At 69.0% G+C, this 97,740-nt stretch carries 99 protein-coding genes, 1 tRNA gene and 1 pseudogene; 47 read left to right on the top strand and 54 right to left on the bottom strand.

Annotated features, from left to right (window positions below):
• A partial coding sequence (locus EPN98_RS11430; protein ID WP_293362828.1) for an amino acid--tRNA ligase-related protein occupies positions 1–783 on the bottom strand: 783 nt, incomplete at its 3' end.
• A gap of 131 nt (positions 784–914) precedes the next feature.
• On the opposite strand from EPN98_RS11430, the gene EPN98_RS11425 reads away from it, so the two are divergent.
• Together EPN98_RS11425 and EPN98_RS11420 are read left to right on the top strand one after the other, a co-directional pair.
• Positions 915–2,354 carry an amidohydrolase gene (locus EPN98_RS11425; RefSeq protein ID WP_293362824.1) on the top strand — a complete coding sequence of 480 codons (1,440 nt, stop codon included), beginning with the start codon at positions 915–917 and terminating at the stop codon, positions 2,352–2,354.
• Between the two features lie 2 nt (positions 2,355–2,356).
• Positions 2,357–3,703 carry an amidohydrolase family protein gene (locus EPN98_RS11420; protein WP_293362823.1) on the top strand — a complete coding sequence of 449 codons (1,347 nt, stop codon included), beginning with the start codon at positions 2,357–2,359 and terminating at the stop codon, positions 3,701–3,703.
• Here EPN98_RS11420 and EPN98_RS11415 read toward each other — a convergent pair.
• Complete coding sequence (locus EPN98_RS11415) at positions 3,669–4,466, bottom strand: hypothetical protein (protein WP_293362822.1); 798 nt, start codon at positions 4,464–4,466, stop codon at positions 3,669–3,671. The two genes, EPN98_RS11420 and EPN98_RS11415, sit on opposite strands and share 35 nt — an antisense overlap.
• A gap of 46 nt (positions 4,467–4,512) precedes the next feature.
• Complete coding sequence (locus EPN98_RS11410; RefSeq protein ID WP_293362821.1) at positions 4,513–5,877, bottom strand: serine hydrolase domain-containing protein; 1,365 nt, start codon at positions 5,875–5,877, stop codon at positions 4,513–4,515.
• 114 nt (positions 5,878–5,991) lie between these two features.
• On the opposite strand from EPN98_RS11410, the gene EPN98_RS11405 reads away from it, so the two are divergent.
• Both EPN98_RS11405 and EPN98_RS11400 read left to right on the top strand, forming a co-directional pair.
• Positions 5,992–6,483 (top strand): NAD(P)H-dependent oxidoreductase, encoded by a 492-nt coding sequence (locus EPN98_RS11405; protein WP_293362820.1) that lies wholly within the window; start codon positions 5,992–5,994, stop codon positions 6,481–6,483.
• Between the two features lie 197 nt (positions 6,484–6,680).
• On the top strand, positions 6,681–7,424 hold the full coding sequence (locus EPN98_RS11400; RefSeq protein WP_293362819.1) for a hypothetical protein: 744 nt from the start codon (positions 6,681–6,683) through the stop codon (positions 7,422–7,424).
• 1 nt (position 7,425) lies between these two features.
• Here EPN98_RS11400 and EPN98_RS11395 read toward each other — a convergent pair whose 3' ends face one another.
• Positions 7,426–8,493, bottom strand: coding sequence for an alkaline phosphatase family protein (locus tag EPN98_RS11395; protein ID WP_293362818.1), 1,068 nt, complete (start codon positions 8,491–8,493; stop codon positions 7,426–7,428).
• 170 nt (positions 8,494–8,663) lie between these two features.
• On the opposite strand from EPN98_RS11395, the gene EPN98_RS11390 reads away from it, so the two are divergent.
• Both EPN98_RS11390 and EPN98_RS11385 read left to right on the top strand, forming a co-directional pair.
• Positions 8,664–9,695: an NAD-dependent epimerase/dehydratase family protein gene (locus EPN98_RS11390; protein WP_293362817.1), complete on the top strand. Its 1,032-nt coding sequence runs from the start codon at positions 8,664–8,666 to the stop codon at positions 9,693–9,695.
• Positions 9,692–10,528 carry an alpha/beta fold hydrolase gene (locus EPN98_RS11385; protein ID WP_293362816.1) on the top strand — a complete coding sequence of 279 codons (837 nt, stop codon included), beginning with the start codon at positions 9,692–9,694 and terminating at the stop codon, positions 10,526–10,528. The genes EPN98_RS11390 and EPN98_RS11385 overlap by 4 nt, the downstream gene beginning before the upstream one ends.
• Here EPN98_RS11385 and EPN98_RS11380 read toward each other — a convergent pair.
• Positions 10,525–12,177, bottom strand: a complete 1,653-nt coding sequence (locus EPN98_RS11380) for a M10 family metallopeptidase (protein WP_293362815.1) — start codon at positions 12,175–12,177, stop codon at positions 10,525–10,527. The genes EPN98_RS11385 and EPN98_RS11380 overlap by 4 nt on opposite strands.
• Before the next feature lie 161 nt (positions 12,178–12,338).
• On the opposite strand from EPN98_RS11380, the gene EPN98_RS11375 reads away from it, so the two are divergent.
• From EPN98_RS11375 to EPN98_RS11365, 3 genes are all read left to right on the top strand, one after another.
• Entirely contained in the window at positions 12,339–13,301 is a 963-nt protein-coding gene (locus tag EPN98_RS11375) for a sensor histidine kinase (RefSeq protein ID WP_293362814.1), read from the top strand.
• A 69-nt stretch (positions 13,302–13,370) separates the two neighbouring features.
• A complete protein-coding gene (locus EPN98_RS11370; RefSeq protein WP_293362813.1) occupies positions 13,371–13,805 on the top strand; it encodes an HtaA domain-containing protein in 435 nt (144 codons plus the stop codon).
• Positions 13,802–14,536 carry an SDR family oxidoreductase gene (locus EPN98_RS11365; RefSeq protein WP_293362812.1) on the top strand — a complete coding sequence of 245 codons (735 nt, stop codon included), beginning with the start codon at positions 13,802–13,804 and terminating at the stop codon, positions 14,534–14,536. The genes EPN98_RS11370 and EPN98_RS11365 overlap by 4 nt, the downstream gene beginning before the upstream one ends.
• A 171-nt stretch (positions 14,537–14,707) precedes the next feature.
• Here the strand turns inward: EPN98_RS11365 and EPN98_RS11360 are convergent, their stop codons facing one another.
• The 3 genes from EPN98_RS11360 to EPN98_RS11350 form a co-directional block, all read right to left on the bottom strand.
• Positions 14,708–15,388 carry a hypothetical protein gene (locus EPN98_RS11360; protein WP_293362811.1) on the bottom strand — a complete coding sequence of 227 codons (681 nt, stop codon included), beginning with the start codon at positions 15,386–15,388 and terminating at the stop codon, positions 14,708–14,710.
• Positions 15,389–15,792: 404 nt separating this feature from the next.
• On the bottom strand, positions 15,793–16,143 hold the full coding sequence (locus EPN98_RS11355; RefSeq protein WP_293362810.1) for a hypothetical protein: 351 nt from the start codon (positions 16,141–16,143) through the stop codon (positions 15,793–15,795).
• Positions 16,144–16,401: 258 nt separating this feature from the next.
• Positions 16,402–17,592, bottom strand: coding sequence for a DUF262 domain-containing protein (locus EPN98_RS11350; protein ID WP_293362809.1), 1,191 nt, complete (start codon positions 17,590–17,592; stop codon positions 16,402–16,404).
• Between the two features lie 229 nt (positions 17,593–17,821).
• Here EPN98_RS11350 and EPN98_RS11345 point away from each other — a divergent pair, with 229 nt between their 5' ends.
• Positions 17,822–18,514: a PEPxxWA-CTERM sorting domain-containing protein gene (locus EPN98_RS11345; protein ID WP_293362808.1), complete on the top strand. Its 693-nt coding sequence runs from the start codon at positions 17,822–17,824 to the stop codon at positions 18,512–18,514.
• A 243-nt stretch (positions 18,515–18,757) separates the two neighbouring features.
• Complete coding sequence (locus EPN98_RS11340; protein ID WP_293362807.1) at positions 18,758–19,354, top strand: PEPxxWA-CTERM sorting domain-containing protein; 597 nt, start codon at positions 18,758–18,760, stop codon at positions 19,352–19,354.
• Positions 19,355–19,439: 85 nt separating this feature from the next.
• Here the strand turns inward: EPN98_RS11340 and EPN98_RS11335 are convergent, their stop codons facing one another.
• Positions 19,440–19,988 (bottom strand): RcnB family protein, encoded by a 549-nt coding sequence (locus tag EPN98_RS11335; protein ID WP_293362806.1) that lies wholly within the window; start codon positions 19,986–19,988, stop codon positions 19,440–19,442.
• 378 nt (positions 19,989–20,366) lie between these two features.
• Here EPN98_RS11335 and EPN98_RS11330 point away from each other — a divergent pair, with 378 nt between their 5' ends.
• Positions 20,367–21,194 (top strand): hypothetical protein, encoded by an 828-nt coding sequence (locus EPN98_RS11330; protein ID WP_293362805.1) that lies wholly within the window; start codon positions 20,367–20,369, stop codon positions 21,192–21,194.
• Between the two features lie 3 nt (positions 21,195–21,197).
• Here the strand turns inward: EPN98_RS11330 and EPN98_RS11325 are convergent, their stop codons facing one another.
• Positions 21,198–21,617: a hypothetical protein gene (locus EPN98_RS11325; protein ID WP_293362804.1), complete on the bottom strand. Its 420-nt coding sequence runs from the start codon at positions 21,615–21,617 to the stop codon at positions 21,198–21,200.
• 181 nt (positions 21,618–21,798) lie between these two features.
• Between EPN98_RS11325 and EPN98_RS11320 the strand changes: the two genes are divergently transcribed.
• Positions 21,799–22,251, top strand: a complete 453-nt coding sequence (locus EPN98_RS11320) for a hypothetical protein (RefSeq protein WP_293362803.1) — start codon at positions 21,799–21,801, stop codon at positions 22,249–22,251.
• 112 nt (positions 22,252–22,363) lie between these two features.
• Positions 22,364–23,299 (top strand): hypothetical protein, encoded by a 936-nt coding sequence (locus EPN98_RS11315; protein ID WP_293362802.1) that lies wholly within the window; start codon positions 22,364–22,366, stop codon positions 23,297–23,299.
• A 12-nt stretch (positions 23,300–23,311) separates the two neighbouring features.
• On the opposite strand, the gene parC is transcribed toward EPN98_RS11315, so the two are convergent.
• Complete coding sequence (gene parC, locus EPN98_RS11310; RefSeq protein WP_293362801.1) at positions 23,312–25,549, bottom strand: DNA topoisomerase IV subunit A; 2,238 nt, start codon at positions 25,547–25,549, stop codon at positions 23,312–23,314.
• Between the two features lie 229 nt (positions 25,550–25,778).
• On the opposite strand from parC, the gene EPN98_RS11305 reads away from it, so the two are divergent.
• Positions 25,779–26,537, top strand: a complete 759-nt coding sequence (locus tag EPN98_RS11305; RefSeq protein ID WP_293362800.1) for a hypothetical protein — start codon at positions 25,779–25,781, stop codon at positions 26,535–26,537.
• Here the strand turns inward: EPN98_RS11305 and EPN98_RS11300 are convergent.
• On the bottom strand, positions 26,456–26,899 hold the full coding sequence (locus EPN98_RS11300; RefSeq protein WP_293362799.1) for a hypothetical protein: 444 nt from the start codon (positions 26,897–26,899) through the stop codon (positions 26,456–26,458). The genes EPN98_RS11305 and EPN98_RS11300 overlap by 82 nt on opposite strands.
• 272 nt (positions 26,900–27,171) lie before the next feature.
• Here EPN98_RS11300 and EPN98_RS11295 point away from each other — a divergent pair, with 272 nt between their 5' ends.
• A complete protein-coding gene (locus EPN98_RS11295) occupies positions 27,172–28,371 on the top strand; it encodes a TonB family protein (protein ID WP_293362798.1) in 1,200 nt (399 codons plus the stop codon).
• The gene (locus EPN98_RS11290) at positions 28,368–28,865 is read left to right on the top strand and encodes a hypothetical protein (protein WP_293362797.1); all 498 of its coding nucleotides are present in this window, start codon (positions 28,368–28,370) and stop codon (positions 28,863–28,865) included. Before EPN98_RS11295 ends, EPN98_RS11290 begins: the two co-directional genes overlap by 4 nt.
• A 510-nt stretch (positions 28,866–29,375) precedes the next feature.
• Here EPN98_RS11290 and recO read toward each other — a convergent pair.
• Entirely contained in the window at positions 29,376–30,107 is a 732-nt protein-coding gene (gene recO / locus EPN98_RS11285) for a DNA repair protein RecO (RefSeq protein ID WP_293362796.1), read from the bottom strand.
• A 384-nt stretch (positions 30,108–30,491) separates the two neighbouring features.
• Between recO and EPN98_RS11280 the strand changes: the two genes are divergently transcribed.
• The gene (locus EPN98_RS11280) at positions 30,492–30,848 is read left to right on the top strand and encodes a DUF1428 domain-containing protein (protein WP_293362795.1); all 357 of its coding nucleotides are present in this window, start codon (positions 30,492–30,494) and stop codon (positions 30,846–30,848) included.
• 4 nt (positions 30,849–30,852) lie between these two features.
• On the opposite strand, the gene EPN98_RS11275 is transcribed toward EPN98_RS11280, so the two are convergent.
• Together EPN98_RS11275 and EPN98_RS11270 are read right to left on the bottom strand one after the other, a co-directional pair.
• Positions 30,853–31,683, bottom strand: coding sequence for a thioesterase family protein (locus EPN98_RS11275; protein ID WP_293362794.1), 831 nt, complete (start codon positions 31,681–31,683; stop codon positions 30,853–30,855).
• A gap of 48 nt (positions 31,684–31,731) precedes the next feature.
• Complete coding sequence (locus tag EPN98_RS11270) at positions 31,732–32,475, bottom strand: arylamine N-acetyltransferase (RefSeq protein WP_366558475.1); 744 nt, start codon at positions 32,473–32,475, stop codon at positions 31,732–31,734.
• Positions 32,476–32,721: 246 nt separating this feature from the next.
• Here EPN98_RS11270 and EPN98_RS11265 point away from each other — a divergent pair, with 246 nt between their 5' ends.
• Positions 32,722–33,366: a PEPxxWA-CTERM sorting domain-containing protein gene (locus EPN98_RS11265; RefSeq protein WP_293362793.1), complete on the top strand. Its 645-nt coding sequence runs from the start codon at positions 32,722–32,724 to the stop codon at positions 33,364–33,366.
• A 68-nt stretch (positions 33,367–33,434) separates the two neighbouring features.
• Here the strand turns inward: EPN98_RS11265 and EPN98_RS11260 are convergent, their stop codons facing one another.
• The 5 genes from EPN98_RS11260 to lepB all read right to left on the bottom strand — a co-directional run bounded on the left by EPN98_RS11260 (position 33,435) and on the right by lepB (position 38,794).
• Complete coding sequence (locus EPN98_RS11260; protein WP_293362792.1) at positions 33,435–35,768, bottom strand: serine/threonine-protein kinase; 2,334 nt, start codon at positions 35,766–35,768, stop codon at positions 33,435–33,437.
• Positions 35,749–36,300: an ECF-type sigma factor gene (locus EPN98_RS11255; RefSeq protein WP_293362791.1), complete on the bottom strand. Its 552-nt coding sequence runs from the start codon at positions 36,298–36,300 to the stop codon at positions 35,749–35,751. Before EPN98_RS11255 ends, EPN98_RS11260 begins: the two co-directional genes overlap by 20 nt.
• A gap of 81 nt (positions 36,301–36,381) precedes the next feature.
• Positions 36,382–37,305: a GTPase Era gene (gene era, locus EPN98_RS11250; protein ID WP_293362790.1), complete on the bottom strand. Its 924-nt coding sequence runs from the start codon at positions 37,303–37,305 to the stop codon at positions 36,382–36,384.
• Positions 37,302–38,021 (bottom strand): ribonuclease III, encoded by a 720-nt coding sequence (rnc, locus tag EPN98_RS11245; RefSeq protein ID WP_293362789.1) that lies wholly within the window; start codon positions 38,019–38,021, stop codon positions 37,302–37,304. The genes era and rnc overlap by 4 nt, the downstream gene beginning before the upstream one ends.
• A complete protein-coding gene (gene lepB / locus EPN98_RS11240; RefSeq protein WP_293362788.1) occupies positions 38,018–38,794 on the bottom strand; it encodes a signal peptidase I in 777 nt (258 codons plus the stop codon). Before lepB ends, rnc begins: the two co-directional genes overlap by 4 nt.
• A gap of 326 nt (positions 38,795–39,120) precedes the next feature.
• On the opposite strand from lepB, the gene EPN98_RS11235 reads away from it, so the two are divergent.
• Both EPN98_RS11235 and EPN98_RS11230 read left to right on the top strand, forming a co-directional pair.
• On the top strand, positions 39,121–40,017 hold the full coding sequence (locus tag EPN98_RS11235) for an EamA family transporter (RefSeq protein WP_293362787.1): 897 nt from the start codon (positions 39,121–39,123) through the stop codon (positions 40,015–40,017).
• 96 nt (positions 40,018–40,113) lie between these two features.
• A complete protein-coding gene (locus EPN98_RS11230) occupies positions 40,114–40,494 on the top strand; it encodes a nuclear transport factor 2 family protein (protein WP_293362786.1) in 381 nt (126 codons plus the stop codon).
• Between the two features lie 123 nt (positions 40,495–40,617).
• On the opposite strand, the gene EPN98_RS11225 is transcribed toward EPN98_RS11230, so the two are convergent.
• The 6 genes from EPN98_RS11225 to pyrE form a co-directional block, all read right to left on the bottom strand.
• Positions 40,618–41,208 carry a hypothetical protein gene (locus EPN98_RS11225; protein ID WP_293362785.1) on the bottom strand — a complete coding sequence of 197 codons (591 nt, stop codon included), beginning with the start codon at positions 41,206–41,208 and terminating at the stop codon, positions 40,618–40,620.
• 27 nt (positions 41,209–41,235) lie between these two features.
• Positions 41,236–41,556, bottom strand: a complete 321-nt coding sequence (locus EPN98_RS11220) for a hypothetical protein (RefSeq protein WP_293362784.1) — start codon at positions 41,554–41,556, stop codon at positions 41,236–41,238.
• A gap of 114 nt (positions 41,557–41,670) precedes the next feature.
• Positions 41,671–42,282 carry a PEPxxWA-CTERM sorting domain-containing protein gene (locus tag EPN98_RS11215; RefSeq protein ID WP_293362783.1) on the bottom strand — a complete coding sequence of 204 codons (612 nt, stop codon included), beginning with the start codon at positions 42,280–42,282 and terminating at the stop codon, positions 41,671–41,673.
• A gap of 284 nt (positions 42,283–42,566) precedes the next feature.
• On the bottom strand, positions 42,567–42,968 hold the full coding sequence (gene acpS, locus EPN98_RS11210; RefSeq protein WP_293362782.1) for a holo-ACP synthase: 402 nt from the start codon (positions 42,966–42,968) through the stop codon (positions 42,567–42,569).
• Positions 42,965–43,723, bottom strand: coding sequence for a pyridoxine 5'-phosphate synthase (locus tag EPN98_RS11205; protein ID WP_293362781.1), 759 nt, complete (start codon positions 43,721–43,723; stop codon positions 42,965–42,967). The genes acpS and EPN98_RS11205 overlap by 4 nt, the downstream gene beginning before the upstream one ends.
• A 90-nt stretch (positions 43,724–43,813) precedes the next feature.
• Positions 43,814–44,398, bottom strand: a complete 585-nt coding sequence (gene pyrE, locus EPN98_RS11200; protein WP_293362780.1) for an orotate phosphoribosyltransferase — start codon at positions 44,396–44,398, stop codon at positions 43,814–43,816.
• A gap of 111 nt (positions 44,399–44,509) precedes the next feature.
• Between pyrE and EPN98_RS11195 the strand changes: the two genes are divergently transcribed.
• On the top strand, positions 44,510–45,526 hold the full coding sequence (locus EPN98_RS11195; protein ID WP_293362779.1) for a hypothetical protein: 1,017 nt from the start codon (positions 44,510–44,512) through the stop codon (positions 45,524–45,526).
• Here the strand turns inward: EPN98_RS11195 and EPN98_RS11190 are convergent.
• The 3 genes from EPN98_RS11190 to folK all read right to left on the bottom strand — a co-directional run bounded on the left by EPN98_RS11190 (position 45,523) and on the right by folK (position 48,835).
• Positions 45,523–47,691 carry a bifunctional (p)ppGpp synthetase/guanosine-3',5'-bis(diphosphate) 3'-pyrophosphohydrolase gene (locus tag EPN98_RS11190; RefSeq protein ID WP_293362778.1) on the bottom strand — a complete coding sequence of 723 codons (2,169 nt, stop codon included), beginning with the start codon at positions 47,689–47,691 and terminating at the stop codon, positions 45,523–45,525. The genes EPN98_RS11195 and EPN98_RS11190 overlap by 4 nt on opposite strands.
• A 158-nt stretch (positions 47,692–47,849) precedes the next feature.
• A complete protein-coding gene (gene rpoZ, locus EPN98_RS11185) occupies positions 47,850–48,209 on the bottom strand; it encodes a DNA-directed RNA polymerase subunit omega (RefSeq protein WP_293362777.1) in 360 nt (119 codons plus the stop codon).
• A 143-nt stretch (positions 48,210–48,352) separates the two neighbouring features.
• Positions 48,353–48,835, bottom strand: a complete 483-nt coding sequence (gene folK, locus EPN98_RS11180) for a 2-amino-4-hydroxy-6-hydroxymethyldihydropteridine diphosphokinase (protein WP_293362826.1) — start codon at positions 48,833–48,835, stop codon at positions 48,353–48,355.
• A 37-nt stretch (positions 48,836–48,872) separates the two neighbouring features.
• On the opposite strand from folK, the gene EPN98_RS11175 reads away from it, so the two are divergent.
• The 4 genes from EPN98_RS11175 to EPN98_RS11160 all read left to right on the top strand — a co-directional run bounded on the left by EPN98_RS11175 (position 48,873) and on the right by EPN98_RS11160 (position 52,729).
• Complete coding sequence (locus tag EPN98_RS11175; protein ID WP_293362776.1) at positions 48,873–49,469, top strand: NYN domain-containing protein; 597 nt, start codon at positions 48,873–48,875, stop codon at positions 49,467–49,469.
• A complete protein-coding gene (locus tag EPN98_RS11170; RefSeq protein ID WP_293362775.1) occupies positions 49,456–50,109 on the top strand; it encodes a uracil-DNA glycosylase in 654 nt (217 codons plus the stop codon). The genes EPN98_RS11175 and EPN98_RS11170 overlap by 14 nt, the downstream gene beginning before the upstream one ends.
• Positions 50,110–50,253: 144 nt before the next feature.
• Positions 50,254–51,282: an MBL fold metallo-hydrolase gene (locus tag EPN98_RS11165; RefSeq protein WP_293362774.1), complete on the top strand. Its 1,029-nt coding sequence runs from the start codon at positions 50,254–50,256 to the stop codon at positions 51,280–51,282.
• Between the two features lie 55 nt (positions 51,283–51,337).
• The gene (locus tag EPN98_RS11160) at positions 51,338–52,729 is read left to right on the top strand and encodes a M20/M25/M40 family metallo-hydrolase (RefSeq protein ID WP_293362773.1); all 1,392 of its coding nucleotides are present in this window, start codon (positions 51,338–51,340) and stop codon (positions 52,727–52,729) included.
• A 3-nt stretch (positions 52,730–52,732) separates the two neighbouring features.
• Here EPN98_RS11160 and EPN98_RS11155 read toward each other — a convergent pair whose 3' ends face one another.
• Positions 52,733–53,119, bottom strand: coding sequence for a rhodanese-like domain-containing protein (locus EPN98_RS11155; RefSeq protein ID WP_293362772.1), 387 nt, complete (start codon positions 53,117–53,119; stop codon positions 52,733–52,735).
• 168 nt (positions 53,120–53,287) lie between these two features.
• On the opposite strand from EPN98_RS11155, the gene EPN98_RS11150 reads away from it, so the two are divergent.
• Entirely contained in the window at positions 53,288–55,048 is a 1,761-nt protein-coding gene (locus EPN98_RS11150; protein WP_293362771.1) for an amidohydrolase family protein, read from the top strand.
• A 159-nt stretch (positions 55,049–55,207) separates the two neighbouring features.
• On the opposite strand, the gene EPN98_RS11145 is transcribed toward EPN98_RS11150, so the two are convergent.
• The 3 genes from EPN98_RS11145 to dapA are packed head-to-tail and all read right to left on the bottom strand — an operon-like array spanning position 55,208 to position 57,281.
• On the bottom strand, positions 55,208–55,933 hold the full coding sequence (locus EPN98_RS11145; protein ID WP_293362770.1) for a GNAT family N-acetyltransferase: 726 nt from the start codon (positions 55,931–55,933) through the stop codon (positions 55,208–55,210).
• A gap of 2 nt (positions 55,934–55,935) precedes the next feature.
• Positions 55,936–56,397, bottom strand: coding sequence for an SsrA-binding protein SmpB (gene smpB / locus EPN98_RS11140; RefSeq protein WP_293362769.1), 462 nt, complete (start codon positions 56,395–56,397; stop codon positions 55,936–55,938).
• Positions 56,397–57,281, bottom strand: coding sequence for a 4-hydroxy-tetrahydrodipicolinate synthase (gene dapA / locus EPN98_RS11135; protein WP_293362768.1), 885 nt, complete (start codon positions 57,279–57,281; stop codon positions 56,397–56,399). Before dapA ends, smpB begins: the two co-directional genes overlap by 1 nt.
• A 147-nt stretch (positions 57,282–57,428) precedes the next feature.
• Here dapA and EPN98_RS11130 point away from each other — a divergent pair, with 147 nt between their 5' ends.
• Positions 57,429–59,525, top strand: a complete 2,097-nt coding sequence (locus EPN98_RS11130) for a lytic transglycosylase domain-containing protein (protein ID WP_293362767.1) — start codon at positions 57,429–57,431, stop codon at positions 59,523–59,525.
• On the opposite strand, the gene EPN98_RS11125 is transcribed toward EPN98_RS11130, so the two are convergent.
• Both EPN98_RS11125 and EPN98_RS11120 read right to left on the bottom strand, forming a co-directional pair.
• On the bottom strand, positions 59,522–59,890 hold the full coding sequence (locus EPN98_RS11125) for a hypothetical protein (protein WP_293362766.1): 369 nt from the start codon (positions 59,888–59,890) through the stop codon (positions 59,522–59,524). The genes EPN98_RS11130 and EPN98_RS11125 overlap by 4 nt on opposite strands.
• A gap of 117 nt (positions 59,891–60,007) precedes the next feature.
• Positions 60,008–60,643, bottom strand: coding sequence for a TetR/AcrR family transcriptional regulator (locus EPN98_RS11120; protein WP_293362765.1), 636 nt, complete (start codon positions 60,641–60,643; stop codon positions 60,008–60,010).
• Positions 60,644–60,754: 111 nt separating this feature from the next.
• Between EPN98_RS11120 and EPN98_RS11115 the strand changes: the two genes are divergently transcribed.
• The 3 genes from EPN98_RS11115 to EPN98_RS11105 are packed head-to-tail and all read left to right on the top strand — an operon-like array spanning position 60,755 to position 63,012.
• The gene (locus tag EPN98_RS11115; protein WP_293362764.1) at positions 60,755–61,666 is read left to right on the top strand and encodes a class I SAM-dependent methyltransferase; all 912 of its coding nucleotides are present in this window, start codon (positions 60,755–60,757) and stop codon (positions 61,664–61,666) included.
• Positions 61,663–62,454: an RNA methyltransferase gene (locus tag EPN98_RS11110; RefSeq protein WP_293362825.1), complete on the top strand. Its 792-nt coding sequence runs from the start codon at positions 61,663–61,665 to the stop codon at positions 62,452–62,454. The genes EPN98_RS11115 and EPN98_RS11110 overlap by 4 nt, the downstream gene beginning before the upstream one ends.
• A 3-nt stretch (positions 62,455–62,457) precedes the next feature.
• Positions 62,458–63,012: an AAA family ATPase gene (locus EPN98_RS11105; protein ID WP_293362763.1), complete on the top strand. Its 555-nt coding sequence runs from the start codon at positions 62,458–62,460 to the stop codon at positions 63,010–63,012.
• A gap of 31 nt (positions 63,013–63,043) precedes the next feature.
• On the opposite strand, the gene hrpB is transcribed toward EPN98_RS11105, so the two are convergent.
• Positions 63,044–65,476 (bottom strand): ATP-dependent helicase HrpB, encoded by a 2,433-nt coding sequence (hrpB, locus tag EPN98_RS11100; RefSeq protein WP_293362762.1) that lies wholly within the window; start codon positions 65,474–65,476, stop codon positions 63,044–63,046.
• 240 nt (positions 65,477–65,716) lie between these two features.
• On the opposite strand from hrpB, the gene EPN98_RS11095 reads away from it, so the two are divergent.
• From EPN98_RS11095 to EPN98_RS11060, 8 genes are all read left to right on the top strand, one after another.
• Positions 65,717–67,234, top strand: a complete 1,518-nt coding sequence (locus EPN98_RS11095) for an amino acid permease (protein ID WP_293362761.1) — start codon at positions 65,717–65,719, stop codon at positions 67,232–67,234.
• An 81-nt stretch (positions 67,235–67,315) separates the two neighbouring features.
• Positions 67,316–67,999: an MBL fold metallo-hydrolase gene (locus EPN98_RS11090; protein WP_293362760.1), complete on the top strand. Its 684-nt coding sequence runs from the start codon at positions 67,316–67,318 to the stop codon at positions 67,997–67,999.
• Between the two features lie 66 nt (positions 68,000–68,065).
• Positions 68,066–68,803: a response regulator gene (locus EPN98_RS11085; protein ID WP_293362759.1), complete on the top strand. Its 738-nt coding sequence runs from the start codon at positions 68,066–68,068 to the stop codon at positions 68,801–68,803.
• On the top strand, positions 68,800–70,140 hold the full coding sequence (locus EPN98_RS11080) for an ATP-binding protein (protein WP_293362758.1): 1,341 nt from the start codon (positions 68,800–68,802) through the stop codon (positions 70,138–70,140). Before EPN98_RS11085 ends, EPN98_RS11080 begins: the two co-directional genes overlap by 4 nt.
• Before the next feature lie 123 nt (positions 70,141–70,263).
• A complete protein-coding gene (locus EPN98_RS11075; protein WP_293362757.1) occupies positions 70,264–71,847 on the top strand; it encodes an efflux RND transporter periplasmic adaptor subunit in 1,584 nt (527 codons plus the stop codon).
• Positions 71,844–72,530 carry an ABC transporter ATP-binding protein gene (locus EPN98_RS11070; protein WP_293362756.1) on the top strand — a complete coding sequence of 229 codons (687 nt, stop codon included), beginning with the start codon at positions 71,844–71,846 and terminating at the stop codon, positions 72,528–72,530. Before EPN98_RS11075 ends, EPN98_RS11070 begins: the two co-directional genes overlap by 4 nt.
• A complete protein-coding gene (locus EPN98_RS11065; protein WP_293362755.1) occupies positions 72,527–73,753 on the top strand; it encodes an ABC transporter permease in 1,227 nt (408 codons plus the stop codon). The genes EPN98_RS11070 and EPN98_RS11065 overlap by 4 nt, the downstream gene beginning before the upstream one ends.
• Positions 73,754–73,827: 74 nt before the next feature.
• The gene (locus EPN98_RS11060; protein WP_293362754.1) at positions 73,828–74,040 is read left to right on the top strand and encodes a general stress protein; all 213 of its coding nucleotides are present in this window, start codon (positions 73,828–73,830) and stop codon (positions 74,038–74,040) included.
• Positions 74,041–74,144: 104 nt separating this feature from the next.
• Here EPN98_RS11060 and egtB read toward each other — a convergent pair whose 3' ends face one another.
• Complete coding sequence (egtB, locus tag EPN98_RS11055; RefSeq protein ID WP_293362753.1) at positions 74,145–76,361, bottom strand: ergothioneine biosynthesis protein EgtB; 2,217 nt, start codon at positions 76,359–76,361, stop codon at positions 74,145–74,147.
• A gap of 253 nt (positions 76,362–76,614) precedes the next feature.
• Between egtB and EPN98_RS11050 the strand changes: the two genes are divergently transcribed.
• Entirely contained in the window at positions 76,615–77,154 is a 540-nt protein-coding gene (locus EPN98_RS11050; RefSeq protein ID WP_293362752.1) for a sigma-70 family RNA polymerase sigma factor, read from the top strand.
• Here EPN98_RS11050 and EPN98_RS11045 read toward each other — a convergent pair.
• Entirely contained in the window at positions 77,114–77,317 is a 204-nt protein-coding gene (locus EPN98_RS11045; RefSeq protein ID WP_293362751.1) for a hypothetical protein, read from the bottom strand. The two genes, EPN98_RS11050 and EPN98_RS11045, sit on opposite strands and share 41 nt — an antisense overlap.
• 304 nt (positions 77,318–77,621) lie before the next feature.
• Here EPN98_RS11045 and EPN98_RS11040 point away from each other — a divergent pair, with 304 nt between their 5' ends.
• Positions 77,622–79,181, top strand: coding sequence for a long-chain-fatty-acid--CoA ligase (locus EPN98_RS11040; RefSeq protein ID WP_293362750.1), 1,560 nt, complete (start codon positions 77,622–77,624; stop codon positions 79,179–79,181).
• A gap of 163 nt (positions 79,182–79,344) precedes the next feature.
• Here the strand turns inward: EPN98_RS11040 and EPN98_RS11035 are convergent, their stop codons facing one another.
• On the bottom strand, positions 79,345–79,959 hold the full coding sequence (locus EPN98_RS11035; protein WP_293362749.1) for a glutathione S-transferase family protein: 615 nt from the start codon (positions 79,957–79,959) through the stop codon (positions 79,345–79,347).
• Between the two features lie 111 nt (positions 79,960–80,070).
• Here EPN98_RS11035 and EPN98_RS11030 point away from each other — a divergent pair, with 111 nt between their 5' ends.
• Positions 80,071–80,301: a hypothetical protein gene (locus EPN98_RS11030; protein WP_293362748.1), complete on the top strand. Its 231-nt coding sequence runs from the start codon at positions 80,071–80,073 to the stop codon at positions 80,299–80,301.
• A 4-nt stretch (positions 80,302–80,305) separates the two neighbouring features.
• Here EPN98_RS11030 and EPN98_RS11025 read toward each other — a convergent pair whose 3' ends face one another.
• The 10 genes from EPN98_RS11025 to EPN98_RS10980 form a co-directional block, all read right to left on the bottom strand.
• Positions 80,306–80,776 carry a hypothetical protein gene (locus EPN98_RS11025; RefSeq protein ID WP_293362747.1) on the bottom strand — a complete coding sequence of 157 codons (471 nt, stop codon included), beginning with the start codon at positions 80,774–80,776 and terminating at the stop codon, positions 80,306–80,308.
• The gene (locus EPN98_RS11020) at positions 80,773–81,186 is read right to left on the bottom strand and encodes a hypothetical protein (protein WP_293362746.1); all 414 of its coding nucleotides are present in this window, start codon (positions 81,184–81,186) and stop codon (positions 80,773–80,775) included. The genes EPN98_RS11025 and EPN98_RS11020 overlap by 4 nt, the downstream gene beginning before the upstream one ends.
• Positions 81,187–81,305: 119 nt before the next feature.
• Positions 81,306–82,799, bottom strand: a complete 1,494-nt coding sequence (locus EPN98_RS11015; protein ID WP_293362745.1) for an NAD(P)/FAD-dependent oxidoreductase — start codon at positions 82,797–82,799, stop codon at positions 81,306–81,308.
• A gap of 82 nt (positions 82,800–82,881) precedes the next feature.
• Positions 82,882–83,466: a histidine phosphatase family protein gene (locus tag EPN98_RS11010; protein WP_293362744.1), complete on the bottom strand. Its 585-nt coding sequence runs from the start codon at positions 83,464–83,466 to the stop codon at positions 82,882–82,884.
• Between the two features lie 11 nt (positions 83,467–83,477).
• Positions 83,478–84,557 carry a phosphotransferase gene (locus EPN98_RS11005; RefSeq protein WP_293362743.1) on the bottom strand — a complete coding sequence of 360 codons (1,080 nt, stop codon included), beginning with the start codon at positions 84,555–84,557 and terminating at the stop codon, positions 83,478–83,480.
• A complete protein-coding gene (locus EPN98_RS11000) occupies positions 84,554–84,907 on the bottom strand; it encodes a nuclear transport factor 2 family protein (protein ID WP_293362742.1) in 354 nt (117 codons plus the stop codon). Before EPN98_RS11000 ends, EPN98_RS11005 begins: the two co-directional genes overlap by 4 nt.
• Positions 84,907–86,142 carry an FAD-dependent monooxygenase gene (locus EPN98_RS10995; RefSeq protein WP_293362741.1) on the bottom strand — a complete coding sequence of 412 codons (1,236 nt, stop codon included), beginning with the start codon at positions 86,140–86,142 and terminating at the stop codon, positions 84,907–84,909. Before EPN98_RS10995 ends, EPN98_RS11000 begins: the two co-directional genes overlap by 1 nt.
• Positions 86,143–87,058: 916 nt before the next feature.
• Positions 87,059–87,148: transfer RNA gene (locus tag EPN98_RS10990), tRNA-Ser, on the bottom strand.
• 149 nt (positions 87,149–87,297) lie between these two features.
• A complete protein-coding gene (locus tag EPN98_RS10985) occupies positions 87,298–87,897 on the bottom strand; it encodes an FxDxF family PEP-CTERM protein (RefSeq protein ID WP_293362740.1) in 600 nt (199 codons plus the stop codon).
• A 300-nt stretch (positions 87,898–88,197) separates the two neighbouring features.
• Positions 88,198–88,470, bottom strand: a complete 273-nt coding sequence (locus EPN98_RS10980) for a sel1 repeat family protein (RefSeq protein WP_293362739.1) — start codon at positions 88,468–88,470, stop codon at positions 88,198–88,200.
• Between the two features lie 285 nt (positions 88,471–88,755).
• Between EPN98_RS10980 and EPN98_RS10975 the strand changes: the two genes are divergently transcribed.
• Positions 88,756–89,271 carry an RcnB family protein gene (locus EPN98_RS10975; RefSeq protein WP_293362738.1) on the top strand — a complete coding sequence of 172 codons (516 nt, stop codon included), beginning with the start codon at positions 88,756–88,758 and terminating at the stop codon, positions 89,269–89,271.
• 2 nt (positions 89,272–89,273) lie between these two features.
• Here EPN98_RS10975 and gatB read toward each other — a convergent pair whose 3' ends face one another.
• A complete protein-coding gene (gene gatB, locus EPN98_RS10970) occupies positions 89,274–90,770 on the bottom strand; it encodes an Asp-tRNA(Asn)/Glu-tRNA(Gln) amidotransferase subunit GatB (RefSeq protein WP_293362737.1) in 1,497 nt (498 codons plus the stop codon).
• 129 nt (positions 90,771–90,899) lie between these two features.
• Between gatB and EPN98_RS10965 the strand changes: the two genes are divergently transcribed.
• Positions 90,900–91,211 (top strand): hypothetical protein, encoded by a 312-nt coding sequence (locus EPN98_RS10965; protein WP_293362736.1) that lies wholly within the window; start codon positions 90,900–90,902, stop codon positions 91,209–91,211.
• 66 nt (positions 91,212–91,277) lie between these two features.
• On the opposite strand, the gene gatA is transcribed toward EPN98_RS10965, so the two are convergent.
• From gatA to EPN98_RS10950, 3 genes are all read right to left on the bottom strand, one after another.
• Entirely contained in the window at positions 91,278–92,750 is a 1,473-nt protein-coding gene (gene gatA / locus EPN98_RS10960; RefSeq protein WP_293362735.1) for an Asp-tRNA(Asn)/Glu-tRNA(Gln) amidotransferase subunit GatA, read from the bottom strand.
• A gap of 2 nt (positions 92,751–92,752) precedes the next feature.
• Complete coding sequence (gene gatC / locus EPN98_RS10955) at positions 92,753–93,040, bottom strand: Asp-tRNA(Asn)/Glu-tRNA(Gln) amidotransferase subunit GatC (RefSeq protein ID WP_293362734.1); 288 nt, start codon at positions 93,038–93,040, stop codon at positions 92,753–92,755.
• Between the two features lie 141 nt (positions 93,041–93,181).
• A complete protein-coding gene (locus EPN98_RS10950; protein WP_293362733.1) occupies positions 93,182–94,084 on the bottom strand; it encodes a sulfotransferase domain-containing protein in 903 nt (300 codons plus the stop codon).
• 109 nt (positions 94,085–94,193) lie between these two features.
• Here EPN98_RS10950 and ruvX point away from each other — a divergent pair, with 109 nt between their 5' ends.
• Positions 94,194–94,661 carry a Holliday junction resolvase RuvX gene (gene ruvX, locus EPN98_RS10945; RefSeq protein WP_293362732.1) on the top strand — a complete coding sequence of 156 codons (468 nt, stop codon included), beginning with the start codon at positions 94,194–94,196 and terminating at the stop codon, positions 94,659–94,661.
• Positions 94,662–94,685: 24 nt separating this feature from the next.
• On the opposite strand, the pseudogene EPN98_RS10940 reads toward ruvX, so the two are convergent.
• Positions 94,686–95,278, bottom strand: a pseudogene (locus EPN98_RS10940) (DUF1993 domain-containing protein).
• Between the two features lie 51 nt (positions 95,279–95,329).
• On the opposite strand from EPN98_RS10940, the gene EPN98_RS10935 reads away from it, so the two are divergent.
• Together EPN98_RS10935 and pyrC are read left to right on the top strand one after the other, a co-directional pair.
• Positions 95,330–96,310 (top strand): aspartate carbamoyltransferase catalytic subunit, encoded by a 981-nt coding sequence (locus EPN98_RS10935; protein WP_293362731.1) that lies wholly within the window; start codon positions 95,330–95,332, stop codon positions 96,308–96,310.
• Positions 96,307–97,596: a dihydroorotase gene (gene pyrC, locus EPN98_RS10930; RefSeq protein WP_293362730.1), complete on the top strand. Its 1,290-nt coding sequence runs from the start codon at positions 96,307–96,309 to the stop codon at positions 97,594–97,596. The genes EPN98_RS10935 and pyrC overlap by 4 nt, the downstream gene beginning before the upstream one ends.
• Positions 97,597–97,740 lie beyond the last annotated feature (144 nt).

Raw genomic sequence — 97,740 nt, 5'->3', positions numbered from 1 at the left:
CCCGTGCATCACGGGCTCGATGGCCGCGAAGACGTCCTCCTGGGTCACGAAGCTCATCTCGACGTCGAGCTGGTAGAACTCCAGGCTGCGGTCGGCGCGCAGGTCCTCGTCGCGGAAGCAGGGCGCGATCTGGAAATAGCGATCGAAACCCGAAACCATCAGCAGCTGCTTGAACTGCTGCGGGGCCTGCGGCAGCGCGTAGAACTTCGTCGGGTGCAGCCGCGACGGCACCAGGAAGTCGCGCGCGCCTTCCGGCGAGCTGGCCGTCAGGATGGGCGTCTGAAACTCTAGGAAGCCCTGGTCCATCATCCGGTTGCGGATCGAATGGATCACCTTCGAACGCAGCACGATGTTCTTGTGCAGGGTCTCGCGGCGCAGATCGAGGTGGCGGTTCTTGAGACGGATTTCCTCGGGGTAGTCGGGCTCACCGAACACCGGCAGCGGCAGCTCCGAGGCTTCCGACAGCACGGTCACCGCCACGACCTTCACTTCGACCTCGCCCGTGGGCAGGTTCGGATTGATGGTCTCGGCCGTCCGCGCAACGACTTCGCCGTCGACGCGGATCACGCTCTCGGCGCGCAGGCGATCCACGGCGTCGAAGCCCGGCGTGCCGGGGCTCAGCACGAGCTGCGTCAGGCCATAGTGGTCGCGCAGGTCGATAAAGATCAGGCCGCCGTGATCGCGCTTGCGGTGAATCCAGCCCGAGACGCGAACGGTCTTGCCGGTATCGGCGGCGCGAAGCGCGCCGCAGGTGTGGGTGCGGTAGGCGTGCATTTTCTTCAGAAATCAGGGTGATTTACGAGGCGCGGAAGGGCGCATGGGGGATCGCGAAAGTCAAGGCGCGTGGCCGTCTGCGATGCCTTGACAGTCGACCCTTGCAGGTCTCGGATCGCAGCTTCCGATCGAGGGATCCAGTGAAGCACGTCCTCAAGGCGGCCCTCGTGGCCGCCGCCGCCGCGAGCCTTGCCGCTTGCGCCACGACCGCGCCCAAGCCTGCCGACAAGCCGAAGGGTGAGTCCCAGCCTGCCGCACCCCTGGCCAAGGGGCTGGATCCGGCGGCGAACAAGGACCCTTTCCCCTCCACATATCACGCCCTGCCCGGCCGCAACGTGGCGATCATCGGCGCGACGGTGCTGACCGGCACGGGCGCCCGGATCGAGAACGGCACGGTGCTGATCAAGGCTGGCCGCCTCGAGGCGGTGGGCGCCGGCGTCGCGGTTCCCGCGGGGTACGAGACGGTGGACGCCCGCGGCAAATGGGTGACGCCCGGCCTGATCGACACTCACAGCCACCTCGGCGTCTACCCCGCGCCTCAGGTTCAGGCGCACTCTGATGGCAACGAGGCCACCGATCCCAACACCGCCCAGGTGTGGGCCGAGCATTCGGTGTGGCCGCAGGACCCGACATTCAACCTGGCCCGCGCCGGCGGCGTGACGACGCTGCTGGTGCTGCCGGGCTCGGCCAACCTCTTCGGCGGTCGCGGCGTCACGCTGCGCAACATCCCCGCTCGCACCGTCCAGGACATGAAGTTCCCCGGCGCGCCCTACACGCTCAAGATGGCCTGCGGCGAGAATCCCAAGCGCGTCTACGGCGGCCGCAGCCGCAGCCCGTCGACCCGCATGGGCAACGTGGCGGGCTACCGCGCCGCCTGGATCAACGCCGCCGAGTACGCCCGCAAGTGGGACGACTACCGCGCCAAGGCCGCCCGGGGCGACAAGGCCGAGCCGCCCAAGCGCGACCTGCAGCTCGACACCCTGGCCGGCGTCCTGAAGGGCGAGATTCTGGTTCAGAACCACTGCTACCGGGCCGACGAGATGGTCCAGATGATCGATATCGCCAAGGAGTTCGGCTACCGCATCACAGCCTTCCACCACACGGTCGAAGCCTACAAGATCGGCGAAATCCTGGCCGCCAACGACATCTGCGCGGCCACCTGGACCAACTGGTGGGGCGGCAAGCTCGAGTTCTATGACGCGATCGAGGCCAATGTGCCGCTGGTCGAGGCCGCCGGGGCCTGCGCGATCATCAAATCGGACGATCCCGACCTGATCCAGCGCCTGAACCAGGAAGCCGCCGAGGCCATGGCCGCCGGGCGCGCCGCCGGGATCAACATCACCGAAGCCCAGGCGATCCGCTGGATCACCGCCAACCCGGCAAAGGCGCTGGGCATCCTCAAGGAGACGGGCACGCTGGAGGTTGGCAAGCGCGCCGACGTGACCCTCTGGGACGCGAACCCCTTCTCGATCTACGCCCGCGCCCAGCGGGTCTGGGTGGATGGCGGCCTCGCCTACGACCGCAATGATCCGCGCTTCCAGCCCAAGTCAGACTTCGAACTCGGCCTGGAGGGCCGCTGACCATGAAACGGCTCGCCCTCCTCCTCGCGACCACCGTGCTGGCGACGGCCTCGGCCGCCCAGGCCGCCACGGTGGCCATCATCAACGCCCGCATCCTCAGCCCGAACGCCGCCGAGATCGCCAACGGCACGGTCGTCGTGCGCGACGGAAAGATCGTCTCGGTCGGCGCGGGCGGGGCGACACCGGCGGGGGCCCAGGTGATCGACGCCAAGGGCGGCGTCGTCACTCCCGGCTTCGTGGCGGTGAACAGCAGCCTGGGCGCGGTCGAGATCTCGGCCGTGGGCGACGACGCGTCGGTCAACTCCAACGACCTCGGCGCGGCGTTCGACATCCAGTACGCGCTGAATCCGGACTCGGTTGTGATCCCCGTCGCCCGCCTAGGCGGCATCACCAGCGCCATCGTCACGCCCCGCGCAGAGGGCGGCCAGGGCGGCGCGGGCGAGCATGACGACAGCGGGGCCGAGGGGACCTCGGGCGCGGCCACGTCGGACCACGCCCACAGCCTGTTCGCCGGCCAGGCCGCCGTCATCCAGCTGGCCAAGGGCCAGGAGATGCTTGTGAAGCCCAGAGTGGCCATGGTCAGCCCCTTCGGCGAGGCCGGCGCCAAGGTGGCCGGCGGCGCACGCGGGGCCAACTTCGTGCTGCTGAAGGAAGCGCTGGGCGACGTGCGCGCCTACATGCGCAACCGCGCCGCCTTCGAGCGCGCCGGCTACCGCGACCTGTCGCTGTCCCGCGCTGACCTCGAAGCGCTGATCCCCGTCGTTGAGGGCCGCATGCCGCTGGTGGCGGTGGCCAATCGCGCGTCCGACATCCGCGCTGTCCTGAAGCTGGCCCGCGAAGAGAAGCTGAAGCTGATCCTGACGGGCGCCGCCGAGGCCTGGCGCGTCGCGCCCGAGATCGCCGCCGCCGGCGTGCCGGTGATCCTGAACCCCGTGCTCGACCGGCCGACCAGCCTGGAGACCCTGGGCTCGACACTGGAGAACGCCGCGCGCCTGGAGAAAGCCGGGGTGGTCGTCGCCATCGAGGGCAACTCGGGCGCTCATCGCGCCCACGAGATGCGCTACAATGCCGGCATCGCCTCGGCCAACGGCATGACCCGCCAGGGCGCGCTCGCCGCCATCACCCTCAACCCGGCCCGCATCTTCGGCGTCGCCGACCGCGTGGGCTCACTGGAGCCGGGCAAGGACGCCGACCTGGTCATCTGGTCGGGCGACCCCTTCGAGCCGCTCTCGCGGCCGCAGCTGATCCTGGTCCGCGGCGAGGCCCAGCCCCTGCGCTCCCGCCAGCTCGAGCTGCGCGACCGCTACCTCGACCTCAAGCGCCCGATGCCGCCGGGATATACGTACTAGGGTCGTTCCGGCGGGCCTGAGCGGCGAGCAGCCCGGCGCCCAGCCACAGGCCGATGATCGGGCTCATGCTCATGCCGACCAGCGGGACCGGGAACCAGCCGACGAGCGGCATGAGCGCGGCCAGCATGGCGTAGGCGGCCAACGCCAATGCGGCGGGCGTTCGCGACATGCCCAACGACAGGCAGGCGCCGATGAGCGCCGTCCACGCAGCGACCGCCGCAAGCGGCGAGACCGCCCACGCAAGGCGCATGATCTCTTCGACCTCGGCGACCGGCGCCAGCGGGTCGGGGCGTCGCCAGGCGAGAATGACAGCGAGCCCAATCGACCCGAAGCCCCCGGCCTTCGCCCAAGTCCGTCCTCGGCTCATTGCGATCAACACCGCCAGCCCGCCGCCCCAAGCCATTGCTTGCGAAGCGTCGGGCTGCACCGCGAGCAACGCGATCGTCGCAACTGCGACCGCCCATCTCCACGCCTCGGCCCGGGCCGCGATCGCAGCGACCGCCGGGGGCAGCAGCACCTGGGCCACATTCAGGTGCAGCGGACCCAGGTCCACCCACCGGTGCACGCCCTGGAGATCGGCGCTCAGGAAACTCGCTGCGAGGCCGATCGGCGCGAGCCCCAAGAAGACAAGCTCGGTCCGTTCCCCCGCCCGAAGGGCAAGACCGACGGCGAACGCTGCGCCCACGATCCAGGCGACCGGGTTGCGTAGCCAGACGCCGACCGCAACGCCGCTGATCGCCGCGACAGTGCAGCCAACACCCACCGCCGCCAGCGACAGCCCGGCGAAAAGGAGGAGCGGTCCGTACCGCCTATTTCTCAGGATGCACCAGCGCCTGGTAGGTCAGCGTCCGGGACATCTGGCCGAGATCGTCGCCGCCCGTGCCGCCCAGGCGCTGGATCATGCCCACGAAGACCACGTCGTTTGTCGGATCCACCCAGAACCAGGTGCCCGCCGCGCCGCCCCAGCTCATGGAGCCCTTGCCTTCCAGCGTGCCCGCGACCCGCGGTTCGTTGACCACCATGAAGTCGAGGCCGAAGCCGACCGCTTCGTTGAAGCGCAGACCGCTGGTGCCGTTCGAGTTCACCAGCACGTTCCGGGGGATCATGTTGGTGCCCATCAGCTCCACCGAGGCCGGCGACAGGATCCGCACGCCGTCCAGTTCGCCCTTGTTCGCGATCATCTGGGCGAAGCGGGCGTAGTCCATGGTGGTGCCGACCAAGCCGCCGCCGCCCGACGGCGCGGTGGGCGGGATCAGATAGGTCGGCAGCGGGTTGCCGAAGATGACGTCGGCTTCCTCGATCTTTCGCGTCTCGCGGTTGAGCGCATAGACGGCCGAGAAGCGGTCCTTCTTCGCGGCCGGCACATAGAAGGCCGTGTCCGTCATCTTCAGCGGCTTGAAGATGCGCTCGTCCATGAACTGCGCCAGCGGCTTGCCTGAGAGCTTCTCGACCAGGTAGCCCTGGATGTCGACGCTGATGGAATAGCGCCAGGACTCGCCCGGCTGATAGACCAGCGGGATCTTCGCCGTGGCGTTGATCATGTCCTGCAGAGTTCCCGCGCCCAGCGCGCGGTTCTCGCGGAACAGCTTGTCGACCGGATGCTTGTCCTGCAGGCCATATCCGAAGCCGGCCGTGTGGCTCATGATCTCGCGCATGGTGGGCGGGCGCTTCATGGGCACGAGCACCGGGGTCCCGTTGCCCTCCTCGTCCACGCCGGTCATCACCTGCAGGTTCTTGAACTCGGGGATATAGCGGGTGACCGGATCGTCCAGCCGCCACTTGCCCTCTTCGAACAGGATCATCATCGCCACGCCGGTGATCGGCTTGGTCATGGAATAGACGCGGAAGATCGTGTCCTCGGTCATCGGCGTGCCGGCGGCGAGGCTCTTCTTCCCATAGGTCTTGAAGCTGACGACCTTGCCGTGGCGGGCCAACAGAGTCGTCATGCCGGCGACCCGGCCCTCGGCCACGACGCCCTGCATGTAAGTGTCGAGCTTGGCCAGGCGCGCGCTGTCGAAGCCTACGGCCTCGGGACTCGCGGCCCGTGAAAGCGCCGGCGTCGAGGCGTGGGCCGCAGGCTTCCGAGCCGTCTGAGCCGAGACCTGGACCGGCGCGAGCGCCAACGAAATGGCGGTCAGCGCAGCCGTAAGCCGCGCCCCTTGACGAAGCAGCATCCCAGTCCCCTCCCAACACCTGTTGGGTTCGAGATTAGGGTACGTTCGACGCCACGCAAGCACAGGTGAGTTTCATCTCGGCAATCCACCGCGAAAGTCGCTAGCCTCGGCGGCATGAAGCGGCTCCTGATCGTCTGGCATTCGCGCACGGGCGCGGCTCGCGCCATGGCCGACGCCTCCGCCCGCGGCGCGTCCGCGGAAACTGGGGTCGAGACGGTGATGCTGTCAGCCGACGCAGCTGGGGCGGCCGACCTGCTCGCCGCAGACGGCTACCTCTTCGCATGCCCCGAGAATCTCGCGGCGATGTCTGGCGCCATGAAGGAGTTCTTCGACCGGAACTACTATCCCGTCCTGGAGCGCCTGAGCGGCCGCCCCTACGCCATGCTGATCGCCGCCGGCAGTGACGGAACCGGCGCCGTGCGTCAGATGGCGCGTATCACCCTGGGCTGGCGGCTGAAGCCGATCGCCGAACCCATCATTGTCTGCACCCACGCCCAGGCGCCCGAGGCGATCGAGGCGCCGAAAGCCGTGGCCGAGGCCGATCTCACCCGCTGCCAGGAGCTGGGCTCCGCCCTGGCCGCTGGGCTTTCGATGGGTGTCTTCTGAGGGGGAGTCGCCCTCGTGGATGTCGCCGCCCTTCCCTTTGAAGTCGAACCCCGGCCAGCGGTCGGCGCGCGGGTCGCCGGCGTGTGGCTGGCCACCATCGACGAGCTCCAATCGGTGAAGTCGGGACCCAGCCGTGCTACAGGCGCAGGCGTAATGGCGAAGCGCCGCCCCTGCGGCGCCTGGGGCAGGTTGCGGATATGCTGCGCATCGAACTCTCGGCGCTGAGCGCCCAGGAGCTGAAGCGGCTCCTCGACATGGCGCGCGCCCGAAATCAGACCGCCCTCATCCACCAACTGAACGCCGAGCTGGAAAGCCGCCCGACCCGAGTCGAGGACTGGTCACCCCTGCCGATGAATTACGCCAGGCCGGACCACGCCGCGCCCGAAGTCGCGCTGGCGCCGCCGCGCCGCAACGGGATGATGGCGGCCACGGCGGCGCTGGCCGCCTTCGTGTCCGCCGCCGTGACGTGGGGCCTCAGCGTGCCGCCGCCTCAGCCCGAGGCCGTCGAGACGCCCCGCGCCGCCGTCGTCCTGGCGTCATTGGCGCCGGTCGGCCCACCTGCCGGTTTCAGCCAGACGCCGCGGGAAGCGTCATCGGCCGGATCTGAGTCGGCGCCCGGACAGCTCGTGCGCGCCGAACCGATCGCACGCAGTCGCAACAGCAATCGCTGCTACGACCTCCCGACAGCCGCTGATCGCCTGGTCTGTGGCTATCCCAGCCTGGCCAATCAGGACCGCCAGTTGCGCAGCGCCTACGACCGCGCCCTGGCCGCCGGGGCTGATCGCCGCGACCTCGACCGCGCGCAGGCGCTCTGGCGCGCGGCCAGCGAAAACGTGTCGGATCGTGCGGCGCTTTCCGAACGCTATGCCCGCCGAATCCGCGAGTTGGAGGCCGCAGCGTCGCCGCCACCGCCACCGCCTGCCGACGAGCCGCCGTTCTAGTCTAGCGACCGCGCAGGATCGGAAGCGGCGCGCCCGCTGCGGGATCGAACGCTTTCCAGTCTAGTCCCAGCGCCGACAGCGCCGTCGCCGCCACCTGGCCCAGCTTTCCGCACTCTGCCGGCTTGGCCGCGGGAAGCACATCCGGCCCCATCGCCGCCAGCCAGGTTTCATCCGACCGCGCGAAGGCGCCCTTGCCGTGATGGCGCCAGGACTCCCGGTTCCCCATTCCTCGGCCATGGTCGGTGGTCACGATCAGCGTCGTCCTTCCGGCATAGGCCGGGTCCGCCTGCAGGGTCTTCCACAGCTCGGCCACGAAGGCGTCGGTGCGGCGGATGGCCCACAGCATCTGATCGTAGCGGCCCTCATGCGCGAACTCGTCGGTGTCGCCGTATGCGATGTAGAGGACCCTCGGCTTTGCCCGGCTCCTCAGCGCGTCGAGCGCCAGGAGGTGCGTGAAGGCGTCGAAGCGCTCCACCGGCCATAGCCGCGGCGTCTCGGCCTGCAGCCGCGCCAGCCGAGCGTCGCCCCCGTTGTCCCAGCCGGCGTTGACGGGAAGCCCACTGCGGGCGGGGTTCAGGATGTCGCGGAAGGCCTCCCAAGAGCCATAGGCCTGTACCCGGCCCTTGAAACCCGGCTGGCGGTTCAGCCATTCCAGCACCGTCACGTTTGCGTTCGGGCCGTGGGCGTTCGAGCGGATCGCGGGATCCGGTTTGCCGGTCAGCAGTTCGTTGTAGCCGGGGTACGAGAACCACTGGTCATTGCCGACGGCCATGCAGCTGCCGTTTTCGCGATCGCCCAGCAGGACGCCTTGTTTCGCCATCACGCCATTGAGGAACGGAGCCAGCGCCATGGCGCGGTCCGGCGAGTCGAGGAAATCCTTCTTGACCAGCCCGATCTCGGTCACGAACGCCCGGTCGCCGGCGCGGCCTGGATCGGCGCCCTTGAACACTTCGGTCCATGGCACGCCGTCCAGCGTCACCAGCACCAGCCGGGCGTCGCGGGGGGCGGCCTGCGCCGAGGCCTGCGAGAGCATGATGGCGAGCGCCGCCGCGAGGATCATTCTGAACATCGGCAGACCGTAGGTCGCACCGCCCGCGCCAGCCAAGGTTTTCGTGTTGGCGGATGATCCCCGGGCCGTAGTGTGGCGCCATGCAGACGACGCGACGAGCCCTGGGGCTCTCTTCCCTCGCCCTGGCGGCCTTGGGCGCCAACGCCGCGGCGCAGTCCAAGGTCGAATCCATGCGACTCCTGATTCTCGGCGGCACCGGGTTCATCGGCCCGCATCAGGTGCGATACGCGCTGGGCCGCGGTCACAAGGTGACCGTCTTCAATCGCGGCCGCCGACCCGATGACTTTCCGCCCGAGGTGGAACAGCTGGTCGGCGACCGCAACACCGGCGATCTGAAGTCGCTGGAGGGCAGGATCTGGGACGCCTGCATCGACAATCCCACGACCCTGCCTTTCTGGGTTCGCGACGCCGCCAAGGTGCTGAAGGGCAACGTAGGGCACTACCTCTTCGTCTCCACGCTATCGGCCTATGCCCGCAACGACACCCCCGGTGAGGACGAGGCAGCCCCCACGGCGCCGTACGCCGGAACCGATGTCATGGCCGAGCGCCAGCCGGTGAAGCCCGAGCTCTACGGGCCACTGAAGGCCGCCAGCGAGGTCGAGGCGCGGAGGCAGTTCGGGGCCGGCAAAGTCGCCGTCGTACGGCCGGGCCTGATCGTGGGCCCCGGCGACGAGACCGACCGCTTCACCTACTGGCCGGTGCGCATGGCGCGCGGCGGGGAGGTGCTGGCGCCCGGGGATGGGACCGACCCGCTGCAGTACATCGACGCCCGCGACCTGGCCGAGTGGACTGTGCGCCTCGCCGAACAGAAGGCGGCGGGAACATTCAACGCTATCGGACCGGCCGGCGTGCTCGAGACCCGGGCCATGATCAACGCCGTCGGAAAGGGCGTGGGAGCCCGACAGGCGCGCGTCTACTGGGTTCCGGCGACATGGCTGGCGCAAAAGCAGGTCAGCGGCTGGAGCGACCTGCCGCTATGGCTCCCGGGTCAGGGACCCACGGCGGGCTTCCATCGGCGCAGTCACGCAGCCGCCATCAGGGCGGGGCTCACGTTCCGGCCGCTGGAGGAGACGGCGCGCGACACCCTGGCCTGGTGGAACACTTTGCCGCCGGAGCGTCGAGCCAGACCGAAGACAGGCCTGACGCCCGAGCGCGAGGCGGCCCTGCTGGCCGAATGGAAAGCCGAAAAGGCGAAGGCATGACGATCCGCGAGACACGGTTCCGGTACGAGGGCGAGGATGGCGTGGGCCTCGCTGGCTTCAGGTGGACGGCGGGACAGCCCAGGGCGGTCCTGCAGCTGGCGCACGGCGCCGGCGAGCATGCCGGGCGCTACCTCGGGCCCATGGCGCCCATTGTCGAGGCCGGCTTTGCGATCTACGCGGCCGATCATCGGGGTCATGGCATGACCTCGGGCATGAGCCACCTTGGCGACTTCGGGCCCGGCGGCGCGCCGGCGGTAGTGTCCGACATGGCGGTCCTGACGCGATTGGCCCGCGCCGAGAACCCCGGCCTGCCGCTGGTGCTCATGGGCCATTCGATGGGCGCCATGCTCTCGCAGGCGTACATCCTCGAGCATGCGCACCTGATCGACGCCTTGGTCCTGTCGGGCACCACGGGACCGGGCGCCCGGATCGCCGCGGGCAAGCTGAACGAGGGCTTCGAGGGCCGGACGGCCTACGACTGGCTGTCGCGCGACCCGGCTGAGGTCGACGCCTACATGGCCGACCCGTTCTGCGGCATCCAGTTCAACGAGGCGTCGAGGGACTCGTTCACGGCGCTGCGGGAAGCCCGGCCGACGGCCGAGGCGCTGGCCCGGATCCGGCCGGGCCTGCCGGTGTACGTCTTCGTCGGCGACCAGGACCCGATCAACCGCAAGCTCGAGGGCCTCACGCCGCTGATCGAGGCGTACCGGGCCGCCGGGCTGGCCGTCACGCTCAAGGTCTACCCGGGCGGGCGGCACGAGATGCTAAATGAAATCAACCGACAAGAGGTGGTTTCTGATCTCCTGACGTGGCTGCAGCAGGCGGTCGCCTAGAAGCCGAAGATGCTGTTGGGCAGCAGGCTCGACATCGAGACGCCGACCAGGATCACCTGCCCGCCCGTGAGCGAGATGACGGTGTCGGCGCCGACCTGGCTGACCGAGAACGTCGTGCCCGGGTCGAGCTGGACCCGGTCGCCCTGGGCGACGCTGAAGTCCAGCACCCGGTCGATCCCGGCCTCGTTGGACGAGTGGAAATTGTCCGCCCCGGCCCCGCCGATCATGGTGTCGTCGCCGCGATCGCCCGAGACGAAGTCGGCGCCATCGCCGCCACTCAGCGTGTCGTTGCCCTGCCCGCCGCGGATGATGTCGTCGCCGGCGCCGCCGTTGCAGGTGTCGTTCCCGAGGTTGCCGTAGACGAAGTCCGCCCCGTCCTCGCCGAACAGCAGGTCGTTGTCGCGGCCGCCGACGCAGAAGTCGTTCCCGGCGCCGGTCGAGACGGTGTCGTTCCCCATGTTGCCGTTGATGTCGTCGAAGTCGCCGCCGCCGATCAGCACGTCGTCGCCGTCGTCGCCGCGCAGGTAGTTGCCGGCCGCACCACCGGCCCCGCCCACGACGGTGTCGGCCCCTGCCCCGGCCGAGATCGAGTCGGCGCCCGCGCCGCCCGAGAGGCTGTTGGACGCGGCGTTGCCGATGATCGTGTCCGCGCCTGCGCCGCCGACCACGTTCTCGATGGTCGTCTCCTGCGAGATCGCGACGTTGTTGCGCCAGGTGTAGGTGTCGGGCTTGTCCAGGAAGCTCGCGATGAAGCTGCTGAATCCCGGAAAGCGCGCCGTCCAGAAGGCGATCTGGTCCTGGACGGAGAAGATGGCGATCGACGAGAAGGCGCCCGGCGTCAGGTCCACGCTGGAGGCCCGCGCGTGGGTCGACAGGTCCAGCGTGTCGACGCCGCCGGTGTCGAACAGCGTCATCAGGATCGGGCGGGCTTCGTCGAAGGTGTAAGTGTCCGCCCCGGTCGCCGCGCCCCGCGAGGCGCCATAGATGCCCTGGATGGCGATGATGTCGAGCAGCATCGGCGTGGACGGGTTCACCGTCACGCCGTTGGCGAACAGCGTCGAGCCCTGCTGGTTGAAGGTCCGCAGCGTGCCGTCCGGCGCGTCGGTGTAGGACATCACCGTGTAGCGCAGGTTGTCGAACTCGGTGGGCAGCGTCGTGCCCTCGAACGAGTGCTTCAGGCCCAGCGCGTGGCCGATCTCGTGCAGGAAGGTCGCGTAGAGGAAGCTGCCCAGGCTGGCGTCGGCGGTCTTGTGCGAGTCGTCGACCCAGATGTCGCCGTTCTTCGCCCCGACGCCGAAGCCGGGCGCCGGCGGGGTGTAGGCATAGGCGGCGGCGTCGGCCGAGCCCTGGGTCGCCAGGTCGGTGAAGGCCACGCGGATCTGGCCCGACATGCCGGCGTTGTCCGGCGTCTCCATGAACATGATGCCGGTCACCCGCGACCAGGCCGTGAGCGCAGCGGTGAACTGGCTGCGCTGGGCGGCGTCCAGGACCCCGTAGGCCGGATCGAGGGGCTCGGAGCCCTGGCCATAGGCCGAGGGCGACCAGACCGAGCCCGCCGTCGGCAGGCTGTAGGTGATGACCGGGTCGGCCCAGCGCGCGCCGTCGGCGTAGCGCAAGCCGGCATAGATCTGTGCGAGCGTTATCGACACGACAGCTCTCCTGCGAACGGGGTGGAGACGGCGTAGCTTCTCCGATCATTACGTACCCAATGGGCCGATGTCTTCGCCGCAGGTGCGTGCGTATTTCCGCCAAACAACTAGAGTGCGATGCGGAAGACGGCGCGCAGCGCCAGTAGGAGGCGCTTGAGGCCGTGACGGACTTCCTGGTGCGGCGGATCGCGCGGCAGCCGCGCGGGGCGATGGCGCGGATCGCGTTGGGCCTGGCGCTGGCCGTCCTGGCGCTGGGGATCCGGCTGTCGCTGGCGCCGCTGATCGGCATGGGCGCGCCCTTCACGGCCTTCCTCCTGGCGGTGCTGGTGGCGGCGGTGTTCGGCGGGGTGATGTCGGCCATCACCTGCACCGCGGTCCTGGCCGCCGGCGGGGTCGCCATGCTGGCGCCCTTCGAGCAGCCGGTGATGCTGCGTCGCGGGTTGCTGAGCGTGACGTTCTTCGTGGCCTCCTGCGGCTTCGTCACCTGGATGGTGGCGCTGCTGCGCGCGGCGCTGGCGCGCGAGGTGGCGGCGCGCGAGGCCGAGCGACTGCTGAAGCTGGAGCTGCACCACCGGGTGAAGAACACCCTGGCCGTCGTCCAGTCGCTGGCCCACCAGACGTTCCGCGACACCGGCGACGTCACCACGGCCCGCGACCACTTCGACGCGCGGCTGTCGGCGCTGGCGGGCGCGCACGACCTGCTGGTCGACAGCGCCTGGCGGCCGGTGACGCTGGACGACCTGGCGACCCAGGTGCTGGCGCCGTTCCGCCCGGCCGACCCGGCGCGCCTGGTCCTCGACGGGCCGCCCACGAACATCCCGTCCGAGGTGGCCGTGGCGCTGGTGCTGTGCCTGCACGAGCTGGCCACCAACGCCACCAAGTACGGGGCGCTCTGCGGCGAGCAGGGCCGCGTGCGGCTGGCGTGGGCGCTGGACGACAGCGGGCCGCGGTCGCGGCTGGAGCTGGAGTGGCGCGAGACGGGCGGCCCGCCGCCGAAGCCAAGCCTGCGCGAGGGATTCGGGACGCGCCTGCTGAGCCGGGCGCTGTCTTCGCAGGCCGGCGCCGTCTCGGTGCTGGAGATGACCGCCGACGGCGCGCGCTGGCGGGCGGGCTTCGAGGTCTGATATCCGCGCGATCCGTGGTTTGATGATCGGCGTCTCCGTCGCCGCGGAGACCGGACAAGAGGACACGGGATGCGGGTGACACGGTTGGGTTGGGGCGTGAAGCAGAGCTTCCGGGCCTATGTGGAGGGCTCGGGCGGGTCGGTGGCCACCGACGGCGGGGCGGCGCGGGCCGACGACGGGACGTTCGTGTTCCAGGCCACGCCCGACAGCGACCTGACGCTGGACGGCGGCGCCCTGTCGGGGACCGGGCGGTTCGCGGGCAAGATCGCGTTCCAGGCGCACGGCGGCCTCCTGTCGGTGACGCTGACCGATCCGTGGGTGGAGCCGGCCGGCGACGGCTGGGTGCTCTCCATCGCCGAGACGGCCACGCGGCGCACGGCCATCGCCAAGCTGGGCGCGCTCGAAGGCGGCGCGCTGCCCGCGGTGACCACCCTCGACGGCATGATGATCCTGGGCGACCACTATCCGCCCGGCACGCAACTGGATCCGGTGTCCCTGTCATGACCATCCTCATCACGGGCGGGACCAAGGGGATCGGGCTGGCCATCGCCCGGCATCTGGCGCCGCGGGGCGAGCCGCTGGTGTTGGGCTGGCAGGGCGACGAGGCCGCGGCCCAGGCCGCCGTGGCCGAGCTGGCCCCCCTCGCCCGCGCCGTCCGCGCCGACGTGGGCGACGCCGCCGCCTGCGCGCGGCTGGTCCGCGAGGCCGGCGAGCTGGATGGGGGCCCGCTGCACATCGTTCACAGCGCCGCCTCGATCTATCCGACCCCGCTGCTCGAGGCCGACCTGACCGCCTTCGAGGGCGCCATCCGCACCAACGGGCTGTCGCTGCTCTACCTGGTCCAGGCCGCCCTGCCCTGGCTGGCCCCGGGCTCCAGCATCGTCTTCATCTCCAGCGCCGGCGCCCGGCAGGTCCTGGCCAACTACGCCGCCCTGGGCTGCGCCAAGGCGCTGGCCGAGAGCCTGATCCGCTACCTGGTGCCCGAGCTGGCGCCGCGCGGCGTGCGGATCAACGCCGTGGCGCCGGGCCTGGTGGCCACCACGTCGGTGGCGAAGATGGCGGGCGGCGAACAGGCCGCCGAACGCGTGCTGGACCGCGGCGCGCGGGCCAATCCCTCGGGGCGGCTGGCCGAGGGCGCCGACTATGCCGCAGTGGTCGACTTCCTGCTGGGCGACGGCGCCCGGTTCGTCCAGGGCCAGGTGATCCACGCCAACGGCGGGGCGTACGTGCCGTGAGATGACGCTCGTCCGGCCTGCAGGCCGTGCGCGCCGCAGGCGATGGATGACTTGACCACGAACCACACGAACCCCACGAACACGCGGCGGCGCGCGCGGAGGTAGGCCCCCCGGCGTTCGTGTGGTTCGTGTGGTTCGTGGTTGAGAAAAGCGACGCTTCGCGGTCGCCCGTCAGGACGTGTCGGCGTCGGGCGGAAAACGGCGCGCGGCCGCGACGTCCGCGCCGGAGGCGCCGCGGTAGCGGGCCATCAGGTCGCGGGCCACAGCGTTGGCGGCGGCGACCTCCTCGGGCGTCGCGGGCGCCGGCTCGGGCGTGAAGTCGGGTTCGGGCAGCTCGCGCCAGCGGGCGGCCAGCGCGCCGGGCAGCTCCAGCGCCGCGCAGGCGCGCGACACCACCACGTCGAGGTCGTCCTCCAGCCAGTCGGGCCTCTCCGACCAGTCGTCGGCCTCGCGGTCGAAGCGGTGCGCCCATTCGGTGTGGCGCTGGCGGTCGCCCTGGGCGGCCGCCGAGATCACCCGGTCGACCGCGTCCTGCACCTCGCGGGTGCGCGCCTCGACGGCGAGGCCGTGCAGGTCGTCCTCCGAGGGCCGGCGCCGCGCCATCCAGACCTCGTGCTGGTCGGCCGCGCGCTGCGCCCGGGCCCGCTCGGCCTTCTGGCGCTGCAGGCAGGCCAGGTTCTGGCGCATGCAGCGCGAGTGCCGCGCATAGGCGTGCGACAGCGTCGAGATGACGGCGGGATCGGTGCTCTCGATCAGCTGGCCATGGATGTGCCGCATCGCCGCGAACTCCATCTTGGCCGCAGCGGCCAGGAGCTGGTCTTCCTCAACGATGTCGGGCGTGGGGTCGGACATGGGCGGGAGGGAAACACGCGCCTACGTCAGATTCGGTCATAGGTGGGGGTGTGGGGGGTGGATTTCTTCGCGGGGCCGTGGGCCGGAACTCGCGCACCGCGCGGCACGCGGCCCCAACCTCCCCGCCAAAGGCGTTCGCGCCTTGCACCTTGAGCCGCAGGGCCGGTCGGTACGACCGCGCCATGCGCTGGCAGCCGCGCGCAAGGGCGACCTCAGGATCCTCCGCCGCCTGCGCCCGCGCCGCAAAGTCGCGCGTCATGGCCACGTCGTGCATCGCCAGCGCACCGATCCCGGCGATCTCGGCTTCGGTGATGTCGAGGGCGTCCAACATGTCCCGGCAGCGGAACAAGGGGTACGTCAGATTCGGTCGTGGGGCGGAGTGCCGATTCTGAAAGGAGTAAACATTACCTCATAGCCCGCTTAAGTTTTGAAAACGTCGCATCAATATCCGCAAGCCCAGCAACAATAGTCTTCACTATATTGAAATCATCCTGCGGATTAATTGTGTAGGTAACCGAAGCGCCGTGAGCAGCAGCTCCTCGCGCCGCGCCGAAGCCATCAACTGTCGCAAGCCACGCACCATCAATATCAGACTCTAGAAATCCCACAGGAAACAACAGATTGCATATGTTTGCGGTCTTGATCCCATGGTTATCTCTAACCGCGTGCTCGTACTGACCACGGCATTTTTGAACTACTGTGTTCACATCTGCCCCTGTAGCCATCTTATTCGGCAGTCCCTTGGCCTCGCCCACCTGATTCGCGAGGAGATGAATGAGGACTCGTGACTGTTTTCTGCTCTTCGACCATCTATTGAAGGCACTTCTAGCTAGGTCTAGCGCCCTCGATTCAAGATAAGATTCGATCTCCGCGTGTACCAGCAGGCGGTAAGCACGCGCATTATCCAACTGAGCCGAAGAATAGGTGCCCGTTCCCGAAAACGACGCGGGTAGGAACTGTGCTCTCAGGGCTGCCAGCCGCAGTTCGAGCGCCTTCAATTGCGCCGAAGGCAACTACGCCACCAGAGCGATTCTGTTGTTCTGGAGGGTAGGCTTTGGCACGGGCCGTTCGATAGCAACCTCCAGCGCATTCGACCACAGCAACAGGCGTCCGTAGATCGACTGCAATGATTTCGTAGTACCCTCAACCGACGCTCGAAATTCGTCACTGTTGGCACAAAGATCACGAAACGCAGCTTCGACAGCCTGCTTCCTCTGCCTGGCCGCGGCCGCGATGTTTGCATCGACAAAAAATAGTATCATAACGTCGAAGACCGCACGGTTCAGAGCCGCTTCATATCTTTCACCATTCCACTTCCTAAATGCGCACCTCATACCGAATATATCCACGACGGTGTCGATGGCCGACTCGAATTCGCGAACCTGTATATCTACATTAGCCTTCTCTGCATTCCACTCATCGTTATACTTCTTGCTCGCTAGATCAAGTATATCTTTCATACTCCCAGCGTATTCCCGCAGAAGATTGCGGAATGCAATATATCTTATAACCAGCTCCGCATCTCTCATGCGCCCATCCGCGCCAGATATTCCCATCACATCATGTAGCTTCTTGCAGTCTCCAGAGTATTTATCGACAAACTCAACAAATGGACCCGGATGAAGAGCTTGCCTAAGCTCTTGAGGTGAAAGAGGAACGCTACCGGTATTCAATCTAAGAAATACCGTGTATAAGAAGTTTTCGTCCTTCCAATTTCGAATTACTGCCGTTCTAATCGTCGCATTGTCTAGCGCGTCACGATCATCTGCAAGAATCAGATCTTGCTCAAAATCATTGTACCCGCGACCATTCAAATCCCCCCTTTCAGTCAAGCCTTCCAACTTGAATGAATCGTATAGTTTGTCATCTTCCCGCGCCGCAAACTGGCGAAGAGACAATAATCTCTGCTTTCCATCAATAACTACAAAAGCGCCCTTCTTGTCGCGCCTCTCCGCGAGTACGATCTGGGGCACGGGAATACCCATAACAAGTGACTCTATATACTTACTCTTTCGGGGAAGCCTCCACGCCTCGCGTCTCTGAAACCCGGGATTGAGCTCGATATTCCCCTTCGTAATCTGCTGGAGTATCGTCTCGACTGTCCAATCGGCCGTATTGACGACGGCTTGATAGTTCCTTGGGGCACCCACGACATCGTCGAGGTCTTCTTGCTGGTCGTCCGGAGGCGTGATGATGTCGGCCATAGCCTTCTGCGTCGCTGGTTAGGAGTCGTGCGGAAGTTGCGCCCACTTCGCGCCTTCGCGCAATCGCTCCGCGCGTCCCCTCCCCTGCAGAGAATCTCCTGCGGTGCGCCCCAGTGCATCCCCGTGCGGCGACATGCATCGCGCGGCGTTGGGCAAAACCCATCGGAACACCTGAACCCCTCTAGGGGTTGCCCGTTCGGACCCGGGCTGGCCGGGGATGGAGGGTGCTGTGAGCTGGAAGACGTTCGGGTGTGCGCTGCTGGGCGGCGCAGCGGTGGTGCTGGGGGCCGGCGAGGCGCGGGCCGAGGTGTTCGGCGGGGTGGAGTTTCCGCAGGGGGCGATCTCGTTCGCCGATGTGGTGGTAAGCTATCTGCCCGGGCTGGAGGGGGCCGATCCGACGGCGCCGCACCAGGGGGCCGGAAATGCGCTGGGGGCCCCGAACTATAACGGCGTCAACAGCTGCGCCAGCCAGGCGGCCTGCAGCTTCGTCTCGCTGGGCGTGGGCGGGGCGCTGGTGCTGCGGTTCACCGATAACCTCCTGACCGGCTCGGACAGCGACGCCGACGACCTGTGGATCTTCGAGGTGGGCCCCGACGTGGAGGACACAACGGTGGACGTGAGCGTCGACGGGATCACCTGGCTGTCGGTGGGGCTGGTGACCGGAAACACCCGCGGCATCGACATCGACGCGTTCGGGTTCGGCTCGAGCTCGGCGTTCTCGTTCGTGCGGCTGATCGACGTGGCGAACGAGGGCGGCCAGAGCGGCGGCACCGTGGGCGCCGACATCGACGCGGTGGGGGCCATCTCGACCCGGCCGCAGACGGCGGTGCCCGAGCCGGCGACCTGGGCGATGATGATCGCGGGCTTCGGCCTGGCGGGCGGGGCGTTGCGGCGGCGGCGGGTGGCTCTGCGGGCGGCGTAGGGGCGGCCCGGCCGTCGTCGGATTGAACCGCGGAGTTCGCGGAGATGCGCGGAGAGGTCGGCGACTGCGCCGGCGCTCTGCGTCTCTCTGCGGGCTCTGCGGTTTGATTTGGAGCCTGCGGCGGCCTGGCGGGCGCGCTGGGGTTTCGGATCGGCGCCGGGCGCGCTCGCGCAGGGCGCGAAGTCGGTTGCTGGATCGGCCGGAGTCACATCAACTCTCGCGATAGTTCGTGCGGGGGATGCGATGAAGGTTGTGTTGGCGTTGGCGACGGGTCTGCTGGCCCTCGCGGGGGGATCGGCCGCCCTGGCGGCGGACGGGGTGTTGGACCAGGCGAACCTGGGCATGGACGTCGGGCTGAACGGCGTCGGCTATCAGTGGCAGCAGCAGATCACCGCGGGGCTGGGCGGGCGGCTGACCGGCATCAGCCTGTGGGGCGGCTACGCCGCGCGGGTGCGGATCGCCAAGGGCGACGCCTTCAGCACCGGCCCCTTCGTGTTCTCGCAGATGGTGGATTTCGGCCCACCGGGCACAGAAAAGCTGTTCATCGACACTCGGGCGGCCAACATCGTCCTGTCGGCAGGCGACACGTTCGTCATCGACCTGTCGGACGCGGTCGGCGGCTATGGGGCGTCGAGCGTCCCCTATGCCGGCGGCGACCTTTGGATCACGGATCCGGTCTTCTATACGACGCCGTTCAACTACACCGCCGCGCACGGCACATCACTGCGGTTCGAGACCTACATGGACGCCGTGCCCGAGCCGGCGACCTGGGCGATGATGATCGCGGGCTTCGGTCTGGCGGGCGGAGCGTTGCGGCGGCGACGGGCGGCTGTGGCCTAGGCTGAAGGGCGGCGACGCCGCTGAAATCGGCGCGGCGCGCCCGTAGGCCCCCGCCCGGTGAGGGACGGGGGCCGCCGTTCGGCCGTCAGCGGCGGTAGTCGTAGTAGCTGCCGGGACGGTCGTAGCGGTCGTGGCGGTTGTTGTCGTTGAGGGCGCCGCCGATCACCAGGCCGATGAGGCCCGAGGCGATGGCCGCCATCACCACGTCGCCGTTGTCCGAGCGGTAGTAGCGGTAGCCCGGACGGGGCGGCGCCAGATCGTAGCGGCGGTAGTCGTCGATCACGTAGCCGCGCTGGCGGTAGTAGGGATAGACCTGCCCCTGGCGCCAGCGGCCGTCCCCACGATAGCGGTCGCGGCCATAGGCGTGACCGTGGCCGCGGCGGTTGTCGTAGCGGTCGTACTGGTCGGGGCGGCCGTCGCGGTCACGGTCACGGCCCCACTCCTGGTAGTCGGGCCGGCCGTCGCGGTCGGAGTCGCGATAGCGCTGGTCGTAGACGCCGCGGTCGTAGCCGCGGTCCCCGTAGTAGGGTTGTTCGCGATAGTAGGATTGGGCGCCGTAGTAGGGCTGGGCCATGGCGGCGCTGCTGGCCAGGGTCATGGCGGCGGCGGCGGCGCCCAGGATAATCTTCTTCATGTCAGGCCCTCCTTGGCCAATGACCCGCAATCTACGGGAGGCCGTCTGAACGGCCCGGGGCGGCGGCGTTCAGCGGGGGTTCACCGGCTGAGGCCCCGGGCAGCGCCCCCGGCGGCGGGACAGCCAAACGGCGCGCCACCCGGTGGGATGACGCGCCGCCTTGGGTGCGTGTCGTGCTAGTCCTTTGGCCGCCGCATCCGAGGGACGGGAGAGTTACGACGGCCGCCGGTGTTCGCAGGTTGGCGGCCCGCGGCTGAACCCACGATGAACTGTGGCAGAGCCTGGCGTAGCGGCATCTGGTCGGCGCGCCCGGGGCGGTGCACACAGGTTTCAGTGTCGCGAGTCGGGGCGTTTCGCGTGTTGAGGGGATCGGGAGACGTGGAGGCGTTCTCAGACCAGGCGTTCGCCGCGATCCGCGCGCATCCCGATTTCCGAGCCGCCATCGAGGCGCTGGCGCGCGAGAACCTGGCCAACTACGCCGGCTGGGACGTCGCGCAGCGCTGGCTGCTCAGCGACCTGGGGCGCGCCTCGCTGAGCGGCGCGGCGATGATGCTGGACGCCCTGTTCGACGGGTTCGCCGCGGCGCACCTGATCCAGTCGGCGATCGCCAACCGCACCTGCAGCGAGGGCCGCGCGCGGCACTATCTGCGCCGCGCCCTGGCCAACGGCTTCCTGACCCGCGACGAGACGGGGACGCTGCGGCTGTCACCGCGGATGCACGAGGTGATGGGGGCCGGCGTCGCGGCCATGATGCACGCCGTCGCCCGGCTGGACCCGGGGCTGGCGCACCTGCGCGACATGACGCGCGACGCCCAGTTCACGCGTCGGCTGGCGATGCAGATGGGCCTGAACACGGTCGCGCGGCGCGACCTGTTCGTGGGGCCGGACAGGCCGGTGCTGCTGTTCCTGGCCCGCGACGGCGGCTCGCGGATGATGGAGCAGCTGATCGCGGCGCAGCCCGCCGGACGGTCACGGCTGCTGGAACGGGCGCCGGTCTCCCAGCGGGCCCTGGCGCAGGGGGCGTTCGTCTCGCGCACGCACGTCTCGCGCCTGCTGGCCGACGGCGAGGCGCGCGGGCTGTTCCAGTCCCAGGCGTGCGGGATGGTCGTGGCGCCCGACCTCAGCGAGGACGTCGAGCGCCACTATGCCCTGGTGCTGGAGATGGGCCGCGTGTCGGCGCACGCGGCGCTGGCTCAAGCGTCCTAGCTCCTACTTGGGCTCGCGCACGCAGGCGAACTTGTCGACCGCCAGGTCGGACGAGTCGCGATAGGCCTTCACATAGGCGTCCCAGGCCGCGTCGCGCTTGTCGCGCGGCACGCCGGGCGAATCCATGTGGATCGAGACGTACTCGGTCTCAGACGCCGTGAAGCCCTTGGACATGTCGCCGCTGATGACGGGCCCCACGACCAGGCGGTTCGAGGAGATGCCGTGGCCGCGATACCAGGCCAGGTGATCGCGGGCGGCGGCCTCGAAGGCGGCCTTGGCGCCCGGCTTGACCGTGCTGACCCGCACCACGACCAGCTGGCCGCCCTTGCACAGGTCGGCCGGAGAGGCGGCGGGCGCGGCCTGGGCGCCGGCGGCGGCGAGCAGCAGGCCGCAGGCCAGCGCGGCGGTGAGACGAATGGACATGATGGACCCCCGAATTGATCAACGCCTCAGGCTTCGACCATCCGGCCCGACGCGGAAGTGCACAAATTTGCAGGTGAGCCGGGCCCGCTCTCCGACCGCAAATATGTGCAGTTCTCTCGCGACGGGCGGCGGCGAACAGTCGGGCCGGCCGCCGGGGAGCGGCGACAGGGAGAGAACGATCATGCTCAAGACGATCACGCGCACGATGGCGGCGACGGTGGCGGCCGGGCTGCTGGCGGGGGCGGCGCACGCGCAGACCGCGCCCAGGGTCTATGAGAACGGCACGGTCTGGCAGATCAGCCACATCGAAACCAAGCCGGGGATGTTCGACGAGTACATGGCCTATCTCAACGGCCAGTGGCGGGCGTCCAACGAGGCAGGCATCAAGGCCGGCGACATCATCAGCTACAAGATCCTGCAGGTGAACGCCGCGCGCGACAAAGAGCCCGACCTGATCCTGATGATCGAGTTCAAGAACATGGCGGTGTTCGACGCCAGCCAGGCCGATCAGGACAAGCGCACGGCGGCGCTGTGGGGCAGCAACCAGAAGGCCGCCCAGGCCCAGATCAGCCGCGAGGCCATGCGCGTGCAGCGTGGCGGCGTCCTGGTGCGCGAGCTGAAGTTCCAGAAGTAAGGGGCGACCGCACGCCGTCGGTCCGCGCATCGCCGCGGGCCGGCGGCTTGGCCCCGGCGCCGCGGGGGATTAGCGTCCAATCAACGCGACGGGGGCAGGTATGTGGCGGGCGATGATCTTGGGCGCGGCGCTGGGGCTGACGGCGACCGGCGCCGTGGCCGCGGGACCGCCGCCGCAAGCCGACCTCACCGGGACCTGGAGCAACGCCTGGTACACCCAGCTGCAGCGGCCGAAGGAGTTCAAGGCGCTGATCGCCACGCCCGAGGAGGCCGAGGCCTATGAGGCGCCGCGGCGGGCGCTGAACGGCATGATCGTGGCCAAGGACGACGTGCTGGGCCAGGAGGAGGCCGAGTTCAACGACATGGGTCCCGGGCTGGCCCGCATCCGCGGCGAGATCCGCTCGTCCTGGATCACCGAGCCGGCGGACGGCCGCATCCCCTGGCGCGAGGACGTGAAGACGGCGCTGAGGATCGGCCAGCCGCGGGTGGAGGCGTACGACCACGTCGAACAGCGGCCGAGCGATGAGCGCTGCCTGACCGCGCGCGGGGCCGGCGCGCCGATCCTCAACTCGCCCGACACCAACTTCATCCAGGTGGTGCAGACCGCCGACCACGTGGTCATCGTATCGGAAAAGAACCACGACGCGCGGATCGTGCGGCTGGGCGCGGCGATCGGGCCGGTGGCCCCGGGCGGCTGGATGGGCGCCTCGGTCGGGCGCTGGGAAGGCGCGACGCTGGTGGTGACCACCCAGGGCTTCCGGCCCGGGCTGACGCGGACCAACGGCTACACCGTCTCGGACAAGACCCGGGTGACCGAGCGGTTCACCCGCACCGGGCCACGCGAGATCACCTACCTGTTCGAGGTGGAGGACCCCACGCTCTACACGCAGGTCTGGCGGGGCGAGATGGTGTTCCGCAAGGAAGAGGCGGCGATGTACGAGTACGCCTGCCACGAGGGGAACTACGCCCTGCCCTCGATCCTGGCGGGCGCGCGGCAGGCCGAACAGGCCGCGGCGACCGCGGCGGCGGGGACAGCCACGGCGAAGTGACGGCGCGCGCGCCTACGCCTTCGGCCGGAACCGCTTCGTCGCGGGAAACCCTTTCGGCGCCAGCTTCCCCGCCCCCGCCCGGCGGCCCAGCCACTCGCGCCATTCGGGCCAGGCCCGGGTGCGGCCGCTGGCGTCGACGGTGGTCATGCCGTCCTCGGTCTTGAAGGCCGCGACGTCGCGCAGGCCGCCCTCGCGATAGGTCTGGAGCTTCACGCCCTTGCCGCGCGGCATCTCGGGCAGTTCGGCGGCGGGGAAGATCAGGAGCTTGCCGTTGTCGCCGATGACGGCGAGCTGGTCGGATTCCCCCAGCGCGACGCACGACAGCGCCGTGCCGTTCAGGACCTGCTTGCCCGCGCGCCGGAAGGCGATGGCCTCCTCCTCCGGCAGGATGAAGCCGTAGCCCTCCTTGGAGGCCAGCACCCGCTTCGTGCCCGGCTTGTGCGGGAAGACGTCGATCAGGCCCACCTTGTCGTCGAGGTCGATCATCAGGCGCAGCGGCTCGCCGTGGCCGCGGGCGCCCGGGAGCTTGTCGCAGCCGAGGGTGAAGAAGCGGCCGTCGCTGGCGAAGATCAGCAGCTTGTCGGTGGTCTCGGCGGGGACCAGGAACTGGAGCTTGTCGCCCTCCTTGAACTTGAGTTCCGAGGGGTCTTCTACCCGGCCCTTAGCGGCGCGGATCCAGCCGCGTTCGCTGAGGATGATGGTGATCGGCTCGCGCACGATCATGGCTTCCAGGGCGGCCTCGGTGTCGATCTGCGGCGCGTCGGCGAAGGTGGAGCGGCGGACGTTGAGGTCGGCCAGCTGGGCCTTGGTGTCTTTCAGCCCCTGCCCCACCAGCTTCCACTGGGCCTTGTCGGAGGCCAGCATGCCGACGATGCCGTCGCGCTCTTCGCTGAGTTCGGCGTGCTCGCGGCGGATCTCCATCTCCTCCAGCCGGGCCAGCTGGCGCAGGCGGGTGTTGAGGATGGCGTCGGCCTGCAACTCGCTGAGCGCGAAGGTCTCGATCAGCTTTTCCTTGGGCTTGTCCTCGTAGCGGACGATCCGGATCACCTCGTCCAGATTGAGGTAGGCGATCATCAGGCCGTCGAGGATGTGCAGCCGGGCCTCGATCTTGGCCAGGCGATGGCGGGCGCGTCGGACCAGGACCTCGCGCCGGTGGTCGAGGAAGGCGACCAGGGCCTGCTTGAGGTTCATGACGCCGGGCGTGCCGCGGGCGTCCAGGACGTTGAGGTTGACGCTGAAGCGGGTCTCGAGGTCGGAGAGCTTGAACAGGCTCTCCATCAGGACCTCGGGCTCGACGTTGCGGCTCTTGGGCTCGAGCACCAGGCGGACGTCCTCGGCGGATTCATCGCGGACGTCGCCCAGCAGCGGGGCCTTCTTGCCCTCGATCAGCTCGGCCAGCTGTTCGACCAGATCGGCCTTCTTCACCTGATACGGAATCTCGGTGATGACGATCTGGTACATCCCCTTGCCCAGGTCCTCCTTGGTCCAGGTGGCGCGGACGCGCACGCCGCCGCGGCCGGTCTCGTAGACGCTGAGCAGGCTGGACCGCGGCTCGACGATGACGCCGCCGGTGGGGAAGTCGGGGCCCTGGACGTGGGTCATCAGGGCTTCGACGCTGCTGTCGGGATCGTCCAGCAGCATCAGGCAGGCGTCGATCAGCTCTCCGGCGTTGTGCGGCGGGATCGAGGTGGCCATGCCGACCGCGATGCCGGTCGAGCCGTTGGCGAGCAGGTTGGGGAAGCCGGCCGGCAGAACCACGGGCTCGTCGTCCGAGCCGTCGTAGGTGGGCTTGAAGTCGACCGCGTCCTCTTCGATGCCGTCGAGCAGCAGCGTGGCGGCCACCGTCAGCTTGGCCTCGGTGTAGCGCATGGCCGCGGCGTTATCGCCGTCGATGTTGCCGAAGTTGCCCTGGCCGTCGACCTGCGGATAGCGCTGGGCGAAGTGCTGGGCCATGCGGACCAGGGTGTCGTAGATCGACTGGTCGCCGTGCGGGTGGTAGCCGCCCATCACCTCGCCGACCACCTTGGCGCACTTGCGGGCGGCCGCGTCGGGGTTCAGCCGCATCTCGCGCATGGCGTAGAGCACACGCCGCTGCACCGGCTTCAGGCCGTCGCGGACGTCGGGCAGCGCGCGGTCGGTGATGACCGAAAGGGCGTAGGCGAGATAGCGGCGCGACAGGGCTTCCGACAGCGGCTCGTCGATGATGCGGTCGCCGTCGCCGTCGCCGGGCGGGGTGGTGTGGACAGTCATGGGCCCTCTCTAGCGCGCGCGGGGATTCGCGTCGCCGGGCAGAGCGCCGCGATCCACAGGGCGGCGCCATGACGGGCGGCCCGTCCGGAGAATCGGCCCGTGTTTAAGCGGGGATTAAGGGGCGGCGCCCGAGGGTGATTGCGACCTCTTGAAGCAGGGACCCTTCAGAAGAAGGGACTGTCCGATCACCAGCCACCCCCCCAGCGCCAGTTTCCGTGACGCCCAACCGGTGGCGCCGCCGACCCGCGTGCGCTGGCGGCCCGGCGCGGCGTTCCTGCTGGCCACGGCGCCGCCGAAGGTGAACGTGGGCGCCTGGTTCGCCCTGGCCGTGATGGTGCCGCTGCTGCTGCTGGCCCTGGCGGCCGGGATGACCCAGGTGGGCGCGCCCCGCGCGGCGGCCTTCGAAGTGACGCTGCTGCTGGCGCCGGCCCTGGTGCTGGCGGTTCGCGCCCTGGAAGTGGGCCGTCACGCGCCCGCCCCCGACGAGGCGCGAGAGCAGGACCTGACCCGCGCCTTCTGCCTGACCACCGGCCAGGCCGTAGGCTTCCTGTTCGTGGTGATCCTGGGCGCGCCGTTCAGTCACGAGTCGGTGGCGGTAGGACTGGCCATGGCCGGCGCGCCACTGGCGCTGGCTGTGGTGCGAGACGTGTGGACGCGGGTGTTCCGGCCGGTGGAGGAACGCGTCTCGCCGCCGATGAAGGCGATGGCCAACCGCAACTGGACCCTGGAATGGGCCGAGAGCCAGAAGCAGACCCCCGAGACCGAAGGCCACATCATCACCGCCTTGATCGCCCAGGTGGTCCAGCCGATCGCCCGGCCGGACGCCCCCGTGACGCTGAAAGTGTCGCCGGTCGCGCCGGATGAGGCGTGGATGCGGGCCAGCGCGCGCCGCCCGGTCCCGGTCCGTCAGAACGGCAATGGCTGGATGTCAGGCTCGACCCAGCCGCGCCGCGCGACCGGGTCGAAGAGCCTGGCGCGGGTCCAGTAGGCGAACAGCCAGTCCGAGCGCCCGCAGGGGCCGGCCAGCAGCACATCCAGGTGATCCGACAGCGGGGCGTCCGGGCGCGTCGCGAGCTGTGCAGCCGCGGCCCGCAGCGAGGCCTGGGTGATGGTCTCGTGGTAGCCCTCGGTGTCGGTGTTCGCGACGCCGGTGGCTTCATTGTAGGCGCGGATCAGATCCGGCATCTCGCGGTACGCGTCCATGCCGGGGCGTGACAGCAACCACACGGCCGCGGCGAAGTGGGCGGCGTGGGTCCACTCGGGCTTGGGCAGCGTGTGGTCGATGACGCCGCGGGCGATGCGCTCGATGTCCCCATCTGTCAGAGGGGCGCCGGTGAGAAAGGGTGGCATGTCAGAGCTCCTGTAGGAGGCTCGGCGGGGCCCAATTGCGAAAAACCCCGCCGGAGCGGGGTTTGCTTCGCTGGGACCGGACCTCAGGCCGACCGACAGGCGCACGCAAACACCGCCCGGGAGGGGCGTTGCTGGGTGTTGGCCTGGTTGATCTTGCCGAAGGTCATGGCGGCGCTTCTAGGGGCTTGGCGGGCGGACGGCAAGGCGGTTGACGGTTACGTTTACTCATGTAATCGATAGGTGGCGTACGGGCGTAATCTCGGAGTGACCCCATGGCCGCCGACCTGCTGGACACCCTCGTTCGGGCCAACCTCGCGGCGGCCGCGGCGATCCTGATGGTGCTGCTGTTGAGGCGCCCGGTGCGGCGAATGTTCGACGCGCGAGCGGCCTATGCGCTGTGGCTCACCGTGCCCCTGGCGATGGCGGCCAGCCTGTCGCCCCGGCCCGAAGCCGTCGCCATGCTGGAGCCTCTGACCCTCACCGCCGACGCCGTCGCCAAGGCGGCGCCCCTCCCGCCGGTTCCGGGCCTGATCGGCTCCGTCCTGGTGGCGGCCTGGCTGGGCGGGGCGCTGTTCGCCGGTGGGATGCTGGTGCGGCGGCAGGCGCGGTTCATGGCGGCGCTGGGGCGCCTGACCCCTGTCGGCGGCGGCGTCCTGCGGGCGGAGAATCCGGCGGTCGGCCCGGCGGTCATCGGCGCGCTGCGGCCCTGGATCGTGACCCCGGCCGACTTCGAGACCCGCTTCAACGCCGACGAGCGCGCGCTGATCCTGAGCCATGAAGCCGTGCACCTGGCGCGCGGCGACGGATTGGCGAACGCGCTGGCGGCGGCCGCACAGTGCGTCTGCTGGTTCAACCCGCTGGTCCATCTGGCCGCGCGTCGGCTGCGGATCGACCAGGAGCTGGCCTGCGACGCCGCCGTTCTGGCGCGACATCCGCAGCAGCGGCGGCGTTACGCCGGCGCGCTGCTGAAGGCGCAACTGGATGCGCCGATGCTGCCGGTGGGCTGCCACTGGCCGGCCTCCGGAGACCACCCGCTGAAGGAGAGGATCGCCATGCTCAAGACCCCCCTGCCCGCCCCCTCGCGCCGGATCGCCGGCCTGGCCGCCGCCGTCCTCGCCAGCCTGACAGCGGCCGGCGCGGCCTGGGCCATCCAGCCCTCGCCGGCGCCCGCACGGGTGACCGCCGCGCCGGTCTGGATTTCCAGGCCGGATGGGGCGAACATCGCCAGCGTCTATCCGGCTGCCGCCGCCGCTCAGAAGCTGACCGGCAAAGTCCTCATGGCCTGCCATGTCGAGGGCGACGGGCGCCTGTCGGGGTGCAAGGTGCTGCGCGAGACCCCGATCGAGGCGGGCTTCGGCGAGGCTGTCCTGAAGGTCGCGCACCGCTTCCAGATGGCCGCCACCGACCGCGACGGGCAGCCCACGGCCGGGACCGACGTACGCATTCCCATCCGCTTCGTGGTCCCCGAGTGATCGCGGCCGAACCGCCGCCTTCGCCGCCCACGGCCGAGGCCGTCGTGATCAGCCGGCGCGAGAGCAGCGAGGTGGTGGCCTCGCTCGACACCCCGTTGGTGCTGAGCAAGGCCGGCCAGCGCGAGCAGGCCTTCGTGAGGCAGGCCGTGTTCGTTACGACGTCGTTGAGTCTGGTGCGGCCGGCGAGCGGGACCCCCACTCCGGACGGCTGGCGCTGGGCGCATCAGGCGTTCCTGCAGCGCCAGATTTGCTTCAGCTCGATCACCGGACTGTTCGCCTGCGCGGAGGCGTCGGTTCAGCCGCTCATCCACGCCGAGAACGGCGAGGCGCCGGTCTCGCCGGTCGATCCCGAGGCGGCGCCGGAAAGCGAGGCGGCCCGCAAGCGGCTGGCCGACGGGCTGAAGCCCAAGGCGGCCGCCCTGTTCGAAGCCGACCGCCGACAGCACGTCGACCCGATGCTCAAGGCCGCCGGCGTGGTCGCCGCCCGCCGCTAAAGCGCAGACCGCCGAAGATGCCCGGACGGGCTAAAGGGCGATTTTGCCGCACGTGGTGAAGCCACGTTACCAATTCCCTTTCACCGCGGCTTAAACGGGCCGGTCAAGCTTGGCCGAATGTTGATCGCGCCCCCCCGGCTGAACGTGGGGGCCTGGCTCACGCTCGCCGTGGCCGGGCCCACGCTGATGCTTGCGGCCGCGCTGGGCGCCACGTCCGGCGGGCTCGCGCGATCGGCAGGCATGTGGGAGGCCGTGCTGCTGGCGCCTGCGATCGCGCTGGCGCTGCGGTCGCTGGAGCGCCGACGGGCGATCGCTGCGCAGGGCGCCGAACGATTCCTGGTCGCCGCGTTCGGGCTGAGCGTGGCCGAGGCCTCGGGCGTCCTGATGGCCGTGCTGATGGGCGCGCCGTTGCCAGGACAGGCGGTGGCCTGCGGGCTGACGGTGGCCGCGGCGCCGCTGGCGCTGGCCGTGGCCGGTGATCTCCTCCGCAGGGCTTTCCCCGATTTCTCGCTACAGCCGACCGGCCTCGCGCAATCGCTCCATCAGCCAGACGCGGGCCGGCGGCAGGGGCCGGTTGAGTGGTCCGAAAATGTTCTGCTCGAGGAAATGGCCCGTGAGCTCGAAGCCCGCGCCGATGTCGCCGGGGCCGAGCCCCGACTGCGACGAGAGCAGGAAGGCCGGCAGCGCGAGCAGCCGGTCCTTGTAGGGTTCGCCGGCGTCCCGGCAGACGGCGCGGCCGGTGCGGGGACTGACGTAGATCAGGTCGTCGAGACTGCCGGTGGCGGCGCACTTGCTGAGGTCGAGGCCGAAGCCCAGGTCCTGGAGCAGGCCCGCCTCGAAGCGGATGAACACCGCGGGCCAGATCTCGGGCACGAGGAACGCGCCGCTGAGCGCCTCGAAGGCGAGGAAGGCCCCCGGATGTGGCTCCCGCTCCGGAAGCGCGCCAGCAGCCACGGCCGCCGCGGCGGCCATCCCCGCGAGCGCCAGTGGATCATCGAAGAGCGCTGCCGGCCCCTCACCCTGGGGCTCAAGGGTCGCCGAGCCCAGCTGTTCGCTGACCCGGGCCCGATAGCGGACGAGGCCGCGCGCGCCGGCCTGGAGGTAGGGCCGCATGCGCTTGGACGCGCCGCCGGCGACATGGGCGGCATAGCGGCCATGCTCGCGGGTGAGCAGCTCCACGATCGCTCCGGACTCTCCGAAGGCGCGGGCCGAGAGCACGAAGGCGTCGTCGGAGAATTCCATCGCATCAAGCTGTGGGCGCCCGCCGAGGAAATCCAGTCCCCGATCTCGGATGCGTCCGTCGCGATGGACGCGGCGCTGGCGGAACTTCGCAGCCTGCTGGCCGCGTACAGGTCGAAGGTCGTCGTCGGGGACGCGGCGGAGGCGGCCTGACGCAAGCCGTTCGGCGGCGATGGCGCGCCAGCGGCGCTATTGGACCACGAACCACACGAACCACACGAACAGGGTCCATGGCTCGCGGCTCGCTGTCGGTATTCGAGCCCGGTTCGTGTGGTTTGTGGTCAGGAATGACAGCGCCTGCGGCGCGCGCGGCGGCGAAGGCTGCTGACAGATTCTGGCGTGGGCGCGCGGCATAGTCGGGGTTGCAGCAGCGAGGGAGCGGCGGGGATGTATGTTTGCGGGCTGGTGATCCCGGTGCCGGAGGACGCGATGGAGGCCTATCGCGCCTGGGCCGAAAACGGGGCGGCGTTCTTCCGGGAATACGGCTGCGTCGAGATCGTGGAGTGCTGGGAGGACTTCGTGCCCGAGGGCAAGGAGACCGATTTCCGCAAGGCGGTGGCCGCGAAGGCGGGTGAGAAGATCGTGTTCACGTGGCAGGTCTGGCCCGACCGTGAGTTCTTCCAGGCGGCGGAGGCGAAGATGCACGACGATCCGCGCATGGATTCGGCCGGGACGCCGCCGTTCGACGCCAAGCGGCTGATCCTGGGATGCTTCTCGCCGCTGGTGACGGTGGGCCGGGCCTAACCCCCTACTCCGGCGGTTCGCGGCGACGTTCGCGGTACCAGGCGAGCTGTTCGCTGGTGGCCAGCAGCTTGCCGTCGCGGCTCCAGTAGCTGGAGCGCTCGTCCGAGGCGCCGCCGGCGCCGACGCGGCCTTCGCACTCGATCAGGATGTAGTCGTCGCCGATGGCCGCGAGTTCGTCGGTGGTCGCGTGCAGATAGACCGTCAGCGACAGCGTGGTCGTGCTGACCGACATGCCCAGGGCGTAGAAGGCCCGCGGGGCCGAGTTGTCGGTGACCATGCCCAGCAGCGCCTTGTCCCACGGTCCGCGGCGCGAGCGAACCCAGGCCAGCGAGCGGGAATCCGGACCGGGCTGGGGCGGGAAGCCCTCGGCCGTGCGGCGCTCGAAGGCCTGGGCGCCGAAGTGCTCCGAGGCGCCCGGCATCATGTCGGGACTGGGCAGGCTCGCGGGATCCGGCGCGGCCGGCATGGACGCGAAGGCGAAGGCCGGCGTGTCGGGCCGGCGCGCCATGGTGACGATGGCGTGGACGCCGACCTCGCCCGTGGCGGCGATGCACAGCTCCACTTCCCAGACGCCGATCGAGCCGCCCTGTCGCAGGCGGCGGGTGCGGACCAGCAGGTCGCCCGAAGGCAGAGCCGCCGCATAAGTGAGCGTGATCGACAGCGGCTCGCCCACGGCCTCAGGCTCGGCCTCCATGACGCGGACGGCGAGACCGATGGCGTAGCCGCCCCACAGGCCGCCGCCGGGATTGCGCCACTCGGGGCCGGCGTGCGTGTTCCAGCGCCCCGGGCCGGCGGCGGTCAGGACCATCGAATGGGAGGTGTGGGTCGAACTCATGGGGCCGCTACTAGCCGCAGGACGCTAGGTCACCAAATCCCCTTTCCCTCAACCCGGGGGCGTGGCCGCGGCGCGTTCGATGACGGGACGCCACGAGGGTTCGACAGCGAGGCCGAAGACGTCGCGCAGGATCGTCTCAATGCCGTCGGCGTCGAGGATCTCCTTGGTCGGCTTGCCGCCGATGGGCCGCGTGGTGAAGCGGTTGAAGAGCAGGCCGTAGCGCGCCTGCGGCGTCGTGCGACCGGCCAGCAGATTCGACCGGAAATGCGATGTGGGGTGGGTCGAGGTGAACCAGTTGGCCATCTCGTAGTCACGGGGCACGCAGGGGGTCAGCGACACATCATAGGCTGGGACCCAGCCGGGCTCGCGCAACACCTCAAGCGTGTAGCCCCCGGGGATCGGCGCCAACCGATAGAGATCGTGGTCAGTGGGCTGCTCAAGGTCCGGCTGCAGCCGGAGCGGCGCTGTCAGGACACACCCGCCGAAGCCGACATCGACCAGCCAGTCCTCGCCCTCCGCGATCACCTTCAGGACGTGGTGGGTGCGCGGCTGGGCCGGCGCGTCGGGCGGCGCGTTCCAGCGGACGCGGGCCGCCAGCCCCTCAACCTCGAAGCCCAGAGCGGTGAGCACGCGCGCGAACAGGCTGTTCTGCTCGAAGCAGTAGCCCCCTCGCCCCCCGTGAATGAGCTTCGCATCAACCGCAGCCGGCGAGATGTCGATGCCGCGATCCAGCAGACAGTCGATCGCTTCGAAGGCGATGGCTGCGGGATGCAGCGCGTGAAGCGCGCGCAAGGTCGAGAGGCTTGCCTGGCGGGGCCCAACAAAGCCGATGCGAGAGAAATAGGCGTCAAGGTCAACCATGGAGCGCATATGGGGTTCCGGCCTCGCCACGCTACAGCTCAGGGCCGGCGCGTCGCGCAACAGCACCGATCTCCAATTTTTTCGCGCGACCGTGGCCCCGTTTCCGGACCGTCCACGCATCTCCCTCTGACAGCCGGATCCTGTGGTGGGGGATGGCGGGTGCAAGTGGAGATTTCCATGACCGGTTTCGAGTTCTCAAGACTGAAGGGCGCCGCAGCGGCGCTGGCGCTGGGGGCGGTGTTCGCGGCGAGCGGCGCGCAGGCGGCGACCCACGTGCTGAACCTGACGGGCAGCGCGAACAACGTGACGACCAACTCGTTCATGTTCGGCAACACGCTCTACGAGACGGGCGCGCTGGAGCTGACCGGCTTTACGCCGTTCCAGTTGGCCGACGGCGACGACGTGGAGGTGACGGTCACGATCACCGACGGCGCCTTCACGCTGCCGGTCCGCCAGTTCATGTATTTCGGCCTCAACTTCTCGGACATCTCGGGGGGCGTGCAGCCCATCACGTCGTCGTCGAATGGCCTGTTCTCGTTCGATGGCGGGCCGCAGGTGGGCGCCGGTTGCGGCAACTGCACCAGCCTCATCACCTACGTCGAGAACCAGCAGCTCTCGTTCACGAGCCTGTTCGCGACAGGGTCGTTCTCGATGAGCGAGCCGCATCAGATCAACAGCATCACGGTGAGCTACCAGGTGAACGACCCCGCGGTCACCGCGGTGCCGGAGCCCGGCACGTGGGCGCTGATGATCGCCGGCTTCGGGGGCGCGGGGATGATGATCCGCCGCCGTCGCCGTAGCGGAGACATGGTCGCGGCCTAAGACCCGACCGACCGAACGACCTCGACGGCAGACCGTGCACTCCCGTCGGGGTCCGACGCCACCCGTTGCTAGCGGCGGGTGGCGTCCGCGTTTCTGGCGCCGCACCAGCGGGCCTGAGCTTCGCGCAAGAGCTTGAGCGAGCCCGAGTCGTCGAGGGCCGCGTAACGGCCGGTCCGCTGGAGATCGGCGAACACCGCGCCGGCCGCGTCGTAGTTGCGGCAGGCGTCGGCCACGCGACCGGCGGGCGCCTGGACATCGCCCAGGGCGGCCAGCGCGACGGCGTAGTCGCGGGCGTACATGACCACCTCCGGGCGGGCTTCCATGCGCCGCCGTCTGGCCTCGGCGGCCCCGGCCAGGATCGGAACGGCTTCCCCCACCCGCCCGGTCGCGGAGAGCGCCTGGGCATAGGCGCTCTGGGTCATGTCGAGGGCGCGGGCGGAATCGACGTCGGCCGGCTCGAAGGCGACGACCGCGCGGGCCTCGGCGACGCCCCGCTGCAGGATGCGGGCGGCTTCCTCCGCCTGACCCGCATCGATCAGGGTGGTGCCGAGCGCCCAGCGCGCCCGCGGCAACAGGCGCCGCACGGTGGGATCGTCGGGCCAGCGGCGGGCCGCCTCTTCCAGCAGCGCCATCTCGACGCGGTACGGCGCCACGGCGGGTTTCGCGCCCTCGGCGTAGTAGGTGCTCTCGGCGATCAGGTCCTGCAGCGCCGTCTCGATGATGACCGCCGTGCGGGCGTCGCGCGGCGGCGGGGCGCTCAGTCCGGCGCGGGCCGTGGCCATGGCTTCCGCGTAGCGGCCCTGCCAGACCCGGAGCGCGCCCATCTCGGCATGCCAGTCGCGCTGCAGCTCGACGATGGGCCGGGCAGGATCGAAGATGAGGGCCCTGGCCTCGGCGAGGTAGCGCTCGGTCGCCGGAAAGTCGTTGTCGATCATCACCGTGATGTGGGCCTGATCGAGCCTGGCCCGGGCGCGCAGGCGGCGGCCCGTCTCGCCGGGTATCGCGGCGGCCAGCGCATAGGCGGTTGCGAGGTTCTTCTTGGCCTGGTCGGTCTGGCCCAGGTTGGGGCGGCCGGGGCGACCCTGGACTTCGGCCAGCCGCAACAGGCCGCGGACGGACTCGGCCTTCACCTCCAGCGGCGCGTCGGGGCTGCGGGCCAGGCGGTCGAGGTAGGCCTGGGACACGCGGGCCGCCTCGATGCGCAGCTTCAGCGAACGGGGCTGGCGTTCCAGCCGGTCGCCCAGATCGAACAGCAGGTAGCGGGCCGCGCCGCGGGCCTGTTCAAAGCGGGCGCGGGCCTCGGCGCGGGCCTGCTCGGCGCGGATGTAGCTGACGGTGGAGATCGTCGTGGCCGCCGAGAGCGCCAGGATCGTCGCCGTGACCAGGCCAACGCCCCAGCGGTGGCGACCCACGAACCGCCGGGCGCGGTAGAGCGCGCCGTCGCCGGCCCTGGCCTGGACTCCGAAGCCGTCACGCCAGCGGATCAGGTCGGCGATCAGGTCGGCCACGCTGCCATAGCGGTCGACGGCCTCGTGGGCGCGGGCCTTGGCGACGATGGCCAAGAGATCGGCGTCGGCCGACTTCCCCGCCAGTCCTTCCAGCACCAGCCCCAGCGCGAAGACGTCGTCGGCCACCACGGGCGCCGCGCCGGCGATCCGCTCAGGGCTGGCGAAGTCGGGGGTCATGGGCGACAGGCCCTCGACCTCCTCGCCCAGCAGGCGGGCGATGCCGAAGTCGAGCAGCCGCACGCGGCCGTCGGCGCCGACCAGGATGTTCGACGGCTTGAGGTCGGCGTGGACGATCAGCTGGGCGTGCGCGAACTGCACCGCCTCGGCCGCCTGCACGAACACGGCGACCGCCTCGCGCAGGGGCCGGCCGGCGCAGGCCTCGTCGATCGGGCGGCCGGCGACGTGCTCCATGGCCAGCCATGGCGTGCCGTCGGGCAGCACGCCGCCGTCGATCAGCCGGGCGATGTTGGGATGCTCGAGGCGCGCCAGGATGCGCCGCTCCTCGGCGAAGCGGCGGGCCGCCAGCGGCGCCAGGTGGCTCCACAGCAGCTTCACCGCGACGGTCTGATCGAACAGCCCGTCGCTGCGCTCGCCGCGCCAGACCTGGCCCATGCCGCCCTCGCCGATCTGCTCCACGAGACGGAACGGGCCGACCTGTTCGGGAGGCGGCCCCAGAGGCTTGCGTACGGCGGGGAACTCGGTGGGCATGGCCCGGCCGGCGCCGGCGGCGCTGCGCTCCAGGGCCTCGACGCGCTGCACCACCGCGGGCTCGATGCGGGCCAGGAGGCGCTTGCGATATCGGGCGTCGTCGGGCCGGTCGCTCAACCGCTCGAAGAGCGCCAGCGCCTGACGCTCCTGTTCCGGGTGCGCCTGTTCAGGCCTGGGCGGGGGCAAGGTAGTCGATGAGCCAGGCCCGCGCCGCCTGCCAGCGGCGCTTCACGGTGCGCTCGGGCAGGCCCGTGGCCCGGGCGGTCTCCTCGACGGTAAGGCCCAGGGTGAAGCGCAGCTCGACCACGCGGGCGTGTTCCGCGGAAAAGGCCTCGAGGGCGGCCAGCGCGCGGTCCAGATCCTCGACGTCGACCACGTCGTCCTGCTGTCCGCCCGGGAACTGGGTGAGGATGGCCGGCGCCACACGCTTGGCGGCGCGGAAGCGGCGGGCCTCGTCGATCAGCACGCGGCGCATGGTCCGGCCGGCGACGGCCAGCATGTGACCCTCGTCGGCGATCTTGCCGGGCATCGACTGGATCAGGCGCAGCGAGGCCTCGTTGACCAGGTCGGTGGGCTGGAGCTTCAGGCGCATGCCGTCGCCGACCATGATGGCGCGGGCCATGCGGCGCATGTCCTCATAGCAGGCCGCCAGCAGCCGCTCGTACGAGACGGGCTCTGCATTGGCGATCTCAGCCTCGGGATTCGTGGCGCGCCCCATGGGCCGCCATTGTTCATCGAACCGGCGCTTCGACAAGGAAAGGCTCGCGGAGCGCGAGAGGAACTCGCCCGGTGCGCGGTATCAGGCGTCGAAGTCGAGGCCGAGGTCGCCGTAGAAGGCGCGTTTGTCGGCCCACTTCTCGTCGACCTGGACGTGCAGGAACAGGTGGACCGGGCGGTCGAGCAGCTGGATCAGCTCTTCGCGCGACTTCTGGCCGATCCACTTCAGCGTCTGACCGCCCTTGCCCAGGACGATGGGCCGCTGGCTCTCGCGCTCGACGTAGATGGTCTGCTCGATGCGCACGCCGCCATCCTTGCGCTCCTGGAAGGCGGTGGTCTCGACGGCGGCCGCGTACGGCAGTTCCTCGTGGACGCGCAGATACAGCTTCTCGCGGGTGATCTCGGCGGCCAGCAGCCGGGCCGGCAGGTCGGCGGTCTGGTCCTCGGGATAGAGCCACGGGCCCTGCGGCATGAGGGCGGCGAGGCGCGCCTTCAGGTCGTCGACGCCCGAACCCGTCGTCGCCGAGATCATGAAGACTTCGTCGTAGACACCTGTTTCGAAGAGCTTTTGCGAGATCGCCAGCAGTTCGTCGCGCTTGACCGCGTCGACCTTGTTGAGCGCCAGGATCACCTTCTTGCCGGCCTTCTTCAGCCCTTCGACAATGCTCTCGACGTCGATCTGCGCGCGGTGGTCAGCAGGCTTGTCGCCGAGCTGGGCGGGCGCGTCGACCAGGTGGACGATGGCGTCGGCGTCCTCGGCCCCGCCCCAGGCGGCGCGGACCATGGCGCGGTCCAGGCGGCGGCGTGGCGCGAAGATCCCGGGGGTGTCGACCAGCACGATCTGAGCGTCGCCCGCCAGCGCCACGCCCCGCACCGGGAAGCGCGTGGTCTGGACCTTCTGCGTCACGATGGAGACCTTGGCGCCCACGAGGCGGTTGGTCAGGGTGGACTTGCCCGCGTTGGGGGCGCCGATGATGGCGGCAAAGCCGGCGTGTTGGTCGGTCATAGCTTTCGGCTCGCCTCGGATTCCACGCCTTCGCGCTTCAATAGCATGGTCTGGGCGGCCAGCTTCTCGGCGGCCTGGCGCGAACCGCCCTCGCCCCGTTCGGCCTCGAAGCCTTTGACACGGACCTCGACGGTGAAGATGGGGGCGTGAGCGGGCCCGGTGCGGCCCACCACCTCGTAGGCCGGCAACGGCAGGCCGAGGCCCTGCGCCCACTCCTGCAGCTGGGTCTTGGGATCCTTGGAGCGCGGGGCGTCGACGTTGGCGAATTCCTCGGCCCAGAACTTCTCGAAGAAGGCCTTGGCCGTCTCCAGCCCACCGTCGATGTAGAGGGCCGCGATCAGCGCCTCGCAGGCGTCGCCCAGCACCGCATCCGACTTGCGCGCGCCCACCTTGGTGGCGCTGGCCGACAGCCGCAGCGCGGCGGGCAGGCCGGCCCGCTCGGCGGCGCGGGCGCAGGCGTGGTAGTTCACGAGGGTGGCGAGACGTTGCGACATCTCCCCTTCCCGCGCGTCGGGGTCCAGCGCCATCAGACGCTCGGCGGCGCAGAGGTTGAGGACGCGGTCGCCCAGGAACTCCAGCCGCTCGTTGTGGCGCACGTCACGCGCGCCGTCGCCGACGCTGGCGTGCGTCAGCGACCGCTCGAGGAGGTCGCGGTCGGCGAAGATGTGACCGATGCGGCGCTCGAGCTCCTCGACCGCCGCGACCCGCGCATTCATTTCAGCACTTTGAAGAACCGGCTGGGCCGCGCGTCCAGCACCCACGTCCAGGGCTTGAAGATCGAGGCTTCCGGCTTCCAGGAGAGCAGGATGATCTGCGCCTTGCCCACCAGATGGTCGGCCGGGACCATGCCCACGCCCATGGCGGCGGGCGGCACGCGGCTGTCCGACGAGTTGTCGCGGTTGTCGCCCATCATGAAGTAGTGGCCGTCGGGCACGACGAAGACGTCGGTGTTGTCGAGGTCGCCGTCGGGACCCATGTCCTGGGTGGCGAAGGTGCGGCCGGTGTCCAGGCGCTCCTGGTAGCGGGCGATGTCGCGCTCGAAGCCCATGACGATCGTCTTGGACGGCGACAGCGGCTCGCGGGCCACCAGCTTGTCGTTCACGTACAGCAGGCCGGCGCGCATCTGCACCCGGTCGCCCGGCAGGCCGATGACGCGCTTGATGTAGTCGGTGCGCCCATCGCTGGGCAGCTTGAAGACCACGATGTCGCCGCGCTCGGGATGGCGCTCGAAGATGCGGCCTTCGAACAGCGGCGGGCTGAACGGGATCGAGTGCTTGGAGTAGCCGTAGCTGTACTTCGACACGATCACGTAGTCGCCCTCGTACAGATTGGGCTCCATCGAGGCCGAGGGGATCGTGAACGGCTGGAAGAAGATGACGCGCAGGACAAGCGCGATCAGCAGCGCGTAGACGATGGTCTTGACGATCTCGATCGTCTCATGGAGCGCACCGGACTTTTCAGGCTGCGCGCTCTGCACGTTGTCACTCATAGGTCATCCCTGGGAACTTCGGCGTCCCGAAGCGGGTGTCTGGGTAGCCGCTCCCTAACCGATGAGCAAGTTCGGCGCCCGTGAACATTGCGACATGGGACGAACGGTCACCGCGCTTGAGGAGCGATCGCCGCCTCTCTCGCGCACCGTTCGTGTGGTTCGTGTGGTTCGTGGTTCGACCTACTGGCGCCGACGCGCCATCGCGGCGGAAAGGTTCATGCGACCCATCATCCGACCTGCGGCGCAGGCCACCGTCTCCCGAATGGCATGGCCCCTTCGCGGCAACTGGACCGGTGACAGTCCGGCGACGCGGCCTACATAGGCCCATGCCCCGTGAGTCCCTGCCCCCGCTGCACCTGCTGCTCGCCCTTGTGGTGGTGGCCGTGTGGGGGACGAACTTCGTGGTCATCAAGTGGGGGCTGGCCGACTTTCCGCCGCTGACGTTCGCGGCGTTGCGGTTCACGTTCGCGGTGCTGCCCGCGGCGTTCTTCCTGAAGCGGCCGGCCGCGCCATGGCGGAATCTGGCGGCCTATGGCGTGCTGATCGGCGTCGGCCAGTTCGGCATGCTCTACATCGCCATGACCCACTGGATCTCGCCGGGCCTGGCCAGCCTGGTCGTGCAGACCCAGGTCTTCTTCACCATCGGATTCGCCATGCTGATCGCGGGCGAGCGGGTGAAGGGCTTCCAGATCGTGGCGCTCTTGCTGGCCGCCTCGGGCCTGGGGTGGCTGATGATCCACACCAATGCGGAGGTGACGCCGCTGGGGCTGGGCCTGGTGCTGATCGCGGCGCTGTCGTGGGCCAGCGGCAACACGGTGGCGCGCGCCGCCGGCTCGGTGAACATGCTGAGCTATGTGGTCTGGGCCAGCATCTTCTCGGCCCCGCCGCTGTTCGCCCTGGCGCTGATGTTCGAGGGCTGGCCGGCATTCTCGCAATCGATCGTCCACGCCGACGCCAGCGCCTGGGCCGCAGTGCTCTGGCAGTCGGTGGGCAACACGATCTTCGGCTACACGGCCTGGGCCTGGCTGCTGGCGCGCCACCCGGCGGCGACCATCGCGCCGTTGTCCCTGCTGGTGCCGGTGTTCGGAATGGGGGCGTCGGCCGTGATGCTGGGCGAGCCCCTGACGGGCTGGAAGCTGACGGCGGCGGCGCTGGTGCTGGGCGGCCTGGCGCTGAACACCCTGTGGCCGATCCTGCGCCGCCCGGCGGTCAACGCCGCCTGAGGCCATCGATAAGCGACCTGAGCGCCGACTGGGCGGCTGGGTCTCACCAGCTGGACGACGGACCAGACTACAGACAGACGAACGGCGGAGATGAGAATGCCGACACGCGAAACAGTCGAAGCGTTTGTGGCGCAGGTGCTCAGCGGCGAGCATGTCGAGGCGATCCGCGACTGGTACGCCGACGAGGCGTCGATGCAGGAGAACCAGGCGCCGCCGCGCGTCGGTCGCGAGCTGTTGGTGGAGCACGAACGCCAGGCCCTGGCCCGCTCGGCCGGCGTGGTCACGGAACTGGTCTCGCCTGTGATCGTCGAGGGCGACCGCGTCGCGATCCACTGGCGCTTCACCTTCACGTCGAAGTCGGGCCGCGAGACCAGCTTCGAGGAGATCGCCTGGCAGGAATGGCGCGGCGACAAGGTCTGGCGCGAGCAGTTCTTCTATGATCCGGCGCAGATGCAGCGGGCGACGGCTACCGTCTAAGCGCCCTAACCGTCTGCGGAGGGCGCACGGCATCAACGCTGCGGATCGCCGGCCAACGGCGGCGCTTCTGGGTGGCCGGGACAAGCCCGGCCATGACGTTCACAGGTAGTGGAAATGTAGGAACTAAGCGGCTTCGGCGCCCCGCTTGATCGCGGCGAGGCCGGCCCGCATCCACGTCCCATAGGGGCCGTTGAGGAAGGCGAGCTTCAGTAGGAAGCCGCCCAGGCCGACGCCGAGGAACCCCGGAAACGCATCCGGCTTCAGTTCGAAGGAATAGGTCCAGACCAGCCGGGTCTTGTCGCCCTGGGCGCTGTAATGGAAATCGCCCAGGCCGTAGCGCAGCGGCTTGGCGGCCGGGGTCGTATAGCCCCAGACCACATAGCGGAAGCGCCAGTCGGCGTCGGTGCGGCTGTTCACCAGCACCTGCTCGGTCACGGTGGTGTCGTCGGTGAGGAAGACCAGGTGGCGGCCGCCCACCGGGCCGAAGCCGTCCGGCGTCAGCGGCAGCGTATCGGCCACGCCGGGCAGGCCTGCCGCCGCGGGGTGCCGGGCGCTGAGCGGCATGGCTTCGACCGCCTGGACCACGTGGGCGAAAGGGCGGTCGATGACCACCTCCTCCACGCGACTGACCAGCTTTGCCGGCCCGGCCACCGGCGGGTGCGGCGTCTCGACGAAGTCCGCCGGCGGACGGCGGGTGGCGACGGTCTCGGACAAAAGCCCCTCCCCTTGGACTGGCGGCGGCTACTTGATCTTGATGGTCGCCGCGCCCTGCGGCCCGACGACCTCGAAGCTGTCGCCCGACTTCTTGTCCTTGGGATACTCCACGCACTGTTCGTTCGGATCAAAGTTCGACTTGGTGCAGAGCTTTTCGCCGTCGATGCGCCACTCGCCCGTGACCTGGCCGTCCATGGCGGTGAACTTTCCGTCCGGCGTGTACGTCACGTCGATGTCCATGCCCTGGACGGACAGGACGATGCCCTTGGTCGTCACCTCCTGAAGGGTGCCGGCGACAGCGGGTGTGGCCAGCGCCAGGACGGCGGCGGCGAGCAGAACTTTGCGCATGGAATCCTCCCCGGGAGCAAAGGCGCCGGAGCTTACACCCAATCCCCGGAACGCGAAGAGCCCGCCCCGGCGGACCGGAGCGGGCTCACGAGCGCCATCCGAAGATGGGTCGGATCAGGCGTAGGCGACCTGGCGACGACGGAGCATCGCGCCGGCCGCGCCGAAGCCCAGGATCATCATCGCCCAGGTGGCCGGCTCGGGCACGACCCCCGTGGACAGCTGGACGTCATCCAGGATGTTGCCGACGAAGTTCGTCGGGCCGAGCTGGCGGAAAGCCAGCTGGCCGCCGGTGGTGTTGAACGAGAAGCTGTAGTTCGTCAGCGGGTCGTTCGCGGCAAGGGTGATGTCGACCGAGAAGTCGCCCAGGGTGACCCGGGTGGTCCGGGCCGGGCCGCCGCGCGCGTTGCCTCCCAACTGGAAGTCGAGCGTGTAGTTCCCGGCGCCGAAGCTGGCGAAAGAGGTGATCTCCCCGGCCGGATCGTTGCCGCCGGTGGAGCCGTCGAGGTCGAGATAGCGCCCGTTGCCGGGGTAGAGGTCGAACCCGCCGCCGGCGCCGATCAGGTCGACCGAGCCGGTGCTGACGAAGAAGACGGCGTCACCGTCCCAGTTGAGATCGTCGGCGGCCTCGCCGTCAAAGTTGTCGGAGAGCACGACGGCGGCATGGGCCGCCGGCGCGAGCGCCAGGGTCGCGGCAAGCGCCGCCGCGGACAGGTAGAGTCGTTTCATGGGTAGCCTCCAAGCGTGTTGACACACATGGACGCGGTGACGACGGCGCGCGGTGAAGCCGAAGGCCCCCACGCCAGACCACCTACGCACCCGTCCCGTCCACGGGTCACCAGAATCGAGCCCTCTACAGTAGAGATTTACCCAACCCCGGAACATCGACCAACGTTCCGAAGAACGTTGAGCATCCAAATGGCGTATACGCGGCTCTTTGACGCACCACAACATCACCCACGCAAAAATGTTTTTACGTCGAAGTGGAACAAAAGCTCGGATTCAGCCAAGCGTTACTGTTCCGGGATCGCCTCGATGATGACGAAAGCTTGAGCGTAAGGATGATCGTCGGTCAGGCTGAGGTGGATCACCGCCTTCATGCCGGGGGGTGTCATCTCCTGCAGGCGGGCCAGCGCGCCGCCGGTCAGCTGCATCGTGGGCTGGCCCGAACGCATGTTGACCACGCCCATGTCGCGCCAGAAGACGCCGCGCCGCATGCCGGTGCCGAGCGCCTTGGCGCAGGCCTCCTTGGCGGCGAAACGCTTGGCGTAGCTGGCGGCGGCGTCGGCCTTGCGGTCGGAGCGGGTGCGTTCCAGCTCGGTGAAGACGCGTTCCTTGAAGCGGTCGCCGAAGCGCTCGAGCGAATTCTGGATGCGCCGGATATCGGAGAGGTCGGAGCCCAGGCCCAGGATCACGCGGCCACCTGGGCTCTGGCTTCGTCCATCAGGGCGCGCATGCGCTGGATGGCGGGGCCCAGACCGATGAAGATGGCCTCGCCGATCAGGAAGTGGCCGATGTTGAGCTCCATGATCTCGGGGATCGCCGCGACGGGCTTCACCGTCTCGTAATCGATGCCGTGGCCGGCATGGACTTCCAGCCCCAGTTCGTGGGCCTTGGCGGCGGCCACCTTCAGATTGCGCAGCAGCGCCTCGGCCTGCGGCAGCCGCTCGCGCACGGCCTGGCAGTAGGCGCCCGTATGCAGCTCGACCACCTGGGCCCCGACGGCCTTGGCGGCGGCGACCTGGGCCTCGTCGGCGTCGATGAACAGCGAAACGCGGATGCCGGCGGCGGCCAGCCGCTGCACCACCGGCTTGATGGTGTTCTGGCCGCGGACCACGTCCAGGCCGCCTTCGGTGGTGACCTCCTCCCGGCGCTCGGGCACCAAGCAGGCGGCGTGGGGGCGATGGGCCAGCGCGATGGACTCCATCTCGGGGGTGACCGCGCACTCGAAATTGAGCGGCCGTCCCCGGCGGCGGCAGATGACGGCCAGGGCGTCGATGTCGCTGTCCGAGATGTGGCGACGATCCTCGCGCAGGTGGGCGGTGATGCCGTCGGCGCCGGCGGCCAATGCCATCTCGGCGGCGCGCATGGGGTCGGGATAACCCTCGCCGCGCGCATTCCGCACGGTGGCGACGTGATCGATGTTCACGCCCAATCTCAGTCGCGACACGTTGCTATCCCCTCGCGTTCGTCCGTCGAACGCCTGCCACGGCAGACATGCGGCTTCCAGGACCGCATCGCCAGCCCCGAGGCGACCAATTTATCCCCGCAGCCGCTTCGAGCCCGGCTCCTCGGCCGGGAGGGCGGCGAGTTCAGGGGGGATCTCGTCGGGTGCGTAGGACGGCACGTCGACCGTCGCCAGAGCCACCAGGGGCCAGCCCACATCGGCCTTGCCGCCCGAGCGATCGACGATGCAGGCGCAGCACAGCACCTGGCCGCCCGCCGCCTCGATGGGCTCGACCGCCTCACGGAACGACCCGCCGGTGGTGATCACATCCTCGACCACGACCACCTTGGCGCCGGGCGCGATCTTGAACGCGCGGCGTAGCCTGAACTTGCCGTCCTCACGCTCGACGTAGATCGACGGCACGCCCATGGCTCGGGCGACTTCGTAACCGGGAATGATGGCGCCCACGGCCGGCGCCACGATGACGTCGGGTTTACCAAACTGGGCCTCGATCTTCGCGGCCAACGCACGGCACAGCCGCTCGGTGCGGTCGGCGTACTGAAAGACCAGATTCTTCTGCAGGAACATCGGCGAATGCCGACCCGAGGCGAGGATGAAGTGGCCTTCGCGCAGGGCGCCGGCGCCGCGGAATTCTTCGAGGACGTCGTCTGTGTTCATGGCTCCCCATTAACCGGCCCCGGCCGATTTGTCGCGAGTTGGTAACCCACTTTCGCAACCGGCCTTTAGCCCGCAAGGCCTAGTCTGGCGGCTGCAACTGACGGGGAACCAGTGGCCTTACCGCGCGTCGACCGTGCGCCCGATCCTTTGGAGCGGAGCGCCTTTCCGGAGGACTTCCCGGAAGGCCTGAAACCGCGACTGCGCCTGTTCCTGTCGGTCGATCTGGTGGGCGCCACCCGCTACAAGCAGTCGCGCAACCTCTGGCGCCCGGAAATCCTTAGCTTCTACAGAGACTTCGACTTCATTCTTCAGAGTGAGTACCGGACCTTCGTGCAGAGCTACGGCGCTCCCCTGGATCCGCCGCAGTTCTGGAAGAGCAACGGCGACGAGCTCCTGTACGTCTGCGAGCTGACCAGCCTCAGCCACGCCCAGGCGCTGATGCACGTCTGGCTGTGGGCCCTGCACAGCTACCAGCTGAAGCGCGATCCGTCGGTCGAGCACCTGGAGGTGAAGTCCACGGCGTGGATCGGCCTGTTCCCGGTGCCGAACTCCGAGGTCTTCTTCCGGCGCGGCGGCGCCAGCTTCGACGACGACCTGGCCCGCGACGCCAGCGTGGTGCAGTCGGAACTGCGCGACGAGTGGTACGCCAACCCGACGACGCACTCGATCACCCGCGAGTTCGTCGGGCCGTCGATCGACACCGGCTTCCGCCTCACCGCCTGGGCGACGCCGAACCGGCTGATCCTGTCGGTGGACCTCGCATTCCTGTTGACCAGTTCGGACCCTGCCGGCGTGAGCCCGCTTTCACTGCGCCTCAGCGGCCAGGAGAAGCTGAAGGGCGTTATCGACGAACAGCCCTACCCCACCATATGGATCCCCGTGGGCGGCCAGGGCTGGGGCGGCGCCGATGGCGGCCCGGTGGTGACCGACCGCGCCACGATCCGCTCGTACTGCGAGGCGGTGATCGAGCAGAACTACAGCTCCATCACCCCCCTGTTCCTGGGCGAGAGCGAGGCGGCCTACGAGTGGGTGCCGCAGTACATCCTGACGCGCATCCTGAAACACTGGGAAGAAGAGATCCGCCACCGCGACGAGGTGACGAAGGTGGTGCGGCTGGACGGGCTCTAACCCTTCGTCCGCTCGACCTCTTCCACGCTCGGGTTGGCCCGAAGCGCGGCGGCGATGTGGGTCAGGTGGCGGGCGTCGTTGACGTCGACGTCGATGTCCACGTCGAAGAAGTCGCTCTGGCGATGGTGCATGCGCAGCTGCACGATGTTGCCGCCGGCCTCGCCGATGATCGTGCAGACCTGACCCAGGACGCCGGGGGCGTTGCGGATGGTGGCGGTGAGACGCGCGCGCGCGGTCGCATTGCGCTCGGCCTCGGGCGTCCACTGCATGTCGCGCCAGAGTTCCTCGCGGTCCTCGTACTCGGCGAGCTTCTCGCAGGCGATGGTGTGGACCGTCAGGCCGCGGCCGTCGCCTTCAAGGATGCCGACGATGCGATCGCCGGGCACGGGCGAGCAGCACGCGCCGAAGTGGATGGTCACCCCCGGCGTCAGGCCGCTGCCGCGGACGTAGAGGCGGGCCTGCTTGCCCTCGGTGATGTGGCGCCGCGCGGTGGCGGCCTCCCGCTCGGCGGCCTTGAGGCCTGGGAACACGGTCTCCAGCACCTGGGCGGGCGTCGCGCGGCCGCGGCCCACAGCGTCGAACAGGTCTTCCTCGGTCGCGGCGGCGAAACGCTCCAGAGCCGGCCGCAGCGAGACGTCCTTCCGCGACTTCCCCGCGGCGTCGAAGGCCTGGTCCACGGTGGCGCGGCCCAGGCGGACGAACTCCTCGCGCTCGGTCTGGCGGATGTGGCGGCGGATGGCGCTGCGGGCGCGGCCGGTGACGGTGAGACTGCGCCAGTCGGGCGGCACGACGGGCTTGCCGCCGCGGATGACCTCGACCACGTCGCCGTTCGACAGCGTGGTGCGCAGCGGCTTCAGCTCGCCGTTGATCTTGCAGCCGATGCAGGTGTCGCCGATGTCGGTGTGCAGGGCGTAGGCGAAGTCCAGCGGCATGGCCCCGCGCGGCAGGCTGACCAGCTGGCCCTTCGGCGTGAAGACGAACACCTGGTCGAGGTACATCTCGAGCTTGGCGTGCTCGACCAGCTCCTCGGCGTCGCCGCCGTGCTCCAGCACCTGGACCAGGTGGCGCAGATTGACCAGAGGATCGCGGCCGCCGGCCTCCTTCTGGGCCTCGGGATCGAAGCCGTACGACTTGTTCTTGTAGCGCCAGTGCGCGGCCACGCCCTCTTCCGCCACCAGGTCCATCGCCTCGGTGCGGATCTGCATCTCGATGCGCATGCCGCGGTAGCCGACCACCGTGGTGTGGAGGGAGCGGTAGTTGTTGCGCTTGGGCGTCGAGATGAAGTCCTTGAACCGCTCGGGCACGGACGGCCAGGCGCGATGGATGACGCCGAGCGCCCGGTAGCAGTCGTCCTCGGTGTCGACGATCACCCGGAAGGCGTAGATGTCGGAGAGCTGGGAGAAGCCGATCGATTTCCGCTGCAGCTTCCGCCAGATCGAGAAGGCGTGCTTCTCGCGGCCGAACACCCGGCTGGGGATGCCGGCGGCCTCCAGCCGGTTGGTCATTTCCTGGCTGACGGCGGCCACCGCCCCGCCCTGCTCGGTGCGCAGGACTTCCAGGCGGCGCATGATGGCGTTGCGGCCCACCGGGTTGAGGTGGGCAAAGGCCAGCTCCTCCAGCTCCTCGCAGATGCGGTGCACGCCGATCGAGCGGGCCAGCGGGCCGTAGATATCAAGCGTCTCGCGCGCGATCCGCTCGCGCTTGGCGGCCTGCTTGATGAAGTGCAGCGTCCGCATGTTGTGCAGGCGGTCGGCCAGCTTCACCAGGAGGACGCGAACGTCCTTCGAGATGGCCAGGATGAACTTCCGCAGGTTCTCGGCCTGACGCAGATGCTCCTGGGAGAGTTCGAGCTTGCTGAGCTTTGTGACGCCCTCGACCAGCTCGGCGATCTCGTCCCCGAACAGCTCGGCGATCTTCTCGCGGGTGGCGTCAGTGTCCTCGATGACGTCATGCAGCAGCGCCGTGACGATGGTCTCGGTGTCGAGGCGGTAGTCGGTGAGGATCCCCGCCACCTCGATGGGATGGGCGAAATAGGGGTCGCCCGAGGCCCGCTTCTGCGAGCCGTGCTGGCGCATGGCGTAGACGTAGGCGCGGTTCAGCAGCGCCTCGTCGGCCGAAGGGTCGTAGCTGCGGACCTTCTCGATCAGTTCGAACTGGCGGAGCATCCGCGGGCGCGAGCCGGCGCCGGGCGGCGCCTGGGGCGCAGTCTCGCGCTTGGGCGCGGGCTCCGGCTTGGGGGCCGTCGCCTCGGAATTCGGAACGTCTTCGGGGGTCGCGGCGCGGGGCGCCGCTTCAGTGGTAAGAGGGTCTGCGCCTTCGGGGCTCAGTACCGCTCCTCCTGGCCGCCGTCCCGGTCGCTCTGCAGGGCGCGAACCAGTTCCAGCTCGCTCATCTGCATGTGAGTCGGATCGGCCAGCAGGGCGAGAGTTTCCGCCTCTTCCTCGGCTTCCGAACGCTCATCGACGCGCTGCAGCGTGCCGATCAGGGTTTCCCGCAGCTCTTCGGCGTCGACGACGTCATCGGCGATTTCGCGAAGGGCCACGACCGGGTTCTTGTCGTTGTCGCGGTCGACCATGATCTGCGAACCGGCCGAGATGGCGCGGGCGCGATGGGCCGACAGCAGAACCAGCGAAAAGCGGTTCGGGACCTTTTCGATGCAGTCTTCGACGGTGACGCGAGCCATGGAGTCTCTCAGGGAGGGGAGATAGAACCCGCTAAACTAGTCGGTCGGGCGTCATTGTGCAACGCCGCAAAGGTCGCGGCCCCCGTCGCCTGGGCCCAGCGGCGTCGCCCCAATGAACCTGGCCCTCTCCTGTGGAAGGTATTCTAGGGCCTGACGGGCCGCGCATCTGCCCCGACCTGCGCCCCGACGGCGAGGTCGGCGGCTGTGCGCGCGAGAGTCGGGTGACGCCAGTCCGGCGCGATCTCGGCCAGGGGCCCCATCACGAACAGGCGCTCGTGGGCGCGCGGGTGCGGCAGCGTCAGGCCGGTTGTCTCCCGCACCTCGCGGCCGTGGGCGATAAGGTCGAGATCGAGGGTGCGGGGCGCGTTCTTCGCTGCGCGTTCGCGGCCCATCTGCGCTTCCAGCTTCAGCAATGACGCCAGCACGACCTCGGGTGGGCCGTCCGCCTCGACAAGCGCGACGCCATTGCGATACTCAGGACCATTCGGATCGGGCCAGGCGGCCGAGCGCCACCAGCCCGACCTTTTGAGGATTTTCAAACCCACCGTCGGGAAGCGCGCCAGAGCCTCCTCCAGCAACGCTTCGGACGAGCCGTGTCCGCCCGCCAGGTTGCTCCCGAGCGCAATGACGACCGCCCGGTCAGGGTTCAGGATTTTGGTTGCGATGACCTTCTACCCCACGGACCGGCTGGCGTTGTTCATAGACGGGGCCAACCTCTACTCCGCCGCCAAGAACCTCGGCTTCGACATCGACTACCGGAAGCTGCTCGAGGAGTTCAAGAAGCGCTCGGTGCTGGTGCGCGCCTACTACTACACCGCGCTGGTGGAGAACGAGGAGTACTCGCCGATCCGGCCGCTGGTCGACTGGCTGGACTACAACGGCTACCGCCTGGTGACGAAGGCGGCGCGCGAGTACGTGGACGGCGCCGGCCGCAAGCGGTTCCGCGGCGACATGGACGTCGAGATCGCCGTCGACATGCTGGAGATGGCCGAGCACGCCGATCACATGGTGCTGTTTTCTGGCGACGGCGACTTCCGCAAACTGGTCGAGGCGGTGCAGCGGCGCGGCAGCCGAGTGACCGTCGTCTCCACGGTGAAGAGCCAGCCGCCCATGGTCAGCGACGAGCTGCGCCGGCAGGCCGACAACTTCGTGGATCTGGCCGACCTGGCCGACATGATCGGGCGGCCGGCGCGACTGCCCAAGTTCATCTCCGAGAACCGGGCCGGCCACCATGTGGAACGCGACGATGCCGAGCCTTGAGGCCTCGGCCGAGGCGCCGGCCGACTGTCCGCTCTGTCCCAGGCTGGTCGCCTATCGTGAGGCCAACAAGATCAGCGTCCCGGGCGGCTTCAACGGCGCGGTGGCCTCGTTCGGCGATCCGAACGCGCGGCTGGTGGTCGTGGGCCTGGCGCCGGGGCGGATGGGGGCCAACCGGACGGGGCGCCCCTTCACCGGCGATGGCGCGGGCTGGATGCTGTACGACACCCTGCTGAAGACCGGGTTCGCGACGGGAACCTACGAGGCGCGTCCCGACGACGGGATCGAGCTGGTCGACTGCATGATCACCAACGCCGTGCGCTGCGCCCCGCCCGGCAACAAGCCCGAGACGGCGGAAGAAGCCGCCTGCCGACCGTTCCTGACCGCGCGGCTGGCGGCCCTGCCCCGGCTGAAGGTGATCGTGACCCTGGGCGACGTCTCGCGGCGCAACGTGCTGCGGGCCCTGGGGCTGAAAGCGTCGGCGGGCATCGCAGGCCACGGGACCGAGTTCCCGGCCGGGCCCTACACCGTGCTGAACAGCTACCACTGCTCGCGGCTCAACACGAACACGGGCCGGCTGACAGGCGAGATGTTCGAGGCGGTCTTCCGGCGGGCGCGGACGATCATAGACACCCCCTCCTGATCGTCATGGCCGGGCTCGTCCCGGCCACCCGGATACGAGGCGCTGAGAGCTGCGCACTGCGAACAGAGCTCCGGGGTCCCTGGACAAGCCCGGGGATGACGATCGGATGGGGAAATGATGGAGTGGCCGCCTGGGGAGGCGCACATGATCTTCGAACAGGTCGCGACCGGGGGATGCCAGTCGTATCTCGTAGGGTGCGAGGCGACGCAGGCGGCGGTGCTGATCGATCCGGAGCTCAGCCGGATCGACCACTATCGCGGGCTGCTGACGCGCCACGGGCTGACGCTCAAGTACGTGATCGACACCCACACCCACGCCGATCACTTCTCGGCCAGCAAGGCGCTGGGCAAGGCGTTCGGCGTGCCGGTGGTGATGCACCGGCTTTCCCCGGCGCCGCACGCCGACCTGCGGCTGGACGACGGCGACACGCTGATCGCGGGCGAGCTGAAGCTGAAGGCGCTGCACACGCCGGGGCACACGCGGGACTCCATGAGCCTCCTGATGGGCGACCGGGTGTTCACGGGTGATACGCTGCTGATCGGGGGCACCGGACGCAGCGACCTGCCCACCGGCGATCCGCACCAGCTGTACGAGAGCCTGTTCGACGTGCTGCTGCGGCTGCCGGCCGAGACGCTGGTGTTCCCGGCGCACGACTACAAGGGCCGCAGCCACTCCACGATCGGCGCCGAGAAGGCCGACAATCCGCGGCTGCAGAAGACCGACCGGGCCGACTTCGTCGCGATGATGGAGGCGCTGGACCTGCAGGCGCCGACCCACCTGACCGAGGCGCTGCGCACCAACATGAGCGGCGGCAAGACGGTGGCCCAGCTGCTCAGCGAGGCGGCGGCCAGGACGCCCTTCATGGCGCTGGAGGAGCTGAAGGACCGCATCGGCGGCAACTCCCGCGACCTGATCGTACTGGACATCCGCGAGAAGGACGCCTTCGACGGGGGCCGCGTGCCGGGGGCCAAGCATCTGCCGCGCGGCCAACTGGAGCTGCGGGTGAACACCGAGCTGCCCGACCCCACCGCGCGGATCGTCACCTGCTGCGAGTTCGGCAAGATCTCGACCCTGGCGGCCGCCACGCTGCGCGAGCTGGGCTACACCCGCGCCGTCGCCCTGGACGGCGGCATGAAGGCCTGGCGCGAGGCGGGATACCCACTGGAGAATTGACGCGGCGCCCCTGGCGGATAACGGTCGCGGCCTTCGCCAGAAACGGATTCCCAGTTTGCGCACCTCGACGCTCGCGTTCGGCCTCGCCGCCGCCCTCTTCGCCACTTCCGCACTCGCTGCGCCGCCGAAAGTCGATCCGGGCCTGCGCGAGCAGGCGCTGGACATCCTGACGACCGGGATCGGCTATCGCACTGTGACGGGCAGCGACCAGTTCGTGCCCTACGCCGAGTACCTGAAGGGCAAGCTGGTGGCGGGCGGCTACAAGCCCGAAGAGGTCACTGTCGAGCCGTTCGGCGGCGCGGCCATGCTGATCGCCCGCTATCCGGGGACCGATCCGAAGAAGCCGCCGATCGTGATCTCGGGCCACATGGATGTCGTGGAGGCCAAGCCCGAGGACTGGACGCGCGATCCCTTCAAGGCTGTGGTCGAGAACGGCTACGTCTACGGGCGCGGCGCCTCGGACAACAAGTTCGACGTCTCGACCATGGTGGCGCTGCTGGCCAAGCTGCGCCGCGACGGCTGGAAGCCGGGCCGGGACGTGGTGCTGGCGCTGTCGGGCGACGAGGAGACCAAGATGGTCACCACCGCCGAGCTGGCGCGGCGGCTGAAGGGCGCCGAGATGGTGCTGAACATCGACGGCGGCGGCGGCGGGCTGAAGGACGGCAAGCCGATCTCGTACGGGATCCAGGGGGCCGAGAAGACCTATGCGGACTTCACGATCGAAGTGACCGACCCTGGCGGCCACTCCAGCCGCCCGACGCCGACCAATCCGATCTACCGGCTCTCGCGGGCGCTCGACCGGCTGGCGGCCTACGAGTTTCCGGTGATGTGGAACGAGATCACCCTGGCCTCGGCCGCCGCACGCGCCGAGAACACCCCGGGCGAGCTGGGGCAGGCCCTGAAGCGCTTCGCGGCGAACCCGAAGGACGCCGAGGCGGTGAAGGTTATGGCCGCCGACCTCAGCACCAATCCCAGCCTGCGAACCACCTGCGTGGCCACGATGATCAACGGCGGCCACGCCACCAACGCCCTGCCCCAGCGGGTCACGGCCAATGTGAACTGCCGGATCTTCCCGGGCACGCCGTCCGAAAGCATCCGTCAGGAGATCGCCCGCGTGCTGGCCGAGCCGACCGCCACGGTGACGCGGGTCGCCGACGACGGATCGGTGGACAGCCCGGCTTCGCCCCTGCGGCCTGACGTCCTGGCGGCGGTGAAGAAGGCGGTGCATGCGCGCTATCCCGGCATTCCGGTCGTGCCGTCGCAGGCCTCGGGCGCCACCGACAGCATGCACTTCCGCGCGGTCGGCATCCCCAGCTACGGCGTCTCGGGCATGTTCGGCGAGGCGGGTGAGTCCTTCGCGCACGGCCTGAACGAGAAGGCCCCGCTGGCGACGCTGGACGGCAACCTCTTCCACTACGAGTCGATCCTGAAGGACCTCGCGAGGTAGCCGCTACGGCTGGTGGGGCTCGGTGTCGAGCCCCGCCTCGGTGGCGTCCTTGAAGCCGCCGAGGTTGTGGACGCGCTCGTAGCCCATCTCTTGCAGGGTCTTGCAGGCCAACGCCGAACGACCCCCTGAAGCGCAGTAGAGGACCAAGGCCCGGTCCCTACGAATGTCGGGATCATGGTAGGGCGTGGCCGGATCGGCGCGGAACTCGAGCATGCCGCGCGATATGTTCTTTGCGCCCTTGATCTTGCCGGTAGCCGCCACCTCGTGGGGATCGCGAACATCCAGCAGCAGGGCGTCCTCCTGCGCCATCAGGGCGAGCATCTCCTGCGGCGTGATCCGCGGCACCGCTTCGTTCGCCGCGGCCATCATGTCCTTGACGGTCTTGCCCATGCAGTACTCCCTGATCTCAGCCTGTCGAGTATGGCGGTTCGAGGAACCGGGCGGAAGATCGGACGACCCGAACCGGCTCCGCGGCACAGCCCCTGAAAGCCCTTCACTTCCGCCACGGCACGATGGGATTCTCCGGGCTCACAGAACATGTGATCCGGGAGGATACCGATGCACGACCTGATCATCCGTGGCGGAACGATCGTGGACGGAACCGGCGGCGAGCGCTTCGTGGGCGACGTCGCGATCGACGGCGACCGGATCGTGGCCGTGGGCAAGGTCGAGGGCGCGGCGAAGCGCGAGATCGACGCCTCGGGCCTGATCGTCACCCCCGGCTGGGTCGACATCCACACCCACTACGACGGCCAGGCCACCTGGGACCCGGTGATGGCGCCCTCGTCCTGGCACGGGGTGACCACGGCGATCATGGGCAACTGCGGCGTCGGTTTCGCGCCTGTGCGGCCCGGCGCCGAGAACTTCCTGATCGAGCTGATGGAAGGCGTGGAGGACATCCCGGGCTCGGCCCTGGCCGAGGGGATCGACTGGAAGTGGGAAAGCTTCCCCGAGTACCTCGACGCGCTGGAGGCCAAGCCGCGGGCGATCGACGTGGGCACGCACGTGCCGCACGCGTCGGTCCGGGCCTATGTGCTGGGCGACCGCTGCAACACCGACTACGAGCCCAACGCCGAGGAAATCGCCGAGATGGCGGCCATCGTGCGCGAAGGCGTCGAGGCCGGCGCCCTGGGCTTCTCGACCAGCCGCACGCTGCTGCACAAGGACCTCAAGGGCGTGCACATGCCGGGCACCTTCGCGGGCTCGGACGAGATGCTGGCCCTGGGCATGTCCATGAAGGGTCTGCGCCACGGCGTGTTCGAGATGGTCTCGGACCACCTGGGAGACGATGACGAGTGGATGTGGGTCAAGGGCTTCGCCCAGGAGACCCGCCTGCCCGTCACCCTCGTGGCCACCTCGGCCGGCGCCTACGAAGGCGACAAAATGTACAACATCGCCGAGGAGAGCCGCCGCCACGGGATGGACATCCGCCCGCAGATCGCCGGGCGCCCAACGGGCATCCTGCATGGCCTGACGTCCAGCTTCCATGTGTTCATGGCCTCGCCGACCTGGAAGGCCAAGCTGGCCGACGCGTCGCTCGAAGAGCGCCTGGCGCTGATGAAGACGCCGGAGATCCGCGCGGCCCTGCTGTCGGAAGACAGCCCGCTGATCCGCGCGGCCATCGGCGAAGGCCAGGCGGGCGACCTGGCGGTGGCGTTCGGCGGCAGCCTGCTGTGGCGCATCTTCCCGCTGGGCGAGCGGCCGAACTACGAGCCCGACCGCGAGGGCAGCGTGGCGGGTCTGGCCGAGGCGGCCGGCGTGCCGCCGCTGTCGATGATGTACGACCTGCTGCTGCGGGACGAGGGTCGCGAGCTGTTCTACCAGCCGCTGGGCGGGTACGTGACGTACAACTTCGACTTCTTCCGCAAGAACATGCAGCACCCGAACGTGCTGTTCGGCCTGTCGGACGGCGGCGCGCACTGCGGCGTGATCGCCGACGCGGGGATGCCGACGTTCATCCTGAGCTACTGGGCGCGCGATCGGGTGAAGGGCGACCGCTTCCCGCTGGAGTTCCTGGTGCGCAAGCTGACCAGCGACACGGCCAAGGCCTACGGCCTGAACGACCGTGGCCAGCTGAAGCCGGGCCTGCTGGCCGACCTGAACATCATCGACTTCGAGAAGCTGAACCTCGACCGGCCCGTGGCCATCCACGACCTGCCGGCCGGCGGACGCAGGCTGGTGCAGAAGGCCGAGGGCTATCGCTACACCGTGAAGTCAGGCCAGGTGACCTTCGAGGACGGCCAGCACACGGGCGCCCTGCCCGGCGGCCTGGTCCGCGGCGGCCGCGAGGCGGTGATCCTGCCCCTCGCCGCCGAGTAGGGGGCGGCGGAGTCGCGGCTCCCCTCCCCGCTGGGGGGGGGTGGCGAGCGAAGCGAGACGGGTGGGGAACCCACGATCCTCCCCACCCTCAGAGTTCCGGCCCACACTTCCCCACCCTGGCCGCTTGCGCGGCCTGTCCCTCCCCGGAGGGGAGGGAAACTAGCGCCAGTACCGATACCGCCAGGCCTCGCTGAAGCCGGCGCGGCGGTAGAGGTTCTGGGCGGGGTTGCTCTCCTCCACCTGCAGGTAGACGCGGTCGACCTGGCGTGCCAGGGCGGCGGCGCCGAAGAGGGCCAGCAGGCGGCTGGCGAAGCCTGCGCCGCGGCGGTCGATGGACGTGCGCATCCCGTGGATGCCGGCCCAGCCGTAGCCGAACGTCACCACGCCCACCGCCACCGTGCGGCCGCCCTCGCGGACGGCGCCGTAGAGCGCGTCGGGCGACTCGGTCAGGCGCTTCACCCGATGGGCGCCGTCGACGGGATCGAAGCCTTCGCCCAGGAACACCTGCCCCCAGGCCGCGTCCGGATGGTCCAGCAGGTCGGCGAACGGCGCGGCGAGCTCGGCCACGCTGAGGGCCGGCGCCGTCATCACGACCGTGGTCTGTGCGCTGTGGTAGCCGCGGCGCAGGATCTCGGCGGTCAGCGGCTTCAGGCCCTGCGCCTCGGCGATCCGGAAGGAGGGCCGCAGGTTGCGCTCGCTGTAGGCCGCCTCCACCGCCGACAGGGCCGAGGCGCCGAGGTCATGGCGTAGCGGCGCGGCGCTCTTCGCGCGGGCGATCGAGCCGTGGTCCAGCGCCACGAGCCAGCCGTCGATCTCCAGGACTTCAGGCGGGGCCACCGACGCGACGGTGGCGCGCTCCAGGCTCTCGATGTCGGCCGGATCCAAACTCAGCCCTTCTCCCGCATGAGCCGGGCCTTGTCGCGCTGCCAGTCGCGCTCGGCGACGGTCTCGCGCTTGTCACGGGTGTTCTTGCCCTTGGCGAGCGCGATCTCGAGCTTCGCCAGGCCCTTGTCCGACCAGTAGAGCTTGGTCGGGATCAGCGTGCGTCCTTCCCGCTGCACCGCGCCGATCAGCTTCTCGATCTCGCGGCGCTTCAGCAGCAGCTTCCGGTGACGGCGCGGCTCGTGGTTGAAGTGCGGGCCGGCCTGGGCGTAGGGCGGGATGTCGGCGTTGACGAGGACGATCTCGTTGTTCTCCACCGCCGCATAGCTCTCGGCGATGTTGGCCTTGCCGTTGCGCAGGCTCTTCACCTCGGATCCGGTCAGCGCGATGCCGCACTCGAAACTCTGCTCGAGGAAGTAGTCGAACTTGGCCCGCCGGTTCTCGGCGATCAGCTTGCCGGCGGCCATCAGACCAGCCCTGCTTCCCGCATCCCGACCAGCACCTCTTCACGGGCGGCCTCCGAACACGGGGTGATCGGCAGGCGGCATTCGTCGGTGCAAAGGCCGAGCTGGGCCAGTGCGAACTTGGTCGGCGCCGGCGAGGCGTCGGCGAACAGCGCCTTGTGCAGCCGGATCAGGCGGTCCTGGCCGTAGAGGGCGTCCTGGTAACGGCCGGCCATGGCGTCGTTGTAGAATTGCGAGACCAGTTCAGGCGCGACGTTGCAGGTGACCGAGATGCAGCCGTGGCCGCCGTGGGCCATGTAGCCCAGACCGCCGTCGTCGTTGCCCGAGAGCATCACCCAGTCCTCGCCGCATTCCAGGCGCTGGAGGCTGGCGCGCGGCAGGTCGCCGGTGGCGTCCTTGATGCCTACGATGTTCGGCAGCTTCGAGAGGCGCGCCAGGGTGGCGTTGGAGATGTCGACGCTGGTGCGGGCCGGCACGTTGTAGACCAGCACCGGCAGCTGCACCGCCGCGTTGATTGCGGCGTAGTGGGCGTAGAGCCCCTCCTGGCTGGGCCGATTGTAGTACGGCGTCACCACCAGCGCCGCGTCGGCGCCCACCGCCTTGGCGTGCTGCACCAATTCGATGGCCTCGGCCGTAGAATTGGAGCCGGCGCCGGCGATCACGGGCACCCGCCCCTTCGCCGTCGCCACGCAAAGCTCCACCACGCGGCGGTGCTCCTCATGGCTGAGGGTCGCGGTCTCGCCGGTGGTGCCAACAGGGACGAGCCCGTGGACGCCGCCCGCGATCTGGCGCTCGACGAGGGCCACAAAGGCGTCTTCGTCGACGGCTCCGTTGCGGAACGGAGTCACCAGCGCCGGGAGGACGCCGCGGAAGAGGGGTTCGGACATGTTGTGGGTTTCGAAGCAAAAGGCCGTGAAAATGTCGCCTAGTGAGGCGACGTTCAGATTTGGCCGGACAATATGTGAGCGTGGGCTACGCCCGCAATGTCGATTCGGTGCATCTGCTCAGAGGTCCCCATGTCAGGGGGAACAAGGTTGAACCCGAAGATCCGTAACGCCCTCCTCGCCGGCTGCGCCATTCTGGTGGCGACGACCGTCGCGCGCGCCCAGCCGGCGGACCCGATCGGCGACCTACTGAGCGGCGCCCGCCTCCCCGATTCGCCGCAACCCTATGTGCGGGCCAGCCAGACCGTGGCCCAGCCCCTCAGCAGCTCGGACCAGGCGCTCTTGAGCCAGGGTTTCGCGGCCGCCAAACGGGGGGACATCGGCGGCGCGAAGTCAGCGATTTCAAGTCTTTCCGACCCCGTGGCGCGCAAGCTGGTCACCTGGGCCATGGTCGACGTGAGCGCCGAACGGCTCAGCTTCTGGGATGTCGACGCCGCCCGCCGCGACCTGGCCGGCTTCCCTCGCGGGGCGCGCCGGCAGATGGCCGCCGAGCGCCTGCTGGAGACCTCGGGCAAGTCGCCCGCCGAGATCGTCGCCTGGTTCGGGCCTGAGGGCCCGCAGAGCGCCCAGGGCGCCATGGCGCTGGCCTCGGCCTATCGCAGCCTGGGCCGCCAGGCCGAGGCCACCCAGCTGATTCGCACCTGGTGGACGACCAGGAGTTTCGAGAGCGACGTCCAGCGCACCATGCTGGCGCGGTTCGCCGACGCTCTGACCGCCGACGACCACATCCGCCGCGCCGACGTGCTGCTCTATGGCGCGCAGGGGCCTGCGTCTCGCGACATGATCACCCTGCTGCCCGCCAGCGAGCAGGCCGCAGCCCTGGTCCGCATCTCGCTGCGCGGCGATTCCGAAGCGGGGTACGCGTCCCTGACGCCGGCCGAGCAGGCGAGCCCTGGCGTGGCCTTCGAGCGCGGCGGCTACCTGCGCCGCAAGGGCCGCAACGCGGAGGCCATCGCCGAGTTCGCCAAGGCCTCGGCGCCGGCGCTGACGGCCGAGCACGCCGATCGCGCCTGGAGCGAGCGCTATCGCCTGACGCTCGCCGCCATCAAGGACGGCGACTGGCGCGCGGCCTACCAGGCGTCCGCCAATACCGGCCTGAACCAGGGTTCGGACGCTACCGAGGCCGAGTTCTACGCCGGCTGGATCGCGCTGAGCCGCCTGGGCGATCCGGTGGCCGCGGGCCGCCACTTCGCCGCCATCGACCGCATGGGCTCATCCCCCATCACCAAGGCCCGCGCGCTGTACTGGCAGGGCCGCGCTGCCGAGGCTCGACGCGAAACCACGGCCGCCGAGAACTTCTATTCCCGCGCCGCCGAACACGGGACGACCTTCTACGGCCAGTTGGCCGCCGAGAAGCTGGGCCTGCCGTTGGTGCTGCCCAAGGACCCCGTTCCCACCGAAGCCGAGCGCGCGAGCTTCGAGAGCCGCGACGCGGTGCAGGCCATGCGGATGCTGGCCGACCAGGGTCAGAAGGATCTGTTCCGGGTATTCGCGCTGCACCTGGACGACGTGCTGCCCGAGCGGTTCGAGCAGGCGCTGCTGATCGACGCCATCCGCGGTTACGGCGACCAGGACACGTCGATGAAGGCGGCGCGCGGCGCGGCCCAGAGAGGGTTCATCCTCACCGACCGCGCCTATCCCTACCGCACCCCGCCCAGCGTGGCGGGCGCGCCCGAGCCGGCGCTGGTGCTGGGCATCACGCGCCAGGAAAGCGGATTCGACCCCGCAGTCCGATCGGGGGCCGATGCGCGGGGCATGATGCAGCTGCTGCCCTCGACGGCGGCGATCGTGGCCCGGCGGATGGGCGTTGGCTACTCTGCCTCGCGGCTCTACGAGGCCGAGTACAACATGCAGCTGGGCTCGAGTTTCCTGGGCCAGCTGGTGAACCAATTCTCCGGTTCGTACGTGATGGCCGCCGCCGGGTACAACGCCGGCCCCGGTCGTCCGGCGGCCTGGGTGAACATGTGCGGGGATCCGCGCGCGGGCTCGGTGGATCCGCTGGATTTCATCGAATGCATCCCGTTTTCCGAGACCCGGAACTATGTGATGCGCGTCCTGGAAAACATGACCGTCTATCGCGCCAAGCTGAATGGGGGCTCGGCGCCCATCACCCTCTCGCAGGATCTCAAGCGCGGCGGCTACGGGTACCCCACCAGCGCCCAGGCGGTGGCCAGCAACTCGAACTAGGCCGGCCTTGTCCGCAGCCAGGCGGTGAAGAACAGGCCGCAGAGCGCCAGGTCGATCGTGGCGAAAACCGTCACGACGCCGGGCGTACGACCCGCAAGGTAGAGCGGCCAGACGGCCCCCGCGAACGCCAGCTTCTCGAGACAGCAGAGGGGCATCAGCGGCCGGTAACGCTCAGGATCACGGCTGATCGCGAGGAAGATCAGTTGGAAGACCAGGGTCACGCCCACGAAGCCATAGTGGCTTTCAGGATGGGTGAGCGCGGGCTGCCCGGCCTGGGCGTAGGCGAACTCCGCCAGATACATCGGCGGCATGACGATCAGGCCATAGACCCCGGCCAGCAGGAACACCCACTTCGCGAACCGCAACGCGCCCTCCCCCGGCCGACGAAGGCATTCTGGCCGCGGCCCTTGCCGGCGGCCCTCAGCAAAATTCTGCGAACGGCCATGCGTCGGCGTATGGCCCGGGACGCACGGGCCTCGCGATCAGTCGATAACGAGACCGTTCAGGAGGCCGTCGAGCGTCACCTGGAGCAGCTCTTCACGGTCGGCCCACTCGAAGTTGGGCCGGTTGATCAGCAGGGCCACGACGCCGTGGCACGACATCCAGAGCGCCTGGGCGGCGCTGTCGCCGGTGCCGGTGCGAAGGCGGCCACTGGCGGCGATCTCACGGACCACACCCGAGAAGGCCTCGTAGCACTGCTTGCTGAGGTCGGTGGTGCGCTCGGGCGACAGATCGGCCGTCCTATCGTTCTGGGCGCAATAGACCAGCTGGTAGGCGTTGGGATGCTCGAGGCCCCAGTGCATGTAGGCGTCCAGCATCATGCGGGTGCGGACGACCGGATCCAGCGGCCGGGCCGCGATCTCGGTATTGCGGTCGAGCAGCTGGCTGAGCACGCCCTCGACGATCTCATGCAGGATGCAGGCCTTGTCGGCGAAGTGCATGTAGAGCGCCGTCGACGACACCCCCACTTCATCCGCGATCTTACGGATCGTGGCGCCCTCATAGCCCTCGGCCACGAAGATGCGCTCGGCAGCCTCCAGGATCTCCGCACGGCGAAGATGCCCGTCTCCCTTGGCCTTGCGCGCGGTTTTCCGCGTCGCACCGGCGACTGCAACCACTGGATTCTCCCCACATCCTATAGCGGCCTTACCCGACCCCAATTCCGTAACTGTGACAAGTCCTTGTCAGCGGGCTGGACGCTGCGGCGTGTCACCGCGTATGGGGCGGCCATGAGCCCGCCCAAGATCGCGCCGGAATCCGCAGTGATGCGCACCGTCGGCTGGCGCGACTATGCGCTGCTGGACTCCGGGAACGGTCGCAAGCTGGAGCGGTATGGGCCCTACACAGTGGTTCGGCCCGAGCCGCAGTGCCTCTGGACGCCACGGCTGCCCGCGTCGGCCTGGGACGGCGCCGACGCGGTCTTCGACCCCACCGACGAGGAGGACGCCGGCCGCTGGCGCTTCAAGGGCCCGCATAAGGAGACCTGGCCGCTGGGCTGGGGCGACGTGCGCTTCCATGGACGGTTCACGGCGTTCCGACACCTGGCCTTCTTCCCCGAGCAGGCGGCCAACTGGGGGTTCCTCGGTGAGGCGGTGCGCACCGCCCGCGCGGCGGGTGGGGCCGAACCGCCGCGCGTGCTGAACCTGTTCGGCTACACCGGGGTCGCCAGCCTGGTCATGGCGGCGGCGGGCGCGGCGGTGACCCACGTCGACGCCTCGAAGAAGGCGGTGGCCTGGGCCCGCGAGAACGCCGAACTGTCGGGGCTCGCTGACCGCCCGATCCGCTGGATCGTCGAGGACGCCAAGAAGTATGTGGCCCGCGAGGCGCGCCGGGGCTCGAAGTACGACGGCATCATCCTGGACCCGCCGAAGTACGGCCGCGGCCCGGACGGCCAGGTGTGGCGGCTGTTCGAGGATCTGCCTGAGCTTGCGGCCCTATGCTGCGAACTTCTTTCGGAAAACGCCAAGTTTCTGGTGCTCAACGCCTATGCCGAGCGGATCTCGGGCGCGGCGCTGGCGGGGTTGCTGGCCGAGAAGCTGAGCGACCGCGGCGGCCACATCGGATGGGGCGAACTGGCGCTGATGGAAGAGCGGGGCGACCGGGCCATCGGCATGAGCTTCTACGCGCGATGGACGCCGTGACGAGCCGTGTCATCACCTCCCTGAGCAACGACACCGTGAAGCGCGTGCGCGCCTTGCACATGCGCAAGGAACGCGACGAGACCGGCCTGTTCGTGGCCGAGGGGCTGAAGAACGTCATCGAGGGGATCGACACCGGCCACGCGCCGAAGATCCTGATGCACGGGCCGGACGCGGTCAGCCATCCCATGATGCAGAAGGCCGTGCAGGCCACGCTGGCGGCGCGCGGCGAGGTGATCGAAGTCACGCACGACATCCTGGCCAAGGTCTCGCGGCGGGAAAACCCGCAGGCGGTGGTGGGCGTGTTCCCCCAGGCGTTCGTGGCGCTGGACGAGGTCCAGCCGGGCCCGGCCCAATGCGTGGTGGCGCTGCACCGGGTGCGCGACCCGGGCAACCTGGGGACGATCGTCCGGACGGCCGACAGCGCCGGGTGCGGCGCGGTGATCCTGGTGGGCGAGTGCTGCGATCCCTACTCGGTGGAGGCCGTGCGGGCGACCATGGGCTCGATTTTCGCCGTGCCGCTGGCGAGGGCCACCGAGGACGAATTCGCCGCCTGGCGGGCCGGCTGGACCGGCTCGGTCGTGGGCACCCTGCTCTCGGCCACGGTGACCCACAGCGACGCCAGCTACGCGAAGCCGGCGATCGTGCTGATGGGCAACGAGCAGCAGGGCCTGACGCCGGATATGGCGGCGCTCTGCGACGTGAACGTGAAGATCCCCATGCGCGGCCGGGCCGACAGCCTGAACCTCTCGGTGGCGACCGGGATCATGATCTACGCAGCGACGGCGTAAGGCATGCGCGGCCGGGTCGTCGTGCTGAACGGCGTCAGCAGCGTGGGCAAGAGCTCCACGGCCAGGGAAATCCAGCGGCTCGCGAGCGCGCCGTTCCTGCACATGGCGATGGACACGTTCCTCGAGATGCTGCCGCCGCGCGTCCTGAACCATCCCGACGGGTGGTCGTTCGAGGCGCTGATCGAGGACGGTCACCCCGCGGTCGCCATCCACTCGGGCATCCTTGTGACGCGCATGCTGGCGGGCATGCGACGCGCCGTGGCGGCCATGGCTTCGCAAGGCAACAACGTGATCGTCGACGACGTGATGTTCGAGCCCGGCGAAGACGAGGACTACCGCACGGTGCTGCAGGAGCACGACCTGCGCATCGTCGGCCTGAGAGCGCCGCTGGAGATCGTCGAGGCGCGGGAGCGGGCCCGCGGCGACCGCGAGGTCGGCCTCGCGCGTTGGCAGTTCGAGCGGGTCCACCGGGGTCGAACGTACGACCTGGAGCTCGACACCTCGGTCGAGACCGCCGAGGCCTGCGCGGCGCGCATCGTGCGGGCGTTCGACCTGTAGGCGCCGACCCGGCGCAGGCGCGCGCCAGGCCTCATGTCCCTCGCGGTTTGGCCCGGGCGGTCGGTTGGGCCGTTGCCGGGTCCTCGGGCCAGAGATGCTTCGGGTAGCGCCCACGCATGTCGGCCCGCACGTCCCGCCAGGACCCTTTCCAGAACCCCGGCAGGTCCTGGGTGGTCTGGATGGGCCGGTGGGCCGGGGACAGCAGCGACAGGGTGAGCGGGACGCCGCCGACGCCGGGATGGACGGCCAGGCCGTAGACCTCCTGCACACGAACCTCGACGCGCGGACCGCCCTCAGCGGCATAGTCGATGGCGAAGCTGTTGCCGGTAGGGGCGGTCCAGCGGGCGGGTGTCTCGGTGTCGAGGCGGCGCTGCTGAGCCCAGGGGATCAGCGTGCGAAGCGCGCCGTCGAGGACGTCTGGCTTCAGGCCGCTGAGGCCGCGCAGGCCGTGGAGGACGGGCAGCAACCAGGCGTCAAGCCTGTTCAGAAGCGCCTCGTCCGACAGATCGGGCCAGGACGCGTCTCGGGCATGCAGGAACCGGACTCGCTCGCGCAGGCTCCGGGCGGCGTCGCCCCAGGGCAGGACCTTCAGGCCGTCGCGCCGGACACGGTCGGCCAGGGCGCGCGCGATCAGGTCGGGATCGGGGCTCTCGTCGACCTCCTCGCGGATCGCCAGCCGGCCCAGGCGGGTGATGCGCTTGGCGCGCAAACGGCCGCCAGCGGTCTCCTCAAGGCGTTCCTCGACCTCGAACTGGTCCTTGAAGGCGGCGAGTTCGGCGGGCTCCAGCGGCGCGGCCAGGGTGATGCGGTCGCGGGTCTGGCCGCCGCCCAGTTCGGCCACGGCCAGCCAGGGCTCGCGGGCGAGCTGATCGGTCGGCTCCACGAAAGCGCCACGGCCTGTGACCAGCTGAAACTCCCCCTGCCCGCCGCGCGCCTTGGCGATGCGTTCGGGATAGGCGTAGGCCAGCAACAGGCCGTCCGAGATCGGCTCGCCCTGTCCCGGCTTTCCGGCCATCCCGGCCCAGCGCTCGGCCAGGGCCCTGGCGTCGCGGGCGCGGGGACTGCGGTCTCGCTCCAGACCCTCCAGGCGGTGGCGCAGATCGGCGTCGCGTCCACCGAGCGTGCGCTCGGTGATCAGCGCCGCTATGCGGGCGGCGCGCCCAGCCTGACCGGTCTCGGCGGCCTTCAGGATCATGTGGGCCAAACGTGGCGCCAGCGGCATGTCGGCAAGCGCGCGGCCGTGGGCGGTGAGGACGCCGTCGTGGTCCAGCGCTTCCAGGCGTTCCAGCAGGGCGCGCGCCTCCTTGAACGCCGCCGCGGGCGGCGGGTCGAGGAAGTCGAGCTCGGCGGCGTCCTTCGTACCCCAGCGCGCGAGGTCGAGGGCCAGACCCGACAGGTCGGCGTCAAGGATCTCGGGGTCGGCGAAGGCGGGCAGCGCGCGGGTCTCGGCTTCGTCCCAGAGGCGGTAGCAGGCGCCGGGCTCGGTGCGGCCGGCGCGGCCGCGGCGTTGGTCGGCGGCGGCCCGGGAGACGCGGATGGTGGCCAGGCGCGTGAGGCCGCTGGCGGGGTCGTAGCGGGGCACGCGGGCGACGCCGGAGTCGATCACCACGCGGACGCCCTGGATGGTCAGGCTGGTCTCGGCGATCGAGGTGGCCAGCACGACCTTGCGCTTGCCTTCGGGAGCCGGCTGGATCGCCTGGTCCTGCGCCCGGGGGTCGAGCGCGCCGTAGAGCGGCGCGATCTCGACGTCCGGGCGGCGGACGCGCTCGGCCAACCGCTCGGCGACCCGCAGGATCTCGCCCTGCCCCGGCAGGAAGACCAGCAGGCTGCCGAGCTGTTCGGACACCCCGCGCTCGATGGCGCGAACCACCTGATCCTCGAGGCGGGCGGCCGGATCGCGGCCCAGGTAGTGGGTCTCGACCGGGAACATCCGGCCCAGGCTCTCGACCACCGGCGCGTCGTCCAGCAGCCGGGCCACGGCCGCGCCGTCCAGGGTGGCCGACATGACCAGGATCCGCAGGTCCTCGCGCAACAGCCTTTGGGCGTCGCGGGCCAACGCCAGGCCCAGGTCGGCGTCCAGGCTGCGCTCGTGGAACTCGTCGAAGATCACGCAGGCGACGCCGGGCAGTTCGGGGTCCGCCAGCAGCATGCGGGTGAAGACGCCCTCGGTGACGACCTCGATGCGGGTGCGGGCCGAGACCCTGGACTGCATCCGCACGCGGAAGCCCACGGTATCCCCGACGCGCTCTCCGAGCGTGGCCGCCATGCGTTCGGCGGCTGCCCTGGCGGCGAGCCGGCGAGGCTCCAACACCACCACCTTGCCCCCCGCCATCCACGGCTCGGCCAGAAGTTCGAGAGGAACCACCGTGGTCTTGCCGGCGCCCGGGGGCGCAACCAGCACAGCGGCATTGCGCGCGGCCAGCGTCGCCTTCAGTTCGGGCAGGGCCTCGTGGACGGGAAGCATTGACCCGGCTCTAGCGCGCCCTCAGGCGAAGTGGAAACCGGTTCGCCGCCCGGAGGGCGCGCCAGAGCCAAGGCAAAGAACGCGCAGTCAATCGGCAAGGTTGACTGCGCGGGGCCTGCACCTGGGGCATATGGGAACCGGTTCCGGCCTTCCCGCTTGACCACAGGGCCACACGCAGGCCACGGTCGCGCCAAATTTTACCCGGCGGCCGGGGGGCCGCCATTCGGAGGACCTCCATAAATGTGGCGCGTTAAGCCGCTCGACGCGATCCTGGCGACCGCGGAGAAGAAATCCCTGCACCGCTCGCTGGGCCCCTTCCAACTCACCATGCTCGGGATCGGCGCCATCATCGGCACCGGCATCTTCGTCCTGACCGCCGAGGCGGCCCAGAAGGCGGGCCCGGGCATGATCCTGGCCTTCGTCATCGCGGGCTTCGTCTGCGCTGTGGCCGCGCTCTGCTACGCCGAGATGGCGGCGATGGTCCCGGTCTCGGGGTCGGCCTACACCTATAGCTACGCCGTGATGGGCGAGATGCTGGCCTGGATGGTCGGCTGGGCGCTGATCCTGGAATACGCTGTCGCGGCCGGCGCGGTCTCGGTGGGCTGGTCCGGCTATGTGGTCGGCCTCATCGAGAACGCCTTCAGCATCGACATCCCAGACCTTCTGGTCCGCGGTCCGTTCGACGGCGGCATGGTCAACCTGCCGGCCATGGGCATCGCCCTGGTGGTGACCGCCCTTCTGGTGGTCGGCACGCGGGAGTCGGCGACGGTCAACGCCTTCCTCGTCGCCATCAAGGTGGCGGCGCTGGGCCTGTTCATCGTGCTGGCGGTGCCGGTCATGAACATGGAGAACTTCACCCCGTTCATGCCGTTGGGCTTTGCAGGGGTGTCTGCCGCCGCGGCCTCCATCTTCTTCGCCTATGTCGGTTTCGACGCCGTTTCAACGGCGGCTGAGGAGACGAAGAATCCACAGCGGAACATGCCCATCGGCCTGATCGGCTCGCTGGGCATCTGCACCATCTTCTACATCCTGGTGGCGTCGGGCGTGATCGGCGGTGTCGGCGCCCAGCCCATTCTCGACGCATCCGGCGCGGGCATGCGCCCCGGCAGCCCGGAACTCAGCGCCGCGTGCGCCGCCCTCGGCGACACCAAGGTGGTGTGTTCGAAGGAAGCACTGGCCTGGACGCTGCGCGAAATCGGCTGGCCCCAGATCGGCAACCTGATCGGCCTCGCGGCCGGCCTGGCCCTGCCCTCGGTCATCCTGATGATGATGTTCGGTCAGACCCGCATCTTCTTCGTGATGAGCCGCGACGGCCTGCTGCCGCCCGTCCTGTCCAAGGTGCACCCGAAGTTCCACACGCCGCACGTGATCACCATCATCACGGGCATCTTCGTGGCCCTGTTCGCCGCGTTCTTCCCGGTGGGCATCCTCGCGGACATCTCGAACTCGGGCACGCTGTTCGCCTTCGCCATGGTGGCCATCGCGGTGCTGGTGCTGCGACGCACAGACCCGGACCGCAAGCGTCCCTTCCGGACACCCGCCGTGATGCTGGTGGCTCCGCTGGCGGCGATCGGCTGCGTCTACCTGTTCATCAGCCTGCCGCACGAGACGCAGCTGATGTTCGTCGGCTGGGCGATCATCGGACTGATCGTCTACTTCTCGTACGGCTACCGGAAGAGCCACGTGGCTCACGGGTCGCCCGAGACCCACGAACTGGACGCGGACGCACCCCCGCCGCCGGTTCCGCCGATCTCCTAGGCGACGCTTACGAACAAGGAAGGCCCGGGATCACTCCCGGGCCTTTTCTTATGGGCCGCGACCCCCGATCATAGGGGCGTCATGAACGCGCCCACGCCTCCGCCCGCCCTTCCGATCCGCGCCCTGATCGCGCCCGTCACGCCGCTCCAGCAGAACTGCACCATTGTGTGGTGCGTGAAGACCATGAAGGCGGCGATCATCGATCCCGGCGGCGAGGTCCCGCGGCTGATGGCGACCCTGAAGGAACACGGGCTGACGCTGGAGAAGATCTGGATCACCCACGGCCACCTGGACCACGCGGGCGGAACCGCGGCGATCAAGGAACTCACCGGCTGCCTGATCGAGGGGCCGCACCCGGACGACCAGTTCTGGATCGACGATATCGGGACCTCGGGGGCCAAGTGGGGCATGCCCGACGCCAAGACGTTCGTCCCCGATCGCTGGCTGCACGACGGCGACGTGGTCACGCTGGGCGAGACCCAGTTCGAGGTGATTCACTGCCCCGGCCACACGCCCGGCCACGTGATCTTCTTCCATCGAGAGGCCCGCTTCGCCCAGGTGGGCGACGTCCTGTTTCAGGGCTCGATCGGGCGCACGGACTTCCCGCGGGGGAACTACAAGGACCTGATCGACGCCATCACCGGCAAGCTGTGGCCGCTGGGCGAGGACGTCCGGTTCGTGCCGGGCCACGGGCCGATGTCGACCTTCGGCCAGGAGCGCAGGACGAACCCCTTCGTCGCCGACGACGTGCTGTCGGACGAATGACCACAGTCTCTCCGGCGTTTCAGGTGAGACATTTGTACGTTACGGCCGGCGACCAAGCTGGCCACCATGGAGACAGCGACTGACATGGCCGGCGCCGGCGCCCGAATCCTGATGGTCGACGACGACCCGGGCATCCGCGATGTGGTGTCCGACTTCCTGGGCCGTCACGGCTACAAGGTGGAGACCGCCGGCGACGCGATCGAGATGGATCGCGTCCTTGAGCGCGGCCCCGTCGACCTGATCGTGCTGGACATCATGATGCCGGGCGAGGACGGGCTGGCCGTCTGCCGGCGCCTGACCACCAGCGAGAGCGCCCCGCCGATCATCATGCTGTCGGCGATGGGCGAGGACACCGACCGCATCGTGGGCCTGGAACTGGGCGCCGACGACTACCTGGCCAAGCCGTGCAATCCGCGTGAGCTGCTGGCCCGCGTGCGCGCCGTGCTGCGGCGTTCGGACCAGCGGACCACAACCGGGGCCCTGGGCGCGGGCTGCGAGTTCGCGGGCTGGCGACTGGATCTGGTGCGGCGCGAGCTGCGTTCGCCGGCCGGGGTGGTCGTGAACCTCAGCTCGGGCGAATTCTCGCTGTTGCGGGCTTTCGTCGAGCGGCCGCAGCGGGTGCTGACCCGCGACCAGCTGCTGGAGTTCGCCCGCGGCCCCGACAGCGACGCCTTCGACCGGGCGATCGACGTGCAGATCAGCCGCCTGCGCCGCAAGCTGGACGACGGCGGCGGCGGCCACGACCTGATCCGCACCATCCGCAATGAGGGCTACATGTTCACCGCCAAGGTGAAGCGGACATGAAAGCGCCATTGCGGCCCACCGCGTCGCTCCTCGTCCAGTTGCTGACCCTGACGAGCCTGACGCTGGTGACCGCATGGGCGATGAGCACGGCGCTGCTGTTCCTGCTGCCCCCGCCGGCGCCCGACTTCTACCGGACCAGCGAGATCGAGCGAACCTACCGGGGATCGCCGCCCACGTTTACCGAGCGGCAGCCCCTGATGCGGACCGTCCAGGACAAGCCGCCCTCGCCCCTCCTGGAAGGGCCGACAATCCCGAACATCCGCGCGAAAATCGCCGAGGACCTGGGCGTGCCGGTCAGCGACATCGTGCTCGCCGGCGAGCGCGGCCCGCTTTCGGATCGCCGCGTCGGCCGGATCATCCGCGACCGCGCGGCGCGGGCCGGCATGAGCAGCGAGGAACACTTCCTCATCAACCCGTTCCAGGTCGGCGTCCGGCAGCCGGACGGCCGGTGGGCCGTGGTTCGCACCGAGCCCGAGTTCGGGCTCAATGACTGGCAGCAGCGGGTCGCCCTGTGGTTCGCCCTGTCCGCCCTGCTGATGACGCCGGTGGCCTGGATCTTCGCCCGACGTCTGTCGCAGCCGATTCAGGTGTTCGCACAGGCCGCGGAGCGACTGGGCCGCGACCCCAAGGCCCCGCCCCTGGAACTGCGCGGCCCGTCCGAGATCAGCATGGCCGCCCGCGCCTTCAACGAGATGCAGCAGCGCCTGCAGCGCTATGTCGAGGACCGGACCGCGATGGTGGGCGCGATCGCGCACGACCTGCGCACGCCGCTGACCCGCCTGCGCTTCCGCATCGAGGGTCTGCCGGAAGAGCAGCGCGCCAAGTACGCCTCCGACCTCGACCAGATGGAGGAGATGATCGCCGCCACCCTGGCTTTCGTCCGCGACGCCACCAAGACCGGCGAGCGCACGCCCCTGGAGCTGTCGTCGCTGGTGGAGAGCCTGTGCGACGAGATGGCCGAGACGGGCGCGAAGACCGAGGTGGAACAGGGCGAGAAGGTGGTGCTGGAAGGCGACCCGATGGCGCTGCGGCGACTGGTGGCCAATCTGCTGGAGAATGCGGTGAAGTTCGGGGGCCAGGCGCGGGCGCGCGTGTTCCAGGACGCCGACCATGCCGTGGTCGAGATCGACGACGACGGCCCCGGGATACCGCCCGCCGACACAGAGCGGGTGTTCGAGCCATTCTACCGCCGGGAGCCGTCGCGAAATCGCCAGACCGGCGGCATCGGGCTGGGGCTGGCGGTTGTGCGCACCATCGCCCGCGGCCACGGGGGTGATGTCAGCCTGACCAATCGCGCCGGGGGCGGCCTGCGGGCGCGCGTTGAGCTTCCGCTGTAGTGGCCGCCGGTTGGCGGATGACACCGTCTCGACCCACGCCGTAATGGAAATGAAATCGGACGGCAAAGCCCGTCAGGCGTAGTCACGACGGGTTCATCGCGGCCCGACGATAGCTGGGGACACATGAGCGCAAATCCGACTGCCCGCCGGCGCAGGTTCCGCATTCCCAGGGCGGCCTGGATCACCCTGGCCATCGTCGCGCTTGGCATCGCCGCGGCGGTGGCCTGCCAGATGCGGCCGAAGCCCGAGAAGGACCCCTACCGGCTGGCCGCGGTCGAGCGCGGCGACGTCACGCGCGCCGTCTCTGCCTCGGGGACGCTGCAGGCGCTCATCACGGTGGACGTCGGCTCGCAGATCTCAGGCCAGGTGACGAAGGTGCTGGTCGACTTCAACGATCAGGTGCGCGCCGGCCAGACTCTGGCGATCCTCGATCCCTCCACGTTCCAGTCGCGCGTCGCGCAAAGCCAGGCGGACATCGCCGCGGGCGAGGCCGCCGTGCGGCAGGCGCAGGCCACGCTGGCCAACGCCCAGGCCGACTACAATCGCAAAAAGACCCTGGTCGACGGGGGCTGGACCTCACCGGCCGCCCTCGACGCGGCCACCGCGGCCATGCGCACGGCCCAGGCCAATGTGGCGGCGGCGCGGGCCCGGGTGAACCAGAGCCAGGCTGCGCTCCGCATCCAGCGCACGGATCTGGGGCGCACCACCATTTCGGCGCCCATCGACGGCATCGTTGTGGACCGCAAGGTAGAGCCCGGCCAGACCGTGGCCGCCAGCCTGCAGGCGCCGGTGCTCTTCACGATCGCCCAGGACCTGTCGAAGGTGGAAGTGAAGATCAGTGTCGACGAGGCCGACGTCGGCCAGGTGATGGAGGGCCAGATGGTCCGCTTCACCGTCGATGCATTCCCGGACGACACCTTCGAAGGCATCGTCACGCAGGTGCGCAAGCAGCCGACGACCGAACAGAACGTGGTCGCCTACACCGTGATCGCCGAGGCTGATAATCCCCAGCGCAAGCTGCTGCCCGGCATGACCGCCAACGCCGACATCGTCATCGAGACCAAGCGCAACGTCATGAAGGTCCCGGCCGCGGCGCTGCGCTGGACCCCGCCATCGGAGAGCGGCAGCTCAGGCGGCGGCGGCGTGATGATGGGTCCGCCCGGGATGAGTGGGCCGCCGGGCGGCGGCAATCGCCAGGCCGGCGGCCAGCGTGGACAACGCGGCGGCATGGGCGCGCGGATCGTCGAGCAGCTCGACCTGGACGCGAAGCAGAAGAAGGCCTGGGAAGCCATCCAGGCCGAGATGGCGCCCAAGCGCCAGGCGGCGTTCGCCTCGGCCGGCGGCGACCGGCGGGCGGCCATGGAGGCCATGCGAAAGGTCTCGGAAGAGAGCTTCGCCAAGCTGAGCCCCCTGCTCCGCCCGGACCAGAAGACCAAGCTGGCCGCGCTGCGCGAGACGATGGCCCAGGGTCGCGGCCGGTTGGCCGGCATGCGCGGCGGAACGGTCTACATCCTGGACAAGGACGGCAAGCCCCAGCCGGTCGCCGTTCGGGTGGGCGCCTCGGACGGCTCCAACACCGAGATCGTCAGCCGCGACCTGAAGGCCGGCGCGCAGGTGATCATCGGCGGAGGTCCCAAGCCCAAGCCCCGGCCCGGCGGCTCGATGGGCGGCGGCCCACCCGGCGGCGGCGTCCGGGTGAAGATGTGATCGAGTTCCGCGACCTCACCAAGGTGTACGTGATGGGCGAGGAGCAGGTGCCGGCCCTCGCCGGCGTCTCGCTCACCATCGAGCGGGGCGAGTACGTGGCGGTGATCGGCCCATCGGGTTCGGGCAAGTCGACGCTGATGAACATCCTGGGCGGCCTGGATCGGCCCACCTCGGGCAGCTACCGCTTCGAGGGCGAAGAGGTGGGCGAGTTCGGCGACGACGCTCTGGCCGACTTCCGCCGCCGGCGCATCGGGTTCGTCTTCCAGTCGTTCCAGCTGCTGCCGCGCCTGACCGCGCTGCAAAATGTCGAGCTGCCGATGATCTACGCCGGCATGGCCCCCGCCGAGCGCAAGGCGCGGGCCCGCGAGCTTCTGGATCGCGTCGGCCTGGGCTCGCGCATGGGCCACAGACCCACGCAGCTGTCGGGCGGGCAGCAGCAGCGGGTGGCGATCGCCCGCTCGTTGGCGAACCGCCCTGACCTGCTCCTGGCCGACGAGCCCACCGGGGCGCTGGACACCCACACAGGGGAAGAGGTGCTGAAGCTGTTCCAAGAGCTGAACGGCGACGGCCTGACCCTGGCGATCGTCACCCACGATCCGGACGTCGCCAACGAGGCGCACCGGCGTGTGGCGTTCCGCGACGGCCTGATCGTCTCGGACGAGCGCTCGGGGGTCGCCGCATGAGGTTCTACGAGCTGATCCGCTTCGCGGTGGGCGCCATCGTCGCGCACCCGATGCGCAGCGCGCTGACCTCGCTGGGCGTGGTGATCGGCGTCGCCGCCGTGGTGATGATGACCGCCATCGGCCTGGGCGCCCAGCAGCGGATCACAGGCGCCATTTCGGGCCTGGGCTCGAACCTGATCATCGTGATGCCGAACTTCCAGCGCGGCCCGGTCAGCCAGGGCGCCGGCGCGGGCCAGTCGCTGCGCGACGCCGACGCCGAGGCGATCTCTCGCCAGGTCGAGGACGTGGCCGCCGTAGCCCCCAGCGTCACCAGCCGCGCCCAGTTGGCCGCCGACGGCGCCAACTGGAACACCCGCATCGAGGGCGTGACGCCAGAGTATCTGATCGCCCGCGACCTGGTGATCTCCAACGGCCGGATGTTCGACGAGCGTGAGGCGCGGCAGGGCCGCAAGGTCCTGGTGCTGGGCGCCACGGTGGCGCGCGAGCTGTGGGGCGACGCCGACCCGGTCGGCCGACGCGTCCGGGTGCGCACGGTGCCGTTCGAGGTCATCGGCGTGCTGGAGAGCAAGGGCCAGGCGGGCCTGGGCCAGGACCAGGACGACGTGGTGCTGGCGCCGCTGCAAGCGGTTCGGTCGCGGCTGGTGGGCCGGCGGTTCCGCGGTGACGCGATCCAGACGATCTATGTGAAGTCGAACGAGGCCGAAACGCTGGACCGCGTCCAGGAGGACGTCGTCAACCTGCTGCGCGACCAGCACAAGATCCGCCAAGGCGAGGAGGACGACTTCCAGACCCAGAACATGGCCTCGATCCTGGCAACGATGCAGGCCGCCGTGGCGACCTTCACGATCTTCCTCGCCGCGGTGGCGGCAGTGTCGCTGGTGGTGGGCGGCGTCGGCATCATGAACATCATGCTGGTGTCGGTGACCGAGCGGACGCGCGAGATCGGGCTGCGGATGGCCTTGGGCGCCAAGCGCTCCCACGTGCTGATCCAGTTCGCCCTGGAGTCCATCGCGCTCTCGATGGCGGGCGGTCTGCTGGGGCTTCTGATCGGCATCGGCGGAGCGCTGACGGTGGCCAAGCTGGCGGGCTGGCCGGCGGCCATTCCGCCCTGGGCCGCGCCCTTGGCCCTGGGGTTCTCGATGGCCGTGGGCCTGGTCTTCGGCGCCTACCCGTCGTGGCGCGCGGCCCGGCTGGACCCCATCGAGGCGCTTCGCCGCGAATAAGCCTCACGCGTTAACGCAACCTTGGCTGGACCTCGGGGGTTAGCCCTTCGCAAGCCCCAGAGGAGAGCCCCTCGATGCCCACTGCCGATACCGGCAAGCCCCGCGCCCGTCGCGGATTCGCCGCCATGAACCCCGAACGACGCCGTGAGATCGCCCGCAAAGGGGGCGCGAGCGTACCCGGCGAGAAGCGGTCATTCGCCAAGGACCGCGACCTGGCCGCCTCGGCCGGCCGCAAAGGCGGAGAAGCTTCTCGCGGCGGCGGCCGCACGCGCGGCCGCGAGAGCTAGACACCCGACCGATGTCTTCCCTTCGCGGGGGAGACATCGGCGCGGGACCTGCGAACCGCCCGCCCCATCCCTGGGGCGGGCTTTCGCATGTCGGAACCTGGGTCTCAGGCGCCGAGCAGGACGATGCCAAACGCCGGGTCGGGGCTGATCCACTGGGACGCGACCCGCCATCCGGCTGACCCGGCCAGATCCGCGAACCGCGCCAGCGTGAACTTGTACGAATTCTCGGTGTGGATCGTCTCTCCGGCCGCGAAACGGTAGGCGCGGCCGGCCACATGCGCCACCTGGTCCTTGCAGCTCACCAGATGCATCTCCATCCGGCTCTCGGCGGCGTTCCAGATCGCCTGATGCTCGAACGTCGACAGGTCGAAGTCGGCGCCCAGCTCGCGATTGATGCGGGTCAGCAGATTCTTGTTGAAGGCCGCCGTGACACCGCGCGCATCGTCATAGGCCGCCACAAGGGTCGCCGGGTCCTTGGCGATGTCGATGCCGACGATGAACGACGCCCCCTGCCCCAGCAACCGCCGCGCCGCGCCCAGAAAGGCGCGAGCCTGAACCGGGGTGAAATTGCCGATGGTCGAGCCCGGGAAGAAGCCGACGATGGGCCGGCCCTCGGTCTCGGGCGGCAGCCGCAGCGCATTGGTGAAGTCGTCGCGCAGCGGAGCCACGGTGAGGTCAGGATAGTCGGCCCGGATCGCCCGGGCTGCGCCCTCCAGCGCGGACGCGCTGATGTCGATGGGCGCGTAGACGCCCACCTGCGGCGCCGCATCCAGGACAATGCGGGTCTTGGTGCTGGCGCCGGACCCGAACTCCACCAACGCCGACCCGTCCGGGATCGCCGCGGCGATCTCGGGGGCGATGCGGGTCAGCAACGCCACCTCGGTGCGGGTGGGATAGTACTCGGGCAGCTCGGTGATTTCCTCGAATAGCTCCGAGCCACGGGCGTCGTAGAAGTGCTTCGGCGGGATCGACTTTTCCGACCGCGAGAGACCGGCCACGACGTCAGTCTCCAGGTCCGAAGGGCGAACGCCCTCGCCCGCCCCGTCCTTCGCCAGGCGCAGGCCTGAGAACATCCAGCGCTGATGCGGATAGAAGAAGTTGCGGTAGGTCGCCCGGATATGCCCCGGCGGGGTCACGCACGCGCCGCCTCGCAACACGAACTGGCCCGACATGAACTTGCCGTTGTACTCGCCGACCGCGCCCTCGGCGGGCCTGTAGCCGGGGTACGGCAGATAGGCGCTGCGGGTCCATTCCCAGAGGTCGCCGAACATCTGCTGCAGGCCCTCATTTCCTGACGGCGCCTGGGCCGCCAGGGCGCCGGAGTCGCGGAAATTGCCCTGCGGGGCCACCGATCCGGCGGCATGTTCCCACTCGGCTTCGGTGGGCAGGCGGGCGCCGGCCCAAGCGGCGTAGGCGTCGGCCTCATAGTAGCTGATGTGGCTGACCGGCTGGGCCGGATCCAGCGGGCGCAGCCCGTGCAGGCCCATGGCGCGCCAGCCGTCCGCCGTCTCGCGCCAGTAGATCGGCGCCCGCCAGTCCTCAGACCGGGCCAGCGCCCAGCCCTCGGACAGCCAGAATTCGGGCTTGGCGTAGCCGCCCGCCGCCATGAAGGCCAGCCACTCGGCGTTGGTCACCAGACGGTCGGCCAGGCGAAACGGCTCCAGCCACACGCGATGCCGCGGTCCCTCATTGTCGAACGCGAACCCTCGGCCGTCATGGCCGATCTCAACAAGCCCGCCGGCAAAGCCGGTCCAGGTCAGAGGCGCGGGTTGGCCGGAAGCCGGCGCGCGGGGCGGCGCAAAGGCGGGGGCCAGCGGCGACTGGGCGAAGAGGTGGAGGATATCCATCAACATCAGTTCCTGATGCTGTTCCTCGTGCGCCAGACCCAGGTCGATCAGCTCGGCATGCGCCTGCGCCCCGGCCGCCAGCAGCTTCTCCATGCCGGCGTCCACATGGGCGCGATAGGCCAGGATGTCGGCGACCGACGGACGCGTGATCAGGCCGCGCGCGGGCCGCGGCTGCCGGGGGCCGACGGCCTCGTAGTACGAATTGAAGAGATATCCGAACCGCCCATCGAAGACCCGATAGCCGGGCAGATAGGGCGTCAGCACGAAGGTCTCGAAGAACCACGTGGTGTGCGCCAGATGCCATTTGGTCGGGCTGGCGTCCGGCATCGACTGGGCGCCCATGTCCTCGGGGGTCAGCGAGCGGATCAGCGCCTCGGTGGCGCGTCGCAACGCACGGTAGCGAGGCAGCGCGGGCGCACCGTCGGCTTTGGAGGCGACCCGGGGCGGAGCCTCGGGTCGATCGGTACTGCGCATGGAAGCTCCCCTTGGACCAGGGCGTGTCATACTGACGCACCCTGCACAGGATAATGTGGGCACGAAACCGGAACAAACAACCGGTTCCCCTATGCAAATGCGCGATAACGAGGATAGCGAACGCCGATTGGACGGATGAGTTCCGAATTTCGCGCAGGCCGCCGCGGAACGCTCGCCCCACGCCAACGTTCAACCGCAACTGGTAGCGACAAAACCCACGGTCGGGGTCATGATGTTGTGCGAGGGGGACACGATGAGTTCCACGACGAGTTGGCGCGATGAAGTCGTGGGCCTGATCCCCGCCCTCCGGGCGTTCGCCTGGTCGCTCAGCCACAATGGATCAGACGCCGACGACCTCGTGCAGGACACCCTGATCAAGGCGTGGTCCAACCGCGACAAATTCGAGCCGGGCACCAACCTGCGGGCCTGGCTCTTCACGATCCTGCGAAACACCTACTACACCAGCGTGCTTCGCCGCCGGCGCGAGGTCCGCGACGAGGAAGGCGAGTACGCCAGCACGCTCAAGACCCCGCCCACCCAGGACTGGAGCGTGGCGATGCGGGCGCTGCAGACGGCGCTGGGCCAGCTTCCCGCCGAACATCGAGAAGCGCTCATCCTGGTGGGCGCCGCCGGCCTCTCCTACGAGGAGGCGGCCGAGATCTGCGGCTGTGCGCTGGGCACCATCAAGAGCCGTGTGAACCGCGCCCGCGCCCGCCTGCTGAAGATCATGGACGCCGAGGACGCGAGCGACGTCATGGCTCTGGAAACGATGTCGGCGATGGGGACGGCCTGACCTCGTCATCCGTCGCGGCGAGGCGCGCCGCGATCCGCGCATCCTCGGCCAAGGCCGCCGCATCCAGTTGATCCACGACGTTCTGCAGATGCTCGGGAACCCCGCGCGCCTGTAGCTTGTCGAACATCCCCGTCAGCGCCGCATCGAGTGCGTCGCGCTTCATTCCATTGCCCGTCAACGGTCCGTCCCCCGTTGGACCCACCTTACGCCCAAGCCGCATCCGGCGACAGTCTGCCAGCCGACTTTGCGTGAGCGCGCCGTCCGCTCGCCGGGATAGGCCCATGGCACACCCCTCCAGGGGGTCTTCGCGTCCGTCTGCCGGCATGTCGGCACGGCGGTTCGCCCGGGGGCTTCCGCACCGAAATGCAGGCGGTGGTCCCACGTCGCGTTTGGCGTACGCGTACGCTTCGGCTAGCTAGTCGGCTGAGACAGGTCATCAGAGCCTGTCCTGGGAGTGAAGCCTGCGAATGTCCGCCGATCCGATCAAGCTGCTGACCGATATCGCCACCGTCCACGGCCGCGAGCGCGGCGACAAGGTGGCCGTCCACTTCGAGGGCCGGGACCTCACCTACGCCGAACTCGACCGCCGCTCGGACCGCGTGGCGGGCCTGCTGCAGCAGGCGGGCGTGAAGCCGGGCGACCGGGTGGCCTGGCTGGGGCGGCCTTCAGAGGCCTGGTACGAAATTTTCTTCGGCGTCGCCAAGGCGCGGGCGTGTTTCGCGCCGATCAACTCGCGCCTGGCCGTGCCCGAGATCGCGTTCATCCTCAAGGACTCGGCGGCCAACGTCTTCTTCGTCACGCCCGAGTTCTTCGACGCCGCGGTGACCGTGGCCGAGCACGCCGGACGGCCGATCCAGGTCATCGCCGTGGGCGGCGACCATCCCACGTTCGCGGGCTACGCCGCCCTGCGCGACGCCGCGCCGCCGCCGAAGCTGGAGCCTCCCAAGGCCGAGGACGACGTGCTGCAGCTCTACACCTCGGGCACCACCGGGCTGCCCAAGGGCGTTCGGCTGTCAAATGCCAACTACTCGGCCTTCCTGGCCCTGCGGCATCTGATCGAGGGTTTCAGCTACGACGCCGACGACACCGTCCTGATCCTGATGCCGATGTTCCACGTCGCCGGGACGAACATCAGCTTCTCGGGCATGGCGGCGGGCGGACGCATCGTGCTGCAGGCCGAGTTCTCGCCGCCCGCGGTTCTGAAGGCCTTCGGGGACGAGCGGGTAAACCACGTGTTCCTGGCGCCGGTGATGATCAACGCGCTGCTACAGACGCCCGGGGTAGAGCAGGCTGATTTCTCCAGCCTGAAGACCGTCTCGTACGGGGCTTCGCCGATCTCGGAGGCGGTTCTGGCCAAGGCGACCGAAGTGTTCGGCTGCGGCTTCATACAGTTCTACGGCATGACCGAGACCACCGGCGCGGGGACGACGCTCGCGCCCGGAGAGCATCGGGGCGAGCTGCTGCGGTCGTGCGGCCGACCCTGGGCCACACTTGAGACCCGCATCGCCGACGAAGACGGCAACACTCTGGGCGCGGGCGAAATCGGCGAGATCGAGATCCGCGGGCCGATCGTCATGGCGGGCTACTGGAACCGGCCCGAGGCGACGGCCGAGACCATCCGGCCGGACGGCTGGCTGCGCACGGGCGACGCCGGGTTCATGGACGAGAACGGCTTCTTCTTCGTCCACGACCGGGTGAAGGACATGATCGTGTCGGGGGGCGAGAACGTCTATCCGGCCGAGGTGGAGAACGCGATCCTGGGCTGTCCCGGCGTGGCCGACGCCGCGGTGATCGGCGTGCCCGACGACAAATGGGGCGAGGCGGTGAAGGCCATCGTCGTGAAGGCGGCGGGTCAGGACCCCGACCCGGCCGCCATCATCGCCTGGGCCCGCGAGCGCATCGCCGGATACAAGGCTCCCAAGAGCGTCGACTTCATCGACGCCCTGCCGAGGAACCCGTCGGGTAAGGTGCTGCGCCGGGAGCTGCGCAAGCCCTACTGGGAAGGCCGCGACCGGAAGGTCGGGTAGGCCTTCCCCCCGGTCGGGAGGGTGGCGACCCCGGACTTGATCCGGGGGAGACGGGTGGGGAGGTCGCGATCCTTACTGACGTCAGCACTCCGGCCCGCACTTCCCCACCCTGCTCGCGTTTGGCGAGCTGTCCCCTCGGAGGAGAGGGAAAGTCCCAGTCTGGCTAGGCGCTCGCCGCCGCGCTGGGCCGCGCCTTCACGCGTTCGAACCAGTCGACGATCCGCTTGTTCTTCGGATCCAGCGGCTGACCCACGATCGCCCCGAAGTCGAGGAAGGCGAACAGCAGGATGTCGGCCAGGGTGAAGCGGGCGCCGCCGATCCAGGGCCCCTGCATGTTTTCGTCGATCCACGCGACCCCGTCCTGGGCGATGGCCTTGAGGCCCGCAGAGGCCTCGGGCAGGCAGCGCAGGCGGCTTTCGAACATCGCCAGGCCCTCGCCAAAGCGGAAGCCGTTGGCCAGCGGCTCGCAAACCTTCAGGTCGACGCGGCGGGTCCACATCCGCGTGTGGGCGCGTTCCTCGGACGTGGTGCCGATCAGCGGCGGGTTCGGCGTGTGCTCCTCGAGGTACTCGCAGATGGCCGTGATCTCGGTGATGTGGCTGCCGTCGTCCAGCTCCAGGGCCGGGGTCTGGCCCGCCGGATTGACCGACAGATAGGGCGCCTTGCGGTTCTCGCCCGAGCGCAGGTCGACCTCGATGCGATCCAGGTCGACGCCCTTCTCGGCCATGAACATCTTCACGACCCGCGGGTTGGGTCCGATCGACGTATAGAGCTTCATCTTGGTTCCTCCGTGTTCTCGAATTTGTGAGCCCTGACCTTCCCGCCTAGCACACCTCCCCGGTTCCGCATGGGTAGAATCACTCGCCCGACAGGCGTATAACGCCGCCCCATGCAAGAGCGCAGCTTCCGCCAGGATCTGACGGGCTCGGACGAGAGCCTCGACGATCTCCTGTCGCGCCTGAAGGCTCAGCTTTCGCGGCCCAAGACGCGCCCCGGCCGGTATCCTCCGCCGGACTCCGGACATTTCGTAACCTCCCGCCGGCCTCTGGGCGGCGCAGGCGGCGCCGAGGCCCCGGTGCCCGTCGAACGCAGCATTCCGGACTGCTTCGCACCGAACTGAGCGCCTACCCAGGCAGGGTGAAGTTCGAGTCCATGACGCAGCGCGCCTCGCCGCGGGGAACAGCGACGGTCGCCGGCTTCCCCGGTCCCGGCGCGAAGAACCAGCGGCCCTTGTCCGTCGTGACCGTCAAGGTGCTGGGGCTGGTGAACTGGCAGACCGGATAGGTCTCGGTCCCCCACCCTGCCCCGTATCGCAGGGCGCGACAGTCCATGTGGCCGAACTGGCGGCCGAACACGACGTTCTCGTAGTTGGTGGCCTTGGGCGCCTTCAGCTTGCGGGCGGTGAACTCGTTCTCGGTCAGTTGCGGGCACGGCGGTCCCTCGACCTTCGCCTCGGCCGCCCGACCGAACGCCAGGTCGCGCTGGCGCAGATAGTCGCCGCCATACAGCCAGCCCGCGAAGCCGAGGAAGATCAGCAGCCCGCCGGCCATGGCCAGCTTCTGGCCGTTGGTGAGCTTGCGTCGGCGCGGCTTCATCCCAGTCCCCTCGACCTTGCCGGCGACCCGGCCATCACGCAGCTGGCCCCGCCGCCGGGCGAAACCGTCACCACCACCGGCCGGCCGGGGCCCGGGCGGAATTGCCAGGCGCCGTCCACCGTCCGCACCTGGACGTCCCCCGGCCGCGAGAATCGGCAGACCGGATGGAATGTGTCGCCTCGGCCGCCGTTCTCATAGATCGGGGCGCACTCCACCTCGCCGCGCCGACGGACGAAGGTGGCCGCCCCGTACTCGAAGCTGCGCAGGCCGGCGCCCAGCTCCTGCATCATCTCGGCCTCGGTGACCTCGGGGCACGGCGGCCCCGCGACCGTCCAGGCCTTGGCGTCGGCGATGCGCGTGGCGCGGATGGTCAGATAGCGCGCCGTCAACCCGCCGAGGAGCAGTGTCACGGCCAAGGCGCCCATGGCGGGCCACAACCAGCCCGGCGCGGACTTTCGGTGCGTGCGCAATCGAAGCACTCCAGGTTACAGACGTAACTCGGAGCAAGATTACGAACGTAAGTCAACCGTCAGGCGGCGAGCTTTTCCGGCGCCTTCACGGCCTGACCAACGCGATTGCCGAAGCGCAGGACGCCGTCCTCGAGCTTGGCGTAACGCAGGCTCATCAGATCCATCGCGTAGTTCTGGTTCAGTTTCCACGGGACCCTGTCGCCCTGCTTGGGGAACTTGGCCATGGCGCGCTGAACGTAGCCCGACGAGAAATCGAGCCAGGGCTCGAAGGTCACCGACGGGTCGGTATTCACGGGCGTCGCCTGGCGCTGGCCGGTGGCCTTGAGGTGGTTCAGCACGCGACAGACATACTCGCACGTCAGGTCGCACTTCAGCGTCCAGGAGGCGTTGGTGTAGCCGAAGGCCGAGGCCAGGTTCGGCACGCCCTCGTACATCATGCCCTTGTAAGCGAGCGTCCTGGACGCATCGATCCGCGCGCCATCGACGCTGACCTCGATGCCGTTCCAGACTTCCAGCACCAGGCCGGTCGCCGAGACCACGACATCGGCCTGCAGCTCCTGACCCGACTTCAGACGGATGCCGGTCTCGGTGAACGTCTCGATGTGGTCCGTGACGACCGAGGCGCGGCCGGACTTGATCTCGTTGAACATGTCCGCATCGGGCACCAGGCAGAGCCGCTGGTCCCAGGGGTTGTAGCTGGGCGTAAAGTGCCGATCGACGTCGTAGTCCGGACCAAGCTGGTCGCGCACCATCTTGATGATATTGGCTTTTACGGCCTCGGGCTTCTTTCGCGCCAGGTTGAAGAAGTACATGCCGAACAACACGTTGCGCCAGCGCACGATGTCGTAGGCCAGCTTGCCCGGCAGCTTGGAGCGCAGCCAGTTGGCCATCTTGTCCTCGGCGGGACGGCTGACGACGTAGGTGGGCGAGCGCTGCAGCATGGTCACGTGGCCGGCGGTCTTGGCCATCTCGGGCACCAGGGTCACGGCCGTGGCCCCCGAACCGATCACCACGACCTTCTTGCCGGCATAGTCGAGGTCCTCGGGCCACTTCTGCGGGTGGACCAGCGCGCCCTTGAAGGTTTCGACGCCCGGGTACTCCGGCGTGTAGCCGCCCTCGTACGAATAGTAGCCGCCGCAGAGGAACACGAAGTGGGCGGTGAACTGCTGGATCTTGCCCGCGACCTCGGCCTCGATGGTCCACCGGGCGTCCGCGGTCGACCACGACGCCCGCTTGACCCTGTGATTGTAGCGGATGTGCCGGTCGATGCCGTTCTCGGACGCCGTTTCTCGCACGTACTTCAGGATCGACGGCCCGTCGGCGATGGCCTTGGCCTCGGTCCACGGCTTGAAGGCATAGCCCAGGGTGTACATGTCGCTGTCCGAGCGGATGCCGGGATAGCGGAACAGGTCCCAGGTGCCGCCGATGGCGTCGCGGCCCTCAAGGATGACGTAGCTGCGGTCCGGACACGCCGTCTTGAGGTGATACCCGGCGCCGACGCCTGAAAGGCCCGCGCCCACGATCAAGACGTCGAAGTGCTCGACAGCAGCCATGCCAGATCCCATCCCTGAGGTGTTGACCCTAGGATAACTGATCAGCGTTCACATACCAGACGCAAAAAAGCGCGACGAGGCTTCAGGCGGCGCCGATCGGCTCTCTCAGGTGGCCCCGGTCGTTGAGGCAGACCACGTTCCGCTGGCCGGTCCGGGCGCACATGTAGCGGTGGACGGATGTGTAGTCGGGCTCGAAGAACAGGCGCGGCGTCATCCCCAGGACATGGGCGGTCCAGACGTTGATCACGCCCCCGTGGCAGAACACGACCACCCGGCGCCCCGAATTGGCCTCGACGATCCCCTCCAGCGTCTCGACGACGGTCTCGTGGAACGTCCCGATGTCATGGCCGTGATCGCCGGTCGCCATGGCCAGCCAGGCCTCGTAGTTGTCGCGCTTGAGCTCTTCCATCGGGACGTAGCTCCCGGAGGCGCGGTCGAACTCGCAGATGCCGTCGTGGCAGTCGACGTCATGCCCCCGCAACGCTGCGTAGGGCTCGGCCGTCTGACGCGCGCGCAGCATGGTCGAGGAGAAGACCGCATCGATCTTTTCGTGCGCAAGCCAGGCGGCCACGCGCCTCGCCTGCTCGTGACCCACGGACGAAAGCGGCGGATCGGAGGTGTCGTGGCGGCGTTCGGGTAGGCCGTGGCGGACCAGGATCAGTTCCAAGGGGCAGTCCTCTAAGCAAGCGCCGACAGCGCGTTGTGGTCCAGGATGTGGTCGGCGGCGCTGCCCAGCATCTGCATGAACATGTCGTCCCCGCGCGGCGTCTGGATCACCACCATCGAGGCGAAAAACGCCGTCAGGAACAGCTGGAAGGCGCCGACGCCATAGTCGCGCCGGAGGTCGTCCATAGAATAGCCGGTGACGCCCAGACGGGTGAGCTCCGCGTGGTACAGCGCCAGCAGCTCGGCCTCGTGCGCCCGCCGGACGTCCGCAGGCAAGGCGCCCGCCAGGAAGTAGGCCACGTCGGTGGCGCCGACCGCATAGGTGAAGGACTGCCAGTCCAGCACGGTGACCGGATGGCCGCCCGCGGCCGTGCCGAACATCATGTTGTCCGGGCGGAAATCGTGGTGAGCCAGGGTGCGTGGCCCCGTCTCGCGCCCGCCGAACTGGCTCCAGCGGCTGGTCAGCGCCTCGCCCACTTCGATCCAGTGCGGCTGCAGACGCTCGGCATAGCGGGCGCGGAAGCCCTGCCACAGGTTGCCGACAAGGTCGGGCGTGACCGCGCTGGCCGGCGCCGCCTTCGAGCCCTGGACCCACGGCAGATCGTCCAGGCTCTCGTCCCCCCAGAAGGAGCCGTGAAGTCGGGCCGCCTGTTCCACCACCAGCTTCGCCTGATCCAGCGTCACGCCCTTGAGCTGGTCGCCCTGCTCGGCCGGGGCGAGGTCCTCCATCATCAGCACGAACTCGCCGCCCGTGGCGTCCGTGTCGGTGAACCAGCAGCGCGGCGTCTGCACCTGGGCCCGGGGGGCGAGCTGCTGGTAGAAGCGCACCTCGCGCAGGTAGTTGCCCAGCATGATGCCGGTGCCGCGGCTGGTCTCGTCGGGCGACGGGAACTTGCCCACCAGCGACCGCGGGGCGTCCTCCGCGTCGCGTTCGTACGTCAGCTTGAAGCGCACGCTCTCGCCGATCTGGCCGGTGCCGACGTTCTTGGCCTCGAACGACTTCACCACTGCATCGACGCCGGCCTGCTGCAGCACGGCGGTGAGCCAGGCGGCGTCGATGGCGGCCGGCCGGCGGATGTCGGGGGTCGTCATGCGGGCAGCTGGTGGACGTAGACTTCGTTCAGCGCGATCCGGTCGCCGTCGAGGATGACGAGGTCGAAGCCGCGCATCCGGCCCTTCACGCCCTCGTGCTCGAACTCGGCATACCAGCGGCCGCAGAACCCCCCGGGGATCGGCCAGGTCTCGTCGGGCGTATAGGTGATGGCCGGCGTCGCGGCGAAGAGGCCGGTGAGGTACGCACGAAGGGCCTCCTGCCCCTTGAGGCCGGCCGGCGTCTGGGGATCCTTGTAGTCGCAGTCCTCGGCGTAGAAGCCGCAGAGGCGGTCCACGTCCTTGTCGGTCCAGGCCTGCAGCCAGCGGGCGTTGTAGTCGGCGATGTCCATTACGCGGTTCCCAGCACGCGGGCGCGGTGCTCTTCGGTGAAGGCCTCGGGCGGAAGGGTCTCGGGCCCCGCCATGACGGCGAACGAGTGCATCCGAAGCGACGGGTCGGCGGCGGCGCGCTCATGATAGCTGTGGCGGCGCGCCCTGGCCGCCTCGCCGAATTCCATGTCGAGGGCCGACTGGATCTGACCGGCGAAGCGAAGCCGCCGCATCCGCTCGGCGCGCTCCTCGGCATACGGCGCGAAGGCGGCCACGGACCAATCGTCTGACGCCTTCAGGATGTCGCTGACGATCCGGACGTCGCGGTAGGTGATCGACAGGCCCAGCCCGATGATGGGATCGTTCCAGCCGGCCGCATCGCCGACCAGAACCACGCCGGGCGCGAAGGGCTGGTCCGTCCAGGCGTCGGCATTGATGTAGCTGAACAGCGGCCCGGCGGGCGTGCCGTCCACGATATGGCGGTTCTCAGGGCTGCAGTTCAGCCGGAAGGCGTCCAGGAAGCGGCGCGGGCCATCCTCGCCCTTGAAGCGCCGGGCCTCGTCCAACGCATAGCCGCCGTAGAGGCGGATCCTGCCGCCGCCCTGGGGGAACGCCAGGAAGCCGAAGTCGCCCTCGGTGCCGATGGCCTGGAGATCGTCGCGCCAGCCCGGCGCGCCCTCGACCAGGAGGCCCGCGAACCAGTGGTGCGGCTTGTCCTGATGCAGCGTGATGGCGGCCGTCTCGCGCACGTGCGACGTGCGGCCGTCGGCGCCGACGACCAGACGGGCCGAGGCCTCGCGGGTCTCGCCCCCGACCTCGAAGGTCACGCGGGGCGACGCGCCGACCTCCACGCTGGCGACGCGCACTCCACGATGCGCCTGCGCGCCGGCCGCCTTCGCGGCATCGAACAGCGTCTGGCAGTGCTTCGGGTGGCCCAGGCAAAGCGGGCCCGGCACGCCTTCGCGGAAGAGGCTCAGCGGAAGGGCTTCGGCCTCGGCCGCAGCCGGGTCCCTGCCCTCGTCGAAGGTGACATGATGGGTGATGTGGTGGCCGCCGGCGTTCATGAGCAGGTCGTACAGCCCCAGGCGCTTCACCTCGTCGACGCCCCACGGCGCGATCCACTCGCCGCGGACCCGGTCCTGGTAGACCTCGGACTGTTCCAGCAGCAGGACCGACTTGCCGGCCTGCGCCATCACCTGCGCCAGGGCCGAGCCGCCGATGCCGCCGCCCACGATAATCAGGTCGTATCGCTGCACGTCCGCTTCCCTCGCCGGCTGACTCCCGCAGCCGTGCGAACATCCCTCCACGGCGCCGTGGGGTCATTCAAGTGCCGGTGGCGTAGCGTTGACACCAAAGGGCGCAGAAGCCCCCAATGCACTTTGGGGGTGAGCATGCCAGGAATTCCACTTTTAGTACTGGCGCTTACAATCGCGGCGCTGAGTTTGACGGGCCAAGCCCGAGCGGAAACCGTTGAGTACGGTTACATTATCCCGCCGGACGCTGACGACAACGGATTCGGAGTGCTGGTCGTATCACCCGGCACCGCGTTCGCCCCAAACACCGACTATTCCCTCACGCTTGAGAGCGGCGACCTGACATTTGGCGCTTGGTATCTGAGGGCGTACGCGACGTACGAGGAGCCCTATGAGGATGGCTCTTCAGGGTTCGAATTCACGAATATGGTAGTCAGAGTGAATGAACAAGCGGTCTTTTATTCGGGCGCTAACCGATACGAACCAGGTATACAATTATCGCGAGCTTGAAAGACAATATAGCTCACTTCCGATATTCAATCTTCACCCCACCAGCGTGTACATCGACGATCGAGATTTTGATCCACGGTCGTGTAACTATCACGTTCAGACGCCGCTCTATGCACCGGATTTCACCTATTGGCATGCCCACAACACCGTGGGCGGCCCTGGATACCTCACGAGCGGATCCCCCACCCCTGAACCTACCATCTGGACATGCCTCCTCCATGGGTTCGGCATCACATGCGCCGCACTAAGGCGACGATCTTCGCTTAGAACCTGAACGAGTATCGGGCCTCTCAAGAGGAGGCGTCGCTAGCGTTGAGTTTCACGCGGTCCTTAGCGTGCCAGCCTGGCAGCCCAGCAAGGTCGACTGGTCCTGCCGAAGCTCGATACTTCCTCTCGAACTCGAAGGGGGTGGCGGTGACGGAGGGATTCGAACCCTCGATACGCTTTCACGTATGACGATTTAGCAAACCGTTGCCTTCAGCCACTCGGCCACGTCACCAGCGCGCGGACGGCGTGCGCCCGCGGGAGGGCGGTTCTAGCGGACCAAAGGCGATCTGCCTAGCCGCTCGGGCGCGTCGAATTCACTCCCTGAACGCACGACGCCCCGAGCATGCGGCCGGGGCGTCGTTCACGTTGAGCCCGCAGCGATCAGGCGTGAGCCAGGCCGCGCGCCGTGTTGCGCCGACGGAGCATGGCGCCCGCGCCGCCGAAGCCGGCGATCATCAGAGCCCAGCTGGCGGGTTCGGGAACCGCCGCCCTGGCACGTTCGAAGGTCGCCGTCGCGCCGTAGACCGCGTCGGGACCCGCCGTGCCGGAGATGATGAGCTGCTGGGATGCGCCGAAGCTCACCGGGAAGGCGCCGCTGGAGGCGGTCACCGTCACGCCGCCGCTGGCGTTGTTGGTGAGGGTGAGCGGGATGTTGTTCCCGTTGAAGCTCATCGAGATCGCCTGGATCGAGCTGTTGGCGGCGAAGCCGATCGAGCTGAGCGTGAAGCCGACGATACCGTTCGGAAGGAAGAAATCGAAGGTGTCGGTGAAGGCGTCCGTTGCGCCGTTGTAGATGCTGGTGCTGACCGTCTCGCCGGGGATGCTTTCGGCGCCAGCGACGTCGAAGCCGTTGTTACCGAAAACGACGGAGATGTTGCCCGTGGCCGATACGGTCCACGGATCGACGTAGGTGGCCGCCACGGCGGATGACCCGCCGAACATGAGGATCGTGGCCGATGTGGCGAGAGCAAGCTTGTTCACTGAGAAGCCTCCAGAGAGTGTCCCTGGGCGCTCAAACAAATTTTGGTCACATTTGTTCCAGGGAAACCCTGACCGGGGCCGTTTTACAATCATCAGGGGAATATACCCCCGCCCGACGACAGAAACCGATCAACGTAAGCTCTGCCTCAATGAGCGGCTTGGCTACGAGATATTGAGGCAAGCTAATGGCAGTGCTTGCAGCCGCACAGCTAAGCTTACGGACAACTGTCGGGTAGCCGACAGTCAGTCACTTGCCTTCGAACAGGTCCCGGACCCAACGCCGGGACCTTGTCCGTCAGATCAGCCCCGAGCCAGCCACTGGCGGGCCTGGCGCTGGGCCTCGGCCACTTCGTCCGTCGCCATCTCGTCGGCGATTTCCTTGCGGTAGACCTTGGCCTCGACCGAGCCACGCATGGCCGCCAGATTGAACAGCATATGGGCCGAGACATAGTCGAGCGGCGCGCCGCCCTGACCCGTGGAATAGAGCAGCCCCAGTCGGAACAGCTCGTCGCCCGTCGCCTCCGGAGTCGGCAGCGGCAGGCCATCAGACTTCGTGTCGATGCTCGCCAGCATGGTCGTTATCCCTAACTGACCGGCAAGCTCGATTCTTCGAGCCCTTCACCGGTCTACGGGAGAAGAAAACCAAGGTCGCGCTGAACACATGGTTAAGAGCGCCGTTGTCGAATCGACAGGAATGACCCCTGAGACACCCTGCCGCACTCGCGTAGCCTGTTATCCGGGCTGCCAGGGACGGCCGATAGGCTTCCAACTGAAGCCTGAAAGCCACACTTTGTGGAGAACGTCGCTGTCGCCGCGTTCAGGGAGAGTTCAGCCTCGCCTCGCCATGATCGCGCCAAGATGAAGCGCCTGCTCCTCCTTATGGCCGCCGTGGCCTGCGTCACCGCCGCGACTCCGCCGGCGGCGCTCGCCTCGCCGCGGGATGACCAGGAGCGCGGCCGAACCGAGCGCCAGGACCGTGACCGCACGCGCGAGTCCGGAGAGCGTGAACGCGGCGAACGCCGCGACGATCGCGCCGCCGGACGCGACCCAGACGCCAACCGCGGCCGCGCGCCGGTGCTGGGTTACGGCGACGAGCGCTCGCGCTATGCCCCCCGCCCCCGCTATGAGCCTCGCCCGCAGGACGACGAGCGCCCGCGCTATGGCGGCGGTCCGCGGCCCCAGGGCTTTGCGTCGCCGCCGCCGGCCGCCCGGCGCGGGGGCTACCTGCCGCGGAACTTCAACGGCGACGTCGTCGACGACTACCGCCGCTACCGCCTGCGCACCCCGCCCGCGGGCTTCGCCTGGGTGCGCGTCGGCGGCGGCTTTGCGCTGGTGTCGATCTCCGACGGTCAGATCTTCGACATGGTGCAGTAGGCCTAAAGCCCCAGCTTGCTCTTCAGCAGCTGGTTGATGACGCCCGGGTTCGCCTTGCCGCCGGTTTCCTTCATCACCTGACCCACGAACCAGCCGATGGCCTGAGGCTTCTCCTTCACCGCGGCCGCCTGGCCGGGGTTGGCGGCGATCAAGGCGTCGATGATGCTCTCCAGGGCTCCGGTGTCGGACACCTGCTTCAGCCCCTGCTTCTCGACGATCTCGGAGGCGGCGCCTTCGCCGTTCCACATGCGCTCGAAGACGTCCTTGGCGATCTTGGAGGAGATGACGCCCTCCTCGATCAGTTGCACGAGTTCGGCGATCGCCGCCGGCGGGATCGGGCTGTCCTGGATATCGATGCCGCCCGCGGTGAGGCGCGCGGCGAGGTCGTTGGTCACCCAGTTCGCCACCAGCTTGGCGTCTCGGCCCTTGGCGGCGGCCTCGTAGAAGTCGGCGCGGGCTTGCTCGATGATGAGCACGCCGGCGTCGTAGGCGGTCAGCCCATACTGCGACTGCAGGCGCGCCTTCTTGGCGTCGGGCAGTTCGGGCAGCTCGGCCTCGATGCGCTTGATCCAGGCCGGGTCCAGAGTCAGGGGCAGAAGATCGGGCTCGGGGAAGTAGCGATAGTCCATCGCGTCTTCCTTGGAACGCATGGACCGCGTCTCGCCCTTGTTGGGATCGAACAGGCGCGTCTCCTGATCGATCTTGCCGCCGTCCTCCAGGATCTCGATCTGCCGGCGCGCCTCGAACTCGATCGCCTGCTGGATGAAGCGGAACGAGTTGACGTTCTTGATCTCGCAGCGCGTGCCCAGGTGGCTGAAGTCACCCGTGGCGCGGAACTTCTCGTAGTCGCCGGGGCGGCAGACCGACACATTCACGTCGGCGCGAAGGTTGCCCTTCTCCATGTCGCCGTCGCACGTGCCGAGATAGATCAGGATGGTCCGCAGCTTCTTGACGTAGGCGGCCGCCTCTTCCGGCGAGCGCATGTCGGGTCGCGACACGATCTCCATCAGGGCCGTGCCCGAGCGGTTCAGGTCGACGAAGGTGGCGTTCGGGTCCTGATCGTGCAGCAGCTTGCCGGCGTCCTGCTCGAGGTGCAGCCGTTCGATGCGCACGGTGAAGATGGAGCCATCGTCGCGCTCGACGATGACCTCGCCCTCACCGACGATCGGGTCCTTGAACTGGCTGATCTGATAGCCCTGGGGCAGGTCGGGATAGAAGTAGTTCTTCCGGTCGAAACGCGACCACTCGTTGATCTGCGCCTTCAGGCCCAGACCGGTCTTGATCGCCTGCTCGACGCAGTGGCGGTTGATGACAGGCAGCATGCCGGGCATGGCCGCGTCCACCAGGCTGACCTGGGCGTTCGGCGCAGCCCCGGCGCCCACGGCGGCGCCCGAGAACAGCTTGGCGTTCGAGGCGACCTGTGCGTGCACTTCCAGGCCCAGGACCATCTCCCACGGGCCGGTGCGGCCCTGGATCACTTTGGTTTGCGTCTCACTCATGGCCGGGTGTTACCCAACCGCCGCGGAATCTGCCAGCGCGCGCACATCCCCTCTTGCACTTTTGCCTCGAATTGGACTCAACCTTCTGCGCGTCTAAACGACGCTTAGACCGGGGAAAAGGAACACCCAATGAAGACTCTCGCCTTCGCCGCCGCGCTCGCCGTGGCCGCGATTTCCGCGCCCGCCGTGGCGCAGGAACACCAGGATCACGCCCCGGCCGCTGCGCCTGCCTCGGGCAAGCTGTCGGTGGAAACCACGCCGATCGGCGACATCATCAAGAACGAGAAGGCCAAGGCGATCCTCGAAACCGCCCTGCCGCCGATCAGCCAGTTCTACGACCAGATCGCCACGATGACGCTCAGCCAGGTCGCCCCGATGAGCCAAGGCGCTCTCGACGACGCGAAGCTGAAGGAAATCCAGGCCGCGTTCGACAAGCTCTAAGAGCCGCCGACAGGTCAGAAACGGGAGCACCCGCCGGTCAGTCCGGCGGGCGCTTTCGTTTTCGGGCTACCACCACTTCTGGGGCTTGGCGCGGAAATCGGCGGCCTTCTCGATCGCCGAGCCCAGCGAGAACAGCGTGCCCTCGTCCAGGTTGCGGCCGATCAGCTGCAGGCCCAGCGGCAGGCCGCCCGCGTCCACGCCGGCCGGCACGCTCATGCCCGGCAGGCCCGCCAGGTTCACCGTCACCGTGAAGATGTCGTTCAGGTACATCGCCACCGGATCGTCCGACTTCTCGCCCAGGGCGAAGGCGGCCGACGGCGCGGTGGGCGTCAGCAGCGCGTCACAGGTCTTCCAGGCCTGGTCGAAGTCGTCGGCGATGCGTCGGCGCACCTTCAGCGCCTTCAGGTAATAGGCGTCGTAATAGCCGGCCGAGAGCACATAGGTGCCGATCAGGATCCGGCGCTTCACCTCGGCGCCGAAGCCTTGGGCGCGGGTCTGCTCGTAGGTCTCGGTCAGGTTCGCGCCATCGACGCGCAGGCCGTAGCGCATGCCGTCATAGCGGGCCAGGTTCGACGAGGCCTCGGCGGGGGCGATGATGTAGTAGGCGGGCAGCGCGTACTTGGTGTGCGGCAGGCTCACCTCGACGATCTCGCAGCCGGCGTCCTTCAGCCAGGCGATCCCCTGCTCCCAAAGCTTCTCGATCTCCGGGGGCATGCCGTCGACCCGGTATTCCTTGGGGATGCCGATCCGCAGGCCTTTCACGGACTTGCCGCAGAAGCTCGCAAAATCCGGCACTTCGATCGGCAAGCTCGTCGAGTCCTTCGGATCGTGGCCCGACATCGACGTGAGCAGGAGCGCCGTGTCCTCGACGGTCCGCGCCATCGGCCCGGCCTGGTCCAGCGACGAGGCGAAGGCCACGATGCCCCAGCGCGAGCAGCGGCCGTAGGTGGGCTTGATCCCGACCGTGCCGGTGAAGGCGGCGGGCTGGCGGATCGAGCCGCCGGTGTCGGTGGCCGTGGCCCCCAGGCAGAGATCGGCGGCGACCGCGGCGGCCGAGCCGCCTGACGAGCCGCCGGGCGTGAGGTTGGCGTTGGAGCCCCTCGCCCGCCAAGGGTTGGCCACCGGCCCCCAGGCCGAGGTCTCGTTGGACGAGCCCATGGCGAACTCGTCCATGTTGAGCTTGCCCAGCATGACGCCGCCGTCGCGCCACAGCTGCGAGGTGACGGTCGACTCGTAGGCGGGCTCGAACCCGCGAAGGATCATCGACCCGGCGGTCGACTGGACGCCCTTAGTACAGAACAGGTCCTTGATGCCCAGCGGAGCGCCTTCCAGCGGGCCGGCCTCGCCGCGGGCGCGACGCGCATCCGAGGCCTGGGCCATCTGGATGGCCTTTTCCGGGGTCTCGACAACGTAGGCGTTCAGGGGCCGCGAGGCCTCGATGGCCGCCAGATGCGCCTTGGTGATCTCTTCCGACGAGAAGTCGCCTTTCGCCATCCCCTCGAGGGCGGCCTTCAGCGTGAGCCCGGTGAGTTCGGACATGGCTATTCCACCACCTTGGGCACGACGAAGAAGTTGTTGGCGGACTTGGGCGCGTTGCCCAGGACGCGGGCCGGGTCGCCGCCGTCGGTGACGACGTCGTCGCGCATCGGAAGCGTGGTGTGAACGGCCGTGGTCATCGGCTCGACGCCGTCCGTGTCCACCTCGTTCAACTGCTCGATCCAGTTGAGGATGCCGGAGAGCTCCGTGGCGAGCTGGTCCAGCTTCTCTTCGGGCTCAGCGATCCGCGCCAGCCTCGCGACCTTGCGTACGGTCGCGGCGTCGATGGCCATGACCATCCCTCCCAAAGCCCATCCATCGGAAGGGCGCATTTCAAGCAAGTGTCGGGCGCGCCGACAGCTCGCCCGGTTCAGAGGGCGTGGGTTAGCCGCGGGAGGCCCTCCATTGCAAGTCGCGTGACGGGGCGACAGACCCTACAGCCCCCCGTGAGCCAGCCACCGGGCGCAATCGGGCCCCAGTTCGGCCAACGCGCGCGCCTCGTAGGCGGCGATCTCGTCGGGCGAGAGCACATCGCGCCAGCGGCCGTTGACGCCCTTGTTGATGAAGGACTTCGCCCCGCCGTCGAAGATCGCCCCGCCCAAGGGCGCGACGTTCTCGGCGTTGGCCTTCATGTACTCGAACGAGCAGTGCTCGAGGATTGTCGGCCACTGATCCTCGGCGATATCGCAGTCCAGGAAGTCGGCGATCGCCCGCATCTGGCCTTCCAGGTCGGCCTTCAGGTCGGCGAAGTGGACGAGCTTGACGTTGGGCAGGCGCCGGGCGTCCCACCATGTCCTGATGTTGTCCCAGTAGCCCCAGAACGGCCAGCCGTCCTCAGCCAGCCAGGTCCGGAAGTAGCTGCGGATGTCGGGATCCGGCTCCGGCATCGGCGGGCCCACGAGGCCGGGCGTCTCGTTCAGCAGCTGGTACCAGAACGCGTTGCCGCTGCAGTGATGGTTGTAGAGGCTCCAGACCACGTCGCGGCCGTCGCGGGCGACGTAGAGGTACTTGGCCTTCGGCGAGAACGTCAGCGCGTCAAGCGGCAGGTGGGTCTTGACGATCCGCCGATGCGTCTGGGCCTCCAGGCGCTCCAGCGTGTCGGGCGGCATCACGCGCAGGTCCAGCCACGGCGAGATGTCGTGAATCGGCACGTCGGGGCGCCCGGCGAACACCAGCTGGCCGACGATCTGCTGGGTCCAGGTCGTGCCCGACTTGGCGTAGGTCGCCACGATCACATCGTCATCGCGAAACGCGAAGCGGTCCCAGATCGTGGAGTCCATGTGGTGGTTGAGCAGCTCGCGGGTCTTGACGGGCCAGGCGACGGTCTTGTCGGTCATTCGAAGTCCAGATCGGTTGTTCGGTCCGGCAGATACGGTGGATCGGCCCGACAGGACTAGGCGCAAGATCGCCGAACACCTCTGCGGAAACAGGTGCTAAGACGCCGCGATGGCCGTCGTCGATCTCCTGGAACTGCCCGCCCTCCTGCCCCGCCACGCCGCCGTGGTGGGCCTGGACCTGGGCGAGAAGACCATCGGCGTAGCGGTGTCGGACGCCGGCCGCTCGATCGCCAGCCCGCTGGGCCTGATCCGCAAGACCAAGTTCACCGACGACCTGGCCGCGCTCACGAAGATGATGGAAAGCCGCGAGGCCCAGGCCATCGTCATCGGCCTGCCGGTCAACATGGACGGAACCGAGGGCGCCCGCGCCCAGTCCTGCCGCGCCTTCGCCCGCAACGTCCTGCGTATCCGCGACCTGCCGATCGCCTTCTGGGACGAGCGGATGAGCTCGATGGCGGTCAACCGAATGCTGATCGACGAGGCCGACACGTCCCGCGCCCGCCGCGCCGAAGTGGTCGACAAGGCCGCCGCCGCCTGGATCCTGCAGGGCGCGCTGGACCGGCTGCGGAACGCCTAGAGGCGCTCCGCTCACCCGTTCCGATTACAGCCCGCCGGCGAACATGTCTGGTTTGCCCAGCGGGACGCCCCGGGCGCGCAGGATCGCGTAGGCTATCGACAGGTGGAAATAGACGTTCGTGGTCGAGAACCCCGTCAGCCAGGTCTGGCCCGGCAGTGTCGGCTCCATCATGCCCAGGTTGAAGGTCACCGGGACGTCCTCGCGGCCCGCCAGCTTTTCGGCCGTGAGGCCGGCGAGCCAGTCCTTCGCCTTGGCGATCTCGGCCTTGTAGCCGGCCAGGTCGAGGGTCTCGTCGATGCTCTCGGGGACCTCCAGGCCCGCCACGCGCGCCGGCCACTGCTTGGAGAAGTTGATCACGACCATGGCCTGGAAGCTCAACGGGTTCATGTCGCGACCAGCCGCCAGTTCAGCATGTCGGCCTCGGACACGCCCTTGGACGCCGCGAACGCCGCCCCCTTGGTCAGGATGTTGTCCAGGGTGGTGAGGGCCTTGGAATACAGATCGACGAATGTGTGCAGGCTGACGGTCACGGAATCCCCCAGGCGTTTGTGGTTCCCGCCGATGTAGGCCTCCCGGCAAGCCGTACAATGCCGCCCGCGAAGGAAACTGGGGATCATCCGTCGCGTCGGCTTCCCTTGCCGGTCGGGCCCCACTAAGAGGGCGCTTTAATGAGCGGCGCCCCTCCTGGTCTGAACGAGGTCCTTCAACGGACCTTCTCCTTCCCCAAGCGCCATTTCCTGTCGGCGACGGACTTGAACGAGGTGGAGGTCGCCAACCTCCTGGATCTCGCCGACGGATTCGTCAGCCTCAACCGCCAGACCTCGAAGAAGCTCGACCTGCTCAAGGGTCGGACGCTGATGAACCTGTTCTTCGAGAACTCGACCCGCACCCAGGCCAGCTTCGAGCTGGCCGGTAAGCGGCTGGGGGCCGACGTGGTCAACATGAGCCCGCGGTCGTCGTCGATCTCGAAGGGCGAGACGTTGATCGACACGGCGGTGACGCTGAACGCCATGCAGCCCGACCTGCTGGTGGTGCGGCACGCCTCGTCCGGCGCGGCCAGCCTGCTGTCGCAGAAAGTCGGCTGCTCGGTGATCAACGCGGGGGACGGGCAGCATGAGCATCCGACCCAGGCGCTGCTCGACGCGCTGTCGATCCGGCGCGCGTTTGGTGAGATCGCCGGGCTGAAGGTGGCGATCTGCGGCGACGTCATGCACAGCCGCGTGGCGCGCTCGAACATCGCCATGCTGCAGATGCTGGGGGCCAACGTGCGGCTGGTGGGGCCGCCCACGCTCATCCCGTCGGCCGCTGACCGCTGGAACGTCGAGGTCTTCCACGACCTGCGCAAGGGCATCGCCGGCTGCGACGTGGTCATGATGCTGCGCCTGCAGCTCGAGCGGATGGATGGCGTGATGGCGCCGTCGCAGCGCGAGTATTTCCGCTTCTTCGGACTGGACCGCGAAAAGCTGGCCCTCGCCGCGCCACATGTGCGGGTGATGCACCCTGGCCCGATGAACCGCGGGGTCGAGATCGACTCGGACGTCGCCGACGACCTTTCGGTGAGCCTGATCCAGGACCAGGTGGAGATGGGCGTGGCCGCCCGCATGGCCGTCCTGACCTCGCTGGCGGCCCGGCTGGAGAACGAGCGTTGAGCCGGCCTGTCGCGATCACCAACGCCCGCATCGTCGATCCGGCGTCGGGCTACGACGGCCCGGGTGGCGTCATTGTCACCGAGGGCGTCATCGCCGACGTCGCGAAGGGTAGCGGCCTGGGCGCCCTGTCCAGCGACGTCGAGGTCATCGACGCCGGCGGCGCGCTGCTGATCCCCGGCCTGATCGACATCCGGGTCAAGACCGGCGAGCCCGGCTTCGAGCCCAAGGAGACGCTGAAGTCCGCCGCCCAGGCCGCGGCGGCGGGCGGCGTCACAACCATGGTGCTCCAGCCGGACACCCACCCGGCCATGGACGAGCCCGCGGTGGTCGACTTCGTCCTGCGCCGCGCCCGCGACATCGAGCTCGTGAACGTCTATCCCGCCGGCGCCGCGACAAAGGGCTGCCTGGGCGAGCGGATGGCCGAGATCGGCCTGATGCACGAGGCGGGCTGCCTCTACATCACCGACGCCGACCGGCCGATCGTCGACTCCAAGGTCCTGCGCCGGGTGATGAGCTATGCCAAGGCGTTCGGCGTGGCCGTGGCGCACCGTCCGGCCGACCCCTGGCTGTCCGCCGGCGCGGCGGCCAGCGAGGGCGAGTTCGCCGCGCGCATGGGTCTGCCGTCGGCGCCCGCGGTGGCCGAACGGATCATGCTGGAGCGCGACCTGGCGCTGGTGGAACTGACCGGGGCGCCGTTCATCGTCGACCAGGTGACCACCGCCGGCGCCCTTGAGAGCCTGCGGCGTGGGCTGGATCGCGGCCTGCCGGTGACGGCGACGACGTCGATCAACCACCTGTCCTTCAACGAGATCGACATCGGCGACTATCGCACCTTCTGCAAGCTGGACCCGCCGCTGCGCAGCGAGGACGACCGCCAGGCGGTGATCGAGGCCGTGGCCTCGGGCCTGATCCAGGTGATCGTGTCGGCCCATGCGCCGGCCCCGGCCGAGGACAAGCGCCTGCCCTACGACGAGGCCGCCCCGGGCGCCGTGGGTCTGCAGACCCTGCTGCCGGCCCTGCTCGCGTTCCACCACGAGGGCCGCATTCCGCTGATGGACCTGATCCGCGCGGTGACGATCGCGCCGGCCAGGCTGCTGGGTCTGACCTCGGGACGGATCGCCAAGGGCGCGCCCGCCGACCTGGTGTTTTGCGACCTCAATGCGCCGGTGGTGATCGACGCCGACAAGCTGCTGTCGAAATCGAAGAACTCGCCGTTCGATGGCCGTCGTCTGCAAGGCAAGGTGCTGCGCACTATCGTCGACGGCAGGACGGTCTACTCGGGCTGACGGGCGGCCAGGAAGTCGCGAAAAGCGTCGCTCGCCTGCAACAGGTCGTGTGCTTCCAACTGGTGCGGCCCCTCATATCGAAGCGACCGCTCGTCACGAACCACCAGGTCCCCGCCGGCCTCCAGGCCGTTGCGATAGGCGCGG

Origin of the sequence: Phenylobacterium sp. (assembly GCF_004299445.1) — a bacterium.
Classification (GTDB): domain Bacteria; phylum Pseudomonadota; class Alphaproteobacteria; order Caulobacterales; family Caulobacteraceae; genus Phenylobacterium.
Note: the sequence above shows the minus strand (reverse complement) of the source record. Positions and strands in the feature narration are given on the sequence as shown.

Coding starts and splice junctions, on each gene's coding strand:
- EPN98_RS11420 (WP_293362823.1), top strand. CDS start 2,357: ATGAAACGGCTCGCCCTCCTCCTCGCGACCACCGTGCTGGCGACGGCC.
- EPN98_RS11410 (WP_293362821.1), bottom strand. CDS start 5,877: ATGCTGCTTCGTCAAGGGGCGCGGCTTACGGCTGCGCTGACCGCCATT.
- EPN98_RS11405 (WP_293362820.1), top strand. CDS start 5,992: ATGAAGCGGCTCCTGATCGTCTGGCATTCGCGCACGGGCGCGGCTCGC.
- EPN98_RS11400 (WP_293362819.1), top strand. CDS start 6,681: ATGCTGCGCATCGAACTCTCGGCGCTGAGCGCCCAGGAGCTGAAGCGG.
- EPN98_RS11395 (WP_293362818.1), bottom strand. CDS start 8,493: ATGTTCAGAATGATCCTCGCGGCGGCGCTCGCCATCATGCTCTCGCAG.
- EPN98_RS11390 (WP_293362817.1), top strand. CDS start 8,664: ATGCGACTCCTGATTCTCGGCGGCACCGGGTTCATCGGCCCGCATCAG.
- EPN98_RS11385 (WP_293362816.1), top strand. CDS start 9,692: ATGACGATCCGCGAGACACGGTTCCGGTACGAGGGCGAGGATGGCGTG.
- EPN98_RS11370 (WP_293362813.1), top strand. CDS start 13,371: ATGCGGGTGACACGGTTGGGTTGGGGCGTGAAGCAGAGCTTCCGGGCC.
- EPN98_RS11365 (WP_293362812.1), top strand. CDS start 13,802: ATGACCATCCTCATCACGGGCGGGACCAAGGGGATCGGGCTGGCCATC.
- EPN98_RS11360 (WP_293362811.1), bottom strand. CDS start 15,388: ATGTCCGACCCCACGCCCGACATCGTTGAGGAAGACCAGCTCCTGGCC.
- EPN98_RS11350 (WP_293362809.1), bottom strand. CDS start 17,592: ATGGCCGACATCATCACGCCTCCGGACGACCAGCAAGAAGACCTCGAC.
- EPN98_RS11340 (WP_293362807.1), top strand. CDS start 18,758: ATGAAGGTTGTGTTGGCGTTGGCGACGGGTCTGCTGGCCCTCGCGGGG.
- EPN98_RS11335 (WP_293362806.1), bottom strand. CDS start 19,988: ATGAAGAAGATTATCCTGGGCGCCGCCGCCGCCGCCATGACCCTGGCC.
- EPN98_RS11325 (WP_293362804.1), bottom strand. CDS start 21,617: ATGTCCATTCGTCTCACCGCCGCGCTGGCCTGCGGCCTGCTGCTCGCC.
- EPN98_RS11320 (WP_293362803.1), top strand. CDS start 21,799: ATGCTCAAGACGATCACGCGCACGATGGCGGCGACGGTGGCGGCCGGG.
- EPN98_RS11315 (WP_293362802.1), top strand. CDS start 22,364: ATGATCTTGGGCGCGGCGCTGGGGCTGACGGCGACCGGCGCCGTGGCC.
- parC (WP_293362801.1), bottom strand. CDS start 25,549: ATGACTGTCCACACCACCCCGCCCGGCGACGGCGACGGCGACCGCATC.
- EPN98_RS11300 (WP_293362799.1), bottom strand. CDS start 26,899: ATGCCACCCTTTCTCACCGGCGCCCCTCTGACAGATGGGGACATCGAG.
- EPN98_RS11295 (WP_293362798.1), top strand. CDS start 27,172: ATGGCCGCCGACCTGCTGGACACCCTCGTTCGGGCCAACCTCGCGGCG.
- recO (WP_293362796.1), bottom strand. CDS start 30,107: ATGGAATTCTCCGACGACGCCTTCGTGCTCTCGGCCCGCGCCTTCGGA.
- EPN98_RS11280 (WP_293362795.1), top strand. CDS start 30,492: ATGTATGTTTGCGGGCTGGTGATCCCGGTGCCGGAGGACGCGATGGAG.
- EPN98_RS11275 (WP_293362794.1), bottom strand. CDS start 31,683: ATGAGTTCGACCCACACCTCCCATTCGATGGTCCTGACCGCCGCCGGC.
- EPN98_RS11265 (WP_293362793.1), top strand. CDS start 32,722: ATGACCGGTTTCGAGTTCTCAAGACTGAAGGGCGCCGCAGCGGCGCTG.
- EPN98_RS11255 (WP_293362791.1), bottom strand. CDS start 36,300: ATGGGGCGCGCCACGAATCCCGAGGCTGAGATCGCCAATGCAGAGCCC.
- era (WP_293362790.1), bottom strand. CDS start 37,305: ATGACCGACCAACACGCCGGCTTTGCCGCCATCATCGGCGCCCCCAAC.
- rnc (WP_293362789.1), bottom strand. CDS start 38,021: ATGAATGCGCGGGTCGCGGCGGTCGAGGAGCTCGAGCGCCGCATCGGT.
- lepB (WP_293362788.1), bottom strand. CDS start 38,794: ATGAGTGACAACGTGCAGAGCGCGCAGCCTGAAAAGTCCGGTGCGCTC.
- EPN98_RS11235 (WP_293362787.1), top strand. CDS start 39,121: ATGCCCCGTGAGTCCCTGCCCCCGCTGCACCTGCTGCTCGCCCTTGTG.
- EPN98_RS11230 (WP_293362786.1), top strand. CDS start 40,114: ATGCCGACACGCGAAACAGTCGAAGCGTTTGTGGCGCAGGTGCTCAGC.
- EPN98_RS11220 (WP_293362784.1), bottom strand. CDS start 41,556: ATGCGCAAAGTTCTGCTCGCCGCCGCCGTCCTGGCGCTGGCCACACCC.
- EPN98_RS11215 (WP_293362783.1), bottom strand. CDS start 42,282: ATGAAACGACTCTACCTGTCCGCGGCGGCGCTTGCCGCGACCCTGGCG.
- pyrE (WP_293362780.1), bottom strand. CDS start 44,398: ATGAACACAGACGACGTCCTCGAAGAATTCCGCGGCGCCGGCGCCCTG.
- EPN98_RS11190 (WP_293362778.1), bottom strand. CDS start 47,691: ATGCTCCGCCAGTTCGAACTGATCGAGAAGGTCCGCAGCTACGACCCT.
- rpoZ (WP_293362777.1), bottom strand. CDS start 48,209: ATGGCTCGCGTCACCGTCGAAGACTGCATCGAAAAGGTCCCGAACCGC.
- EPN98_RS11175 (WP_293362776.1), top strand. CDS start 48,873: ATGACCTTCTACCCCACGGACCGGCTGGCGTTGTTCATAGACGGGGCC.
- EPN98_RS11170 (WP_293362775.1), top strand. CDS start 49,456: ATGCCGAGCCTTGAGGCCTCGGCCGAGGCGCCGGCCGACTGTCCGCTC.
- EPN98_RS11165 (WP_293362774.1), top strand. CDS start 50,254: ATGATCTTCGAACAGGTCGCGACCGGGGGATGCCAGTCGTATCTCGTA.
- EPN98_RS11155 (WP_293362772.1), bottom strand. CDS start 53,119: ATGGGCAAGACCGTCAAGGACATGATGGCCGCGGCGAACGAAGCGGTG.
- EPN98_RS11150 (WP_293362771.1), top strand. CDS start 53,288: ATGCACGACCTGATCATCCGTGGCGGAACGATCGTGGACGGAACCGGC.
- smpB (WP_293362769.1), bottom strand. CDS start 56,397: ATGGCCGCCGGCAAGCTGATCGCCGAGAACCGGCGGGCCAAGTTCGAC.
- dapA (WP_293362768.1), bottom strand. CDS start 57,281: ATGTCCGAACCCCTCTTCCGCGGCGTCCTCCCGGCGCTGGTGACTCCG.
- EPN98_RS11115 (WP_293362764.1), top strand. CDS start 60,755: ATGAGCCCGCCCAAGATCGCGCCGGAATCCGCAGTGATGCGCACCGTC.
- EPN98_RS11105 (WP_293362763.1), top strand. CDS start 62,458: ATGCGCGGCCGGGTCGTCGTGCTGAACGGCGTCAGCAGCGTGGGCAAG.
- hrpB (WP_293362762.1), bottom strand. CDS start 65,476: ATGCTTCCCGTCCACGAGGCCCTGCCCGAACTGAAGGCGACGCTGGCC.
- EPN98_RS11095 (WP_293362761.1), top strand. CDS start 65,717: ATGTGGCGCGTTAAGCCGCTCGACGCGATCCTGGCGACCGCGGAGAAG.
- EPN98_RS11090 (WP_293362760.1), top strand. CDS start 67,316: ATGAACGCGCCCACGCCTCCGCCCGCCCTTCCGATCCGCGCCCTGATC.
- EPN98_RS11085 (WP_293362759.1), top strand. CDS start 68,066: ATGGAGACAGCGACTGACATGGCCGGCGCCGGCGCCCGAATCCTGATG.
- EPN98_RS11080 (WP_293362758.1), top strand. CDS start 68,800: ATGAAAGCGCCATTGCGGCCCACCGCGTCGCTCCTCGTCCAGTTGCTG.
- EPN98_RS11075 (WP_293362757.1), top strand. CDS start 70,264: ATGAGCGCAAATCCGACTGCCCGCCGGCGCAGGTTCCGCATTCCCAGG.
- EPN98_RS11065 (WP_293362755.1), top strand. CDS start 72,527: ATGAGGTTCTACGAGCTGATCCGCTTCGCGGTGGGCGCCATCGTCGCG.
- EPN98_RS11060 (WP_293362754.1), top strand. CDS start 73,828: ATGCCCACTGCCGATACCGGCAAGCCCCGCGCCCGTCGCGGATTCGCC.
- egtB (WP_293362753.1), bottom strand. CDS start 76,361: ATGCGCAGTACCGATCGACCCGAGGCTCCGCCCCGGGTCGCCTCCAAA.
- EPN98_RS11050 (WP_293362752.1), top strand. CDS start 76,615: ATGAGTTCCACGACGAGTTGGCGCGATGAAGTCGTGGGCCTGATCCCC.
- EPN98_RS11045 (WP_293362751.1), bottom strand. CDS start 77,317: ATGAAGCGCGACGCACTCGATGCGGCGCTGACGGGGATGTTCGACAAG.
- EPN98_RS11040 (WP_293362750.1), top strand. CDS start 77,622: ATGTCCGCCGATCCGATCAAGCTGCTGACCGATATCGCCACCGTCCAC.
- EPN98_RS11035 (WP_293362749.1), bottom strand. CDS start 79,959: ATGAAGCTCTATACGTCGATCGGACCCAACCCGCGGGTCGTGAAGATG.
- EPN98_RS11030 (WP_293362748.1), top strand. CDS start 80,071: ATGCAAGAGCGCAGCTTCCGCCAGGATCTGACGGGCTCGGACGAGAGC.
- EPN98_RS11025 (WP_293362747.1), bottom strand. CDS start 80,776: ATGAAGCCGCGCCGACGCAAGCTCACCAACGGCCAGAAGCTGGCCATG.
- EPN98_RS11015 (WP_293362745.1), bottom strand. CDS start 82,799: ATGGCTGCTGTCGAGCACTTCGACGTCTTGATCGTGGGCGCGGGCCTT.
- EPN98_RS11005 (WP_293362743.1), bottom strand. CDS start 84,557: ATGACGACCCCCGACATCCGCCGGCCGGCCGCCATCGACGCCGCCTGG.
- EPN98_RS11000 (WP_293362742.1), bottom strand. CDS start 84,907: ATGGACATCGCCGACTACAACGCCCGCTGGCTGCAGGCCTGGACCGAC.
- EPN98_RS10980 (WP_293362739.1), bottom strand. CDS start 88,470: ATGCTGGCGAGCATCGACACGAAGTCTGATGGCCTGCCGCTGCCGACT.
- EPN98_RS10975 (WP_293362738.1), top strand. CDS start 88,756: ATGAAGCGCCTGCTCCTCCTTATGGCCGCCGTGGCCTGCGTCACCGCC.
- gatB (WP_293362737.1), bottom strand. CDS start 90,770: ATGAGTGAGACGCAAACCAAAGTGATCCAGGGCCGCACCGGCCCGTGG.
- EPN98_RS10965 (WP_293362736.1), top strand. CDS start 90,900: ATGAAGACTCTCGCCTTCGCCGCCGCGCTCGCCGTGGCCGCGATTTCC.
- gatA (WP_293362735.1), bottom strand. CDS start 92,750: ATGTCCGAACTCACCGGGCTCACGCTGAAGGCCGCCCTCGAGGGGATG.
- gatC (WP_293362734.1), bottom strand. CDS start 93,040: ATGGCCATCGACGCCGCGACCGTACGCAAGGTCGCGAGGCTGGCGCGG.
- EPN98_RS10950 (WP_293362733.1), bottom strand. CDS start 94,084: ATGACCGACAAGACCGTCGCCTGGCCCGTCAAGACCCGCGAGCTGCTC.
- ruvX (WP_293362732.1), top strand. CDS start 94,194: ATGGCCGTCGTCGATCTCCTGGAACTGCCCGCCCTCCTGCCCCGCCAC.
- EPN98_RS10935 (WP_293362731.1), top strand. CDS start 95,330: ATGAGCGGCGCCCCTCCTGGTCTGAACGAGGTCCTTCAACGGACCTTC.